Genomic DNA, 109,585 nt, shown 5'->3' on the forward strand with positions numbered 1-109,585 from the left:
GGACATTCCTCCGAGAAAATTGTTTTTCAAATAGTCATGCGATTGAATCTGCTATGTCTGTATCCGGCACTGTAGATGATTGGCGTGAATCAATAGGCCGTCTTGCCTCTGGCAATTCTCGGTTGGTTTTTGCCATATCTACTGCTTTTGCTCCTGCTTTAGCTAAGATTGCTGGTGAGGATTCAGGCGGATTTCATTTCAGAGGAGCTTCTTCTAGTGGTAAAAGTACCGCTTTAAAAATAGCGGCTTCGGTTTGGGGTAATCCACAGGCATACTGCCGATTATGGCGCAGTACCACTAACGGACTTGAAGGACTGGCTGCTCTGCATAACGATGGCTTATTAATTCTGGATGAATTAAGTCAGATGGATCCCAAAGAAGCAGGGGAAGCGGCTTATTTACTGGCCAATGGTCAAGGTAAAACGCGAGCCTCACGTCATGGAACGGTCAAGCCATCGTCTCGATGGTCATTGTTTTTTCTCTCTGCTGGAGAGGAATCATTAATGTCTTTGATGGCCAGAGTAGGGCAGAAAACGAATGCAGGCCAAGAAATAAGGTTAGCAGATATTGAAGCTGATGCTGGGTTGCAAAAGGGGATTTTTGAAAATATCCATAATCAACTTAGCCCTGCTACCATGGCCTTATCCTTAAAGGAATACTCCAGTAAGTATTATGGTGCAGTGGGCATGGCATGGCTGCAAGAGGTGGTGGAAAATCAACCAAGTATTGCAACTGGCATTGCTGATGCGATGCAAGAATTTGTGAATAGTACTGTCTTACCGGATTCAACGGGGCAAATTATCCGCGTAGCCCGGAGGTTTGCCTTGGTTGCAGTAGCAGGCGAATTGGCTAGCCAATATGGATTGACCGGCTGGCAAGAAGGCGAGTCTACCTACGCGGCTTACAAATGTTATAGAACATGGCTGGAACATTTTGGCATGGAGGGCAACAAGGAGGACAGAGCGATATTAGCTCAAGTCAGAGCATTTTTTGAATCTCATGGTGCCAGTCGGTTTGATAATATCAGAACGCCAAACAATGAGAGGATTCAAAATCGTGCCGGGTTTTATTGTACCGATGAGGCGGGTTTTCGCGTGTATATGGTATTGACGGAAGTCTTTAAAAAAGAGCTATGTCTGGGGTTTGAGCCTCGAATGGTAGTGCGTGTATTAATGAATGAAGGTTGGTTAAAGCCAGCAGCAGATGGATTGCCCTCTCATAAACCAAGAGTTAAAGGCGTTGGAACACCCAGATTATATGTATTTACAGATAAAATTTGGGGTGGAGAGTAATTTTTCTCGATAAATCAGAACATTTGTCCCAATATTTTTAAATGTTGGGACATATTGGGTCGGCTATAAGCCAGTATTTATGGGCTGTCCCGCAAGTCCCAATTGTCCCAGTTAAATTTTTAGTCTTTAAGATATAGCCACAGAGTATTCCGAGATTTTATTCCCATCTCATCACGTATCAGCAAGCAAGTCTTGTAGTTTTCATATTCAGGTAGCAGGCAAGAATACATTTGTTTGGCATACAAATATCGCCAGCTTTTGGTACTGGATAAACGGTACTTTGCCAATGCACTGCGCCAGATGATGCGGATTTCCTCATAAGATTTTAATTGGAGAAAGTTACCATTTTGTTGCGTGAGCCAGTTAAAAAGATTGAGTACCACTGTCTGGTTTTCAGTTCGTACAGGTATGGTACGGTCGCTGGAATTAAAAGTAATTTCTCGGGTTATCCAAAGAGAGCGTTCGCTGACATGAATATGTGGCTTAATCAGAATCGCTTCTTTGAAAGTGAGTCCGAACTCTGTTTGTAATCCCATGATTACTCTGGCTATAGGATCATGAAGTGACTTCCAAATATCGGGAGGGATTATTTTCCTCCTCTTTTTTCTTGCTTTAGGTCTTGTGAGTTCAAGGGATTGGTTATCAATATTGCTAATAGGACAATCGCTCATCCGCAAAAAACGGCGAATAATGGTCATGTATCGCATTATAGTGACTGTATTAACATTCTGTTTTTTCCAGTAACGCACTAGCTTGTGCACCTGCTCAGATTGCAACGCCTGCCATGAAGGTGGCATTTGCCGAATAACAAACAAGTCATCAATCATCTTATGGATGACATAGGCACGGTGTTTACGATACAGGTATTTACCTTGCCTATCCTGTTTGATTTGTCGATTAGCGAATTGTCTTAAGGATTGTGTACGCATCTTCCTATCCGCAAAAATGAATTAAAAAATAAATGCCCTGTGTATTGTTTAGTGTTGGTCGAGCGGTTTCACTCTCTGTTGAAACCAGCAAAGCCGTAAAGCTCGAAGAAGCGGGGCAAATCAATCGTTATAAGGCAAACGATCTCGCCGGCACTGCTGTAGTTTTTCTGGGGGTTTTCTCCTCAATAAAATAAAGTAAATGCAAGCGATAAAGCAGGGCTTTATCTCTAATCCATGGTCAAATGAAATGACTTAGAGTTCCGAAGAACTCCCTTTACCGAACGGTAAAGGTTCCTGAAGGGTTTCCCGACTATACGTCCAGCCACAAGGTTAGGGAATGAGAGTGGCTTAGCATAAGACGCCTAAGCGTTTCATCGGATTTTCACCGATTCATCAGTCATGCTGCATCTAAAAAATAACAAAGTGTAGATCTGGGAGCAATACCGTTACAGGAAATATTTTGTCCTATCTTATCTGGTGCGTCAGGACAGATGATCTTTTAAGTCTTAGTGTTGGAGGGTCAGTGATGTTGAATATTCCTGCGTCACTGCACAATATTGCAGTGATGCATTTAGTAAAAATGTAATTATTTATCTATACTTTAACGTCACAGATCATGGATTAATTGGGAGTGAAAAATATGAAGGTTGAAATTCAAGTAGGCGATGTAGTGAAACTGAATTCTGGCGGACCAAATATGGCCATAGAATCTATTGATAAAGATGATAATATGAGCTGTACTTGGTTTGAAGGTAGTCAAAGGTTATCATCAGCATTTCATAAAGATCTTTTAAAAAAAGTAACTCCAATTGGTAATACTTTTAAAGTAGGTAGAGGCTGATATTATTTTTTAAGTTTAAGTGAGTAAAATGACTGAAAATAAAGACAAACCAGAAAGTAATAGAGCATCAAAAATAGGACGAGCAGCCCTCCAAGCCGTTGGGGGAGTAATTCCTTTGGTTGGTGGAGGGCTCTCTGCTATTGCAGGATATTGGTCTGAAAAAGAACAGGATAGAGCAAATAAATTTTTTGAACATTGGCTTTGTATGCTTGAGGATGAGCTAAAGGAAAAATATAGAACTGTTATTGAGATAATGGCAAGACTCGATTTACAGGATAAAAAAATTATTGAACGAATTGAAAGCAAAGAATACCAGTCGTTGATGCGAAAAGCTTTTAGAGATTGGTCGGGTGCTGAAAGTGAAGAGAAAAGGGTTTTAATTAGAAATATTTTATCTAATACAGCAGCTACTAATTTGGTTAGCGACGATGTAATCAAGCTTTTTATTGATTGGATTGATATCTATTCTGAATTTCATTTTAAAGTAATAAGCGCTATATATAATACAAATGGAATAACAAGAGCAGGAATATGGAAAAAGATGAATAAAATAGCCGTTAGAGAAGATTCAGCAGATGCAGACCTATTTAAATTGTTAATTAGAGATCTGTCCACTGGCGGAGTTATTAGACAATATAGACAAACTGATTATCATGGAAGGTATTTAAAAAGTAGCAGCAAAAGTGGATCTAACACCCAAAGTAATACTGTTAAATCTGCATTTGATGATATTGAGCCATATGAGCTAACCCAACTGGGCAAACAATTTGTTCATTATGCTATGACTGATCTACCTCCTAAAATAGAGTTTGATATAAATTCAATGTGATTTCCCTAGTATAAAATTATATTTACACAGCATATATATAGGATTCAGTTTCTGGTCACATGTCCTAGTTTATTGTGCTTTTTAAATTTTAAAAATTTCCATTTGCTCAATAGTACCAACAATTTTTATATCTAGTTTTTTTTCATATTTTAATATGAGACTGACTTTTTCAAGAAAATGATAAATTTCGGAACCAATTAGGTATTCATCTGAATTTAATTTTACTATTTTGGACCCAAAAATTTCTTTTGCTTCATCTTTATCTATTACAAAAGAATGATCTTTATATTCATACACTAATCTATGTGATATTTCGTCAGGTTTATTGGCTAGTAATTTTGTTTTGTTTTCTAATAAACGAATAGCATAATGTTCAGCGGATCCTGAAATTCTTTCAAAATAACCCAATTGTTCTAATGTAAGAGTTTTAGCCAAATATTCAGCAAACATGTTTGATGTTTCTGGGAATTTTTTACAAAGATCACAAATACATTCCAAAGCACTACTTAAACTTAGAGCGGGAAGCCCTTTAAATTGAGGATCTATTGGACCAAGTTCACTTAATGAACCCATATGGATTTCGTCGGCACCCAGAGCAATTAGTGTGGCTGCAGATTTTGCTCTGCTAGGGATTGATACAACAAATTTACTTTTTGATTTTTCTTTACAGATCTTAGAAATAAAATATGCTGGTTCAATTTGCCCCCCATTACTATTTATTATAAGTAAAATATCTTTACTAATGTCACCAGTAACTGCCCAATAGATTCTATCCGAATCAATGTTATTAATTGATTCGTCAGGTTTATATAAGAAAAGGTAATGGTAATGCTCAAGTTTTAATTTGGTTTTAGCATATTCTATAATTTTTTGTTTTATGACACCTATTTGTTCATTTTTTATTAATTTAAAAATATCATCAAATTTTGACAAATCATATTCCAGATGACTTTCGTTAATAGTGGTTGTATTTAATGGCCCTGTATTCATTATATTCCTTTAAAGTTGCTCCAGCAGGATATTCAGTGACTGGCACTTTATAATTATAGAATATCACGCCAATCTTGTTTGGTTATAACTAGAGAATAGGAGGATGGATATACAGTGCCTAGGGTCCGATCTTGCTGTCTAGAATTTTAATTAACTTAAAAGAACTATTTATCCGGAATTTATATTATACTATGAATATCACCGGATGATATCTTTGGATTTTTAATGAAGGATGTAGGGCTAGAAAATTTACTTGCATTAGATGGTACGGAATACACAGAGGAAAATGGTTATTGGTACAAGATAGAAGCATTTTTAGTTGAGCCAACTGAAGAGAGGCCTCATGGTATTAGATATAATCTAACTCTTCATGATAATTACAATCAGCGGATTCTAGGGTTTGATAATGCACATGGAATCAAAGTTAAAGAAAGCGGTCGGTATTCGGGGCGTATTATTAAGTATGATCACGTTCATACCTCAATAAATGATAAGGGAACTCCTTATGAGTTTGAAAGTGCTGAACAGCTTTTGCGAGATTTTTTTCAAGAAGTGAATTCAATTATTCAAAAATTGAATAATGGAGATAAAAAATGAAAACATTACAAGTTGGTATTATGTCACGAGATAAATTTCAAAGTCGTACTATTGAAATTGCTTCTGGGCGTTATAAACCTAAAAAAAATGAACCTAAGATTTGGTTTAGTTCAATCAAATCACTTTGTGAAGTATTAAATGAAAACAATATGAGACTATTGAAAATAATCGATGAACAAAAGCCTGAGTCAATTAAAGAGCTTGCTGCCTTAAGTAAACGTGAACCTGGCAATTTGAGTCGTACACTTAGCACAATGGCTCGCTACGGAATTATTGAAATGAAGAAAATTGGGAAAAATTCTAAACCAATTGCTAAGGCTTTAGATTTTAATATTCAATATAGTGCTGCTGGATAATATATATTCTTTAATTTTGAACTATCCGGAAATCCCGGGGAGTTCATTCTGAGAATCTAAGCAGTGGGTTCCAAAATGGAACATACTGATGTTTGGATTTTTGAATTTGGCAGGCAGTTCCTGCCAAGTTCACCTTCTCTAAAATGCTTTCGATTAGAATCAAAGTCACCACTAATTGCATCATCAATCGGAACGTAATGACCATCTCTATCACAAACACCATTGCTCAAACATAGGTGAAACTTGAATAATGAATATAATTTATCTCTAAATTCCATTTTTAAACTCCATTCATTTGTTGTTAATTATAGAACAATTTGCATCTTGTCGTAGTATCCAAAAATCAGCGTCGTAGTGTCGTGCCCGTAGCCTCGGCAATACCAAAACAACAAATTAAATTTCTGAACAGTGTACTTAAAAATAAGTGGAACAAATGGGACAATTAAAACTCATCAGACCAGACTTTTTCGGTGAACACATAGCATCTGGGAATGCCAACCCCTTTAATTCTACGCTTCTGAGAGGCTTTGCCATCATTACCAGGAACTATCCAGCCAGCATTAATAAGCACGTTGTTAACCATTTTAGCAAGCGTAGCTCGTATTAGACGAAGACAACCTACGCTTGCTGTTACCAACTCTGATCCCGCTATTTCCCAAAAGATATACTTGTATTTTCTTTTAATTCGTTAGAATTAATGCTTTCTAAATTGGAACAAATTTCTTTTAGCAGATTTAATAATGAAGATTCATGAAAGCCATTCTTAAGGCATTTACTCTGTAACTTACCTATTGTAGCTTCAAAAAATCCTTTTAATTCCTCTAAATTTCTTGGTGGACTACGTTTTAAACTCTGAAGAATATATTTTGAATCATCTAAAATATCCTTTCTAAAAGCCGAAGAACCATTTGTGTATGATGTTAGAAAATTCAATTTTCCCTTATCATTTGTCTCATATTTATCCTTAAAAGTCCCATAAAACGAATCAATTTGGGCTATTGTACTATGAAGCAGATTTCTGAAGGACGAATTATCAATTTCTGTAGGAGTGTACATGATATGAAGCCTTGTAAAGTTATTTTAGAATAAAATCACATATTATAGAAAGCAATAACGGAAATCACCCATTATATCGCAGCATGTTCAATAAATAAGCGACTCAATGAAGTAATTTCATTACAAATTCGCAAACCTAAACCACGCAGCATAGCTAGCGTAGCGCGTAGCCCGTATTAGACGGCAGCGCAATTCATTTTTAAAAGTATAATATCTGTGTTAATAACTCACATGGGAGGAGGGTGGAACAATGATCTCTGGTAAAAATATCAGTTATCTCTGACCTAAAATGAAAGTAAACAAGTGAAAATTTCCCCCTCTCACTTGCTAAAGAGACTAAAAATCCCTAGTTCTCTGATTAAAAAACCCATACTTTATTAATCACTATTGTGCTATATTTTGATTAATAAAATATGAGGTTATTAATCATGAAATGGAATTGGCAGCTTGAAAATTGGCCAAAATTTACTTGGGACTCAGATAAATTAGTTATGCTTGAGCAATCTTTTACTGAGAATGCAGGTATTATTATTGGTTCTTCGCAACACATTTCTCAGGAAGGTAAGCAAAATTTATTTATTGATTTAATGTGTACGGACGCTTTAGATAGCTCTGAAATAGAGGGAGAGCATTTAAATAAAGATAGCGTGCAATCTTCTATACAAAAAGAGTTAGGCTTGTCTGTAAAAGTTCCAGGAGCTAGCTTGGCAGAGCGTGGGATCGCTAAAATGATGGTTAATTTATATCAAACGATTTCTAGCCCCCTAACACACCAGATTTTATTTGAATGGCATCAATTTTTAATGGGGGCTAGCCAGCATTTGGAACATATTGGTCAATATCGTAAGCATGAAGAAGCAATGCAAATTCTTTCTGGACCTGATTATGATCGAAAAATCCATTTTGAAGCCCCTCCCTCAACACGTGTTCTGGCCGAAATGGATCAATTTATTAATTGGTTTGAAAGGAGCTCTCCAGTCGGAGCAGCACCTTTACCGACATTAACTCGAGCAGGAATAGCCCACTTATGGTTTGAGAGCATCCACCCTTTTGAGGATGGGAATGGAAGAATAGGACGAGCTATAGCAGAAAAAGCTCTATCACAAGGATTTTCAAAACCAGTAATGACAGTATTGGCAAAAATATTATTAAAAAAGAGAAAGGAATATTATCAACAGTTAGGTTTAGCAAGTAAAACCTTAGATCTCACATCTTGGTTAATCTGGTTTGCTAACATCGCTTTAGAAGCGCAACAAAGCACTTATTTGTATATTGATTTTATTATTAAGAAGGCCGTTATTTTAAGGGAAGCGGAAGGGAAAATTAATCCAAGGCAAGAAAAAGTTTTATTAAAATTATTTCACGCCGGACCAGATGGATTTGTTGGTGGTTTAAGTGCTAAAAATTATATGAGCATAACAGGCGCACCGATCGCTACAACAACCAGAGATTTGAATGACTTGGTGAAAAAAAATATTCTCAAACGAACTGGCGAACTTAAAGCGACTCGTTACTTTTTAAATCTCGAAAAGACTTAAATGGAAATTTGTAAGATTTGATAGACAGTGAGTACCAAATTTAAAGTTTTAGGCAGTGAGTTCCAAAATGGAACTTACTGAAGCGTATCATAAAAAAGTTCTTTGATTATCTTAAATGCTCATGTTCTTCGAGTAGATGAGGAGGTGGTGCTTTCCTCGATATAAAAAGCCAAGTGGAGAAAAATCCTAATCCTAATCCGATGATGGTATTAATAAACCGTGAAGCCGTTATTGTAAGGCTTGTGCCCTCGCTGGATCCTGAAAGAAGCATAATACATACGGCAATAGCCAAAGTATTTGCTGCTTTTCCATAGACATCGCTAGTAACCATAATATATCCACAAAAGAAAAAGGTCATTGATAGAGGAATAAGAGTTAGCCATTGGTGAGTACCAATTAAAAACGCGGAAATGGCTCCAATAGCTGCGGCTAGTACATGGGCTAGAAATCTTAACCAAATTTTTTCTTTTACGTTGATTATGTTTTCCTCCATTATAAAGAGACAACAAACAGTAACCCAAAATCCTCCCGGATATTTCAAATACAACCAAGGCAAAAAAGTCAGGCTCGCTGTAAAACCAATTGCTATAGCAGTTTTAATTAGATATTTATTTTCGTACCAGTTAAATAGCAACTCAAAATTGCTGAGAAACTCCATTTTCAAATTCTCTTTAACGGGTTCATTTTTTTGAAAGAAAAATCTAAGAAGGATATTGACTAGTAATATTGCTAATATTCCAACCAAAACATCAATAATTCTATGTAAAATAATGGTGGTGATCGGCTCATATTGCGCAGAACTGGATAGAATGATTATTACAGTTATTCCAATAATAATACCGCAATAACTAAGAAATGATCGCTGCAATGAAAGATAGCTAACAAGAGAAATAATTGTAAAAAAGCATAAAATTAATATTAATGCATTGTGGCCGGCGAGCCAAAAGGATAGATAGGCAAGAATTGCACCAATGAGTGTGCCAGCACTTCTAGCAATAGCTTTTAAATAAGTGTGGGTTAATCCGGGACGGGTCACAGCAGCGACGCTAATAACAGCCCAAAAACTATAAGTCCAAGGAACAAGGAATGAAAAGATACAAGCTATAATTCCCGCAAGAGTCATTTTTGATGCTGTTAATAAAGCGGATAAAGTTTTATTTTCCATAATTTCGATGAATCATCCAATTTTTTAAAAATTTAACCCTCCTGAAATGTATCTTACCATGTTAGTGAAATGAAAATGAATGATTTAAGTGCCCCCTCTACTTCTCCAGTCAGCGAGTGTAATCAAAGATTATTCGCCGAACTTTTTTGGAGCTTCATATGAAAAATTCAATTACCCCCAATTTTGATGCAATACTTCTTGTTGCAATAGTGATGAAATGAAGAATGCTGCCACTGTGATTGATTTTTGATCAAACACTATTTTATTGGAGGGTGCCAACTTGGTTGTTCCCAAGTTGGCTGTATTAAACTGGATACTCAAACGGAAAACTTAGAAGCAAAAATTAGAACGGGGTTCTAACTCTAAATTTGAGTTCACTTTATCCTCATTTTCCTTATAGCGATCATAAGCAAATAATCCAATTCCTGTAAGAATAGTTGCCGCACCTATCCGGCATAGTAAAATCAATAAGGTATGATAAAAAATTTCAAAAGTATACCAATCTAAGTGTACCGCAATTTTTGGCACAATTTTAAAAAGTATCTTGATACTCCTATCACGATAATTAACATGAAGTTTCCCAAAAGTATTTTTAAAAAAAGTCATTGTGATTTCCGGGTAATCAAAATATTGGGAATGAAATCCTGGTTGTGCTCAACCAGGCTACTCTAACTGGTTTAAACAGCACGCAAATCACATTCCATAATCCCTCATAATTTCCTAATAATTAGATAATTAGCAGAAAACTTGAAAACTTTAGTTACATTATAGCTACATCTTTGTTTTCAAATTCAGTTGAGATAATATGCAAGATCTTAATATAAGGAGATTAAAATCAATGTTAAAGATATCTAAGGGAATTGATGTAAGGTTCTTAATTGTATGGGCACAAAATCTAAAAAAATTAGTTCCTAAGTTTGCTTCCAATATTTTTTTTAAAAAACTTTTTCCTTCAAAATCTTATGTCCCATCTACTGGCCCTTGGGTTGGCACCCATTTGAAACATACTCCTGAACTAGATGGCATTAGAGGCTATGCTTGTCTTTCAGTGTTGGTATTACACTGCTTGACCGGTATTATATCTAACTCTAACCCATGGGTAACACTTTTTCGCCAACATACCTTCCAACTTTTATTAAGCGGTGTCGATCTTTTTTTTGTTCTTTCAGGCTTTCTCATAGGCGGTATCCTTCTTGATACTAAAAACAAGCCTCACTTTTTTAAAATTTTTTGGATTAAACGAGTGACTCGTATTTTTCCCGTTGCTTTTGATGCTCGCATCCTATGCAGCAGCAATTTTTATAACGGATCATTTTCATATTACGCGTTTCAATAACTGGCTTTTAGCAAAATATAGGCCTCCATTATGGACTTTTGCCACCTTCACCCAAAGCATCCCCATTGCAATTCATGGGTATGGTGGTCCCAGATGGATGGCTATGTCATGGTCCTTAGCAATAGAAGATCAGTTTTATTTATTGTTTCCTCTTGCCGTTTATTTTATGCCCAAAAAAAGACTAATTACTTTAGTTATAGCAAGTCTCTTTATAGCTCCAGTTTTCCGCGATGTGTTCCTGAAAATTTTTGGAGATTGGTATGCAGCTTATGTGCTCCTTCCATCCCGTATGGATGGAATTATGTACGGTGTGGTATTGGCACTTATCTTAAGAAGTAAGAAAGCTTTTAATTTTGTGTCTCATTACAGGGTAGTACTCGATCTCATTGCTTTATTCTTTTTATACATAATTACCATGAATTTTACACCTTCATGGTGGCCTAGAATGATGGATACTATTTTTCCACTGAAGCAAAGCGTGATATCTATCATGTGGGCGATTGCAATTCTTCGCGTGTATACTTATAAAAATAGTATTTTCAATAAAATTTGGTGCAATCGACTCTTGATAAAAACTGGTATGATTTCTTATGGACTTTATATGTATCATCAAACAATTAATGGCCTTATTCATGGCATTCTTTTTAATCAAGAACCATGTATTGCAACACTAAATAACTTATTAGCAGCACTGTCTGTGATCATAATATCAATAGGATTGGCTACAGTTTCATATTTTTTCTTTGAAAGGCCCATCCAGCGTTATGGACGAGTGGTTGTGGCAAGGTTATCCGAAGAAAAAGTGTTACCTTCCAGTTCCATGGCTACCTAATACAAACAATAGTAAAAGTACATTAAGTATTTTATTGACAATTGCTCGCTAACTAGAAAAATTTAAAATATGCGATCAATTGTCAACACCTCGTCTTTCCATTTCAATTTTTGTTTAGGCTTATAGATTTTTTTTATTAAAGAAAGAAGAAGTCGGATAGTAGACATGTTTGTTTTCTGAAATTTCCCTTAAATATTTTTTACTATTGTATGAGCATCAACAATTTGCCCATTACAATTTTTTGTTAAATGCGCCAAACAATATTTAGGACCATAAAAATATTTTTAAATCATCTTATCCGGATTTAAAAAGTACTCTTTAAGTGGCAAATTAAACATAAAAATGGAGTATTTTCACGCAGAGTGAAAACTTGTCTTGAGTAATAAAAAGGAGTGGCCTTCTTGCTAAGATTTTAAGCATGATACTTTTGAAAAATGGGAAATAGGTACTTTAAATACCTATACCCACTTTGAAATACCTATAGCCCCAATAAGAGATTAATGAGAAGAAGGGGACGGAGCGTCAATTTCCTTTTCGGAGCACGATGATGTGTGAGTCTCTTCATTTTCTTCAGTAAACGACAATTTGATACCTTTGGATGAAAATATACTGGAAAATTGACTTAATAACTGAGCCATTCCTCCCAAACCCTCTAATTGCTCACCAAAAGATTCAATCACCGTATTTAAGGACTCAAGGGTTTCCAAATCACGATTTACCTCGTCAAAATTTTGCATAGCGGCATACTTCTGCTCTAATGGGCGTATTTCTCTTAGTAATTCATCTTGTCTCCTCAGGCGTTCTTTGTATTTCCTGCTTCCATTATTAACCACTGGAGTACTTCTTATTTCTTTCTGAAGATCAAAGAGTTCAGCTTTAGCCTCAATCAATTGTAGTTGGATATTTAGGCTTTCCAAGGCACTGGCTTTAATAAGGTCGTAGTCTAATTCTTTAACATCTACACGGGATAAAAGTTTTTCCAAATTCTCAAAATTTTGGGAAGTGGCAATATTTGCTTGTCTTTGTTGTGCTCGACTAATCTTGGAGTTTAATACCTTGGCTGCGATTTGGAGTTTTTTGTTTATCTCAACTACATTAGGATCTTGTCGCAATTTTCTTACTATATCTCCCAAATATTTTTCTTCTAAATGATTTATCCGCTTCATTAAAAAACGTGAACTCGGATCCTGAGCCTGAACATTCTCCAAAATATCGAGTTGGTATTCAAAGCTGTGTATTTGGGATTCTATACGGTTTTTTTCGATATCAGTGACGGTTTCTCTTTCTAAATAGGCTTTGAGCAAAGGAATTAATTTTTTAAGAAAGTCAGCGGAGTCAATCGTTTTCTCGCGTGTCATAAAAAGCGCTTTGTATAGAGGGTGAGCTTCCTCTGCCAGGATAGAATAAACAAGAGGCAGGCCTTTATTACTGGGCGCAAAAAGAGATGCGCCGTGTTTAATTAGAAGAGAAAGACATTCGCTCATCGGGGTAGAGGGGCTATCCAATTGCAAGCACGCATGCACTGCAGATGGAAATTGAATTTTGCGGGCAGAGACGGTTTGCTGATTGATATCGATATCACCATGCGTCAATAAAAAATCGAGCAATTTTGCATTACGTGTCTGCAGCGCAACACTCATATATTTTTCAGCACGGAGTAGGTAAAAGGCGGAAGTTAGCAAAGCAGCCAATTCAAATTTATTTTTGAAAAGTAACTCAGGTAATAAACTGGCCTCTAATTTTTGTAGTCCGCGACGTATTTTCTCCAGCTGCGGCAAGTATTTCAATTGGATCGTTTGTTCATAGAGCAAATTAATCTCATAGGTTTTCGCCAGTAATTGCTCAATTTTTTTAGCCTGAATTTCAATAGGAGCCGTGCTTAGTTCCTGAAACTCAATACTTAATTTCTGAATTTCTTCTTCTACTTTATGACGCGATCGATTTTGAGATGGGGCAGAGGGGTGGGCTTGCCGAGTTCTCTTTACTTCTTCTTGTTCAATTTTGGTTTGCAACAGAGGACTATCTGGTAAAGAGGCGGGATCTGGAATATCATCCATCTCCTCTGACTCAGGGGCAGCATGTGGAGTAGAAGCCAGGGGGTGGCTATTTTCAAATGGAGTAGTATCCATTTTTCTCAGGGCACGCACCGTTGATTCATGAAATTTGAGAATTCCTGTGTAGCTTGTAGAGCGGATAAGCGGAAGGAGTTCCCTTAATATCTCACAGGCTTCTTCTGTTATTTTTAAAATTTCAGCCGTTGACGCTTCTGTATCAAAGTATGTGCTGAGCTTTTCATCACAATCCTGGTAACGTTTTTCAAGCTCTTTAATTTTTTGGTGATGTTGTTGTCTCACCTTTTTTAATAAAGGTTCTGTATGATTTAGGGCTAAGATGAGTAATTGTTCCCTGATGTTTTTGCTGTCTACTACCTTATAGCCATCTTCAGTCCATTTTTCGAACGCAATGTTTTGGTTTAATTGATCAAAGGCATTAAAGTACACATGGAGCCGATAGGTTTCACCAAGGTATTGAAATTCAGCCGTGTAATGATATTGACTTAACTTGGGGTTATCTCGAAATTCATTTTCATAAATACTGATGTGATGATTGTCCAATAGGAAGTTTTTTTCCCCGTCTTTTATAAGGTAATGACCTTTTGGGAGCTCAAGACGATAATAAGCGTGTTGGCTGCTTTTATTAATGCTTAATACTAATTTATGTCCATGAGGCAATTGAACATTTGCCTCATTATAAAAAAGAAAATTAAAAAGGGTATTTTTTGCCATTTTTTATCCTGAAATAAAGTGCGATCTGTATAAAAATTTTTTAGTAAACAAATGTATGCTTCTGGTTATTGATAATTCGAGTTGGCACTAATATATACGCTTTTATCTGCTAATAATCAATGAGTTCGGTAATGTTATTTACTATTAATCAAAAAAAAAGACACTTTCTTGCAGAGAGATTTTGGATTTATACTCAATGGCATGGTTAAAATAAAAAATATCAAAGAACCCCTATTGGCGGAAAACCAGAAGAGGGAATTCTTAAAATTTAACGGGTAGGTTTATAAAGCTTCCCATTATCCGTTTGCTTTGCAGATAAAGAAACCAGCATTTTCTCGATTGCCTAATATGAATTTATTTAGTGGATTTAGTAGTTAATTTAACTGCCCTAAACTTAAAGAGTGAGATGATTTGAAGTAATATATATATTGGAAGTGTTAGTAAGTCTTATGGACACCTTGATACTCTGTGGTGAGATAATGAAAATGCTTATCTATTATAAGTAAGAGTTGGTGTAATACCTCCATAGAATATTTTAAAAAAATTTTTAGTAATCTGTAGATGACAACATCTAACTTTTTATGCCTTCACACCCCGCCTTGCTGCAACCCATTCTACAAGAGGAGGCATTTATGTCTAGAGCGTTTTTAGTATAAGGAAAAGCTTTGCCTGATGGGAGCCGTATGAGTCGAGAGATTCACGTACGGTTCTGAGAGGGGCGGGCGGGGAAGTTCCGCCGGTCTATTCACCCAAATTCGAACTGGGGTTTTTTCCAACAAATTAGCACTTAATAATAGGTCAGCCCTCAATTATCTCTTAACTGTGTGTCCAGATCATCCATTAGACCGCGTTATATGTGGTTTTTAGTCTCGGTCTCTGATTTAATTTCATCCTCAAAATGTTCCGTATAATAGTAGGTAGGTTGATAAGTTGGACAATAAGCGAAAAAAGCTTGGCTAGGATACCAAAAAGATGGAGTTACTGATGCAGGCATATACGGAGACTCCATAGTAGGTTGAGTCGGTGATTTTTCCTCTTTGGTTCTCAAATGGGTAGAATTTGTCTCAACTGGAGGATTATATAAACCAGATTTAGGTTTATATTCAACAGCCTTGGGATTCATTTTGCCTGTTGTTTTAGGTTGAGAAGCATTCGAGGTTAAATCTTCTTGTGTAACCGAAGTAGTTGTTGTAAAAATCACATTATTATCGGAAGACCGTAAGCTTGAATGGATAGCAGTAATCGCATTAACTGGTGCATTTACTTTTCCAATTTCCCCAGGTCTCTGTTTATTCTGCTGGGTCGGTTCAAAAATAGTTATTTTCTTTGGCTCATTTTTTATTGTTCTTTTCGAAATGACCGAATTTGAGCCATCCATGTACCCTTTTGGATTCCAATAAGGGCTAACCCTGATGATATATTTATCTTGCCACTTATATTGTAAACTCCTTACCGCTTCATAAACAGCGTTTTTAACCGGAGAGAAAAATTGGACGTCATTCATGTCTCTCGGAGTCAATTTACCGAAGGCTACATGAGTCCCACCCCCATGCGAGACCATAATTTTTGTTTCCTCATCTTCCCAATTTTCAACAACATCTCCTATTATCCCTTCGACCGCGTTTTTAGGCGCACCATGTAAGTCTATGGTAGTTCTAGAAGATTTTACATTTTCAGAGTAAACAGAGTCTTTAATGTGCTTACTTATCTTACTATTGAGGCCATATTTTTGAAGATAATATTCCATCAATGTGATATTAGGAAGATACATATTTAATGTCAAACCTAATTCTAACATTACTGTTATACCCTCTTTATTAGGTTCCATAGAGTGCAACATACGAAAGTAGTTATCAATATTGATAATCGCTTTATGGGTTTTAAAGACCTCCAAGGCAATTTCGTGTTTTCCTACTTCACATAATCTTTTAAAAATCCTAAAAAGGACATCCTTTGAAGCGGAAGTGAAATTAGTATAGGCATTATTATAAATTGCAAAAATAAGATCCCAATCTAAATGCTTTTCACCAAGCAAATTAACTATTACTTGATCATGGACTGCAGGATAGTTTAGCGCTGTCGGAAGATAAAGAAAGTTATAATATTTAGTTTTCATGTCCGCAAGAGATAACATTTTGAATTCATCGACATGAATGGTTACGGACTCCTCAAAATTTGAATATATTTTTTTATTGAATAAAGGAGATGGAAATAGATTTATAATGGTTTGTAATTTAGGATTTGGACACTGTTTATGCTGGGGCTTTATATTTGTAGGCATTTTTTTATGCTGAGGTTTCTCTCCTCTTTCGGATTTATTAGCTTGCTGATGACTCTTATTGATCCTTGTATTTTCAGATTCAAAAAATTGTTTCATCTCTTCGCTGTAATTTTTTAATGTTCTAATTTGACGTGTACCATTTTTTAAATTACCTTCTTTGAGAGCGGTAAAGCTAACTTTATGCAACTCATCGTTTGATACAAAGAGTAGGCAAAACAGGTTGTACATCTGCTCGATGCGAGTGTAAATGGCTATATCGTTTGTCTTCTTCGCATCCGTAGCTAAATGTTTAATTAATTCTGTCAGCATCGCTGCATCAGGAGCTAGTTTGTCACTCGCCATTTCTATTAAAACCTTCGTCTTTGAAACCGAATCCACTGCCTCCGTTAAAAACTTGTCTTTATAACGTATAAATAATTTCGACTCATAATCTACTTTCCCTATATCAAACGTATGCCACGCAGAATATAATTGCTTTATTAGGTCATTAAGCATAACTAGCCTCATATTTCTAAAACATAACTACTGTACTATATCTGTAGGCTCTGTTGCAAAAGGATTCAATTCTGGCATTTAAATCAAAAGGGGTCTGACCTCGAATAAAGAACTGGCGAACTTAAAGCGACTCGTTATTTTTTAAATCTTGATAGGGCTTAAATGGAGTTTGTTGAATTGGGTACGTAGTGAGTGCCCAATCTAAGTGCCTCGCAGGGAGTTCCAAAATGGAACTTACTGAGCTTATAATTTGCCAGACATTGTAAAATTATATTTGTTCTTTATTTATAGTTGGTATCGCAATTACTTCAGCAGACTTAATTACTCCCCAACACTTCAAAACATAATCAGTAATAAGCTGCATGGGTTTTCTTAATCGTTTAATATCAACAATAATATACCCAGCAGTCACATCATTACTTATCTTATGGTTCATTAAACGCTTTAAAGCATAAGTTGGGATATCCAGACTTTCTATGAATAGAGAGTCCACTATTATCTTCGTATTGTCGCGCAGCAAAATTGAATAGGGCACGTATTTTATAGCCAAATTGACATAGGCTTTACCACATTCTGGCCTAGCAAGCGTAGCTCGTATTAGACGAAGTCGTAACAGGAAAATAATCTTCAATAAAAGCCGATACCCCCAATAGATTTTTACATACAACCAAAAAATAGTGTGGAGCAATTAAAAGTCATTTGACCGGATTTTCTCATAAAACAGAAACTTAGGAATGCCAACTATTTAATTCTTCTTTTTGGAGAGGCTTTGCCGTCATTTCTAGCAAGCGTAGTCCAAATTAGCGTTGGGTTATGTTGAGGCCCCAAAAACCCGTATTACGCTTTCGCTAATACGGGCTACGGTACTACGGAACTGGATTTATAAATGTGTACAAATCAAACATAAAAGTGGTGTATTTCGGGGCAGCGTAGGAACTTGAGTATGGAAACAACCTATTTGCTAATAGATAGAGTGTTTTTTTGCTAAGAATTTAAATATGATACTTTTGAAAAACGGGAAATGGGGGGGGGTAAAATTCTATACCCCGCAACAATGGTGTGCTAATTTTACTCAGATAAAGAGCTGAGTTAATAACGGCCATAAGCTATTTTTTCTTGAAATAATAAAAGTATTAATATATTTTGGGATTGATGACAATAATAAAAGGATGTCAATGTAATGAAAAGATTAATGCCCGCTTTAGGATTGTTAGTAACCAGTTGCGTTGGTTTTGCAGATAACTTAGCGCAAAATCACTTATCTTATACGGATGTGCAATTATGTACAAACGCCTATAATGAACTCTGGTTTAGTTTTGAGACCATTAAATCAGACATGCGTAATTCCCCACCTGCTGATCAGGTTCCTGTATTCACAGCAGCATTTACCCCAGTGCTGGCCCCAGATTTCCAATTCAGTATTTTCAATCTACCACTTCCTCCTGACTACACTACTATTTCGCCACCAATTCAGGTAACTGGAGTTAGTGATTTGGCAAATGTTGCTGCATATGGTATTGGAAATTACGGTGAACATCATGTAGCTACCCCATTTAGCGTTAAAGAGATATCTTCGTCACTTATAAACCTAACACATGTATACAGAATGACAACAAGAGATGTGGATTATACGCGCGATGCCGCTGTTGAAGGTGGATGTACGGTATACATATCTCAAAAAGAGGCTGTCTGTACCGTTACAAGTACTGCTGCTTTGAACTTTAAACGAGTAGCGGTACTGAACAGTATAGTCGATCATGTGGTTTCTGCCTATACTATCCCAGCTCCTCAATGTGCTTCGTGGATATCTGCTCCTTTCACATCTTATGTGCAGTAAAATTACACTCTAATAGCTAGGTGGGATTGAAGTCCCACCATGTGTCGCAGTATCCATAAAACCAACTTAACTCGTGTCCCATTGGTTTGTGCTATCTGAATCTGTTTTCTTAGAAGGTTTTCGGGTTTAGTTCCACTTAAATCCATACGTACGTCTCCCATTTTTGCTTACCACCTTTCGGCAACAACAGCAATAATGAGGCAACGCCACAATTTACATACTTATTTAGGGATGGCTTCGGGGGATTTGAAGATAGATTAAATCTGAGGCTTAGATAATTATCATTGAGGTGACACAGTTAGATGAACACCCTCATTGGTCCCCAATGATTGGGACAAATTTAGAAAATTGCCGTAATGAGTTCAGTAGTTATATAATTAATTCACTTTCTATAGTACACGTTCTATCCTGATTACCCCATCCTGGGGGTTGACTTAAGCTTCTCTGCATTATCAGAGGTATTTTCTGATGCGGAGGTTATAACCTCTTGCCTCATACCTTTAACTGCTTCTTTCATTTGATGTTGATTCAACGCAGAGTTATTCTTCAGCAAACGATCTTCACACTTTGTAGCCTCTTTGATGCGACCTACTTCACGATGACCAGACGCCATAGACATTAATACCCCAGAGAGTTGATCCGGGTATCTTTTTTCAACCATATCTAAAAACGTATCTTGTTTTTTATTTTCTGGATATTGTTTGACACCAATACCGTACGCCATCGCCTGTAATACCCTGGGTAAATGATCTTTATTATCCTTTTCAATCTGGCGCAAAAACACCTTAGCCTCTTTATCTTGTCCCTGTTGACCCAATCCTTGTGCTATCCCCCACTCTACTGAAAGCACAGACTCAGGAAAGGTCTTTTTTGTATGGTCAAGGAGTTCATAGGCAAGTTTATTATGCCCCCCCATAACGAAGCCCCCTGCAGAACGCTCCAATACTACATCTAGGTTATTTGTATTATCTCTAATATCATTTTCTCTAACCATAGCTATATGATCTAACGTTTTTTGCATATTACCATGGTGAGCAATTCCTTCTCCTGTTCGCCCCAGCACCCTAGGCAACATTTCAGCAGGATAGTCAGTTTTAACTTTTCCAATAAAATCATAAGCCGATTTAATATTGTTAACAGCAAAACCGAATGCCATATGGGAAAGTACCTCAGGTAGTGCTTCTTTATGCTGCTCATAATACTGAGGATCATTAAACCGATTTAATAAATTGTTAGCCGCTTCCTGATCTCCGCTTAAACCAAACCCCTTTGCCATTTCTTTTAACATGTTATGGATTGTAGTTAAATTTTCTTCTTGAGCTGTAATTTTTCTTTTTCTTAGTTCTACTAAACGCTTTGATATTGCATGTTCTGTCCAATAAGCAGTTTCTGTATTTAATGGATTAGGGCTTCCTAGCAGTTGATGGTTTATTGGTTCAATATCCATTTCAGTTCGAATTTGCATCTCGAGCACCCCAAAAAATATTAGTTAGTTAGTTGATTCTTACCAACTGATACTTCTAACTCTTGTGAAAGAGATTGGCTTTCACCTTGCTTTTTCACAGATTGAAGAGCTTGTCTCATGTCTACCGTATTGCTCTTCGGATGTTTAAGAAGATATTTTTCTTCAGCCATGTCTAATAGCTTAAAGGCATCAGTGGCATGACCGCCTTGAGCAAAACCACCAGCCATCTGCGAATATAGCTTAGGTAATTGATCAGGATGGTCTTTTTCTACCATAGTTAAAAATTTATCTGCTTGCTCTTTATGTCCTCCTAGAGCGAAGCCAAATCCTATAGAATTCAATAGGCCAGGCACTTCGTAAGGATTTTCCTTTTTAACATTGTCTAATAAATTATAAGCCGCCTTAAAATGGCCACCAACAGCAAAACCGCCTCCTAAATTGTATAAAACTTTAGGAACCTCGTCAGGATGATCTTTTTTTGCTCTCTCTATCAGAGTATTAGCAGAATCTTCGTCACCTTTAATACCAAAACCTTTTGCCATTTCTTGCAACATCGCTGGAATAGGATTAGATCTGGCAGCACTTCGTTTTGCCTCAAGTTTATCTATTGACATTTCTTAACCTTAAATAATTATAAATAATATAAAAAGTATATCAAAACCATTAATAGAATATTTTTTAATCATTTTAGTTTACATTAATTTTACAAAATGAGGTATCAACCCTGATGGAACGTCACTTTCCGTTAATGAGGAAGATGAGAATCAACTTGAATACACAGCAATTTCTATACTTGCGAAATAGGCTTAAGGGAGTAGAAACGTAGCCCGGATTAGCGACAGTAATTCGGGCTACTACACCACTAATTGCTTTTAAAGATCAGTTATATTGAGATTTCCTATCCACTTTTGGTTCACCCTAGTTCCTGGGGAATGTATTAAAACCGATTAAAATTTGGTTATTTGATTATATTACAATCAAATTATGAATCTTCTTCTATTTTGATTTGAAGGCTTCGTCGTAGGATATTGCATATTACTGTTTGCATTTTAACCAATCTATATGGGATCAGTATGGATAATACAGATATATCAGATGATGTGAGGCGTTTCATATTGAATAGTGTTCCCTCCATTCCATATCTTGAAGTGATACTATTAATGCGTAATGAACCTCACCGTGAGTGGAGTTTACATGATGTAGCTCAACGTATTTTTATCAGTGATTCCTCCGCTGAAGAGATTCTAAGGCAATTATTGAATGCTGGTGTAATAATGGTTTCCACCCAATGGCCACCTTTATACCAATTTTATCCCAGAGACGACTTCTTAAAAAACATCCTTGATCAGTTAGCAGCTACTTATTCAACACATTTGATAGAAGTAACAAATTTAATCCATTCTAATATTGATCAAAAAGCACATCGATTTGCTAATGCATTCACTTGGAAAAAGGATACCTGACTATGGCAGCCATCATCTACATTCTATGTACTATCACAGCTGTGATTTGTGCTTGGTTACTTTTAAGTAATTATGCCAAACAAAAATCTATCATCCTACTTTGGGGTGGTTTGTGCTTTTTGGGCTTAACAATTAACAATCTGCTCCTTGTATTGGATGCTTTTGTTTTTATGGAGACAGATTTATCAACTATAAGATTGTTAACTGGTTTAATTTCGTTGCTACTCTTTCTATTTGGGCTAATATGGGAGGAGAAGTCATGATGATAAATGCAATGCTTGTTGGAGCATTTGTAATGGCTTCTATAATTGTCAGCCTATTCTTTCTTCGTTTCTGGAAAAGTACCAGTGATCGTTTTTTTCTCTATTTCGCAACCTCCTTTTTGTTAGAAGCTTTAAGTAGAGTCATCATTGGAACAACTAATATACAAAATGAGAATCCGCTCATTTATTTAATCAGGTTGGTTGCTTATATTTTGATTATTATTGCCATTTACGAGAAAAATAAAAAAACGTAGATAAAGCGAACAGTATAAATTAACTTATGAAGATTGTAATGTAATGAACCTTCCGATCACTGAGTTGGCTTATTGTTATAGAGCATATACAACATAAGGCAATAAGATATGATTATAAAAGATAAAGAGCATATATATTTGGATGGAAGATAAATAGTGCTAACGACAATAAACTGTCTATTACAACTATAGACTTTATTAAACTAATAAGATTTCGCAAGTTTTGAAATGTAATAAATAAGGATATTAAATTGCACATAATTTCAAAAGGTCAATACTGGTACAGGTCAATATTAATATTGATTCTTATTTTGCAAAAGACATTTGCTAGTGACATTGATAATGTTGATTTACAAGTCGCCCAATATATTGATAAAAGCTGGAATTTATTAACACGCGACAATTGGGTTCAATCCAGTGTGGATCCAAAATTATCAATTGATGAATTGATAGTGTATTTACCCAAAGATGAAAATATTAAGGCAGTAAGGCAAAAAAATATAAAAAACTTTGAAATCAAGTTTAAGTATTTACCTAAAAATTATACTCAAATAAAAAAACATGGGCTACTTTTTTTGCCATATCCATATGTAGTCCCTGGAGGTCGGTTTAATGAAATGTATGCTTGGGACAGCTTTTTTATTGAATTGGGCCTTCTCAAGAATAATCGATTTGCGCTTGCAAAGGGTATGGTGGATAATTTAATTTATGAAGTAATAAATTATGGAACTATTCTAAATGCTAATCGCACCTATTATTTAGGAAGAACACAGCCACCTGTGCTCACTGAAATGATATTGGCTTATTATCAAAAAGATTCTGATAAGCTTTGGTTAAAATCTACTTTACCCGCAATTCAAAAATTATATCATTTTTGGACATCTCCCCCTCATGTAATACCAAACATTGGCTTATCTCGATATTACTCGGATGGAGAAGGGCCCACACCTGAAGAGTCGCCATTATATTATGAAAAAGTATTAAATTATTTTAAAACCCATTCCGTAATTGAATATGATAAAACACTGTTTTATGACTATCAGCACAATAAATTAACACCTTATTTTTATATTGCTGATCGCACAATACGCGAATCTGGTCTTGATATTACTGCAAAGTATGGGCCTTTTGGTATTGGAATATTAGATTATGCTCCTGTAGATTTAAATGTTCTATTATATAAAATGGAGCGAGATACACAGAAAATCTATGAGATTTTAGGTGATTCTGAAGAGGCGATGCAATGGCAAGAGCGTGCCAAAATTCGAGTGAGTAATATAAATCGCTATTTATGGGATGAGGCTTCGGGTTATTATCTGGATTACGACTTTAAAAAGAAACAACGAAAATTTTATCCGTTTGCCACAACCTTTTATCCTTTATGGGCAGGAATCGCCTCAAAAGAACAGGCTGCAGCAGTAGTGGGACATTTACCCGATTTATTAAAGAAAGGGGGAATTGTAACAAGCGTTAACGACTCTGGATTACAATGGGATGCTCCATTTGGATGGGCTCCAATGCAATATTTTGCTGTGCTTGGTCTTGAAAAATATGGCTATAAAAAGTTTGCAATAGAAGTAGCGAGCAAATTCATTAATACCGTAAATAGAGGGTTTCAAAAGAACCACGCGATTTTTGAAAAATATGATGTTAATACATTAAGTACGCGTACAGATAACAAAATTAAATACAGCTACGCTACGAATGAAATTGGATTTGGTTGGACGAATGGAGTTTATTTGATTTTTTCAGAACTCCTTGAACAATCAAAATCTGTGAAGGATTAACTTATTGACATCCACTACAGTGGTTCAGTGAGCGAGAAACGCCCCTATTTATACCGTCTAATGCATTAAAAAAGAGGCTTTCTCATAAATAACAAGGGAATTTTAAAAAACGTCTGAGTATTTTTTATCTATATTTAGACACCATAGAATATTCAGCGTCTCATAGGCTCCAAGACATCCAGTCTTCAAAATTCTTGATTTGTCATATTTGTCTGCTTAGATGAAATTTTATTGCAACAATTTAGGCTGACAAAGTCTTCGGAGTCATTGGTAATTCCTAAGCTGGATTCAGGCTCTAATTCAAATGAGAAACCATCCTTAAAATTATCGGCGGTCAATAAAATCATAACAGTGCCTTCAGGCATAGTTAATTTATTGATAATGCTCTTATTTTTTATTGCAATAAAACTTAATAAGTTCTCAGTATTTTGTTCTTTGGACTCCAGATTACATTTCAATTTTCTTGTAAAATTTCCTTGTATAAGAAATTGTTCGCCAGGAGCGAGATCGAATAAACAATTTGATGTACCCGATATACTATTTGAGTAAATCGACCATAATAAGAAATTAACTTCCAAAAACTTATTGATTATTTTTCTAATGTTCATATTCTACCTCTAAAAATCTCATAAAAATCTACTTATAACTTATGCTGCTGTAGCCAATATTCAAGCAAACCAACTTGCCACAGCTTAGAAATACCCGAAGGAGTAAAATTCTTCGCTGATTTTGTAAATAAGCTTTGAACTCCCCCTAAATTAAAAATGCCTCTTTTTGTTATATTTTCGGAAGAAAGTACTTCACGCATTAGCTCCAAAGTACTTCCCTCTAAATATTTCAACGCAGGAACTGGAAAATAGCCTTTTGGTCGATCTACAATTTGTTTAGGGAGCATTTTCCTTCCAAGCTGTTTTAAAATATATTTACCTCCTTGGGGCAATTTGTATTGAAGGGGCATAGACGTTGCAAGTTTGAGCATCTCTTCATCCAAAAAAGGTACTCTTGCTTCGAGACTTGCTGCCATGGTCATATTATCAACTCGGCTTAAAGGTCCGTTTGATAATGCGAAGGTACTTTCATATTTAAGTAAATTGTCAATCGGGTTTTTAGAATTATTTTCTTCACACAGCTTAATTAAAAAATCGGAAGCATGAAATGTCGTTTGAAAGTCTGGCATTACAAGTTGTTGATATTCTTTAAAAGAGCGATCTGCTACCTTATTAAAAATTATTTGCGCTGATTGTGAGGGTAAATCAGGATTTACTTGTATATGTTGAAACCAATGATATCCAGCAAAAATTTCATCTGCACCTTGACCTGAAAGAACTACTTTAACATGTTTGGATACCTCATGAGACAGAAGATAAAAGCCAATATTGTCATGACTCAACATAGGTTCTGACATTGCAAAAATACAATCCCCTAATGAATCGGCTAACTGCTTATTTGAAATATAAATTTGCTGATGTTGAGTATTAAATTTTGAAGCAATGAGATTCGAATATAAGAATTCGTCACCTTGCTCCCCATTTACACCATCGAACCCAATAGAGAATGTTTGAATTTCTTGTTGTCGTAGTTTGGAAGCGATCGCTACAAGTAATGAAGAGTCTAATCCTCCAGAAAGTAAGATACCTACAGGAACATCTGCTGCTAATTGGCGATGAGTGGCTGATTTTAATACTTCGTAAGTTTCTTTTACCCAATAATTTTCATCCCGAGAATGTTCTGCTTTTGAATTATCAAATTTTAAATCCCAGTAACTCTCTTCTTCAATTTTCCCATCGGGGTAAACGGTCATAAGGGAACCTGGAGAAAGTTTCTTTACACCAGATAGGATAGTAAGGGGTTCAGGAACTGCATGGAAGGTTAGATAATAATGAAGTGCAATTTTATCAATCGAGGTATCGACATTACCAAATTCAATTAAAGCAGGTAATGTGGATGCAAATTTGAATCCATAATTTGCATCAGAAGTATAATAAAGTGGTTTAATGCCTAAACGATCACGGGCAAGTATCAATTTACCTGTATTTTGCTCCCAGATCGCAAAAGCAAACATACCATAAATACGGTATACACAATCTTTCCCCCAAGCATGGTAGGCCTTAAGAAGCACCTCCGTATCACTATTGGAAATAAAAGAATATCCTTTAGATTTTAGGATTTCACGTAACTCAGTAAAATTATAAATTGCTCCATTAAAAACCAATGCTAAACCTAAATCTGGATCAACCATAGGTTGCATTCCTAGATTTGATAAATCAAAAATTTTAAGTCTTCTGTGCCCCAGCGCTAAACTTTTCGTCAGGTATATATTGCCATCATCAGGTCCTCGGTTAAACTGTTTAAGTAAAGCCTTTTCTAGGTTAAAAAGAGGTATAGTTCTTTTATTGAATTGAAATTCACCGGCGATACCACACATAGTTACTCCTTGTTTTATAATTTTGCGGTTAAGCCATTAAATTCATCTACCTGGAGAGTAGAGGTTTTTAATGGCTTAAAAAATAATAGACGTGGTTGATCACCGAACTTAGTAAATACTTCCTGTTCCTGATGTTTTAGTGTCTTCTGTAAAATTCTTTTAGAACCTTCATTTGATGGATGAACTGTTGCAACAATTTCTCTAATATTCTTTTCTAAAGTTTCATTGGCGCTCTCAGAAATAATATGTTTAATAAACTTTTTTCCTAAGATTGCAATTTCAGTTCCATAACCTTTTCCCCAAAAAGCATGATCAATAATATAAGCAATCTCTCCGACATTTTGATGACCAACTCCTATATTGGAGAAATCGTTTAAAGAATGTTTTAAATGGAGATAACCAATAAACTCTTGTGTCGATGAATGGTAAATTGAAAACACTGAAAATTTGTTGTCGGAGTTCCAATATTTCGTTTCACTTTGTATAAATTCCCTTACAGCTGCAGGTGTCCATGTTTTTCCTTCACCAAACATCCTTATATTTTCAAGATTCACTAAAAGATGAGTATATTTATCGATTAAAAAACTTTCTTCATCTTGGTTAAGGGATCTGGCCTCCAATCGGTTCGAACAAATTGTATACTGATTCAAATCACTCTTGATGATTACATTACCCAATTTTTTTGATGTATAGGTTATTTGTTTCATTAATGTCCTCCTCTAGTTTTTATTAATAGTGATTCCCTTCAGTTAAGTGATAACTGATTCACGTCTGTATAGAGGAGTTTGCAGTAAGAATTCGCTTACGTTGTGTTTCACAATATCTTTAAGACAATGGTTATGAGCAAATACTTTACGTTGTCGTTCGGAACTAGTGCCGGAAGCCATAATCATTTTAAGAGTAGAAAAATAAGTTTGATAGCCCAATTGTTGAATGTATGGGGTTAATTTTTCAACCCATTCATTGATATCTTCGCGCATCAATTTGGTTTTACCTTCGGTGTTCATTACTAGTTCAGCATCCAATCCATAACGAATTGCTCGCCATTTGTTTTCGCGAGAAAGCCAAAAAGGAGGATAGGCAACTGACTCAAGCCAACTGCCATTATCAGCAAACCAATGTGCAAGAGTATGAATTAAGGCAACTAAAGCAAGTGTTTCTGATAAAGTGGCGGCTCCATCACAAACACGAATTTCTAATGTTCCAAAACTGGGACTTGGCCTTAAATCCCACCACAAGTCTTTAAGTGATTTAATCGAACCGCATAATTTTAATGACTTATATAGATGCTCAAAATCTTGCCATGTTCGGACATGATAGGGTTGTCCTGCAGTGGGTAGCGCTTCATAAGTAGTTGGTCTACACGAAGCAAGCCCTGTATCTATTCCTTGCCAGAACGGAGAGCTTGAAGATAGCGCCAATAAATGAGGTAAAAAATACATGAAAAAATTGTTAAAACGAATGCAGTCTTCCCCACTGGACATACCAATATGCACATGTAAGCCATATACGCTCATACGCCGGGTTAGCCATTGATTACGGTCAATGAGCTCTTGGTAACGAGTCGTAGGAGAAACTACCCAATCGGAGTATTTTGAGAAAGGATGAGACCCCGTTGTAGAAAATAAGATCCCTAAATCTTTTGTTTCTGTTTGTAATGAAGCGAGTGTAGCATAAAGGTCATCTTCAACCTCTTGGGCAGTGGAACATTTATCTGTAGTCACTTCTATAGTACTTAAATAAAACTCTTGTTTAATTTTTTCCAGATGGGCTGTAGCACTAAGCACATCAGTTGCTCTTGAGCATAGGTTATAGTTTTTTGAGTCAATGAGCTGGAGCTCAATTTCTACTCCTAATGTTAATACTCCATTACTATTAAAATAAATCTCTTCTTTTTCAGGGGCGCTGGCTAATTGCGCTTCACTCTTGGTTGATTTTAAGAGTTGGTTAATTTGATTATCCATTCGATAATCCTCCTTTTGTTGATATTATTTGAGAATTACTAAAGTGACTGGCATATTGAAAATTAATTTCAATATTATTTTTGAGGATACTTCTATAGTTATATTGAATACTTGGATACAATAGTTAATGCCCTTAAATATTTATATCTGTTGATATGATTTGTACACAAAGTATTTGTCATGTTAATGGGTAAATTAGTTCATTGCAACCGTTAATAGGTAAAGAATCCTCCATGAGTGATATCGAGAAAAAATCGCTTGACAATAAAATAACAGCTGCCCAACAGTCAGAACAGCGTTCCAAAAGCATCATCCTTGCCTTACGAAAAATTATGCAGCAGATGGATTATCATTCCAGAAGATTAAACAAATGCTATGGTTTAACTGTTCCTCAAATAGTCTGTTTGTATGAAATTTATGAAAATGGAAGATTGACCATATCTGCTCTGTCCAAAAAAATTTATTTATCAATGAGCACTATTGTTGGGGTAATTGACCGTCTAGAAGAAAAACAATTTGTTAATCGAACACGTGATATTCATGACCGCCGTATTATTTATATAGATATTACAGAAAAAGGGAAAGAGTTTGTTTCAGCCTCCCCTTATCTTCTGCATAATAGATTGAACGATAACCTTCAGGTTTTAACTGTAGAGGAACAAATAGCCCTCGCTAATTCAATCAATTTATTAGTTGATCTTTTAAGAGATGTATAAAATTTTTCTTAAATAGGAAATTTTTTTTCAAATCATCCATGAAAATCTATCTTTCTATGATGGCTTACATATAGTTTTTTCACTAAGGGACCAATAGTCAGTCCTTGAATCAAGATTGAAAAAACCACCACTATGTAAGTCATCATTAAGATGGCTTCAAAGGTAAATTCATTTTCTTTTCCAATTATATTGCGCAGAGAAAGCGCCAACGCCACTGAAATCCCTCCACGCAATCCACCCCAAGTGAGAATTTTGATACTATGCGGTGTGAATTTTAATTGACGACGCATTAAAGTTAATGGTAATGCCACTGATATCCAGCGCGCCAGTAACACCACTGGAATCGCAATGATTCCAATCAACAAATATTGTTTGTTGATAGTTAGTACTAGTACTTCTAGACCAATTAAAACGAAGAGTACAGCATTTAATATTTCATCGAGCAATTCCCAGAAGGTATCTAGATTTTTCCGTGTTTTATCGGACATTGCAAACCGTCTTCCATGATTACCAATAAGCAATCCAGCCACTACCATTGCAATGGGGGCTGAGATATGAATTCGTTCTCCTAACGCATATCCCCCCATCACAAGGGCAAGCGAAATAAGAATTTCAACCTGATAATTGTCTATGGATTTTAACATGTGGTAGGCGATATAGCCGATTACTAGCCCAAACAAGGCACCTCCAACAGCCTCTGTAATAAATAGTATTAATAAATGGGAGATGCTGAGTCCATTTGGGCTTGAGATAACTTCAAGAATACCCAGAAAGAGTACAACGCCGATTCCATCATTAAAGAGCGATTCTCCAGCGATTTTCATTTCTAAATTCTTAGGAGTCCCTAGAGTTTTTAAAATGCTCATGACAGCAATCGGATCTGTGGGTGAAATAAGTGCGCCAAAGAGTAGGCAATAGATAAAAGAAATTTGAATATTGATTACAACAAGTAGCCAATATATTAGCAGACCTACAATGACGGTAGAGACTAGTGTACTGATGAGAGCCAGTACAGCAATAATGATTTTCTGCTCGGCAAGTTGGCTAATATTAATATGAAGCGCTGCAGCAAAGAGAAGAAAAGCCAACATGCCATGTAGTAAAACATCATTAAAATTGATCCGCTCCAAAAAAACTCTGGAATTTGAAATAATTTCAGGCCAGATAGTACCAGATACGTTTAAGCATAAAGAAATTAGTAGGGCGATCGCCATCAATCCAATGGTTGGGGGAAGTTGAAACAGTTTAAAATTAACGTAGCTAAATAGCGCTGAGAGAGTGATTAGAGTTGCAATAATTTCAAAAAACGACATATACCTCCCGTGATAAACAATAAATATAGATTATTGGATATATTTCTTATTATGTTGAACTACAAAATACAGAAAGATTCTAAAAAATCTAATGTATTTCATTTTTTTGAGCATTTCTATACTATTAGTTTTCCAGAGGCGATATATTATATTGAGAGTAGTTGTATAGTTAAGCGTGATTGACATTTCTATTATTTATGGAGCAATTTATTAATTGGTTTGAACGGAGTTCTCTCACCGGTTCTACTCCTTTCCCGCATTAACCCGAGCAGGAATAGTTCATGGTTTGTGATTATCCATCCATTTGAAGATGGAAATGAAAGAATAGGGCGAGCTATAGCAGAAAAGCCTAATCGCAAGGATTTTCAAAGCCAGTAATGACAGTATTGGCAAAAAAATTATAAAAAAAGCGAAAGGAATATTATGAGCAATTAGGTTTAGCAAGTAAAACTTTAGACTTAACATCTTGGTTAATATAGTTTGTTGTTTTAGAAGCGCAACAAAACACTTATTTGTATATTGATTTTATTATTAAAAAATCTGTAATTTTAAGGGAAGCGGAAGGAAAATTAATCCAAGACACGAAAAGGTCTTATTAAGATTATTTCATGCTGGGCCTGATGGATTTGTAGGTGGTTTAAGTGCTAAAAATTATATGGGCATAACAGGCGCCCCCATAGCGACAACAACCAGAGATCTGAATGACTTGGTAAAAAAAATATTCTCAAAAGAACTGGTCAACTTAAAGCGCCTCGTTATTTTTTAAATCTCGATAATATTTAAAAATGAGTTTTATTGAATTTGGTATACAGTGAGTGCTCAATCTGAATGTCTAGCAGTGAGATCCAAAATGGAACTTACTGAAGCTTATAATTTGTCAGGCATTGTAAAATTATATTTGCTCTTAATTTATAGTTGGTATTGCAATTACTTCAGCAGATTTAATTACTCTCATAATAGTCAGTAACAAGTTGCATGGGTTTTCTTAATCGTTCAACATTAACAATAATGTATCCAGCAGAATCGTATGGTTCATTAAACACTTTAAAATTTAAGCACAGAGAAACAACAGGTGAGGCTAAGGTATTTAGAAAAGACATTAGACTGACAATTCAACGTGGTAAAAGCTTTGTTAAGAGCTTATCTAGCTATTAAAATGAATTCAATTTCAAAATTGTCTGAGGGTGGAAGGGGGTACCGGGACACACGGGAATGGTCATCTGAGGGCGCATAATTCTCTGAGTTTCTCTGCCAGTCGATTCGAAGGTTAACTTGCTTCCGGATAGTGGATAATATCATGGAAAGTGGCTGTTTCAGGCGTAAGATTTCGGTAGCCATGAAGCTGGTTAGCACTAAATCGAATACCTTCACCATTTGAGAGTTTTTGCCACGTCCCATCTACTAAAACTTCCATATTACCTTGAACCACTACTACATGCTCAACCACACCATCTTTATGAGACGGTGATAAGTGTTCACAGCCTGGTAACAATTCAATAACAAATAGTTCAAAATTCAATTGAGGTTCAAAAGGAAAAAGAGGTAGAACTCGGATTTTTTTATCGTCAGGATGAATCGTTTGTACTTGCCCTGTACGATACATTGCTTGACTAGAAATAGAGTCTATTTCCTCAATAAATGAAGAGAAGGAAGTTTCGAAACCCGTTGCTATTTTCCATAAAGTAGCAATGGTTGGGCTTGATTCTTCACGCTCTATTTGCCCAAGCATTGCTTTGCTTACCCCCGTAGCATGGGCTGCTTTGTCCAAGCTCCAACCTTTCTTTCGACGTAAATCTTTTAAGGTCGTTGCGATATGCTTGTATATATTTTTCACAATAATCCACCTAAGCGATTGTGCGTTATGGCGCACAGTGATAATATAGGGATATTATGCGTTATAACGCACATATTGTAAATTTTAAACTTAGGAGTGAAAGATGTCTACCGAGTTCCAAAACAAGTTAGTTGCAGTACTTAATAAAAGTATTGATGCTGGTAAAGTTATGAATGCTTTGGCTCATATGTGTATTGGGCTAGGTTCAGCCATTGGTCAAAAGGATTTGAGACTAACTAATTATAAAGATGCGGAAGGTGGTTCTCACCCTTTTATTTCGGAAATACCCTTTATTATCCTGTCCGAAAATTCCAATAAAATAAGAAAATTACGACAGGCAGCTCTAGCGGAACATATTTTATTAAATGATTTCACAGATACAATGACGGTAGGTACTTATCAGGAGCAAATAGAACGAACTGCTCAAACAAAAGAAGACGATCTAATCTATTATGGCATCGTTTTATTTGGTAATTGGGCAAAAGTTACTGAGCTCACCAAAAAATGTTCTTTATGGCGATAAGGAAGAGATTATGTCTGATGAAAATAAAATATTAAGCAAAAGCGCTCAAAGCGTACAGCAAGCTCTGGCTAAGAAAGGCTTCACTTTTGAAGTGCTTGAGCTTTCTGTCAGTACCCGTACTGCGAATGACGCTGCAAACACTATAGGGTGTGACGTAGCACAAATTATGAAATCCTTGCTATTTTATTCTGAAAAAACACATCAGCCTGTTTTAGTATTAGCAAGTGGTATCAATCGGGTGAATGAGAAAATCATTGAGCAATGTGTGGGGGAAAAAATAGTTAAAGCAGATGCTCAATTTACGCGTGATATAACAGGCTTTGCTATTGGTGGTGTTCCTCCTGTAGGGCATAAACAAACGATTACCCATATTCTCATTGATGAGGACTTACTGCAGCATAATGTTCTGTGGGCTGCTGCTGGTACGCCTAATGCTGTTTTTAGCTTGAGTTCCAGCGACCTTGAATCGCTAACTCATGGCAAAATCATTGCTATTAAATAAGGACATCATGCGAAAAATATTTTGGGATAATCCTTATCAATCTGATTTAGAAACTCGCGTAGTTTCAATTGATAATAATTATATTTTATTCGAAGAAACAATTACATTTTCTTTTTCGGGAGGACAGGAAAGTGACCATGCTTATGTTAATGGACTCCTTGTTATTGATTCTAAAATAGAGGGCAATCTTATTTATTATGTACTCCAAGATGGGCATAACCTTAAGCCTGGTGATGTAGTGACAATGAAAATTGATTGGCCTCGACGATATAGGCTTATGCGCCTGCATTTTGCTGCTGAATTGATTCTTGAGCTTGTGACACAGAAATTTAAGCTTGAAAAAATTGGGGCACATATAGCGGAATCTAAAGCAAGAATAGATTTTTTCTGTGATAAAAATATTTCTTTCTTATTCGAAAATATGCTGAGTGATTACACTAAAATCATACAACAAGATCTAAAGATTAAAACAGGGTTTAGTGACCTCAAAAATCAAAGACGTTTCTGGGAAATCGAAGGATTTTCAAAAGTCGCTTGTGGGGGTACCCATGTTAAATGTACTTCAGAGGTTGGTCTTATTGCCCTTAAAAGAATAAATATTGGGAGTGGGAAAGAACGCATTGAAATTAAATTGTTAAATGATAATTCTGGGTTAAACCTTTATCCAGATAGCTCCAAGGCTTATAAAGCTCTTAATAATTAGAGGCCAAGCCCGAACTTCCTATTAAAATAAATCAGTCTTTTATGAAGGTGCGGCAGGGTGTTTCAGGGTTGTAAATAATCTTTCTTTAATTCGTAGGACAGATTACGGTTTCTGCTGCTTCAGATAAAGTTTTAAAAACAATACCAAAAATACTGTCAATTTTAACTGTTAACCAGCAATACTAAACAATAACTACTACTTTCAAGCATTTTGTTGTAGATATAAATCCAGACAATATTAGGGTTAAACTAGCAGTAAATATCGCTAAGATTAGAAAAATTTTCCATTTTCTTCATAATTCATCTAGAACTATTTATTGGGGGTTTAAAATAATTATTTCTGCATTGCTTTTGGGACTTCTTGCATAATTTTGGATGTAACCGTTACTTGCGGAATAGGCTTAACAGAGCCAGAAATGTAGCCGGGTTAGCGACAGCGAAATTAGGTTTATGCGCGGGAGATCCCAAGTTACTCTGTCGCTAATCCGGCTACATTACTAATTGATTTTTAAAGTTTTAAATCATATTGAGATTGAGTATCCGCTTTTGGCTCGTTCTGAGCATGTTCCTTCTTAATTCCCTCAAGTTGTTGTTTAGCTCTGACAAAATTAGGTTTTAGTTCTTCTAGCCCAGTTTTAGCAGACTTTAAAGGGTCATTGGTTTTAGTTCCCAACGTGCGGAGTTTTTCAATCCAACCCTTCACCCAACCAACAATACCCAACTCTAGTAAGCCAGGACGATTATCTTCAATTGCTTTAATATTTTTTTTTAAATGGGCTAACGTTTCTTGACCTGACCTTAAACTAGAAGTATTAATAATGATAAGCATATTTTCTGCAGCATCTTTACGAGCATTATACGATTTCAATAATTTTGGATTTTCATCAGGATTTTCAACGGGATTTTTATCTAAAATGTCTAAATAAGTTTTAATTTGGTCCTGGACATTCTTTAAATCGTTTTCATGAGGTAAACTTGTTAAAAATTCATTTACTGAAGTCTCTCTCATCATTTTTTTAAAAAAATCCATAAGGTGGTTATCTAAAATTTTTTCATTTTTAAACTCTTCTGGTTTAGTACATAAAAGAGCTAACTCAGCCTCTATCATTTCCTTAGGACTCTTGGCCTCTCTTATTAACTTTAATACCTCTAGTCTGCGGTTTATCTTTAATTTCAACCTCTCATCTAATTCCTTTTTCTTAGCCAAAAATTCTTCTTGAGAAGACTCGACAGTTGGCTTTTCCAGTTCTTTCTGCTCTTCTCTTATCGCCTTTATCTCCTCTTCTAATGTACTTACCTCTTTATTTAATATTGATACATTACGGTTTATTATATCGACTTCATTATCGAGATACTCAGTTAGTATCTCTCCTGCGACTCTTATTTGATCAACATTTTCTTTTATTAAATGAGCAACAGCATAAGCAAATGCTCTCTGAGGAGTCATTTCTTTTTTTACTAAATCCTCCATATCTTGATTCTTTTGCACACTAGTTATAGTTGTTTTGACTTCCAGGGTTGCATTCTTTTCCTGATGTGGCCCTTCAATAGCCTTATTAATTCCATCCCTTATTATTTGGCGAACCTCTTTGTCTTGATTTCCATCTTGCTCCCTTAACGTTGCTTCATTGGCTAATAACGTTAAAGCGGCAGTCCCCATTTGACTCATATAATACCGCTGCTCCGCCTCTTCATCAGAATCGAAAGATAATTCACCACGGTAAATGTTTGCTATGTCCTCAAAAGCAATATCCGTTTCTGCAAGTAAACTCGTCATTAAAGGAAGGGTCTCCTCAACAGTTAAGTCTTTTCCATCATTTAATGGTACGTACTTATCATATAGCAACCGAGCTAAATTTACTGCAACTTTGTAATTCCCCTCTCTTAAGGCATCAATATATGCTTGTGGCTTAACTAATTTCATTTGAGTTTGTAATTGGGAATGAAAATTTTCTGCAATTGCCTTAGAAACATCTGCCCCTTTTTCTCCAAGCGGAGTTACTCCACCATGTCCATCAGCAGCCAATATTGAAATAGGCTCTTCACCAACTTCAGCTACAATCACAACAGTATTATCCGTTGAGCCTTTCCCACCTGCAAAGCCTTTAGATATTAACGCTTCTGCAATATCATCTGGACCACAGTCAGGATTTTTTGCAATAAATTCGCTTAAAGTGTTTGCAATATCAGTCGATGTTAACGCTGGAGTTTGAAAATGTTTATTACCTGTGCAAAGCCCATCAGATGCTGCAATTGCAAACACCCTATCGCCTTCTTCTAACTGAATTACCTCACGTGTGATATCGGGCTCATGCGTTAGGCCATTTTTTTCTTCCTCTTTGTCTCCTATGGAGCGGCTGACTCCTATTTTTATTTTCTCTCGATCCGGATTTTCATGTAATCGATTGAGTTGCTTTTCAAAACGTACCTTCCCATCAGCCCCAATAATGACAAAAAACGTAAGACTATCGCCAACATTGCAGGTCACTCCATGCAGTTGTTTTTTCTCTGGATCAGTCCATGCAACCAGTGAGGTTAAGGTTGAACCCACTTCTTGTTTGTTTCCATGATTTTGTTGCATAATCCTGGTCGTTTCTTTTAATGAAAATCTCTGCTCTTGATCAGATAAGAGATTAAATCCAGGCATCGTCTCTCCAGACGCATCATCTTCTTGATAGCTCTGGGAATTCATTTTGGGGGGCTCGCCGTATGCTCCTTGGATTTTTGCAAGACCGATAGGGCCATTTCGTTTTTTGGTATCACCCGGCAGTTTAAAATTGTAACCATCAATTTTAATCTGTGACATAAGAACACCTCAAAAATAAATCAATTTATTTAAATATAGAACAATATGGTGGGTAAGTAATGGAAATAAATCTTATTTTTTTAATTGTGTAAGTCCAGTATGAGTTGCAGCAGTCAAGTAGGGTTCGTACAAAATAACCCTCTCTACTTGCATGCATTTGCTTTAAACCCTCTTGTCAAATCAGTACTTGATTACTTGCAAAAAACGGATGAGCCCCCATGTACGTTCATGGAGTTTATTTAAAAAATATGGGCTCAATTTTTAGTTGCTAAAAATCATTATGAATATATGTCTAATAGGATCCAAATTTCATAGTTAGAGAATCTAGTTTTAAAAATACATTTGATAATACGTTTTCAAGATTTTTATGTATCCTGTGTAATATACATTGGTTGCTGCGTCGCCAAATTGGGGAGCCTAATTATTGAATTATCCTATACTCAACGGATTTAATTACCCTGATAAGAATCAATCTTAACAGTTCTGAGTTGAATTACCTTGATGTGGATACGGGTGGATATTATATTTCCTAAAACCAATTTTCAAAAATAATATCTTACGCTGCATAAAAAAAGTAGAAGATGCAGCAGGGAATCATGCAAGAGCGCATTTACTACTGGTTTTTATGAATAAGAGCATATAGATCATGCAAAAAAGCTGTAAAGGAGATTCATCTTATAAATTGATTTAAATCTATCAATTTATAAAGCTACTCAATCACATGTTGCCTGGAGTTATTCATGAGCAGGCTAATTATTTCCGGATTATTTGTAAAATTTTTTGAATATCCTTTTCATTGTTCAAGTTATCAAAGTCACCTCTTAAAATTTTAAGTGAGTATTTTTCCGACTCAATCTCCTTCTGAGTTCGAACCTTTAACGCTCTCAAAATTGGTAGAGGGGGACACCATCCCTGTACTGCATGAAAAGCTAGAAATGGAAGTACTAAACCAGGTAAAATAAGCCAATAAGTATTTACAAAAGCCCCCAATAAAATCCCAATAAAAGCCAAAATAGAAGCGTTTAACTCTAATACCCTTTCCACATTATATTCTTTGTCAAGTTTATCAATCCTTTGGCTTATTTCCTCCGAACTGGCAGTTGAGAAAGACTGAAGAGTTGACACGATTTGCTCATCAATAGCTTTATTGGCTGAAGTTTGAGTATTCGCCCTTACATGGTCTTGTTTCATAATCCTTCTCCTTATTCCCTAGATATTCTAAATTTCACGAGTATTTACTCAATTAAAACAATTATAAGTATATACATAAATTAATAATGCAAAATCGTCTTTAGTATATCAATGCTCAGACTTAGCGATTCGAACTGTGTTCTGACGCAAAATAATCACTAGAATTTAAATATAAATGTTTCAACTTCTTGTTTTAGTTTCAGTTCCCTAATTAAAGTCCCAATGGGTTTCCAATTGTAAGGCTCTATCTCGAAGCTTCTTGGTCGAGCGAGTAGGGCGCTTGTCGTATAACACGCTGCCATACAACTCAATATTATTAATGAGCATTTCATCACGATTTTTCGCGGAGATTAATGAAGAATCATAGATTTCATGGTGTTAATGGCTGTTTATGTCTTGTCAGATAATGGAAGTAATGTATTAATTTCCTTTAGGTTTAAATGAATTAACCCTTTAAATACCTACAAGTTCTAAGTTTTGTCTTTTACTAATTTTTCTTGGGGTTAAGATTTTGTATCCAGCCTGAGCCGTTTAACTTCCTTCTTTATCTTCTTTTGTTTAGTCACTTCCTCTCTGTAATTTCTTTAGATAAGCACGATCGTATAAACAACTATTTCTGGATCTTAGAAGTGATAGGTAATACTGCAAAAGACATGAAAAAAAAGATAACGCCATCAACAAGAAGAAAAATTTTTTCAAAAGTTCTCAGTGATATTGTAAATAAAATTTTTGTCGTAATTCCTTATTTTAACATCCATACTTTAAAAATATAAAATTGTTAGAATTCAGGGTCGATCAGATGCCAGGAACAAGTTTATTAGCATTAATTGATGATATTGCTACTGCATTAGATGATATTGCAGTTATGACCAAAGTAGCTACTAAAAAAACGGCCGGTGTGCTGGGTGATGATTTGGCATTAAATGCCCAGCAAGTAATAGGCATTCATGCTCATAGGGAATTGCCTGTTGTTTGGGCGGTGACCAAGGGCTCTTTACTTAATAAATCAATACTAATTCCCGCTGCGCTTTTAATCAGTTATTTGTCACCTCCTCTCGTGAACTTCTTATTATTATTGGGTGGATTATATTTGTGTTTTGAAGGATTTGAAAAAATCATCCAAAAAATTTTCCCTCATAATCATGCCAAAAAGATAAAGCCAGAAAGCATCGACATGGATCTATTCGAAAAAGATAAAATTAAAGGAGCTATACGCACTGATTTTGTATTATCAACTGAAATAATAGTAATCACACTAGCCACTGTCGTTACTACTTCTCTTATTAATCAGGTGGTTGTATTAATTCTTATTTCACTCATTATGACTATTGGTGTGTATGGTTTGGTAGCCTGTATCGTAAAGTTGGATGATTGGGGTTTCATTTTGCGTGATAAAAAACAGCCGATGAGACAAATAGGAATTTTTTTAATAAATATGGCTCCGAAATTAATGATGCTTTTAAGTGTTGCAGGAACAATAGCTATGTTCTTGGTGGGGGGAGGAATTATCGCGCACGTCATCCCAGTAATACATCATTACAAAGAATCTACTACTTCTATTGTCTCTCTGGGTATTGATTTTTGTTTGGGTATCATCGCTGGTGGATTTGTTACACTTACTTTTTTCATTTTTAATAAAATTAAAGCAAAATTAATAAGATAAAGATGGAAGGTAAGCTATAGCCTTTTTGGTAAACCGCTAGGGTTTAATCTGTGCGTAACTAGATTGATGAAGAACATATGAATATAAAGTAACTTGCGATGTAACGATTCTGCAACTTATTGCTTATAACTGCCTAAAACAACACGGATACTTTTTACTTTTTTAGAAACCTGCTACAGCTAATCCAATGGCCATTAAATGTGGAATGCTTAATCCATGGGGGCTCGAGATAACTTCAACAATACCCAAAATAGTAACACCGATTCCACCATTAAAGAGCGATTCTCCAGCCATCGTTAATCAAAATGCGAATTCGTGGCTATGTGAATGATCGGATCTGCATGCATCAGATAATATTGTAAAAGGATAAGTGACAAACATAGAGGCTAGTGCAAATACTGATGCAATTGAAGCAATCGCGATGGTTATGGAGCTAACGGCAGGCAAAATTGGAACTACAGTTGATAAAACGAGGCAAGCACCAATTCCTAAAATAAGGTCATTTGGATCGGGGTTATCAGAGTCCAGAAAGGCTTGTATCGTTAATCGATAGGGGCAGATAGAAAATTTTGCGCATTCCCAAAAAAACGATCCATAAAAATTGGTTAATGATTTAGTAGCTGACATACATCACTCTCTATTACAAGTTTCAATCGTAATGGATTATAAATCAATTATTTAAGAAGTATATCGCTGCGATTAAAAAATATTCATATTTTGTAAAAACCAAAATTTAGGTAATTTTGTAATTAATGCAGAGAGGAGGACGATTCTCTGCACTAAGTTATGCTATCTATCGGCATTTCGGCCCTGTTTGTTGATTCTCCATTTCCTCTCTGAACTCTTCTTTGCTTATATTCCAAGACTGAAGCTTATCTCCTTTTTTAAATTCTTCATGATTCCCGTGATATAAAATACCATCTTTCGCATAAGCCATAACTTTATTATTATCATCAGTTGCAATGAATTCTCGTCCTTTGCCAGCTTGCTCCCCCAGAAATCTAATTCGTTCGTCATTATTGGGAAAATCAAAATGAAATCCTGTAGTAGTGCCTCGAATGGGCTGCGGTGTTTTCTTGTATTGATGAATATAATCATTTCTCGTTTGCCGAATATGTTCACTGTGAACCGTTGCCTGTGTTTCCTGAGGGACAGACGAATAAGAATTATTAGAGTTTAATTTAATTAGGATGTTATTTAATTGATTAGAATTCATATGGGCGCATTGAGGATACATCCTTTCAAGTTGGGCAATTCTCGCTTTCATATTTTCGTATTGTTTTCCAACTACAATCACTCCATTCTCTCCATATAATAATTCTTTTAAACGACGCAATTCATAAAGATCTCTTATCACTTGCTGTGTATTTGTAGGCACAGGGGGTGCTTTTCTATAGTCCGGTGGAAATTCATTTAGCAGTTGCAAATCCATTTGTTCAGGTGTTTTACCCTTATATGTTGGATATTGAAATTCCAGTTCGCGCATGCGGTTCATTTTTGCTTCCTGGAGAGAGCGATGCACAACCGGATAGTATAATTCTGCATATAATTGACGTAATTCGTTAACATCATTTATTTTCTGTTCTCTGTTAGAAATTACCTTAATGGGATGTCGTCCATAATTAGGTGGAAAATCATGTAATAATTGTTCATCAATTTCTCTCGAACTTTTACCCTTATATTTTGGGTATAAATTTTCCAGATTTTCAATTCGGGTTTTGTTGCGCGCTCTTTCTAAATGCTCCATTGGTTTGTGAAGTTCTGCGTCCCGTTTTAACTGACATAATTCGTGAAGATCATTGATAGCTTGTTCTGTTTGAGATACTACCTTTTGTGGTTTCCAATTTAGGGGATGCTGACTGTAATTGGGTGGAAAATCATGTAACATTTGCTCATCTATTTCTCGTGAACGTTTAGCTTTATATCCTGGGTATTGATCTTCCAATTTCTGAATTCGTCTCTTTTGGGAAAATGACAAGTGTTCATTTTGTTCCTCCATTAATCTTAATTTTTTTAATTCATAAAGATCATTAATTTTTTGCTTGGTTTTTGTTTGCTCATTCTTCATAAACATTTTATCTCTCCCAATCCTAATTTCTGAATGAAAACAAATTGTTTTCGTATCTGTTCTTAGATCATAAAGATAAATACTGTTCAAATTATGAATTGATGTACGTATTTTACGTAGGTTGACTATCTATTGATGATATTTTTCACTTAATTTTTTTAGTCCTTATGAACAAGAGATAAGGTTTTCCGGTTAATCTAGTAAAAACCATGAAATCACAAAATAGCCAATTGAAAAGCAAATATTGCTTAAAAACCACTCACTACGGGACCAATCATGGAGCAAAAACGAAATGACAGCATTGTACCTTTTCAATAAATGCGATACATTTTTTAAGAACTAGGCGTTCACAACATAAGGAAATGTCGTGTTATTAAAAACCATAACATACTGTGGCTTAGTATATTTAGGGAAAAGGGAAAAGTGGACTCAATTTTTATTTATCTTTTTTTCTCTTATACCCTTAACTTATGCTGATCCGTTACCCCCACTTATAGTGGCAACAGAAATGTTTAATCCTCCTTTTATTATGCAAGGAGCAAACAAACAATTATTTGGTTTTGACATAGAAATGATGGAGGATATTTGTGAAATAATTCATCGTAAATGTATATATCGCTCTGAATTCATGGAAAATACTCTAATCTCAAGTATAGAAAAGCATGAAGCTGATATCGGAGTTTCGTCCATTACAATCACCTTAGAACGAATTGAACGGGTCAACTTTTCCTATCCCTATCTTCCAAGCGATGTTCAATATTTGGCATTAAAAAAATGGGCAGCAATTCCCTTTTCAAAGGATGTACTTAATGAGAAAAAAATAGGTGTCCAAGTTGGAACTATCTATGAACAAGTAATTAAAGAGTCAGGCTTATCTGATGTGCAGATTATAAACTATAGCTCGACTAATCGGCTAATTAAGGCGTTGGGTGAGGGAGAGGTTGATTTTATCTTGCAAGATGCACTGGCAGCACAATACTGGATTACTCAAATTCCAATCTTTACTACATTTGGAAAGCCTTTTACTTATGGGTATGGTTTTGGTATTGCGGTGAATAAGAGTGACAAGGAACTATTACAACAGATTAATAATGCACTAGTTGAGTTTGAAGAAAATGGTCAATTTAAAAAAACTTATGATAGATATGTTGGAGCAGGAAATGAAAAATTTTCGGGCGATAAGAAAGAATAGTGGAATTTCTTACCCTTACTACTTCTGATCAGGGGTACACAAAGAAAAAATTTGCCCGAATTAATTCCATTTTTTCAAGAAAGTTCTAGAGGCAAATCTTTGGTATGGAATTTTGAACGAAAAGCCCTTGGGCAATTCCTTTCCCGAATGAATAATTAAATAGAGAGCTAAAACAGGATGCAGCTGGGCTGAGTTGAAAGCATCTGATTTTCAAGGATTGCAACACATTGATCCACCAAGCGTAAAATCATTTCCGCTTTACTTTCAGGCGGCCTAAAGCCAAAAAAGCGCAAGCTAAAAACAGATGAATTATTCGATGCGTGTTTCATACCTGCTTTTAACGCTTCCATCATCGCCATGACAATTTCGTTGAAAGAGCATGTTTTGACTTTTTCATTGTTGGTGCCATTAAGAAAAATCAGCATATCACTTACAGTACCTTTGATTTTCTCAATATCTTTTTCAGTGATAGAGGTTCTTAGAGCATCGCTTTCATCATTGGAAGTCAAAAGAAGAGAGACAGCCAGTGCTGAACTTGCGAGAACATCGGGTTCGCGTGACAGGGTAAAATCAATCTGATTATGCTGGGTATAGAAGTTCAGAACTTCATACAATTGTAATAATAGAATACCGATACTTGCGATTTTATTGAGTCTATCTTCTATTTCAGGTAAGGATTTAAGTGCGAAAAAATGAATAAAGTATATTATCTTAAGCGGGTTTACTGATTCCAAATTAAGATTTTTTGTTATGAGATAATGGTTGAAAAATTCTTGAGCTTCATGTTTAGTTGCTTCTCGATCGGCTTCCAGAAAACGTTTGCACACCAACATACCCTGATGATTGCTAAAGCCCAATAAGTATTGAAGTATTTCATTCGGCAAGTTATCAAATGGATTTATAGAGTCGGTTAGTAACGTAGTTGTCATGAGTAAACCATCGAGGACTTGTAGGATATTAAGCAGTAAATGTTATCATGATGAATGATAATTGCACAATCTTTGCAAAGTAAAAAAACTTATTAATATTTTTATTCAAAGTCCGAATCACTAGGGTACTAATAAAAAAAATTACTGAGCTATTCTATAATGTATATTATTGGTACTTTGAGATTGGCCATGTTACCTGCTCGAATATTTTTTTTTGAAGCACTCATAAAAAGTTTTTATTCTCACTATATTTATGAGAATTCCTTAGCAAAAAAGTTACAGAAAAGGCAAGCCCTACTGGATTTATCCTCTCTAGAGAAGGAGTTTGAGATCTGGAAACAAATAATACAGACCTTAGATTATAATACCAGATTAGAATATTTAATTTGCCACAAGCTACCAGAGAGTAATGTAACTAGTGATTTTATCAAATTATTAACAACAGCTTTAAAAAAAAATTCACACTTAAAATCATTGTCTTTAATAAATAGCCCTATTGGAAACACAGAAGCCCCCTTTATTGCGGAATTGTTACAAAACAACACTACATTAAAAGAAATTGATTTAACTTATACCAATTTTGACGCGAAAGGAGTAGATACAATTGCCCATGCGTTACAGGATAATAAAAGTCTTCAAATATTAAGACTCAGAGGTTGTACTGTTGCAGGAGTTACAGATAGTTTATTGGAAATATTAAGTAAACATCCCTCGCTTGAGGAACTTAATTTAAATGATTGTAGTTTACAAATTGACTCTGGTTTAACCCAGCTTCTAACAGAGAGTCATTCTTTAAAAAATTTAAACCTGGGTATAAATTATTTTGGCCGCTACTATATAGATTATTTAACAGAGGGATTAAAAGGTAATAAAAATCTAATAAAATTAGATTTGGTAAATTGTAGTTTAGATAAATCTTATCCTGAAGGATTAGAAGCATTAACTAAGGCTTTAATGGTTCACCCCACTCTAACCCATTTGAATTTGTCCTCAAATGGACTTGACTCTACAAAGTATCCTGTTGCAGCGGAACTCGTTAAAAATAACTCTTCTCTTAAACAGTTGAAATTATCGGGAAATGCAATGGGCAACGCAGGAGTTCAACACTTAGCGACTGCTCTTAAAAATAACAATGCACTGGCCACTTTGGTTTTGTCTAACAACCAAATAGGTGATGAAGGATTAAAGCATCTAAGTGAGGCGCTTCTACATAATAATACGCTCGTTCATCTTGATTTAGTCCAAAATGATTTTAACTCGGTTCGAAGTTTATGCGATTCTTTGCAGAATAATATCTCGATAACCGCAGTGGATGTTGATAAAAAAGGTATTTTAGATAACAGCATGGAGGAACTAGAACTCCTTTTAAAAAGAAATCAACGGATAAAAAGTACTTACCTCCTAGTATTAAAAGAAGCAGAATCCAAAAAAGATTTACATGGAATGATTCGTGTTTTAAAAGAAATGAAACATGAATTCCAAAACAAGGAGGATAAAGTTTGGACTCCTGCTCAGCTAGGAACTATCTATAACGCTTCGCTGGAATTTATTAAATTCAAATTAGGCGAGGAGTTAGTCCAAAATCAAAATAAAGAGCAAAATTTATTACATTTTATAGACATTTATGTTAAAGCAATCCCTCTGTTAAATGATATTCAGAATCAAGTATTATCTGCCGTATCAAATTACATAAATACAACACCACTCACAGAAAACGAAAGTAAATGGTTTATGATGCTACGGACTGTTCTTGGAGGAGGTACGTTGGGAGATGAATCCCTGGATGAGGAGAGCGTAGCTATTTTCAAAAAGGTTATGGATATTTTAACCCAAAAAATAGTTTCCAATTATGATGATAAAATAGATACAGCAATTAGGCCTACCGTTACCCCATTTAAAAAATATTATAATCAGGATGATTTTATTGAAAAACAAAGACGAGATGTCCACTATGGGTCACTTAATCGGGCTCGTCTTAGATTTTCAGGGCTTTGTGAATTAATTTGTAATTATATTATTAAAGAAGATCTCTTGGGATTTTCTGCTCAAAACGAATCCTTAGATTCTTTTGATTTAAACAGACTTCTTCCTCAAAATTTAAATGATATTCATTTGTTGGCAGGGCTGTATCAGTTAAATAATGACTGGGTGATTGGAAGCCATATTTTGGATACCAGTAGTTCTGCTGAAAAATTTGCCGCATATTTTTTGAATAAATACCCTTACTCCCTATTCACGTTCTCAGAAGTAAGTCCAGATAAAAAACAAGTGGATGCTGCATTGCTCTCCAATAAATTAGCTGAACTGAAGGTGGGAACCTATATAAAATTTAAGGTTTTTTCTAAATCTTTTGGTAAAATGGAAGGACATTCCATGTTAATCAAAAAGAACCATGATGATACCTATTCCTTTTTTGATCCCAATAAAGGAGAACAACTTCAATTATCTTCTCTTGAGCTTTGCGACAAATTAAACAAATCAATGAAACTATATGATGGTACTCATATGGCCTTTCTTGATGGGATTAAATACATTAAAAGTTTAAGACCAGTGTCCTCCAATCCTTCTTTATCACGAACCCATTTGGACATAATGAAGATAGATCCTCTGGACCGACGCAAAAATATTGATATTATTTACAATATATTATCCAGTTCCTTATTTTACAATGAGGAGAAAAACTCTCCTCGCTATATCAATGAATTAAAGAATATTCTTACACGAATTGATTATAATAACGAATCAAATATTGTAAAAAATCTAATTGAAATTAAGAAAATATCGAAAATGGAACCTGATGCTGATGAAAACACCCATGTTCAAGGATTGAGAGACATATTGAATAGTCCTACATCAAACACGTTTGCTGCTATACGTGAAAATTTATATCAAGATCCAAACATAAAGGAAATAATGGATGAGCTGCATTCTCCTGAACAAAACCTGGCACAAGGATAAATTTATCCAATTTTTCCGCGGAATGACTAGGATCTTAATTTTTCCTTAAATGAGGCTTAAAAAATTTTTTTACAAATCCGGGTTAATAATTTTCTTTTCTTTATTTAGTGGTTCCAACGGGACGAGAAGCCATATAATTACATATGCAAGAAAAGCCGCACCTCCGGCTAAGAAAAATACAATAAATAAAACACGAACCCAAAATGGATCGAAGTTAAAATATTCTCCCAAACCGCCACAAACCCCTGCAATAATTTTATTATCTCGTGATCGCCAAAGTTTTTTATAAGGGGGATCCGTTTTATTCATTGTCTCTCCATTTAATTTCAGAAGTCCTCTAAAGAGTATAGAAGATTTTTTTAATAAATTGGTCCCATCAATCTTTCTAAGATTGTTACTGTTGTTTTTTTACTTCTGAAAAGCTTGATTCAAAGCAAAATTATCTCGAATATTAAGAAAATAACTAGGCCTTTTATAAAATATAATATCGCAATCCCACTTGAATCTGATTACTGTATAATGTATTAAAACTTGTTGGTGTTCCAATTAAACCAATATTAAAAGGACCTCCGGTATCATAATGTCCAGTATTGGAAAATTTACCCAGATCCACAAATTGATAATTAAAATCAAGTAACAAACGATCACAGAGAGCATAAGCCAATCCGGCGCCTACCTGCCAAGCGAAGTGATTGACGGTATGACCGAATTCATTTTGCTGTACGAAAGGCCAATAAATACTATTGGTTGTATTAGAACTCAGGCCAATACCAGCCATTAAATAAGGCATAACTGGTAGGTTTAAATCAAAGTCATAATAACCATTAGCCATAACGGTATAATTTCTGAGTTTCGCAGTACCTATTTCAGGTGCATCATCCGTTGCTTGGAATGAAATGGAAGGGCGATAAGTAAATGTAACGTCGGTTCTCAATTGCGGCATGAATCGATAACCAATCCCAACACTATAGCCCAGTCTGTCTTCTATATGCGTATCGAGCGCACTGATTGGAGTATTTGAAAGATAACTCGCAGTCATTGCCGAAGGGTCATTAAAAAAGTTGTAACCTAAATCACCCCTTATATATAAATTTCTGATAGGTGTATTTGTTCCCATGGTCCCTGAATATAAGTTTCCTGCAAAAATAAGACCCGAAATAATATAAATTATATTCTTTTTCACTAATTATCCTTAATTTGTAGATACTTACTCATACTATAACGAGATTAATTTAATGATGTAAACTGTCGCTACAAATTAATTGTAATTTTCTTGCTTGGATATCCTTGGAAGTCTATAGAATGATGTAATCTGGTTAATCGCATTTGAGGCCGGTTAGATGGTGCACTTTGTTCCTTTTCAAGGGCTTCTAGCAATTTCGGTAGCCGCTCGAGTGTTCTTCTCGTGCATAATCTTTTTCCAACTTGATATCGCTATAGTTAATCCCCGTTTTTTCGGCTATAACAGTAAATATACGGTTCAGATCTCCGTCGGGTTTTATGGGTTTTATCCCCTAAATTTATCTTTATTTGTTGCAGAAGCTCCTTAATTTAACCTCTAAAGAAGGAGAAAAACCACACTTAATTCTAGAAGAGAAAAAGGTTCTAATTACTTCATCCTTTCTTTGCTCCTCGTAGGTAACCCCACAAGTAGATATACGAAATCAGGGGATTAATCGTGTTTCAAAGAAAAAAGTTATCTTAATTGTTCCTTATCATTGCGTTAAATTCAAAGATAATGTACAAGACGAGTATTTTAAATACAAATAATGATTTTGAGGAAAAATGATATGTCTTTGTGGGAAGTTTATGCAGAAGAAGCCCGTGATTTTGATCAAATAGTGAGACAAGGAGTAAAAAAAGCAAAAAATATTTTGTCAATATATCCTCATGATTTTGAAGATGAATTATTATATGTGGCTGTGCGATCCCTTCTAAGACAAAATGATATTGATGCCTATACAGAAGTTTCAGAATCTAAATGGAAAGAAATACTTAATGGAAAAACTCTTTTTAATGTGATTCTCGCCTTTCATTTGTCGGTATTTGATGAGCAAATCTTTAGACAATCAAATTGGCTTAAAAAAAATGATGTTTTTACAGATGAAAATAATATCGAGTTACGGCGAAATCTTTTGAGTCAATTGTATGAAATCCGTATTAAAAAATTTGAAGGCCATACCATCGAGGAAGCAATTCGATTTAAGTTTGGACAAGTTACAGAGTTAAGTGATGTACTCATGAAAACAGATTTAGAATCTCTTAAAGATCACAGTACTCTAAACATTCTCGAAGTCATCTCCAGCATACTAAAATACTTTTGTATGAGCATTTTTTTTTCGTTATACCATGATCCCGTCATTTCAAATAAATGCAGCATGGGAAATGCATGCAGCACTCTCTGGTCTGGAAAATCATTAAATACGGTTCATATGGAGCATTTAAAAGCTAAATCAGAACAATTAGAACATGTACGAAAAATAGTAAGTGACTCTTTAAATATTCAGCAAGAAGAACAGATTGCAGTAATTTCAATTACATAATTTATTTTTGCTAGATGATTTTATTGTGTGTAATGTTTGCGCTGGAATCCTGGTTGCAAGCATCCAGGCTATGCTTGCTATTACATACAATTTGTTAGTAGTCGTTTTACTTTTGCTAAACCTAGGCTTCGCAAATTTGCTATATTGTTCTCTGGTATTGCTTCAGTGGGACCATAAAAGGCAATTGCTTGATCAAGCATCGTTTCTCTTAATAAATGCAGCATAGGGTAGGGGGAGCGGTTGGTATAATTACTTACGTCATCTTGAGTAGTTCCATAGAATTGGTATGCGGGGTGAAAAGTTGCTAACTGGTATACCCCCTGGTATCCAGATTGCATTATGGCTTCATTGGCAAGATCAACAAAGTCTAAATATTCAAGAAATTCACTTAAAAAATGCGGATACAGGAGTAAAGTCGTTCCCGTAGCAGGATTTGCGTTTAAAAGTTCAATTTCCATGAATAAATCTTGAAGACCTTCTTCAAAATTTTTAGCTGAACTTACTTCTATCCTTACCCCATTTTTATCCATTTCATGTTTTGCAAAAGGACAGAAGTTGAGTCCGATCACCATGGATTGAATCCATTTTATGGTCTGTGAAATATACATTGACTAGCCTGTTATATGGGTTCTAAGTGACCTTTTATCTTGTTGAATTGAAAATGTAAAGCTTCTTGTTCTATCCGGAATACCTGATCTAATTACTGTATCATTTTTGAAAAGGGGAATAACCTTCAAGTAAACATGAATCAAATGTCATTAGTAAAGAGTTTTTATAGTTTTGCTGATTACATTTTTCAAGATCCTGGTTAGATATATAGATTCTTTGCGATGTGATCGCCCAAGCATATAAAGCCCACTTACTTTGGAGCAGCATCCATTTTTATTATACGTAGTCATTACAGATGGCATTTTATGTCTTAGACCCTTTTCGATAACTGCTGGAGCAATATTAGGGGTTCAGCACCGATAATTAAAATATAGCCTATAATTTAAACATGTTGTATTAATTTGTATCTTGCCATGAAACTCAAAATTGATCCCACGTTGATTAACAATTCCTCCCAAGAAGCACAAGCATTAGGTAATTATCTGATTAAGAATGATTTAGCTTTTCTTGAGAAGAAAGGAGAACATAAGATAGGGCCTTCTCTCGAACTAGAAATAACTCACAACTTGATTCTTGATCAAGAAAATACCAATTCTAACATTAAAAGGTACTATGTTATTAGTAAAGATTTTCTAGGAAAAGGTGCTTTCAGTAAGGCTAGGGGGGCTATGGGTTTTATTGATGTTGATATAGCCAGTGGTGAGGTTACCTATACGCCAAGTGAGGACAAGGCTATTAGAGTAAAAAACACCCAGTATGCCCAAAAGAAAATACTTGATACCGGTGCAGCTCCATATAATCACTCAGAAGCAGTTTCAGCTTATGAGCAAACGAAAAACTTTGACCATATAGGTATGCAACCCCCTATTGAGGTAAAAAAATCCCACGCTCAACTCGGTTTATTCTCAAAAAGTTATGCGCTCATGAATAAGTTAAAGGGTAGAGATCTAGATGTAGAAATTGTCGATTTTATTAGTAATGCTGATCCTGATACTGCAGCAATGGTTAAAAGTGTCTTGCTTCCTATATTGGAAGCATATAAAACACAAATTTCCGATAAAAATTTTGTTCACAGGGATATTAAACTAGAGAATATACGCGCTTATTTATCCGGGAAGGGGTCTACGATTAATTTTTTAGATGTAGATAGTGCTTTAAAAGTTGGTGAAAAGGATACGGTTTATGGCAGCCCAGCCTTTTTGCCCCCCGAGCTATTTCAAATAAGCTCTACAAATACTATACCAGTAACTCCAGCAAGAGACATCTTTCAACTTGGGGTGTTGTTAATAGCGTGTTTAAATCCAAATTTAGATCCTAGCTCTTACTTTCCAGATCAGCTAAATGCACAGAGTGGTCAGGAGGTTGTTGACTTCGCTCTTGAACAAATACACGAGAATGGATGTTACGATCCAGACAAGATGGGATTTGACTTATTTGAGTACATCCAAGACTCTCAAATCATTCCTTCATCAGAAGAAACTGATCTACGGAATGAGATAAAAGAAATTTTGAAGGAAATGACCAAAGAGGATCCGACTAAGCGTCCTGACATTGCTACTGTTATTTCTAAACTTAATGATATATTAATTAGGTTAGAACCACAGCAACAGCAACTAGGTATCGTACCATAGAACGCACGGTACAAATATTTATCCCACCCCATTCTGCTTTCAACGAGCCAAGAGGGATATCCGTGCGGTATTTGCTTTATATTTTTGCGTCACTTCTTAAATGGCAGGTGACTTAGAACCTATGAGGCGAGGCTTAGTCATTATCTTCTGCTCAAAAAGCTTCTTAAACAACCCGCTATGGAGCCAGGATGTTCTTCTTGGACGGTCTTTGACTGGTTTGCAGTTGCCTTATATATTCGTTTGTAACTTAAAGCAGCAAAAATACCCAAGAGATTGTTGGCGATGTTGAAAGCTTTTATTAAATCGCTTTCTTTATAGCTTCCCAACCAGGAAGATACGCAAATATGCTGTAGTACTTGGTATTGAGTGTCGCCCGGCTTCATATTGTGAAAATAAGTTAGATTCCATAAGCAAGTATTAAGCGAGAAAAATGGATGACCAATAACTGTTTCTCCCCAATCTATAATACTTATCTCTCCTGTGTTTTGTGAACGTAGCATATTATTATCCTGAAAATCGCAATGATTGATGGTTTCAGGGATTTTATACTCTGCCAGTTGTTCACATTGTTCTACACAGAACCCATAAGCCTGATTAAGGGCAGTGATTTCTCTGGCAGTTAGGCCATCAGCAATTAACAGCTCCGTTTCTGTTACAAGCTTGCTATAAAGCAACGGAAATTGATCAAGCTGCCAATTGGGAATACCCAAAGCAACCAACTGAGGTATATCATTTTCTAGTTTTCTTTGAATCGATACATAATTTCTAATCCCTTGCCTTAATAAGTCAGTATCAACATTGTCCTTTAAAAACAGAGCGCGTAAAGTGACATCGCCACAAGCTGGTGTCAAAAAGCAATGGTATCGATCATTTTTTGCAATGACTGTTGGGATATGCTGACACTCTTGAGCTTGAAGCAAAGAGATGGTGTCGGGTTCAAGATAAAGTTCGGGCGGCGTTTGCTTAAGATAGAAGACGCCTTTTGAGGTGTTTATTTTTTTCACGATGGAATGGGCTGGCTCAACTATTTTTTGTATCGCAACCAGTTTGTAATCATGAGCTTCCAGATAATTAACAGCCCATTGGGTAGCTGCATCATTATTTTTCATGCTTCTTCCAGATAGCGTGCAACTTGGGCACCACATGTACCACATTCGCCTTCAAGCCTAATTGTCCTACCATCTTCCATGACAACCGGGGATTTAATTCTGCATATGCTCCTGCATTGATTACACCAGACATTATTTAATATTATCTCTTTCTGCTTTACTTTTTCCCATAGGTGTAGCGCTTTTGGAGTGCCACGAATACCTGCAGTTTCTGGAATCGTGGTTCTTTGTTTTGCTAAATCCCAGTAGTGCATTAGCTCCATAACCGATTTGCCTTGGAGATTTTCCAAGCCGTGTTCTTTGGCAATATCCTTCATCGCATTTAAACGTTGTTCAAATTTATTCAGGCTGTTTCGCAAAGTGAGCTCGGTATCAAACTTACAATAAGTGCATAAAGAAAATACTGCGTGCAGTAAATCGCCGATTTCATCCTGCAAAGCAGCTCTTTTGTCTTTTGCCTCCAGATGTTCTTCAATCTCCAGGCACTCGCTTCGAATTTGCGCCATAATTTGGGCTTTGGTTTCCCATTGCAGGCCAAAAAGAGCGGCTTCTTTTTCTAAATGTTCCAGGTCATCAAAAATGCTTTTATTCATTCTATTTATTCAACTCAAAGTCCAATGCAAAATCAATTTATTTTGATAATATCGATCATCATTCATGGCAATAGTCCAATTAAACGCGTAGGTGCCTCAGTTGCTTGCCTTATTTTCAATGGGAAAGCCATAACAAAACTTCCTTTAGAGGGTAATTGTTCACTATTGGCAATATTTTCCACGATGTATCGTCCTGAACTTAACAAAATGCGATGTACTGGATAACCATCATCGGGCCTGTCAGGCGATAATGTGTCTATACCTAAACCCACAATGTCTCGTGACGCCAGCAAGAGGGCAGTTTCAGACGAGACACTGGGAAAATTATACTGGTTACGATATTGGATGGGATTATCCCAGAAACGTGCCCAGCCGGTTTTTATGATCACAAACGAACCCGGTTGAATTAGGCCATGTTTTTTTTCAAAATCAGCGATATCTTGTGGAGTGACACTATATAGTTCATGCGATTTTTGGGAGACATCAATGAGAATACAAGGAGCAACTAATCGATCCAGTGGAATTTGGTCTATAGACAATCCATCAGGACAGCAATGCGAGGGCGCATCCATATGCGTTCCTATCCCTGCCGGCAGAGTAAGATGTTGCACGCGAAATGAAGTTTCGCTGGTACAGTCAGCGTAATCCAATACTATTGTTGACGAGAAACCACAGTTTTCCTCCCAAGAAGGGCTGGTTTCATCCAAAGTATGGGTTAATTCGATGAGTTGATAGGGAAATTTCATTGTGTTATTTCACTTTTTTAGTAAACCATAATATCAAATCATCATCTAAAGAAACCATTTTTCCTGGAACAAGTGGTTTATAGTTATAGGTGACTCCCAGTCCATCAGGAATATAGCCCCGTTTGATGTAAAGTCGTTGCGCCTGGCCATATCCACCATCTTGCCCGCTATATAAGCCTACACCAATACCTACGTATGAGTGCTGACTTGCTGCTTTTTCTTCAGCGACTGTTAGTAAAGTACTTCCTATTCCAAATCTGCGAAAAGAAGGCAATACATTTAGGTCCATAATCTCTGGGATTTGTTTATGAGCGAATGGTTCATAGAGCGATGTCCATTTAAGCGTAACATAGCCTGCAATTTGGTCTTGAAAATAAGCCAACCATACGACTCGCTCAGCCTGTTGTTGTTCTTGATAATACGTTTCAAATAATGATGTAGGTTTTGGCCAATTTACTTTTTGAAAAGCATCGACCAGCAAGGGGATATCAGTCAACGCCAAGGGTTTAATAACAATAGCTTGTTGGTTTATTGTTGAAGGCACAAGCTGCTTCATCATATATACCATATTCCATTCATATCCAGCGGGTTTTAAACCAAAAAGAGCTTTAAATCCCACCGATTGATAGAAACGATACGTTTTAAGATAATTCGCTTCTGATTCAGAGGGACTCAGTGTTTCAACGGTTATGGTTTTAGCTCCTTGCGTTACAGCATAATGACAAGCTCCATCTATTAATTGCTTTCCAACACCTTGACGGTGAAAATCCCGTCTTACAGCCATCCAATAAATATTGGCATTATTAGGGTAAGGAAAATCAATTGAAATGAGAGCAATGTAGTTATCATCCCTTTTAGCGGCGAAATTTATATGTTGGGTAACCCCAATTGCGTAATGCTCATTTGCTTCTGGTAATCCAAAGTATTCAGGCAACTCCATTGTTATGGTTTGACACAAGGCTTTAGCGAGTTCACCCGATATTTTTTCAATTTGAATCATAATATTTTCCCTGTCGCAGTATTTGCGTATCAGATGACTGAAGCTTTTATATTTTTGTACTCATGCATTACATAAGATTGATGCGCTGAGAAACATTTAGTTTATCGATTTAATGTGTAGTGCTTAAGATTTTCTTCCGGGTGAATACTCATCAGAGAAAATGATGGTTCTATTTTTACCTTGTTTTTTAGCAACGTACAGTGCTTTGTCGGCCGCTTCGATTAATTCATGCATTGAAGAACCATGCTGAGGATAACTAGAAACCCCCAGAGAAATGGTGATACTAAAGACATTGCTTTTAAGTGTAATTGACATTTTACTGACCTCGTCGCGAATGGTTTCTGCAATTTGTTGTGCATTATCTAGAGTACAGTAAGGTAAAACTAATAAAAACTCTTCTCCACCATAACGACAAGCCAAATCACCCTCACGAGTTAATGATGCAAGCAGCTTTCCTAACAAAGCCAATGCTTGATCCCCTGTATCATGGCCAAAGTTGTCATTAACGCATTTGAAATTATCTACATCAACCATAATGAATGCAATCTTTGTTTGGTTTTGTTTTGCCTGACTTATTTGCTTCACCACATATTCATCCAGGAAACGGCGATTCAATAAACCTGTGAGGGGATCGCGAATTGCTTGGGAACGCAACAATTCTTTTAGACGTATATTTGCAATAGCTAATGAAACAGTTTCGCTAACCACATGAATTAAAGCGCTTTGTTTTTCAGTAGAGGAACAACTTGAATTTGTATCAATGAACAACAAACCCAATATTTCAAATTGAGCCATTAAAGGAATACATAAAGATGCGTGTTCTGTCTGGTGCATTTCTTTAATGTGCTGACAAATAACAGTTGGTTGCGAATTACTCACTTGATGAATGCATCCTCTCCTTAATGCCCAGCATTCATCAGGAGAAAAAGTTATGGCGTAGTCATTGCTCTTATTACCCCAGGTAATTTTCTTTTCAAGGTAATTGCGTGAATTATGCATGAGATATAAGACACCATCAGAAAAATCAAGAATTTCATTGGCAAATGAAGTAAAAGATTCAAGTATTTCGTCAATGTTTTTACAAGCCAGCAATGTTTCACTTAATTGAGTAATCAAAAACATTTTTTGATTAATCGACTCCAATTCTAATTTTTCTTTTTCAACAATCTCATACGCTTCTCGAAGTGATTTTTCTTTTTGCTGTAATAATTTTTTTTGTTCCGTTTGACGAGTGACATCGCGAATAATGGCTATGGCAGCTAATCCTTTAGCGGTATCTAAGGGGCTCAGACTAATTTCAAGAGGAAATATTTCTCCATTTTTTCGCTTACCACTAAGCTCCATTCCAAGACCCATGGGGCGCACGCGAGGTGATTTAAAATAGCTATCACGATGTTGTGGATGAGCTTTAGCGAAGTGTTCTGGCATTAAGATTTCAACGGATTGTCCTAATAGCTCTTCTTTGGAATAGCCGAACATTTCTTCGACTTGATTATTGCTAAATTCAATAAGACCATCTTGGTTGGTTAATATCATCGCATCAGGAATCGCTGATAAAAAAGCGGCATTGTATCGTTCACTGCCTTGCAATTTTTTATTAAGCTCCTGGATATCTTTGGCTCTTTTCAAGATTTCGGTCCCCGCTTTGCCTTTGCTGCTTTGCAAAGTTTCGATGATTTTCAGCTGGGAATCATGTGATTGCTGAAGATGAATAAATTCAGTGACATCTTCTACTCGATGGATAATGTATTTGACTTGGCCATTTTCTAGCACCGGACAATTAAGTGGACTCCAATAGCGTACCTCAAAATCACCTCCAAAAGAGGCGGGGCGGCGAATGTCGTATTTTTGAATGGCCATCGCGTCACAAGCCTTATCTTTTAAAACACGATTCAATGAGTGGCGTAAATTATTCACACCTGATGCGGATTGGTCGTTGGGATTATCTGGAAACACATCGAAAAGATGTCGACCTAAGATGTCTTCTCTTTGTACCATAGTCGCTTTAAGATAGGCATTACTAGCCCCCACAATGGTTAGTTGTGGTGATAGAATAAGGTACAAATCGGGTGCTGCTTCTAAAATGGCTTTGGCATCTTCCATAAAATTTTGAGAAATTTCCATTTCGTGCTTATCCCTTAATCTTTAGAATTACTTAATCTCTTCTCGCACCCACGGTGCAAATCTGATGAAGGTACTTAATCTTAATATCCGTCCCGGTTTATTGGGCATCATTATTCTATGGGTCAGTTTTTAAATGGGGTCACTTGTTGATGATTGATATCCTTTATGATTTTTCCGTGTATCACGGGAAATTTTCTGAGCCCATCACACATATCATAGCCCCATATTATTACCTAATTGTCGAGCAATTTCATCTGCGCCACAATATTTTGCTTATGTAGGGTCAAACTGCGAGTCTGACCCCCTATACATATATTTATATCAGTACACATTTGGGCAATGAGGTATGTTCTGTGATGTTATTTGAAGGCGCCTTATTCATCTCATCTAAGAAGGTTTTACCTCCTCTTTTTAAGTTCAATTTAGAACCTGTAATTTTGGGAGCGGATTGAGTTGAAGCTACCGAGGTTTCAAGCATTTCAATACCAAAATTTAAGTAATGAATTGTTCGAATCTCACTATTAACCAATCCTTGCACATTATGTTGATAGTATTCCAGGGGATCTTCTTCAATGGAAGAAATACTAAAAAGCGAACTGGGGTTAAATTTGTTCGATTCTACATGCTTTTTTTCGAACAACGCTTTCATCGCTTTAGTGAAGAAAGGGATGCATAACGCATTATCATTAAAGCTTCGATAAAACGGACAGGCAAATCCTTCTTCTCCTATTTGGAAGATGGTTTTACCATCCACTTTTCTGCAAAAATCTTTGCTCGCATAAATGGATAAGCTAATGGTAGAGATTTTTAAACTGTTTTCTTCGATCTTTTCAGATGCGAGGTGTTTCCTGGCTTTCAAATAAGTAGTTATGGTGTTAAATAAATTTTGTGGAATTTTATCTTCATCAGTCAGCGTATAAGGATTTTTGAATGTAGCGTCCTTCATTGCTTTAAAGGTAGGTTCATCGACAAAAATTCTGAGTGAAACAGGTGTAAGATCATCTTTTAAATGGCCTACATACTCGGATACTAAATGATTGGTATATGCAAGTACTCCTGGCAGTTCTGTGACTTTATTAAGCGGTCGTGTTGCACCCGAGGCTTTATATTTTACTTCAACCGCATAGCGTAAAGGCTCATTAATCTGATCTTCTCCATTAAAAACTTGAGGATGCACAATACCTCGTAAACCTCCACTGCCTACGAAATACTCGGTATCAGGGTGTTGCCTTTTTAATTCATTAAAATCTTTAATTTCCTGATATTGAATTTTAATGCCTATTAAGGTGGCAAAACCTCTTAGTTTTTTTTCTAGATCACTGATTATTACTTTAGACGGGATGCTATCAAGCACTTCTCCGAAGCCCTTGCTTCTGTCCATTCCCGCAAAAGAACTTTGTTCAACATACATCGCGTGATTGCGTATAGGCTCCTCATATTTTTCAAACATGAGAATTTCTTTTTCCGGGAATTGTAGTTTTAATTGTATTGCCCCTAACAGACCAATAGGTCCTGCACCAATGAAAATTATATCAGCCATATTTACTTTAGATTGAAAAACAGAAACTTATAATAGCAAGTAATGGGTGTTTTGCCTCCTATTTTCCTGAGCAGTATTCCGATCCATAGCTAATCAATATTTCCGGAAAAATCGTGATATAAGAAATTACGTTTAGAAAGAAGATCAATAAGACGAGTAATTTGATGTTGGGGGAGATACTTAAAGTTTTTTTAAATTAATTTTATCTTTCGAAGTTATAAATGAAGTCGTCACACGTATCGTTTTGTCATTTAATTTAAAATGTTCCGATGGAGTTTTTTTTATTTCTTCCATTATAGTCACTGTACCAGATCCAAAACACTGGGCTTTACCATTGGTACCCTCCAAGAGTAGTGCAGTATTTTCTTCCAGCCCTATTCCAAATAGATGAGGGTATCTGTTAATGGCATGGGCTAGCCGGGTAATACGTCCGCGTTGTATAAAGTGAGTATCTATAATTGAATTGGGTATAAGTCCCATTCCTGGAGTAATTTTCAAATATTCATTGATCTGGGGTGCTGCATTACTCCCGTCACATATCATTTGCTCAGACAGCATCATTGCGCCAGCACTGGTGCCAGCAATCACAATCCGCTCATGCTTATAGCGTTCTTTGATTAAATTAATGAATGATGTTTTTTCCAGAAGTTCTAATATCTGGATTTGATTTCCACCTGTAAAAAAAATAGAATCCGCTTGCTCTAATCGCTCTTTATATAATATTTTTTCATTATCATCCTGCTCATGTAATACAACAAATTCTACCTCGAAGTTTAATTTCTTTTTAAATATAGCGATATATTTTTCTTTTACCCCTTTAAGACCTTTGCCGCCAGCAGTGATAATAGCAATGGTTTTGCAATTTAGATTACGATAAAGGCTTATCAAAAGATCAGAGTGATACGCGTCACTTTTAGAATGCGTAGTCACTTCAGCACCCCCAATAATAAGTAATTTTCCTTTCATTAATTCTCCATAAGTCCTTATTTACTATTTACTCTTTGATTTACTTCTTTAATATATTTCAATGCTGAAAATACATCATCTACGGAATAAAAAATAATACTGCCGGGAGCTGCATTCTCTATTGCATACTCTAGGGCATGAAATTCATCGGAGATGACTTTAACTTTTAAATCAGAATTTTGAGCGTGAATTCCTTCCATAAGTAGGCTCGTGAGATAATCATTGCTACTACCTCTCTCATCTTTATTATGTTTAATTATAATTTCATCAAACATTTGAGCAGATAGGGCTCCCAATTCCTGGATATCCTTGGATCGCCTATCACCAGTGGCACTGATTATTCCTATTTTTTTGGAGCGATCCAAAGTAGATAAATATTTTTTAATTTCTAAATATCCTCCTTGATTGTGAGCATAGTCAAGCAGGATAGTGTAATCTTTAAACTCATAAACATTCATTCTTCCGGGGGTATTTTTTTCGGAAGGAACGAAATCGATTAATGCTTTTTTGATCTCCACCGCCGCTACGCCACTAAGCCAACTGGCTATAACTGCTGCTAAAATATTTTTTATCATAAATTCAGCTGCCCCATTAAAAGAGAGGGGAATATCTTTGATCAGTGCAATGGAATACCTATTATTTTTTTCAAAAAGGATAATGGATTCATCCTCAATAAAAGCGGCTACTCCTCCTTTTTGGCAGTGAAGTTTTATTCGCTCCCCGTTACTTAAACCAAATAGCGCGATATTACATTCGAGTTTTTCTTTCAAACCATAAACCAGGTCGTCTTCGGCATTGAGTATTGCATAGCCCTCTTTTTTAGTACTCTGAGCGACCACCGATTTGACCTTGGTTAATTCTTCCAAAGTATGGATGTCTTCTAACCCCAAATGATCTTCAGTGATATTTGTAATGACACTAATATCGCAGTTGGTAAAACCCAGTCCTGAGCGCAATATACCACCGCGAGCACATTCTAAAACTGCAAAATTGACATTTGGATTTAATAATACGGCTTGCGCACTTAAAGGACCGCTGCAATCCCCTTGATAAATTAATTCCTCATCAAAATAAATTCCCTCCGTAGTGGTATAGCCTACTTTAAATTGGTTTCTTTTCACCAGATGAGCGATCAAACGGACCACTGTTGTTTTGCCATTAGTTCCTGTCACAGCAACTATAGGGATTTGGAAGTTTTTCGATGGCGGAAACAATGAGTTCACTATAGCACCAGCCACATTTCTTGAATTACCGTGGGAAGGGCATAAATGCATCCTTAAACCGGGAGCCGCATTCACTTCAAGGATTGCGCTGTTTTCTTCATTCATTGGTTCTTCAATATTTTTAACTATGGCATCAATGCCACAGATATCCAGATCTATAACTTTGGCTACACGCTCCATAAGTTTTTTATTAAAAGGATGGATGAGATCGGTCACATCCATGGCCGTCCCTCCAGAGCTTATGTTCGCGGAATGCTTCAAAGATAAGACTTCTCCCTTTTTCAAAATTGATTTTAGATGCAGCGACCGTTCATTCAAAATCTCCCTGGTCACTTCGTCAACAGAGATTCGGGTTAAAAAATTGTTGTGACCTTCACCTCTTTTGGGATCTTCATTTATTTCAGTAATGAGTTCTTCTATCGTTTTATCACCAGTTCCTATAACTTGTGCGGGTACTCGTTTAGAGGCAGCAACCAATTGAAAATTAATCACTAAAAATCTGAAATCACTCCCTTCAATATGCTTTTCAATAATAACTTTATCGGAAAAACTTTTAGCTAAATCAAAGGCTTTTCTGGCTTGTTGCCAATTAACTATATTACACGTCACACCGTTTCCGTGGTTCCCGTCAAAAGGTTTGATTGCTAAAGGAAAATGGATGAAATTTAAAATCTGTTCAAGTTCCTCCATAGAGCTTACCAAATAGCCTTTAGAGATAGGTATAAAGTGTGAGGCGAGTATTTTTTTAGTTAAACTCTTATTTCCCGCAGTTTCGACGCCAATCGAAGAGGTTTTTGAGGAAACAGTCATCCATATTTTTTGTTGATGGATTCCATAGCCTAAAGTAATCAAAGGTTCATCTTCCATCTTACACCATGGAATTCCCCTCGCTTCAGCTTCCCGGATAATCGCTGAAGTACTGGGGCCTAATTTTTCATTCTCATAGATTGAGCCAAGGTAACTAATTTCATTATTAAGATTTAAAAAGTTGCGGCCTCGTGCGATACATTCGGTAATCTGAACAGCTAATTTTGCTGCATGAAGCGCTGCCTTTTCAATTTCATAAGAAAAAACAATATAATAAATACCCTTTTCACGCGTAGCGATTTCTTTTTCGAAACTCGTATGCATACCCGCTAAGTTTTGTAGTTCGACTGCGATATGGCCAATCACATAACTTAATTTAACTTCCTTATCCAATTGGTCAAAAAAGTTCCCATGTTCTTTTGCAGTATGAGTGAGGCTAGGTAAGAGTTTTTTTAAATTCATTGAAAAGTTTTCGGTAATGTATGCAGGATTATTTAAATCGTCCAGGTCTATTTTAAGAGCAATTAATTTTTTTCTCTCTTGGCTCCAATAATTGGGACCTCTTAATACCTTAATATTTAATATTCTCATGTTAAATTCCGTTTACGTAATTTCCGTGTTTGCTGTTAGCTGCATGCAAAATTGAAGAGATAAATAAACTGCACTTGTCTTTGGGTAACGCTTCTTTTAATTGAGTATAGTCATAATTCAAAAAATAAAAGACTTTAGTTTTAGCTACTGATTACATATCAGATTCGATTTCTAAAACTTTATTACTGAAGGTTAAAAGACACTTCTGCACTAGGTCATTAAATGAGGAGTGTGGTTCATTTCTAAGCAAGCAGGTCAAATACAGCTATAATTAAGGGTAGGGTAAATTTTCTAAGCGAGTAGTATTATGGCTCAAGCAAAAAATCATATTAGAGAATTGAGAGTTGGTTTTTTCGGGAGTGGGGGTTCAGGAAAAACGCAACTGGTTAATGTTTTGGCGAGTAGGAGGTACAGGACAGACGAAGGTACTACAATTGGTATTTCAAATAACTCATTCCAAAGCGAAAGCGGAGATGTTCGCGTTACACTAACTACTCATGGAGACGCTGTCAAGCATAGGCAAAAAAAGGAGCAATGGGTGAGGGCAGAGCCAATCAATGTGATTTGCATTGATCAAAGTGACAAACAATCCTTACAAGAGGCTGACTTCTATATAATGGAAGTCCGGAAACAAAAACCTGATTCTCAAATTATAATTGCAATTACTAAAACAGATGAGAGTGAGAAACAACAGGTTACACAGAAAGATATTCAACAATTTAAAGAAAAACATAAGCTTCCAGATATAAAGGTTATGGAGACCAGTGCTGCAAAGAATACAGGAATTGATGACTTGCGCGATTTGATTGTTCGGCAAAAAGATAAACAATTAATTGACAAATTTAAGATGAAAGTTGATTTAGCTTCTATGGAGCTCAAGGCGATTGGGGCGAACTCCCAGTCCCCCGCAGTGAAAGCTTGGGAAACGTTTCAAAATGAGATAGCTGCAGCAGCAAACGAATGTTCGAAAAGCATGGTCCAGGGTGCAATTAAAAAATTTACTAGCCAGCTAACCGAAAAGACATTAGAAGTAGAACCTCCGAAAGTACGTGATTTTTTTACAAAACTCAGAGAACTTTTTACAAAAAGGCAGGCTTGGAATACTGCAGACGAGATTAGTGATCATAGTCGTTATAAAGAACAAGTTAAGCTAAAAGAAAAACTAAGCTCTTATAAGGGTGATATGGAAAAAGAGAGCAAAAATTTCAAACCTTAATATTAAAAATAAGGAATGTCTAAGGTCGGGTTGTAATGTATGGAGGATTATGACTTCAGTATGAATTCATAAGCAATCAAAGCTTCTAAGTTGTATCGATATAGCGATCAGATTAATGGTAAAGACAGTATACGATTACTATACTTTAAGTTAAAACCTACATAAGAAAGGAACAAGATGTATTTCTAAACAATACATCTTGTCTCCTCTACTAAATCATTACACGCTGACGTCTTCCTTTGATTTTCACGAGTATGCGTTTTAAAAAAAAGCGACTCTCTTATTGAACTTGCTCTTTCTACTAAAGTTGTTGTTTCATTTCTTGCCCATTTATGCATTTCACCCTCCCGTATACAAGGTGAATACAAAATTTGGTTTTCATAATAATCAACTCTCATAGAAGTTGCATATTCAGCAAATCCCTCTAGAAATCGTTTGGCCATTATGTAAGCTTTATTATTTCGATCACAAAACCACAATTTAATAGTAATATTATCCGTTTGAGTTATTCCGTCCGCTATCATACGTTTAGAAATATCATCTACTGTAACTGCTTTTTTTCCTCCCGAAACGCAATATGCCCAATCATGAAAGGGGAGATGTTTTAATTCCTCATAGGGTAAATTTGGATTATCTAAGACAGAGGATAATTTTCTATCGGGATGACAATCAATTCCGTGGCCTAGCACATAAATTTTTGTACTAGGAGGCAAAGTAGATAAATCACATTGGTTGTGTAATAAAATGATAAAATTTTTATTTTTAAACCTGCTTGCATTATTTTTTTTAAATATTTGAATATCCTTTTTCACCTCTTCTGAGAGCTCATCTTCCCTAAAGGGCACATAAATATATCCGTCGACAGGATTTTTTAGATAATGATTACAGAAATTATCAAAAGCTTGTTTTAAGTTATTAAGGATGCCTACAGTCATGATTGATTTGTTTAAATGCAGCTTGATTCATTATAATCCACAAAACATTATGGTTTTATTAATTAATAATTATTCTGTGGTTTAAAATCGTTGGTTGGATCAAAATGTCCAACCGATATGCTCGTCCACAATTGATGTCATTTCCCGCGTAGACGGGGTTTTCTCCAAAACAAAGTTTAGGAATTATTTGGATGGATGGATTCCGCCTGCGCGAGAATGACACTTTTAAACTGCAGGTGTAACCCTAAATCCCGGAGTAACGTCATTATAAAAAAGCCAATCTGAGTTATTAACATTATGGAGGTCGATTATTGTTGTTATTATTTTAAGCAAAGAGTTTAATCACGTAGGGAGCCAAAAATTAAAAATTAAAATAGTGGGAGTCAAGACTGTTTTTTTATTTTTTATTTGTATAAGATACCTATGTTTGAATTTTTTCTTTAATCCCTTTTCTGTGGATATCTTTTTACCAAATATGAATTATAAAACAGCAATGTATAAAAAAAACCTTGCTGTGTCTGAATTATATCATTTTTAAAGCACTGCAACTTCATTTAAGTTATGCACATTTTCTGTGGATAAGTCTGTTTATAGACTGTCAAACTCCTTGTGGAATTAGTAATTAATAAGGTGATTCATCTTTTACCAATCTGCCTTCCATCCCAATACAAGAGCAATAAGCGGTTGATCATTTATATCCCACATAAGGGTTTAATTGTTATTGAGTTAAAATAGGTCAATCTCATTTTGCAGCCTTTGTCCAAATAAAAAATTGACAAAAAAAATTGATTATTCTCGATGACTTAGTATTAATTTTAGCCTTGAGCCTTTAAGAAGGGATTTACAGCGGATTTTTCCTTGTCTATGATATTTGTACGTAAATCAAAAAAAGAGTTATTATGTCACCACGAGGCGGAAAAAGAATAGGAGCAGGACGTCCTAGGGGTGAGCCTACCAAAGCGGTTCGTTTAACGGTATCTCAGCTTGCTGAATTAGAGCGTGTAAAGAATCGTAAGAGTTACCAATTACCTGTGTTCGCCAGTAAAATACAAGCTGGATTTCCTTCACCTGCTGATGATTACATAGAGGGATATCTCGATTTAAATACTAAATTCATTAAACATCCTTCAGCTACCTTTGTTTTGCAAGCCATCGGAGATTCGATGGTGGAGGCGGGTATTTTTTCGGGTGATTGGCTTTTAGTTGATAGAAGCATAGAACCCTCAGATGGTCGTATTGTGATTGCTGCAGTCAATGGTGAGCTAACAGTGAAGCGTCTTTCAAAAAAAGGGGGAGTAGTTCAATTGCTTCCGGCAAATCCCAAATTTAAACCCATTGAAATTACCGAGGAGAATGAAATGGTGATTTGGGGGGTGGTTACCTTAGTTCTTCATGAGCTTGCCTAATATGTTTGCTCTTATCGACTGTAATAATTTTTACGCCAGCTGCGAACGTTTATTTCGTCCTGACTTAAGGGATGCTCCGATTGTGGTTCTCTCTAATAATGATGGATGTTGCATCGCGCGCTCGAATGAGGCAAAAGCCTTAGGTATTACCATGGGTGAACCTTATTTTAAAATTAAAGATTTGTGCAAAAAGCATGGCGTGAAAGCTTTTTCCTCGAATTACACGCTTTATGGAAACATCAGCCATCGAGTGATGTGTACCATTGAGGAAAGCTGGCCTCATGTGGAAATCTACTCCATTGACGAGGCATTTCTTGATTTAAGTAGCTTACCAATTGATTGTCCTACTTCTTTTTGCGAGCAATTACAAAAGAAAATTTTAAAACACACGGGAATTCCTACTTCCATCGGTATTGGACCGACTAAAACATTAGCTAAAGCGGCGAATTATTTATGTAAAAAGGTTTTTAAGATACCTGTTTTCGACATTACGTCGAATCGCGAGCAATTATTGCAGCAAATTTCAGTAGGGGATATATGGGGGGTAGGACGACAATGGGAACATAAATTAATCGCACGGGGAATACATACGGCCTATGATTTGGCCATGACCAATGCTCACCATCTGAAGAAGAGTTTTAATGTCGTTTTAATGCGAACCGCAATGGAGCTTCGAGGAATTGCCTGTGGAGGGTTGGAGGAAGTCGAGCCGAAGCAAAACATCATGTCATCAAAAAGTTTTGGACAAATGCAAACACACTTTTCGGCCATTGCCGAAGCTATAAGTAGTCATTGTGCCAGAGCCGTTGAGAAAATGCGTATTCAACAATTGGTAGCACAGCGCCTGTTTGTTTTTGTACATACCAATCGGTTTCGAGAAGATCTGGGGCAACACTTTCAATCTATAGAATTTAAGTTCATTACTCCTACCGACGATTTGCGATTAGTTACGCAAATCGCTAAGCGATGTTTGCAACGTATTTTTAAATCAGGATATTACTATAAAAAAGCAGGGGTTTGCCTTGAGGATTTGATTCCTAAAGATCCTATGCAATTGGATATGTTCCATCAGCCAAGTGATGAGCAACTAAACCACACAGAACAATTGATGAGCGTATTTGAACGAATCAATCAAAAGTATGGACGAAGTACGATTCGCCTGGCAGCTGAAGGGTATTCCAAACCTTGGGATATGCGGGCCGAGCTTAAATCACCTGCTTATACCACCCGATGGTCTGAGGTGCCTCAAGTTCGTTTGGATTGAAGGGTTTTTATCATGAATGAACTAAAGAATAGAAATTGAAATGAACCCAATAAGAAAAATCATTCATATTGATATGGACTGTTTTTATGCCGCTATCGAAATGCGTGATTTTCCTGAGCTGGCCGATAAACCCATCGCGGTAGGAGGGGCGGCGGATCGAAGAGGGGTTATCGCCACGTGCAATTATGCGGCACGAGCCTATGGAGTACGCTCAGCCATGCCCACAGGAAAAGCAATGAAGTTATGTCGTAACCTAATCTTACGGCCAGTACGTATGGAAGTTTATCGGAACGAAAGTCAATATATCAGATCCTTATTTGAAGAATACACCGATCTAATTGAGCCTTTATCTTTGGATGAAGCCTATCTTGATGTGACGAACTCTCCTAACTGTAAAGGGAGTGCTACCTGGATGGCACAAGAGTTACGTGAGCGAATCTATCAGACCCGGCAACTTACCGCGAGCGCAGGAATTGCGCCCAATAAGAGCTTGGCAAAAATTGCCAGTGATTGGCATAAGCCTAATGGGCAAAAGGTGATTAAGCCAGAAGAAGTGGCTGCATTTATGATTGATTTACCCGTGCGCAAATTATTTGGGGTAGGGCCTAAAATGGAGGAAAAATTAAACTCTTTGAATATTAAAACATGTGGCGATGTACAACAGCATTCAATGGATTATTTATTTAATGAGTTTGGGATTATGGGGCAGAGACTTTATGATTTGGCGCGTGGAATAGACGAGCGTCCAGTTAATCCTGAGCGTATTCGAAAATCCATTAGTGTCGAAGAAACCTATTTGCAGGATTTACCGGATGTGGACGCATGTTTTGCTGCGTTACCGGAGTTAATGGGACGTCTGGAAGGAAGAATACAGCGTATAGGAGGAATTTCAGGCATTCATAGCTTGTTTGTTAAATTAAAATTTAATGATTTCCAGCAAACCACGGTTGAATGCATACACGATAAAATTGACTTAATTATCCTTCAGCGCCTTATCCAAGAGGGGTTCTGCAGAAAAAATATGCCCATAAGATTATTGGGTATAGGAATTAAATTGAAGCAAGAAAAGACACCGGAAATGATTCAACTTCCTTTGTTCGACTTATAATGGTTTAGGTTTATTTTAGCAATAAACGTGAATCTACAAATAAAAATCATATTCGGTAATTTTACAATTTTTATAGCACGGATCCATTTAATGATGGCTATACTTGTTTTATAAATACCGAATTGAAAAATTGATACCAAATGTTATGAGGAAATTTCATTTAGAAGAAAACAAAACACCAACCCATGCTAATTTAGCGCGTTTTTTGAAAGCGGAGGGGTGGAAGTCAAGTAAGTTTTCTGCGCTGGCGTCAGTGAATGAAGAATGGCTCCATTTTTCTCCCCTGATTAGTCAAACCTTAGAGTATAAGCACCTGCTTGCGGCTTTTTTGCAGGCAAATCATCTCGAATATTTGATGCCAGAGACCCATTATATCGATGATCAGAATTGGCCTACTGTTTTGGCTAATATCAGTAAGTCACATCCTCCTAACATTCCTTGGATATTAAAACCATCTATGTTAAATAATGGGCAACATATCCATATATTTAATGATTTAAACGCCATTGAAGCCCATTTTCTTTCTCATCAGCGGATGGGAGGCCCCCAAGTTTTGCAACGGTATATTGTTAAGCCGCAATTGATTCAGGGACCCCAATGGGGGCATAAATTTTCTATTCGAGAATTGGTGGTGGTATCTACACACGAAGGTGCAGCACTTTTTCCGAGTGGGTATGTGAATATCGCCTTAAAACCTTATCAAGAAGATAATTTCAACCAACTGGAATCTCATCTTACCAATGAACATCTTAGTGACGAACGATATAACGTAGTGCAACGTTTAAGTGATGAGATATCAATAGTCCAACCCTACAAAATGGAGATAATTTTTATCTGCCAACTGCTAGTCAATGCATTGAAAAAGCGATTTGCTCCTGTTTGGGAGGACAGACAGCCTCGAATTGCCTGCTTTGGTTTTGATTTTATGGTTGAGGCAGCAGGTAATAAGGTTTGGTTACTGGAAGTGAATCATGGACCTTGTTTCCCTGTTGATGATTCCCATCCTTTATTTAATGCATTGTATCGTCCTTTTTGGCAACAATTAATCAAACGGTTTATTGAAAGGGGACCTTCCGATTTTATTGCTTTAGACTGATCTTTTAATTCAGGGGGCGTACAAGTAATGCCCTAAAGCGCATTTTGATAAGCTAATAATAAGTCTTGTTTAAAATAATTAAAGATGGCTTTATCATTTTTAAATATTTTGGCTCTTAGAATAGCCGAAGGATGGTAGGTTGCCATGACCAAATAATCAGGTTTAGTGATTAAAGTTCCTCGTTCTTTTTGTAAGTGAAAATGAGGATCAATCAACGATTTGGCTGAAGTTGCTCCCAGACAAAGAACTACTTTCGGTTCAATGCTTTTAAGTTCCGCTAAGAGCCAAGGCTTACACGCATCGATTTCCTGTTCTGAAGGGGAGCGATGTTGGCGGGTATTTCCTTTTTTTTACAAATTTAAAATGTTTTACGGTATTCGTGACGTAAATCAGATTTTCATCGATATCCAGCTCTTTTAATGCTTGATGTAATAATCGTCCCGCAGGACCTACAAAAGGCTTTCCGATTAAATCTTCTTTGTTCCCAGGCTGTTCACCTACCAGAATTAAAGGAGCGTGTATATTTCCCTCTCCAAAAACGGTCTGAGTAGCATTTATATATAAATCACATCCCTTACAGCTACAGGCAGACTCTCGGAGCTTTTCAATTGAGGACGTGTTAGGCATATAATCTAGAGCCGAGGAATTTTTTTTCATAAGTTTCTCTAAAATATCCTTTATTTAGGATAGAGGTGTTTTTATTAACTTTCCATGAACTGTGTGTATACTCTAAACGGATTTTCCCATGCAGGACGGGAATCCATCTCATATTCCAATTTCGTTCCAACGATTAAATGAACTCGTGCAAAAAATATGAAAAACTCTGAAGGGGAGTGGGTAAAATACCTCTCAAACAACTATCCTCCTATAAAGCGAATATATCCAATTACTTTTTTTAGATTCGGCTAATTAGCAGAAAAAGTGGTGTATATTTATATATATCCTAATATGGAAATTACGTTATGGACGACTATTTGATAAAAACCAAACATCTGGGGTTACGCTTACTTAGAAAAGATGATGTCAAGTATTTAAAACATATAGAAAGGGATCCCAAAGTCAAAGAATTTTTTCCAGAAGGCCTCTTAAGCGATAAAGAAATAAAGGATTATATTAACGAAACCTTAGTTCTTTATAAAGAAAAGCATTTACCTTCTTGTATTATTTTTAGGTTGTCTGGTGAAAAATTTGTTGGTGAAGCTTATTTTAACCAATTAGACAGCGGAGAAATAAAAGTAGGATACCTTTTGCATCAAAAATTTTGGAATAAAGGGTACGCTACCGAAATATTAAAAGCTCTTCTGAAATGGGCAAGGGATAATATCGATACGGATTATATAATTGCCTACGCTGATAGAAAAAATACTGCTTCATTCCGGGTCATGCAAAAATGTGGAATGAAATATTATAAAAAGGGACGTTATTTGGAGATGGATTGCTATTTTTACCGGATTCGTAATAAATAAAATTCTAAATTGTGTCACTACTTTGTGGGTGAGTACAAAAAAGGGTAACTACATTTTTAATTATTTTTTCGCACAGATTAAGTTGTTCTATAGTTACAAATTCATTCGGATTATGGGCTTGTTTAATATCACCAGGCCCACAGATAACGGTGGGGACATTGGCATTTTGAATGACACTCGCCTCAGTTCCATAGGAAACCTTTAATCGATCGTTTATTCCGGTTACTGCACGAACGACTTTAAGGATGGATGAGCTTTCCAAAGCTTGAAATCCGGGTGCATCAGAAGTTTCATCAAAATAAACTCTAGCCTCTGAATAAGTCTTTTTCATCTCAGGTAACAGCGTTTCATTGATATAATTTTCAATTTGGCTACGAAAATTTACAATGGGAAATTGGTTGATATAACGAACTTCAAGAATAAATTCACATGTGCCAGGAATGACATTTGTTGCAATTCCACCACTGACTATATTAATGGTTATTGTGCTGAATGGACAATCAAAATCATTATCAAATGGCCCATTTTCTTTTATATAATGGGCAATAGAGTTAATGTAATTGATTAAACGACTCCCATATTCAATTGCATTACAACCCTCAAAAGCCAGAGAAGAGTGGACTGCTTTCCCCTGTATTTGACAATGATAAAGTTTTCTAGCTTTCCCTCCTATTATTGGGCGCATATTAGAAGGTTCACCTACAATACACCCTTCAGGTTGAATCCTATTGGTTTTTAAAAAATCAATTACATAATCTATACCCAGGCAACCTACTTCTTCGTCACAAGTAAATGAAAAGTGAATGGGTTTCACTCGTTTTAATTTTTTAAATTCAGGGGTAAGAGCGAGAATCACCGCAAGAAAACCCTTCATATCGCATGTACCACGGCCATAAATTTTATTATCTAATTTCGTCGCTACAAAAGGATCCGTATTCCATATTTGTCCACCTACAGGTACCACATCAGTATGACCCGACAAAAGAATCCCTCCTTCCGTTTGCCCATTCGTTGCAGGAATAGTTGCAAATAAATTAACTCTGGATTCAGCGGGGCCAGGAATAACTTGCGAAGGAATATGATGTAGTTTGAACCACTCATCGATTGTTTTAATAATTTCCAAATTCGAATTATTTGAAATGGAGTTAAAACTAATGAGCCGCTCTAGCCATTGTAAAGTATCCATTACTCTCCTTGTTTGTCCGATTGGTAGGCACAATGAGCTATAAATTACATAATAGTCAAAGCAATTCTACATTGCAATTTATCCAGATTGATACCAAATTGGATTATAATTAATCCATAGGAGCTTATTTTTAAGGAATTATATGAGAAGAAATCTGCCATTTAAAAAATCTACAGTGGCCTCAATTGGAGTTGAACTAGAACTTCAGCTTATAGACCCCTGCTCCTTTTCATTAATTTCTAGAGCTAAGGATCTGATTAGAAATATTAAAACGGAATCCTATCAAATTAGAGTAAAACCTGAAATAACCCAAAGCATGATTGAAATCAATACTTCCATTCATCAGTCCCCGCAAACTATGTTGCAGGAATTATTTGAATTGCAAGCCTATTTATTAAAACAGGCTTCCAATTTGGAGATAGGGATTTGTGGTGGAGGTTGTCATCCATTTCAAACCTGGGCGATGCAAAAAATATTTCCCACATTAAGATACAAAAAAATTTCAAGGAGATATCGGTTTTTATCCAAAATGGCTACTGAATTTGGCCAGCATATTCATATAGGTTGTGGTAATTCAGAGGATGCCCTTTATCTCACGCACGCGCTTTCGCGGTATGTACCTCAACTTATTGCAATATCCGGTTCTTCACCATTTTATCAAGGCGTTAATACCCACTTTTGTTCCGCACGTTCGATTGCCTTTAATGCATTTCCATTAAGTGGGGTTATGCCTTATCTCACGGATTGGAAACAATTTTCAGATTATTATTATAAAATGCGTAATTTAGACATTATATCGAGTATGAAAGATTTTTATTGGGATATCCGCCCTAAACCTGAATTTGGTACAGTTGAAATTAGAGTTTTTGATGCCCCACTAACTATTAATAAAGCACTATTGATTGCCGCCTATATTCAGTCCTTAGCCCTTTATCTATTGGAAGAAAGACCCACTCAAGTTTGCCCTGATGTGTACAATCTTTATAACCAAAATAGGTTTGAAGCTTGCCGATATGGTTTTGAGGGCACTTTTATTAATCCTTACACCATGGAGCGCAGTTTAATTGTTGACGATATAATAAATACTGCGGAGACAATTAAAAAATATGTTGATCAACTAGGAAATACTGAGTATGTGGATCGATTACTCGATGGTGTAAGAGATAAAGTGAATGACGCCTCTTTGTTATTAGAAATATTTCATCAAGTGGGCTCCTTGCCTAAGATGGTTTCAGAGCAATGTAAAATGTGGGCTCAAAAAAATTAAATGAATATAATCAATATAAATTAGATTATAAGTTAATGTCTTGAGAAATTATTTCAATCTCATCATTATTGGATTTTTTTGCCACCACAAGAGTATACTCAGGAACTTCAAGCCAGGTAGTCGTGTCCTCTGTCAAAGGTTCAGATGCAATAATAATGCTTTTTTTGGACTCACCACCATTCATTTTATATCCCTCATCAAAAAAACCGTAGCTTTCTCCGTAGGTATACCATAATGAATGGTAATAAGAATGAGTAGAAGGCAATTCCGAAGGTAAAGGCCAGCCATAATCAAACACAAATCGAGTGGCAGCAATAAATTCACCATTTGTAATAAATAAATTTACAGGGGAGTTTGCTTTTATTTTTCGTCTTTGACGAACGTGCTGTACTATTTTTAATGTTTCAATAACCGCAGTAATAATATCCTCTGTTTCATAATTACTAGATTCAGGTAATTGAGATAAAAATATGGAGTAAATCCATTCACTATCCGTAGTTCCATGGATATCTTCTTTATATTCAGGACGTATATATTCCAATAAATCATATCGCATTTCCTCAAAATTACTTAATGATCCATTATGAGCAAGAACGACATTGGTGTTCGAAAAAATAAAAGGATGGACATTTTGATTAGAGACGATTTGCTCTTCATGATAAGAAACCCCGCGTAAATGTGCCAAAAGACAATAAGGAGAAATTTTAGAAGCAAGGTTTCGTAAATTACTATCGTAAAAGGGTAATTGAGGCGTCTTATATAAGTAAGGGAATTTGGGATTGGGTGATGTAGTATCCCAAGCAGCCATGCCAAATCCAGCTAAATTAAGTAAATGAGACATGTATTTAGGATTATAGCTCTGCTCTATAAATGAATTATCGGGCTTATAAAGCAATTCTTCAATTACTATCGGTTTTCCAAGATAAGTCAATATTCTGCACATAACATTTACCTATTGTAGTTTTCAATGTGTAATCGTATGTCTAATTTATCAATCGATTTTTTTAATGATGTAAACGAAGTACAAATCAAATAAAATAGCTTATACCAAAGCTGCGGATGATTATTTTTGATTAATTGCAGGGCTGTTTCGGGTAACTTACATAAAATTGTATGTTCGCAAGTAATATATGTAAAATTAAACGAGGTAATATTTTCAATACACCCTATGCTCGCTAGAAATGTTCCTGGGCCAATTACTGATAATTTAGCAAGCTTGTTGTTCTTGATAATACATGACTGGATGGCGCCATATAAAACTAAATAACAACAGGCGCTTTTTTCTCCCTCGCTAATTAAGGTACTATTTTTTGGAGCATCTAAAATAATAAAATGAGTACATAACAAATGAGTTTCTTCTTTGGTTAATGATTTTAATGAGGAAATATTTTGAATAAGGGCTTGATCGATTCCTTTCTCACCAAAAATAATTTTCTTGGGCTGATTTAATGAATAAATCACTCTTTCAAAAAACGACAAGCTTGTCATATCTGAATTAGAAATAAAAGAAGTCACCACATCATGTATTATTTTTAAACGATTGCATGTTTGCTGGGCAATAACAAGAAGCAGCTTATATTTTGTTTCTGGGTAATCAAGAGAAAGTAATTCAACGTATCTTTTGGAAATAATTAAATATAGTCCGGGGCTTGTAGCTATAAAAGATGTGGGACAAGGACAAGGCTCATTGAGTCCAATGGTAGTTAACAATTGGCCTCCGTGAAGAGTTTCAAGATTAGTGACTCCCCGTCCCATTATTTGGGCGCTTACCAGAATTGTTCCTTTAAGAATAACATAAACATTATTGATTATTTCTCCTTGATGCAGGAGGATTTCTCCTGATTCGAATGAAGCGATTTGACTATGCTTCATCAGAAGGTCTAATTCATATTGATCTAAAAAATCACCCAAAGTGCTAAGTAATAATTTATGTGGGCTTTCAGTTAATTGATATTCCAGTTCAACCACATTCTTATTATTCATGTAAATATCCTTTTCTAATAAGGCATTGGTTCAAATAAAGTATTTTAGTAAATTATAGACATGATGTATCTGTTTTGCTCAACAAGGAGTTGCTGTAGAAAAAGAATAAATGGAAGATTAAATAATTTATTTTTTGCTTTTTTGAAAGTAGAGTCTATACTTAAAATATAGGAGGTGTTGTGGAGAAGTCCATAAACATTCCTATTGCGAAAACCACCCTCGGGTGGTTTTTGTCATTCTAAAGACGATAAAAATCAATAACTTCTAAAATTAAAATTGCCGGGCTTTATCTCCAAATTATTTACTTTGTTTTGGGATGGATTCTTGCCTAAATATAAATGTTACTATGCTTATCGTATGTTCTAATATTGGGAGGTTGATACGTCAGATTATCCACCCCATGATACCGTGATATTCTCATTATTATGCTGCTTAGCTCAAATGACGCTTGTGTGATTAGTCTATAATTTAAACTACACACATTAATTGGAATATTCTATGTGGTCCCCGTCTCAAAAAAATCCTTCTAAGGGAGAAAATGAGCGTTATGCTAGATTCATTGGTAAACATCGCGATCTTAGAAATGTTATTGGTGGAGTACTAACCGTTGATTTAGATAGAGCGCAAAGGGAATTAGCCAAATTAGAACAGATTATTCAAATTATCGAGGAGCATAAACATCAACCTTCAGGGGATCTTAGAGAAAAATTAAAAACGGCAATGGAGTATGGTAACCTCACAGAAAAACTTAAAAGCGAAAAGCTGCGAGCGGAGGAAGCAGCGGATAAGATAACAAGACTTCCTTTATCATTGGACGAAATGAAACTGCTTTCAAGCGTTTTTGGTAGTGAAGATAATGGAATTTTATATTTATCCCCAGAAAAGTTTTTTGAAAGATTAGAAAATCTGCAGGCGAGCACCAATGAAGGGGACCAGAAAATCGTTGCCAAGTTAGAGCAAAAAGGACAAGGTGAAGCAAATAGAATAATACAGGATGTTATAAAGCATATTAAAGAGGATTTAAACAGGACTAAATGGGATGAAATGAAATTCTTATTATCCGATGGTATTAAGAATGTAGCTAATTACAGCGATAAAACTCAAATTTACAATAAAACCCTTTTTATGCACAGCAAGATGGATGCAGAAATCACCCAATTATCAAGCGAAAAGACATCTCAAAGCAGTATAGGGCGACTTAGACAAAAAAAAGCAGCAATTTCTGAGTATATTCAGGAACTCGAAAGTATAAGACATGTAGAAAGTAAATATTTTACAGCTCTTACTACCACGACGGCCCGGGCTACAACTTCCTTAGAGAGTGATCTAAAAGCTATTGAAAAAACTATAAAAGAGTGTAAGAAAGATATTAAGGAAGCAAAAAAGGAGAAACAATCCACAAAATTTCTTCTCTTACGTCTTAAGGAACTTGAATCCTCAAAAAAAGTGTTATCCTCCCTTGCAAAAAAAGGAAAACTGGAAAAAGCCATTGAAGAGATAGAAGACGCCTTAACATCAAGCCAAAAAGTAAAACACTTTGATGATGTGTTGGAAGAACTGGATAAAAACATTTCCGAAAAGGAAGAACAAAAAGCTTTGCTCATGTCGGATAGTCCTTTGAGTAATAAAAAAGAAGAGAGACAAACAAAATTTGAACAAAATAAACGAGAGATAGCAAAATTGATGGCATCATTGGATGCCGTTAAAGTAGAAGGTAAGATTATAACCAAAGAAGAGAAAAAGAAGTGGGAAGATATTGAGAAAAGAATAGACAAGCTCATGTATGAAAATGATCTGCTTAAATCAGATAATCCTCCAAAATCAAATGAAGAAATAATACATAACTTAAAAGATAGTATGCGAATAACATTAGCTCTAAGTGAAGGGAAGGATAAAAAAACTCAAGAAAAAGCGACTTCGTACTTTAAAAGTATAAAACAAACTATTAAGGAGATGAGGGAAGAGGATGAAAATCTTAATCCTGATCATGGCTATTCGTTAAAAAAATGAAAGGAAAGTTTTTATCTGAGAACCATCAAAAACCTAATGAGAGAAGCAGTATTTTTTGCTTTTCATAAAAACAGGGTCTATACTAAAAATGTAACCTGCTTTTAGATTAGTCCATAAGCATGGCTACTGCGAGAACCACCTTCGGGTGGTTTTTGTCATTATAAGGAATCAGAATTTTTATTTTACGCCTTTAAGCAAATAAAATTAAACAAATTAGTCCCAAAAGAGCAGTGATCCCATGTCCTAAGGCAAGCCATTTAGGAATCGTTTTTCCAGTTATATCCCTATAAATAAGAATAAAACCGCCAATAGCCGCTGCGATAAAAAGAAGTAGGCTTACTAGGGGAGCGTTATAAAAAATTGAATAAATAATTAGAAGTAAAATTCCAATAAACGCAAAAGATCCATGCGTTAAAGCAAGTCCTTTAGGTGTATTTTTATTTTTTAGGATATACATTAAAAGCCATACCCCAAGTGATATCGTTATTAAAAAAATCAAAATGGTACTGATAAACATGGATTTTTCCTTAAGTTCAAATCTATTCTATTTCCACTGTTTTATTTCTAAATCGGTGGTAGCAGGACCTTCTATAACTTTTCCATCACAAGTAAAGCGACTTCCATGGCATGGACAATCCCAGGTTTGTTCTTCATTGTTCCAAGCTACAATACATTTCATATGGGGGCAAACCGCTGATAAAGCATGTAAATTATTTTCAGTATCGCGGGAAACAGCAAGTTTTTCATCATTGTATTCAATTACCTTACCCTCGCCCCTTTTTATATTTTCAGTCTTCTGAGAGAACAATGTAGGGTAATCCTCTAAATATTGGCGCAAAACATTGCTATTTTCTTTCCATAAAAAAGCGGCAGAAGATAATAAGTTGTGACGGGTCGATTGGTAAATAGGCTCTAAAGGATTGGAATTTTTTAATATTAAATCGCTGATGATTATTCCTGCTAAAGTCCCATAAATTAGACCATCAGCCCAATATCCCGTAGCCATATATGTATGTTTTGAGCTTCCAGATGCTAAACCGATATAAGGGATGCTGTCGGCGGATTGAAAATGTTGGGCTGACCATTTGTATACCGTTTTAGAAACTTTGAATGTGGAATTAATGTATTTTTCTAATTTTTTATAAGAGGAAGTTTTCGAAGGATTTTGGCCTGTTTTGTGATGTTCTCCCGCCACCAGCATGATCTGTGGGCGTTTAAGAGAAACGCTATGGGTGCATATGGAATGAAAAGGGCTGTCTAAATCCCAAACATGTCCCTCCGGATATTCTTTGTTTTCCAATTCAATCCCCATAACATAGCTTCGGTAAGGAGCAGTAAACAATTGGGTGGGATTTATTCCAATGGGAGTATGGGTTGCCATAAAGACATTCTTTGCTTTAATTTTGGCTTTTTCCGTTTCGAGGACACAATGATTGTGTTCTGTCACCTTAGTTACACGTGTTTTTTCAAATATTAAACAGCCATTCTTTAATAAATCAGCAGCCATAGATAAAACATATTGCAAGGGATTAAATCGTGCCTGATCTTCCATAACGATGGCTTTGCTAAATTTAAAATCAAAAGGTAGAGTTTTGGCATACTCCACAGAAAGGTCCATTTTTTTAAGCAATTCCAATTCTTTTTCAATGGTAGCCAGTTCATTTTTAACCGTATATGCATACCAAGGACGACGAGTAAAATTACAACGGATTTTTTTGTCGCTCACTTTTTTTTCAATATACTCTATGGCAAATTTTCTTGATAAAGCTACAGATTTTGCTGTATCAAAATCAAACTTGGAAGCAACGGTTTGGTACAATGGCTGAACGGCTATATATAAATTGCCAGTAGAAAGGCTGGTGGTAATACCGCCAATTTTTTCTGCTTCTAAAATGGCTACCTTTTTACCTGCTTTGGTTAATTGCTCTGCGGCAGTTACTCCTGTAATCCCGCCTCCAATTATCGCTACGTCTACCTCTATATCTTCGGTTAATTCTGGATAATCAACTTGTCTTTTACTAATTTTTTCCCATAAAGATATACTGTCCATAGATTTTCCTAAATGTTATGTTAAAAACAGCACCGGACAAGCAAAATTAATCAATCTATTGATCATTCCCAATACCCCTATTTTAGATTCTTCCACATTTTTTCGTTATTAAGGAAATCCTTGGGTCTAATAAGAGTTAATATAGTCTCAATTTAAAAATTTTTTAAACACGAAACTACATGAAAGTACCTTTTTATTTAAGTATGTCCTTATTTGTGATTCTAAATATTTTAAATTTTTTGGAATTTACAAATGGAATAATAGTGTACTCTTCGTAATAAATTGTTTGATAATGGTCATTATTTGTACTAAATATTTGGATGGAACAAATTATTGTTCTAAACATTATAAGGAGATAATTATGAAAAATTTTGAACCCAAGAAGGGAAGTTCTCCCAGTACTGAAAAGAAACATGCCCCCTCTAAAGGTCATCATTTAAGCAATGAGGATCGCAAAAAAGGAGGGTCCCATTTAAAAGGGGGCCGTAAATAACTGTGCACATTACAGGGTGTAGATTTAACACCCTGTAACTCTGTTCAGAAACTTATGGATGTATAAAAAAAATACCAAGAATGTAAGAGTAAATCGTTATTCTTTATTTTTTTAAGGAACACCCTATCTAAATTGGAAGGATCCTTAAAGGTAAAGTTAACTTTTTTACTCTATTCCTAATAAAGAAGTTTAAATACAATAGGAGAATTAACATGGAAAGACAAGAAGATAAATTACAACAAGGTGGTCAACAAGGTCAACAAGGTCAACAAGGTGGCCAAGGCGGACATCAAGGTGGCCAAGGCGGACATCAAGGTGGCCAAGGCGGACATCAAGGTGGCCAAGGCGGACATCAAGGTGGCCAAGGCGGACATCAAGGTGGCCAAGGCGGACATCAAGGTGGTCAAGGCGGACATCAAGGTGGTCAAGGCGGACATCAAGGTGGTCAGGGTGGACATCAAGGTGGTCAGGGTGGACATCAAGGTGGTCAGGGTGGGCATCAAGGTGGTCAGGGTGGACAACAAGGCGGTCAGGGTGGACAACAAGGCGGTTTAGGTGGACAAGGCCAAGAGAAAAGAAATCAATAAATGAGAAAGAGCAAGGTAATTTTCCTTGCTCTTTTACAATAAAGTGGAATTAAACAAATGCTAAAATATCAAAAATTATCGCATTATTGTTAAAAAAATGATTTTATCTCTCAGTCTCCATATTTTAAGAAATATTAACTAAACTAAGGGAATTCTATATTTAATGAGATGTTGTTTTTGCTATTACTTAAATAATAGGGTGACATTCTTATTAAATAGCTTTGTTACGTAAAAGAACTCGTCGTACCAAAAGGGAATGGGTATGAAAAAAACGCTTTTCGAAAACAAAATTATAATATTAGGATTTGGTTGTATAGGCCAAGCATTATTACCTTTACTCATAGGTAAATTGTATATTCCTTCTTCTCAAATCACAATAATAACTAATGAAGATTCTGCAATTCTCATTGCAAAGAAATTCTCTATAAATGTCATTGTTCACGCAATTAATAAAACCAATTATAAGAATTTGATTGGCTCATTACTCAATTTTGAAGATTTAGTAATTGATGTTTCGATAGGGATCTCGTCATCCGCACTTATTCAATTATGTAATCAGCATGATGCGTTATATATAAACGCCTCTATTGAAGAATGGGGAGAAAGTATTTTTGAGCTAAATAATCCTAAAACATGGACCAATTATTGGTTGAGGGAAAAAATTCTTGATTTAAGAGAAACAATAAAAAAAACAACGATACTAACTCATGGTGCTAACCCCGGCCTTGTATCTCATTTTGTCAAGCAAGCTTTATTGAATATGGCAAAAGATAATTCGCTTCACATTTCTCCTCCACAAAATAAATTAGAATGGGCTTCTCTTGCAAAAACACTCAATATCAAAAGTATTCATATTGCGGAACATGATTCTCAAGTGGCATCTTCATTTAAAAAATGGGGTGAGTTTGTAAATACATGGTCCATAAAAGGATTTATAGAAGAAATAAAACAACCAGTTGAAATAGGGTGGGGAACTCATGAACAACACCTTCCGCATGGAGCAAAATATCAAGGAGCGAAGTCTAGTATCTATATAGAATGTCCTAGCGGTAGCATGAAAGTCCGGTCATGGACTCCAAGTTTTGGAGCATACCAGGGGCATTTAATTACCCATCCGGAAAATACGTCGATTGCGAATTATTTAACCTTAGAACAGGACAAAAAAGTTATATATAGACCTACGGTTCTATATTCATATTGCCCCTGTCCTGATGCATTGCTTTCTTTGCAGGAACTTCAGGGAAATGAATGGATTCCCCAAAAAAATCATCGATTAATTGTAGATGAAATTGAAGAAGGTATTGACGAACTTGGGGTATTATTAATGGGGAATTCTAAAGGTGCCTATTGGTATGGGTCTACCTTATCAATAGAAGAATCTCGCAAACTCGTTGCCCATAATAATGCTACGAGTTTACAGGTGGTTGCTGGATTAATCAGCGGGATTATTTGGGCGATTCAGAATCCTAACCAAGGATTACTAGAACCGGATGAGTTACCCTATGATCAAATTTTAAAAAATGCCTTACCTTATCTAGGTAAAGTGCAGGGATATTACACCCAATGGAATCCTTTAAAAATCAGAAATAAATTATATTACGAAGAGTTAGATAATTCTGACCCATGGCAGTTTATAAATATGCAAGTTAAATCCTCTCCGAAATAGGGGATTTAAATTTCTAGATCTATTCTTTTTCAAGACAAGTAATCTTTTTTGTTCTACCTCTTAAACACTTCTCACTGGCCTATATCTCCCTTGTTAATGATGAACGATTCATTATTAACTGAAATGATTGAGCTCTCCCCAGTTACATTCCAAATATTGGCATTACCCGGAGGAAAGAGCCTAAATTCATTTTTATACATTTTGCTGGAGGGAAGAGTTGGTTTCTTCCCAAATTTATCAGAAATTGGGTTCGGGGAAGTACAAATATAATACACAAGAGAAGACATAATTCTTAAGGTATTGGCATTGTTATTGTTTATATATAAATTCGGATATGAACTTTGAAGAATTTCATTGGTTGTCCATTTATTTAATGGCAAAGAAATAGAAACAAATTTATCTGAGTTTAATAAAAAACAGAGTTCATCATAGTCTTTTTCTTTATCCCACTGAAGGTGAAACCAAAACCCTAGTAAAGGATTATTATTCCAATTAAGCTCAGGAGTTTCGATATAAATAGACCATTCTGGAAGCTGATAAAATTTTGTTTTATCGGCTTTTGTGCTGACATTCATTTGCGCCAGTATCTTATATAATTTTGAATCAAAGCGATAAATACCCTGAGTATAACGCCATGTACCAATGGCAGCCAAATACATCGCCTCTCGGGTTTGTTCCAAATTAAGAGTGGACGTATTATATTCTTGAGCTACTATCCCTTTCCATGCATTTAAAGGCAGAAAACACCATGCAGGCCATTCTTCTTTAAAGTAATTGATTGTTCGGTATTTGTTTATAAGATTCCAAGCGTTAGGAAATTGATGAGACAACATAGCTAAATGATCTAGAGGTTTCATGATTGCTATCCTTTTCACCGAAACAAAACTCTTAACATGCCAGTTTAATTTGATGAACCATATCATCTATTGAGAATTAGGGTTTAAATTCTTCCTATCAAAGTTGATTAAGTGGATCCGAATCAGAATTTTTTTCTTAAATTTAATTATAGCTCAACTTTATAATACACAAGGAACAGTGTATGACCCATTTATGAATATAGCTTAATCAGATATTGATTAATGAGTTGAAAAATCATTACCAACAAATCACAGGACTTATGCAAAGTCTGTCATTCAAACTTTTCTATAGCATATTAATTAAAGAATTTTCAGGTCAGGGCCGGATCTACGCTAATATTGGATTTATTAGTGTGAAACTTAGTCTATTTCTCAATATTCAGATTTTTGTGTGGTCCTATATTGAAACCCTCGATGATCTCTGCGAGCTCCTTATGCTTTAACGCAAATTCCAATACCTCTTCAAAAGTTGAGTTATTAGTTTTAAAGACTTCCATTAGTTTTAATAGGTTAGGACTATTTTTTTCTGCATCCTCATTTAAATTATTTTTTTCCCAATCGATTATATAAGCTTTAAGGTCTTGTAAACCCAGATAAATTTCTTTTGGATCCGATAAATCAATATTTTTAATACACATTAATAGATTTTGAATTAATTTCCCTGTGCTATGACTAGGATTTTTTAACAATTCGTGATCCAGTAATTTTGTAAGAATTTCTACGTTAGATTGTCTATTGTTTAGTTCAATTTTAATAATTTTTAATTCAGATTTAATTGGAACAACAGGCGCTGCATTCCCATCATCAGTATTTCCTTCATCCTCCACAACAGCTACAATTCTACCTTTACTATCAAATCTCGCCCGATTAACCAATGCTTCATCCCAGTCATCAGTGTTTCCCTCATCCTTCACATCAGCTATAAGCCTACCCTCACTATCAGCTCTCACCTGATTAACAGGTGCTGCCTCCCAGTCATCAGTATTTTCTTCATCCCCCTCATCAGCTATAAGCCTACCCTCACTATCAGCTCTCACCCGATTAACAGGTGCTGCCTCCCAGTCATCAGTATTTCCTTCATCCTCCACATCAGCTACAACTCTACCTTCACTATTAAACCTCGCCCGATTAACCAATGCGTCATACCAGTCATCAATATTTCCTTCATCATCCACATCAGCTATAAGCCTACCCTCACTATCAGCTCTCACCCGATTAACAGGTGCTGCCTCCCAGTCATCAGTATTTCCTTCATCCTCCACATCAGCTACAACTCTATCTTCACTATCAAATCTCGCCCGATTAACCAATGCTTCATACCAGTCATCAATATTTCCTTCATCCTCCACAACAGCTATAAGCCTACCTTCACTATCAACTCTCACCCTATTAACAGGTGCTGCCTCCCAGTCATCATTGTCAAAGTAGCTACCCAAAGGAATTGGCTTAGAATCCACTCCATAATTATAGCTATTAATTTCACTTAGAGATTTTCCAGATAAACCTGCATAACTCGCGGGCGCTTCTGTTACTTTTATCCCATGATTATCTTTTTTATTCATTTGATTATCAATTTGCCTTTTTTTCGCGTCTATCACACCCCCAGGTTTTTTGTTTACTGACATATCAGAGGCATATTCTACATATTCATAGCCTGTACCAGGTATATTTACCCAATGAGTCCATGCTATTTTGCCTGCGTACTTAACTAATGCGAAGATTGGAGTTTGTAACCTAGCAATTTTAAATCTCATGATAGAAATTAAATAAAATAGTTATAATTTAATTATAGACCAGGCTCGCCAGTGCTAAAGGCAGTGACAGTTTCTAGTTTGTGGGTACCATTTATCATTAAGTCGCTTCCTAAAATCATAGAGGCTATAGGCTAAACAACAGACATATCTTTAGCCACACACGCTTTCCGAAACTCAGGATTTTTTTATTGTATTGACTAAACCTAGATCCCAATTTATTTTTAATTCTGCAAAAATAAAGAAATGGAATTTTATTCCATATTCAAGGAAATAATCATGAAGAACTTAAGATTATGGTTTCAAAAATTTTCATCGTTTATCAGCGAAATATCCGGAACTTTCGGAGCTTTTATTACTGCTATTCTGCTTATAATGATTTGGATAACTACGGGTCCTATTTTTAAATTTTCAGATACATGGCAGCTCGTGATCAACACAGGGACAACTATTATTACCTTTTTAATGGTTTTTTTAATTCAGCATACGCAAAATCGTGATAATAAAATTATAAATTTAAAGTTGGATGAGTTAATTAAATCTCATCCCCCAGCCGATAATAAGACCCTTGATTTAGAAAAATTGAGTGATGAACAGCTGAAATTTCTAGAAAAAAAATATAAAAAAATATGTGAAGAAATTTTACATAAATAATCTTCGAGTCCCTCCGAAGGTACTTAGTGCATCACACAATTGGATGACCATTTCTTTATTCTTATGGCGCTTATTAAGAAGACGCTCCATGTTTTCACCAGAATGGCGTTGGCTGTTATAAAAGAGCGCTATTTTATGAGCGCTGTTTTGCGCCAATATGCCTGTAGTGTACATGCGCGTGCGTTTTTATCAGGGTTTTTTCCTGTTGTGGCGGATTGTATCTACAATGCGAATTAAAGAACCATTGGCCGCTAGCTCTTCTAAAGCTGGGAATACCAATACGCACAATTGGATAGTTCTTCCATAAGTTGCCATTGGGTGGATGCCGGGATTGACGGAGTAAAGCCTGCTACCACAGTGATGTGGGCATAATTGACCAGCACTCAGAGTTTAGTGGTCCTATCTCCGCTGCCAAAGATTAGCCGATTTAAATTGGATAGAGTGATTTTATGTTCGACCAATGCGCGCGGATCCAAGAGGCCAGGTGAATACACCCAATGATAAAAGTTTTTGTTCCCACAGATAGGTCTAATGAGTGCACCAATGCAACGATCTGCTCAACTTCTTCCTGTGATTTTTCAATGACAATGGGTAATTCTTTTGCTTACGTCATTTAGCAACTCTGCTCTTCTTAAGGGCAGCAAGATTAGCTAGCAGTCCTAATAAAATCAATAGGTTGGGATGAAATAATGAATCAATGCTTTTTTGCTGCAAAGTCACGATTATCTATGTCTGAAAACACATATGTTTATAGTGTTTTTTAATAATTGAGTAACTTCATATACTTCTATAGGCAAACTATAGAAAAAACCTTGTGCTTCATCACAATTGAGTTTTTTTAAAAAAGCAACTTTATCACTGGTATCAACTCCTTCAGCGATAACACGTAGCTTTAAACCGTGGGCCATAGCAATAATTGCTTCAACAATGGAAGCATCATTAGAACTATGAGTGCACTCTTGAACAAAAGATTGGTCAATTTTAAGTTTACTAACGGGAAATGTTTTTAAATAGCTTAAGCTTGAATAGCCTGTGCCAAAATCATCAATGGCCATCCCTATACCCATCCTTGAGAGGCTAAGTAATGTATTATTCAATTCGGGTGACTTTTTTATCAAAGCACTTTCGGTAAATTCAATCTCTAAATACTGAGGAGAAAGCCCCGTTTCTTCTAAAATAGCCTCAATCATCCTTACAAAGTTATCTTTTTTCAATTGTCGAGAAGAGACATTTACCGTTATAAAAATGGGTGGTAAGCCCAAATCTTGCCACACTTTATTCTGTCTACATGCAGTTCTAAATACCCACTCACCTAACTGGCAGATTAATCCATTATCTTCTGCAATAGGGATAAAGTCATGAGGGGGAATAAGGCCTAACTCAGGATGCTGCCAACGAAGTAGCGCTTCAACACCTATAAGAGCGCCTGAATTTAAATTATAGATCGGTTGATAAAGAATAAAAAACTCATTATTCTCCATAGCCTTATGTATTTGAGTCTGAATTTCAAGACGTTTCAAAGACTGTTCGTTAATAAAATTATTGTAAAATTGAAAATTATTACGGCCTTCTTTTTTAGCAAGATACATAGCCATATCTGCGTTTTTTAATAAAGAAGTTGTGTCAGCGCCATCTTTGGGGTAAGTACTAATTCCTATACTGGTTGTGACTATCACCTCGTGCGCAGACAATTTGATAGGTTGTACAACTTGATTTAATATTTTTTGAGCAATAAGGGTAATATCTTTGAAAGTAGGTGCCATAAAAACTAGCACAAACTCATCACCACCAAAGCGAGCCACAGTATCACTCTCTCGAATACACTCCTTTAAACGTTTTGCAACGACTTTTAATAAGCTATCTCCCGAATCATGACCTAAGTTATCATTAACTAGTTTAAAGTCATCAACATCTAAGAAGAATATCGCTAAAATCTGGTTTAACCGAGCAGCATAAGTGATGGCTTGCTCAATTCGAGCATATAATGAAGTGCGGTTAGGTAGTCCTGTCAAGGCATCGTGATTAGCTTGATAGGCTAATTTGTTTCGTATGGTTATATCTCTAAAGCTCCAAACTCGACCTATTATCTTGCCTTCCAGCCAATGAGGCTTGGAATACCGTTCATAAATTTTACCGTCCTTAAAATGTAATACATCAAAACTTTCTAATTCAGGCTTTTCATAAAGATATTTTATTTTTTCTATAAATTCGGTGGCATTGTTAAGCTGATTTGACACATAGTTAATTGCATCCTCATCATTATGAGTTGCAATGAATTTTATTGATATATTCCACATATCAAGGAATTTCTGATTATAATATTCGATAGCTCCCAAGCTATCGACAACTAAAATGCCATCTGCTGTTGATTCGAGCGTTGACTTAGTAAGTGCTAATAGTTTTTCAAGCTCATTAGTTCGCTTAGCAACTGTCTTTTCTAATACTGCTTTGATAGAGCTTAGGTCAATAATTTTAAATCGATACATAAGAGTTGATTTAAGTAATTGATTGGAGAAAGAGGAAACAACTACCATCACTCCGAGGTAAATAATGCCGCAAAATCCTAACATAAGATATAATTGTCCCTGCAAAAACATCCATATAATAAAAGGGACAAAAGCAGGAATAAGAAATAGAAGATATGTGGTTAATACAGGCGAATAAAGCAAATTTGCAGCCGCCGTAACGCCAATAATTAAAAATACGACAAATATTTGATGCAAAGCATCACTGCTTGGTATCAAAATAGAACTTGCAAACCCCCACGACAAACCTGAAAATAAAACACCTACATTGAATAAAATTAGAAAGTCTTGATTTCTAAGAAGATTATTTTTTATTTTATAAAGATAAAATAATCCTATTTTTAAAAAATCAGAGAAAATATAAGTGCATGTAAGCCATGAGATTAATAAGGTGGAATCAGTCACTTCACTTAACCCAAAATATAAAAAAGCGGCTGCTATTAATTCCGCTATTATTGCAAAAGGTGACAGATTATAAAGTAAGTTTATCTGCTCAGGTTTGATTTGCTTAATTAAACGAGCGGCATCTTTTGTAGCATTATATTGAAAAAAACTAATCATAAATTGGACTTATTCCATGTATCCTCAATTATTAAGATTATTATAGACTATAATTTTAACGCACCTGCGCAAGCGTGTGTCTTGACGGCTGTGAGCAGTCCAAGGGTGGGTGTTGTATGGTTAGCGGTTTCATGAGCTTGCATTGGGTAAAGAGCTTATCTTCCCATCTGAACCTGAGTTTTTCTATTGTATTAACTAAACCTAGATCCCAATTTATTTTTAATTCTGCAAAAAATAAAGAAATGGAATTTTATTCCATATTCAAGGAAATAATCATGAAGAACTTAAGATTATGGTTTCAAAAATTTTCATCGTTTATCAGCGAAATATCCGGAACTTTCGGAGCTTTTATTACTGCTATTCTGCTTATAATGATTTGGATAATTACGGGTCCTATTTTTAAATTTTCAGATACATGGCAGCTCGTGATCAACACAGGGACAACTATTATTACCTTTTTAATGGTTTTTTTAATTCAGCATACGCAAAATCGTGATAATAAAATTATAAATTTAAAGTTGGATGAGTTAATTAAATCTCATCCCCCAGCCGATAATAAGACCCTTGATTTAGAAAAATTGAGTGATGAACAGCTGAAATTTCTAGAAAAAAAATATAAAAAAATATGTGAAGAAATTTTACATAAATAATCTTCGAGTTCATGTCGAACGTACATAAACTAAAAAAAGATTTTCACTTATAAAGTTCTTAATGGGACTTCTTGGTAGAATTTATTTTTTTATTATTGTTTAAGTGCTCTATAAGGGCTTTATTAAACTCGGGAATATCATCAGGCTTTCTACTCGTAATTAAATTACCGTCTTTAACTACCGCTTCATCAACCCATATTCCACCTGCATTAATTAAATCAATTTTCACAGAAGGCCAAGAGGTAAGGCGTTTATATTTTACTGCCATAGCATTAATCAGAAGCCAGGGTCCGTGACAAATAGCAGCAATGGTTTTTTGTTGTATATTAATTTTTTTGGTAAATTCTACAGCCTCCGGCAAGGTACGTAATGTATCTGGATTCATAACACCTCCAGGTAGTACTAATGCATCGAAATCATTGGGATTAGCATTTTCTAAGAGGATATCTACTTCAAAAGAATCCCCTTTATCCGAATGATTCCAGCCTTGAACTTTTGATTTGTTTGAAATGAGAAAGGTTTGTGCTCCTTGAGCTTGTAATGCGTTCCTAGGTTCTACCATTTCCACTTGTTCAAAACCATCGGTCAACAAAATAGCAACTTTAAGTCCATTAAGTGAATTCATGATGATTTATCCTTAAAGTAATCAATTAATAAAGAATAGTATGCTGTATTATATTTGTAATTTAAGGTAAACATTAGCAATTAATCTTTTCGTTGCAAAGTTAAAATCCAAGTCTCTATCTCTTGAGCTTTGTCTGTTGGGGACTTATTTTTTTAGCATTTTTATGATCATTAACTTTTTTGCAAATATCTTCAGATGCTTCTTTTGTAACATCACAGATATTTTTAATATGTGTAACTTCGGGATGATCCTTCTGTTCATTTTTTTTCATTTAATACTCCCTTTTCTTTTATATTTTAATATTAGTAAATAATCGGGAAAGTTAAAGTGTTTTTAATATGGCTCTTACAAATTAATTTTTCTTTCGGTAAACCTTAAAATCAATCCCTTGGTGATTAGAACACTAACATTTTTTAATGATCTTTATGGTGAAATATTCGATGAAGTGAAGCTCACAATCAAATAATCTTAATTGGGAATTCGGCTATAATTTAATAATTCTAGTGGAATTAGAGCGCAATAATGTGATTCATAGATACAAGGAGGAAAGAAAATGAATAGAGAGCATCATGTTGTTCCTAATTCTCAGGGAGGTTGGGATATCAGTTTAACCCATAGTTCAAACAAGCTACACTTTAATACTAAAGAAGAGGCTGTGAATAAAGCTCGAGAGCTGAGTATTAAAGAACACACTGAGCTTGTGATTCATGATAAACAGGGAAAGATAGAAGCCAAGGATAGCCACGGTCACGATCCAAGAAATATTGAAGGATAAAATAGCTATCCAATTTGTCTGCTCTACATAACTTACAATAACTTGGTCTTCATCCATTATGTGTCTAAATACCTGTTTTGGTTGTTGTTTGTTTTGACCCATAAATGGTGCAACTAGTGTTAAGTCTTGAGAGTCCTTCTCAATAAATGTAGTTTGTAGAAAGAGTATTCCAATAGAAATCTACCCATTTCACAAGGAAATGGGTAGTATAAAATTATATTTTATCATTGGGGATATTGCGGGGAGGGACAGTCGTACTGACCTCAACTTCTTCTTTCTTACAGCGCATACCCAAACAAGCTCCAATGCAGCAAGAAAACGCGCCGACAAAAAAGAGAATGAAAAGAACCCAACCACTCCAAGCCAGATGTTTGGCTTGCACGGATACCCCCGGATTATTGTTGTTCTTTTCTCCAGCCACAACCTTATCCCCAACTACGGAATTAGTAACCTCTACTGGTGCGAACGAGGGGCTTAGAGCATTTTCATAAGAGGATATATAATTTGCTGTAGGGCCAATCAGCAAGATACTCAATATTAAAGCGAGGCTCCAAGTGATAAAACCATAAAGCACTCCACCATGACAATAACAATGATAAAATCGACCTACATATCCCGCTACAAATCCTGCAGCTCCCATTGCAGCAATTACCCCGATTAACAAACCAATAACCCCACCTATAGCGATTACTGCGGCTCCATTTGGAGAAGAGCTGTAAGCACTTAAGCCAATGGCCATGCCAAAAAGATTAAGTAAAAAACCAAGGCCAACTCCGACAAATGCGCCTGCTATAATTCCGGTCCAATTAATATGAGTTACTGTAGTTCTACAGCAATCTGACGTTTTTATTAATGTTTCGTTGTGCATGTTAATTTCCTTTTAAACATGAGAGATAAGCCAAATCAATAAAAGAATACTCACCGGTATACCTAATAACCATCCAATAATATAACCCATTGTTTTCTCCTTATGGTTTAAATATGTCCTAATTCAATTTTAGTTGAATTTTTATTTTTTTTCCTGGGACATACCCTCCTTTTTCCCAGATGAGGCGGTATGTTGAGGTGTATTTCGGGACTGACTATTTTTGGTTAAATTAGAATATGACGAAGAGGTCTTATTCTTTGAGTTGGAAGTGCTTTTAGTAGATGCTCTAGATGGGGCAGAACGAGATAGTTCTTTACCCATTGAAGAGGCATAAGATTGAGACTGTTTCATCATATCCTGGGTTTTTTCACGGGCTTCTTGAGAGATATTTTCCCACGAATGTTCCCAAATATTAAATAATTGGTGCATATAATCAAGACTTCGATGACTATTTTCTATAAAAATTTGCACACTTTTTTCTACCAAAACTTGTGGATTATTCATCTGAAAATCCTCAGGTTTTAAATAAGAAAATTTTGGAAATGTTTCATTATTTAATTCAGCGATTTGTTGTAAAGGCTGATTCAGTTTATTAAATGTATTCAATTTGAATTGTTGCATGATACGCTCCTTGTTGCATTGCACAATTTTATAATAGTTTATTATTTAGCAAAGTCAAAGAGAGGGTAACCCCTATATACCTAGGGGAAACAGTAGTAAAAGTAACATTTCCTATTATTTTTTATTTGCGAATTTTTTGCTTTCGATAAAGGATAAAATTACCTTCATTCCATAATCAACAAAGCTTAATTTATTTAAAGAAGCTGGGGCTTTGCTTTTTAGAATTTTAGAAAGGAGAAATTGAAACAGTCTAATTTTAAAATAATTTAATAAAAGTCGATATAACATAGTTTTTCTCAAAAAAGCAAAGACCATCGCAAGATGGTCTGTATAATACTTGTACTTTTAATATAGTATAGGATTTCCAATTCTTCAATCAAGTAATAAGGAGGAGTTAGATTGCTGAATAAAATACGGGTTATTAGTTTTTATTTTCTAGGTTTTTATTAATTTTCTCGAGTTCCTCTTGCATGCTCTTATTTTGAAAAAAATAAGCTCGTGTTTTCTCAAAACTCATGTTTTTTATGTTAAAGGAAAGATATCGAATTAAACCTAGTATTAATCCTATGTTTAAAAATATAATAAGAAAAAAAGCAAGAATAGGGCGATTAAAAATTAAAAAAAAGGAATATCCTATTAATATTGTAATTGATAACCATACTGTTATTAATACAATAAAAAGCATAAATATGGTTAACAATAATGGAACAATAGATAATCTGGCGAGTTGTGCCTCCAGGGAGAGTAAAGAATAAGCTGTTTTGTAAACAGATATTTTTGCATTGATAAGTTCTTTCAACTGTTTTAAAAATTCCATTTCACGCTCGTTGTAACTGTCTTAAATTATTTAAACATAGTCCACTGATTGTATTAATAAAAGCTAAAATTAAAAGTTTAAGGATTATCAGGATAGTTCTAGGAGTTTCCCTTTTTTTATCTAATATTTAAAATAACCTTGTCATCCCAGCGCCTATAAAATGTTCAAATCCTAAAAGCTTTCCTTTAATATGCTGATAAAACTCTATATCGAAGGTGGTTTTAGAATTAAAAAGATAAATTAATCCTGCTCCTCCAATTAACCCAAAGGATTGTTTTGAACTTGTTTTAGTTTGCCCAAATAATTCTAAATACGCATTAATTTTTTCTTTAAACGTATAACTAATTAGAAAATCAGGATTAAAACTTTCATAGTGTTGTCCACCTGAACTTTCAGGATCACTGAATTCACTAATACCCATCTGAACTTGCCAGGATAATTGATCATTTATTTCATGATACAGGATTCCATTAAAGGTACCTTCTAAATGCGGGCTACCAAAATTTTCATTTCCACTCGGTGGGGAGATTAGTCCTTCCCCTGTAATTACCCAATTTTTATTATAATAAACCCGATATTTTATCCCAAACCATGTAGGTGAAGTTCCTGAGAAAGGATAAATTGTCTGGTGGATATAATTCGTGGATTGATAACCCATTCAGATTCTTTTGACAAACCCATTCGAACACCTAATTCAGGAAAATTCACTTGGGTTCCTTCTCCAATTATTTGCTGGTTTTGAAAACCGCCTTCTACCAGTAATTTTTTTGCAGGGACGGTACAGGCGCTATCTGAAAAGGAAGGTCTATTAATTAAGCTAAGTAACATGCTTTTACCACGACACGGATCATCCTCGGCGAAAAGAGAAAACGAATAGAGAAGGAGCATAGTGCCCAATTTAAGATTTAATCCTTTATTCATAAGGTGAGCCGTTTAAAATAATATAATTTAATACCATACGAGTGTTAAATTTAAAATTAGGGTAAGCAAGAAAATATTGCGAGGTCTACAGTTAATACATCTAAATGTTCTACCATTGAGTAAGCTAGAACAATCTGCTTACCAGGTTGATTCAAACATATCCATTAAAGGTGAAACTTTGCAAATTGGGAACCATTTTCGAGAGCGAAGTGGTTCCAGTTAAGCGAAAGCAATATAGAGTTTAAAGATGGTGATGAAACAAATTTTTACTAGCCATTTACTATGACCCCTCCATTGGGGTGCAATATTTGTCCTGTCATATAAGAGGAATCTTCAGAGGCAAGGTATAAATATGCAGGAGCAATTTCATAAGGATGAGCAGCGCGTTTCATAGGCACTTGTTCTCCAAAATGACTCACTTCATCTGCTTCAAAACTAGAAGGAATTAACGGGGTCCATACAGGACCTGGTGCTACCCCATTTACTCGGATTCCTTTTTTAACTAAATTTTGCGAAAGAGACCGTGTAAATGCTACTAATGCTCCTTTCGTTGAAGCATAATCTATTAAGTGATCGTTTCCTTTATAAGCTGTCACCGAGGTGGTATTTATAATTCCAGAGCCCTTCTTTAAGTGAGGTAATAAAACTTTGGTCATATAAAAACAAGAAAAAAAGTTAGTTTTAAAAGTTCGTTCCATTTGTTCACAGCTAATTTCTTCTACACTATCTTGAGGATATTGGACCGCAATATTATTGATAAGAATATCAATCGTTCCACATTCTTTTATGCATAGTTTACCTAGTTCTTCGCAAGTGGAATATTCCTGTAAATCGCCATGATTTAACCAACATTTTTGTCCTATTTCTTCTATATTTTTTTTAGTCTGCTTCGCATCCTCATGTTCATCCAAATAATGAATAAAAATATCAGCTCCTTCTTGTGCAAATAAGCAGGCTACAGCCTTACCAATGCCACTATCTCCTCCTGTAATTAAAACTTTTTTTCCCTTTAGTTTATTACTTCCCTGATAGTTTGGAATGAGATAAATGGGGTCGGGATGCATTTTTTTTTCTACTCCCGGTTGCTTATTTTGATGTTGAGGGGGTCTTTGAAGCTTATTTTTGTTCATAATAAAATCCCTTTATATTTAACTTTATTAAGTCATTTAGAATTCATTTCTTAAGCAAATATAAGAAAAATTATTTCTATTGATAAAGATTAAGATTTATTTGGTCAATTTTGCCCAAATATATCCAATGCCTGCTGCAATTAAAACAGAGGTCATTGGTTTCTCCTTTATTTTCCAGGAGAGGTCATTAATGTGTTGTTCTAAAGATTGTTCCAATTCGCAAACTTTATTGAGACCTTCTTCTAATATTTGACAAGAAGCTTCTTCTAAATGGTCTTTTGCTGTAAATGATTTGTGTTGTTTGTAATCGTCCATAATTTATCTCCTTTAGCTAATATTCTCTAAATATAGTCGATTATTTAAATTTGATCTTATAAAAACCCTAATTAATACTAGGCATTTTCCTTAAATTGACTGGTAGTTTGAATTCAGCAACTATGGTAAAAGCTGTATATAACTATAAGGAACATAAAATGAACAATCAAATGGATAAAGATAAATTAAAACAACACCATACACTTGCAGCAGAACATCATAAAAAAGCTTCTGAACATCACAATGAAGCTGCGAAATACCATCAATCTGGAGATCATGAACAAGGCCATCACCATGCACATTTAGCTCGGGGTCACCATGAACATGCTCAGCATCATTCATCCGAAGCTGCAAAGCATTCAGTGGGTAAATAAGTACCTCTTTAACCGAACAAATTCTTTTTAATTAAGTACTTACACTCTTCATATTAGGAGAACATTGTGAATAAAGATATTTTTCAAGGAAAATGGGAAGAAATAAAGGGAAAAATGAAACAAACTTGGGGTAAATTAACTGATGATGACTTTAAAGAAATTGAAGGGGCTCATCAGGAAATTTACGGAAAATTACAAAAACATTATGGTTACTCAAAAGATGAGGCCAATAAAGCGGTAAAAGATTTCCAAGACCAATTTAAATAAGGGATTAACATGAAAAAATTAATTTTAGCTATTCTTATTTTATCATCCAATGTAGGTTTTTCTGCCACCGATATGAACACAAAGTGGATCTGTACTACTAATGCGAGCAGCAGCGATGTAGCAGCAGATAAGGCAGCCGATGATCAAATGGCGAATAAACAGGGTTCTGCAGCAGATTCGTTTGCTTTTGCAGCAAAAAACTGTAGAGATTGCACTAAAATCACCTGTGAACAACAATAACTAAAAGGTAGACTATGATTTTTTTAAAATTTTAGTCTACCCATTTAGGTTTTAAAAGAAGAATTTTATTTTATCCATTGGAAATTGAAATTCTCGATATTAGATTCGTTAGTCATGAAATAGGGTGGGGTACAAATCAAGCAAATAAAATTTAGCAGATTTTGTCGAGCTCACCCGTTACTGCCGTTAACTTGAGTCATTCGAGTTACATTTTTGAAGATTCTTAATAATCTCTTAATAAAATCCAAATATAATTTCGCCTGAATATTAATTATTCATCCCATTATACCCGTGTTAAGGATGAATGGAGGACAGGTAAACTTAGTTATTCTTAATCAATAAACTATGAACAATAAGCATTAGTTTTGTTGAGGAAGATATTTAAGTTAATCAGTCCACAGATATTATCCAGTGTCTTTATGTATTGTTAAGTATTCAATTTTAATTACCCATGCTCCGCATAAGGTTAGACTGTTTTTAATTTATAAATCCTCCCCGAATTACTCTTAGCTTACTTATTCGCATGAACATTTTGAACCTGTGATTCGGGTTATTTCTAATAAAAGAATAGAAAATACAGAGGTATTTAGAATGAAAAAATCTTTTTTCTCAGAACCTAATCAAGAAAAAAATAAAACGCATCATTTCTTACAACACTTTCCATGTTTCGAACTTTGGCGTTTTTTTGTTGAGCGCTCGAGATATGATGACAGACAATTTGCTTATGATTTGCTTATCAAGTCCCTCGAAGATATAAAAATTAATTTTCATGGAGCTTACAGAATCCTCAACCGAGAGGAAATTATGGAATATTTAGATACGGTTAAACTAAATGAACTATACCAGCTGGCAACTAGAGGATTCTCATTATTTAATTTAAGTTTACTGAATGTAATTATTCATTTTTTCAAGTTTGAGGAACAAGACCAACAATTACTTAAAGATTATATCGAAATGCGTAGAGCATGGACTGGTTTTGAACAATCCGAGCCGGGTTATTTGCTTGGTATGGCACATGGTTTTGCCTTTATTTTAAAAAAATTACATGAGCCTGATGCTTTTGATATAGAATTTATAAAGTCGCTTCATGCTACATGTACAGCGGGTGTCAAGAATCTATTTCTAATGGAAAGAGAAGGTGAATTCAGGAAAAGTTCGTTAGTTGGATGGACATTGAACTCGCAACAAAATACCTATGAAGGCATTTTTGAAATCCTACTCTACATGCAAACACCTGAGTGTAAAGGACTCTCGTTTATTGATAAGAGTGGTAAAGTTCTTGCTAGTACAAGGGATAAGAATTTTGATTCTAAAGAAAAAGCAGTATTAATTTGGAATATGCTCACGCAAGATCAGCCGATAAGCATCCGTTGCTTGGAAATGGATGAAAAAATTGTTGATGTGGAACGATACCTTAATGAAGTTTGCTATTCACATTTAATGACTTATAGGAAAGAGATTGGGGAGGCAAATTCAAAATATGAAAAATTAACCGCCATATTTAAATTTATAAAGTACACGGTTTTACATCACCCATTTTCTGATGGTGTTGGTCGTACATTTTCAATGCTTTTAACATTTTATTTATTGATGCTTAACAATTTATTACCGGTCATATTAAAAAATTCAAATAATATTCCAGGCTGGTCGGTTAAAGAGATGGTTGAAGAATATTTATCGCTTGAAAAGGAAATGAAAGAAGTTTTACGAAATCCCAGTTATCTTTCAAGTGATATTTTTGCACCCAATAACATCGATACAGTTGCTTACCTAAAACAACTTCCTGAGACTCCTCGAAGTCAATTTTATGAGGCAGTTGAAATTATGCAAAATGCGATACAACTATATAACTTAGAAAACCAATACAATACCCATACCTCTTCCCCTAGCGCGGGTATCAAATTGTAGGAAGGTTATAACGAAAGATAAGTAGGTATTCTGATAAGATAGCCACCGCTTAGTGGCTATCTTAGATAAAGGATTATTTTTTTAAGAGTCTAGAAATTAGAAATCCGATTCCACCCGCAATAAGCAAAGAGGTTAGGGGATTTTCTTTTACTTTTTGCAGTAATTCGTCTGCATACTCTTCTACATATTCTTCCATGTTATTAAATTGTTTCTTACTCTCTTCATACATATCTGACATTGAGTCTTTCATTTGTTCAGTTATTGATTCAGCCTTTTCTTGAGCGTTAGCGCTGAATTCATTCACTTTATTTTTCATTTCACTAGTCCTTTTGTTCATATCCATGTTTATTCTCCAATCATTTTAAATATTGCATTGCACTATATAAAGACTAGCCTGCTATATTTCTTTGTCAACTGATATAAGGAAAACCCTTTAATATTGAGACATACCAAAAGAGGCGAACTTTAGAACTATAATATAAATGTATTGTTTTAATAGTGAGCTTAACTGACGAAAAGGAGGTTGCTATGAGTAAAGGAGATAAATCAAGTTATACCGACAAGCAAAAACGTCAAGCTGAGCATATTGAAGACTCTTATGAGAAAAAAGGAGTTTCTAAAAAAGAAGCTGAAGAGCGAGCTTGGCGTACGGTAAATAAACAAGATGGGGGAGGTAAGAAAAAATAAGCCCCGAATGAGGTTTTAAATTATTTTAAGACCTCATTCGAATTTCTAGATTTAGGAATTACAATTTATCTAGACCCAATGATTGCTTTACATCCCAAAAATTTTTCCAGGGATCTTCTTTTAAATTTTTTAAACGAAGTAATAGGGCTCTCATATTAAACGTATTATCCTCCATTCGATCACTGAGTTCATCCCAAGAAAGAGGAGTAGCTATAGGGGCGTGAAGACGGGCTCGCGTAGAATAAGGTCCTATAGCTGTTGCAGTTTTTTGATTACGTAAATAATCAACAAATATTTTTCCTGAGCGTTTCGATTTTGTCATTTTACTAATATAATTTTGAGGTTTTATTTGTTCTAGGAATTGGACAAACACCTTCGTAAAGTTCTTTATTTCTTCCCAATCATATTCTGGTTTTATAGGAATCACCACATGTAGTCCTTTTCCGCCAGTACTTTTTACAAAAGACTGAAGATTATATTCCTCTAAGTATTTTCGGACTTCCCGCGCTCCTTCTACTACTTTTCTCCAAGGTACATCTGGAGCAGGATCTAAATCAAAAATTATTATGTCCGGTTGATCCAAATGGGAGATCGTACTTCCCCACGGATGGATTTCTAAAACTCCCATCTGTATAAGACTTAAAAGGCCTTGCCTATCATTTAAATAAATATATTTTTCTATTTCATCTTCATTTTTCATCTCTACCGGATGAAGAAATTTCGGGGTTCCCTTATTATAATGACGCTGATAAAAACAGGTTCCATAATCATCAGGACAGCGCACTAGGGTTAAAGGCCTTAAAGTGAGGTAAGGAAGCATATAATCACTTACAGCTTCATAGTAATCGTAAAGGTCTTGTTTTGTGATATTATCCTCGGGATAGAGAATTTTAGAAGGATGAGTTAATTTAACCATACTTTTCTTTGACGCTTTTGAAGATACTTCTTTTTTCTCTTCTTTTATCTCTTCCATAAGTATTTCCCGCTCTCTAGTCACTTCATTTGCTTTTTTATCAACACGCATTCCTTTAAAACTGGGATGACGTAAATGCCCATCTTGAGTCCATTCAGTAAACTCAATTTCAGCTACCAAAGTTGGCTTAACCCACGTTGCGGTGGTATGCCCGGGTGGATTTGTTGTAAATGGATTTTTTTGTGCTTTATGGTCTACGAGTTGGTTGTGAATCGTTTTCAAACTAGATTCGGTAAATCCAGTTCCTACGTTACCTGCATATTCGAGTTCGCCTTTATCATTAAAAACTCCTAAAAAGAGAGAACCGAAAAATTTACGTCCACCTTTTGGAGGAGTGTAGCCTCCAATTACAAATTCCTGACGCTTTAAGCATTTGATTTTTAACCAATCTTTAGAACGCTTTGATGTGTAAGTACTCTCAATACGTTTTGAAATGATTCCTTCTAAAGCATATTCACAGGAGTGTTCAAACATTAATTGGCCTTCGTTGACTATATGATCACTAAAGGTCAACGTTGAGGATTTAAAATTTAAAATATTTTTTAGAATAGATTTTCGTTCAATCAAAGGGAGATTTCTTAAGTCATATTGATCAAAATAAAGAATATCAAACAAAAAATATACGAAATTGCTATATTTTTTATTTTTTATTGAGTTTTGTAGTAATTGAAAATCTGATTTTCCTTCTTTATCTAAGAGAACAACCTCTCCATCCAAAATAATATTTTTATAGGGTAGTTCTTTGATTGCTTCGGTTATAGGAAGCAAGTCCTGTGTCCAATCTTTATTGTTTCGTGATTTTAATACAACATCATCCCCATTTTTAAATGCTAAAATTCTATAACCATCAAATTTAACCTCGTGAAGCCAGTTTTCTCCACTCGGTGGTGTATCGACTAAAGTTGCGAGTTGTGGAGGGATGAAGTCAGGAAAAGCTACCTTATGAAGCCCCTTAGGGAGTACAACGACAGGTGTTTGTGATTTAAGTTTAGTGTTTAGGGATTTTCTTTTTTTTGAACCGCCACTCTCCCAAACATCCTCTGCATTTTTAGCGATCTGTTCCATCGTTTGATTGGTTTTAATACTTTTATTTAATTTTTCAGTTATTTCATAGTCCGATTGATTTTTAGCGAATTCGTCGTCGTATTTGATTAAAAACCAATGTTTCTCATCCTTAAAGCGTATTAAATCCCATCGTCCTTTTAATTTTTCAGCATGTAATTCAAATCGCAAATGTCCTTTTTCATAAGCTAAGTAAGGATCGGGATCTAAAGGCTCCCAACTCCCTTTATCCCACAGCATTACGGTACCTCCACCATATTGACCTTTGGGAATAATACCTTCGAAATTGCCATATTCGATAGGATGATCTTCCACATGCATAGCCAATCGTTTCACTTTAGGATCCAGGCTTGGCCCTTTAGGTACAGCCCAACTTTTTAAAACGCCATGAAGTTCTAGACGAAAATCATAATGTAAATGGCTGGCAGCATGTTTTTGAATAATAAATAAATGAGAATCTTTAGGGTTTACTATACCCTTCGGTTCAGGAGTTTTAGAAAAATCCCTTTTCTTATGATATTGTCCTAGTCCCATTTGCTTCTCCCTAATAGATTCATGTCCTTTTGGATCGTTTTCTTATATTTTAGACTAGGGATATCCCATAATTTTATTTTTTTTTTAAAATAATAGAATTTAATTAAATACTTAAAAACAAGGAATTGCTATATTTTACTTTTTAGGTATGATTTATAAAAAAATCAAAGGACTGAAATGACTCGAGAAGAATTAACGGAGCTTATTTCTTTTTTGAAATTACATAATCTCAAATTAAGTACAGCTGAGTCTTGTACAGCGGGTTGTATCATACATTTATTAAGTAAAATCCCAAAGAGCGGTCAGGTTCTGGATACCGGTTTTGTTGTGTATTCGGAAGAAGCTAAATTAAAAATTCTAGGCGTAAAAAAGCAAACTATTGATAAGTTCAATCTGACCAGTGAGGAGGTTGCCCGAGAAATGGTGGAGGGCGCTCTGCAGTCGTCTTGTGGAAATATTGCTGTATCAACAACTGGTATTGCGGGTTCTAAACCCATTGACGGAATAACCCCTGGGACAATTTGTTTTGCGTGGTTAATAAATCAGGGGAATAAAAAGAGGATATTTTCAGAAACCGTTATATTTTCGGGATCAAAACCGAAAAAGCAAAAATTAGCTTCCTTATATGCTTTAGGAAAAATACCTTTTTATTTTAATAAACATATAAAGGATATGTCATGAAAGAATATCTTAAGAAAGTGCAACGATTTTTTCATCGATTAGGTCCTGGTCTAATCACTGGCATTTCGGATAATGATCCTTCTGGAATTGCAACTTGCGCTCAATCAGGAGCCAAATTCGGGTTTGGACAGTTATGGTCTGTTTTGCTTATGCTGCCATTGATGACCGCTATTCAAGAAATGTGTGCTCGCATCGGGGCTGCTAAAAATAAAGGGATAGCTTCTACGATTCAAAAATATTATGGGAATAAATTACTAATTCCTTTGGTTTTTTGTTTATTTATGGCCAATACAATAAATTTAGCCGCGGATTTAGGAGCAATGAGCGCGGCTCTTGGATTGCTTATTCCAGTCAATAATTACATTGCATTAGTTTTTTTTACCGTGATTATTGTCTTTGCAGTTATATATTTCAAATATACAATGTACGTGAAGATTTTAAAGTGGCTATGTCTCTTCATACTGGCTTATCCTATTTCACTTTTTATAGTAGAAACTCCTTGGCTCGAACTTCTAAATAATACGCTCATACCCCATATTACATTTTCAAGCGATTATTTTTTTATGTTAACTGCTTTGTTTGGCACTAGTATCTCTCCATATATGTTTTTTTGGGAATCGTCACAATTGGTTGAGGAAAATAAGAAAAGAAAAATTTCTAAATCTAATGGTTTGGTGCGAATTTCTGCTGTGAGAATGGATTCCTTAAGAAAAGATAATTTTTTTGGTATGTTTCTATCACAAATTTGTACTTGGGCAATAATTGCGGTTATTGGAATCACCTTACATGCTAATGGAATTGAAAATATTGAAACAGCAGCTGATGCTGCCAAAGCACTAGAGCCAGTAGTACATAGTTTTCCTCATGCTGGGTATGTTGCTAAGTTAATTTTTTCTCTAGGGATAATTGGACTAGGAATGCTAAGTATTCCAATATTAGCTACTTCCTCTTCTTATGCAATTTCAGGCTTATTGAACTGGAAAAATGGACTTTTTCATGACTTCGAGAATGCGAAATGTTTTTATGGGATCATTATTTTATCTTTTATAATAGGATTAATAATGAATTTCCTGCATGTAAATTTAATCCAAGGGTTAATAATTGCTGCGGTAATAAATTGCATCGTGGCCTTGCCGCTTATTTTTGTTATTATTCTCCTTTGTAATAATAAAAAAATCATGGGTAAGTATAAGAATGGATGGCTCTCTAACACCCTGGGATGGATGACGTTTTTGATGATGTTTTTTTCTGTCATGCTGATGTTTTATTCTTTTTTCTCTTCCTGATTCTCAATGCCAATTTGTCTAGTTTTAGGAAGATATTTCGAATATTTTTCTTGGAGTATATTAAAAAACTTTTCTCTGATTTCAGCTCGAAACTCGGAGATTTTATCCCCCTCAGTAGTGCTCACCTGAACGCGAATTTGAACTGAGTTCTGCTCTAATTTATTAATGAGTATTCGTTTAATATTTTTATCCCAATACGATGATTCATTTAAAAATTCATCCAGTTCTTTCCGTAAAACTGAAATAGGTAGCAAATAATCAATATAAAAATAAACGCTGGTTATTAAGCTATTTCCTTTACGGCCCAAACTTTCTACCTTATTTTCCAAAAAGTAACTGATCGGAATAATCAAACGATGATTATCTTTCATACGTAAAAGAACATTGGTTAAAGTAATTTCTTCGATAATGGCCCAATGTTTATCAATAAATAAAGTATCGCCGATTTTAAGTGAACCATTTAAAATAATCCAAAATCCTGAAAAGATAGCACTTAATGTTTTTTGACCTGCGAAACCGATAATGGCAGTTAAAAATCCAGCAGAAGCTAAAAGACTTACTCCCATATTACGTACATTACTAAAACTCATTAAAATAGCGGCGACTGCAATAAGACCAATAACAATAAATCCTATATTTTTCAATAAATGTATTTTTGTATATATTTCGGTTATCTGGATACGAGTTTCTAATGATAATGTGCTCATCTTTTGTGCATATATATCCTCTAGGGTGTTTAAAACCTGTATTCCAATCCAACTAATTGCCAAAATAAGAGTGATTGTAAAAATCTTATTGGTATATACCAGTTGTTTTAATGGAAGGAGCATGGAAAGTACAATATTGAGCCATACTAAAATAAAAATAATTTTTGCACTGCTTTTTATATTTTGTAATATTAATGCTAAGGAAGAGTCAGAAGCATTCAATTTTTGGGAGTAATACGTACAAGTAAACATGAGTAAATTATATAATGCTAGAAGAATTGCGGTAATGATAAGTAAATTAGCTGCTTTCTCACTAATAATTAAAACCAGGGACCAGCTCTGAAATGAGGGGTAAAAGCTCAGGTAGCTAGTGAATAAAAAAATTAAACTTAAAAATAAAAGAATGAGAGGCCATTTAATAGAGCGCCAAATTATTCGTTCTTTTAAGTTTTTCTTTATAATCGGCTTCATAGTTTCGCTTCCATGACGTCAATTTTTAAAAATTAAAAAAGAGATTTTATATAATTATAGGCTTTATAGATTAAGAAAAGGGCTGCACGTAATAGGTAAAAAAGTATTAAGAGATATATTAAGCTTAAAATAAAAGCAACTATGATAAGCAATCCATCTTTTTGAATAATCCCCATTGATATCATAATAATAGCCGAAGAAGAAAAAAAATCCACGTAAGGAATGGGTAACATAAGTAAAAGGCTTAATATAAATATGAATATCACAAAAAAAGGTCTAATGAAGGGTGACGTAAGAAATTTCGCTCTGTTTTTAATGTATTTTTCTAGAAATTCAATACATGGAATTATTTTTAAAATCCCCTCATTGATTTGGGGCGGGACTTTTTTTTCGCTTAATTTGGAAGGTAACCAAATTTTTTTGCGACTCGCTAATAACTGCAGACTAATCACGGCAATCATAAATCCGAAAAGGGCGGAAAATCCTGGAATAAAAGATAAAGGAGTAGCGGGAGGAATTGCTAATAATATGATTATAAAAAAATTATCTTTTTGATGAAATTTATTTAATAATTGTCTAAAGGAAATTTCCTTTTTTTTTCCAGTTGCTAATTTTTTTAAGCGAGTGGATATTTTCATTTAAAATCTTTAAGCATCATTTTAAATTTCCTTTTACTATAATATGGAAAAAGGCTTTTCGACTCATTAAATGCATCATTAACAAAGTATATTTGTTATTACTTTAAATTCAAATATGACGTTTATTATGGATGATAAATTAGATTCTAGTTCTATTTTTTATGGGGATGATTCAGTTCCGGGGATATCTCGTCTAAAAAAAGGGAATTCCTTTCTCTATTTTAATCCTGACGGTACGAAAATAACCAATAAAAAAACATTACAGAGAATTGCTTCTTTATCTATTCCACCTGCCTATACTAATGTGTGGATTTCTCCTTGTGAAAAGAGTCACATTCAGGCCACCGGACGAGATATAAAAGGAAAAAAACAATATTGTTATCATCCCCTGTGGCGAGTTATTAGGGATGAAAATAAATTCAAATCCCTAATCCCTTTTGGGAGAATGTTACCCATCATTCGTAAGAAAGTCGAAAGCGAATTAAATAAGCCAGTATCTATGAATAAAACCCAGACTATATGTGCCATCATATATCTTTTGGATAATTATTTTATAAGAATTGGGAATAAAATCCATGAAAAATTAAATAATTCTTATGGAATAACCACCCTAAGAAAAAAACATCTCGAATTAAGATCTACCCAGGCTATTTTGAATTTTAAAGGGAAAAATTCTCATCCCTGGCATGTAGTTTTAAAAGATAAAAAGCTCCTTAGAATTTTAAAAAAATGTGAATCTATTCCCGGTTATAGGTTATTTAAATATCTCGATGAAAATAATAATCCTATAGAAATTGGCTCGCAAGACGTTAACTTATTTTTGCAAAACCTAACCCAATTTAACTTTACAGCAAAGGAGTTTCGTACTTGGGCGGCTTGTAGGGAAGTGCTTTATCGATTATCTAAAATTAACTTTGATGCAGAACAATTAAAAAATATTATATTAGAAGTTGCAGACTTATTAGGTCATACACCCACTATTTGTAAAAAATGTTATATTTTGCCCGAGATAATTCATCAATGGGAAAAAAATAATCTAGGAGTTTGGATCAAAAAGCATTCTAGAATAAAAGAAAATAAAGATCGTTTATTACTTAAATGGTTAGAAGAGAATATAGAAAATATTAAATTTTAAAGGATCCTAGAATGGGGGGAAATTAAGAAGAATTACCTTTAATGCAATGGAGAAATTATATGCTTTCTTATATTTATTCGATAAACCAAGATGATGATTTAATCTATATTTTTATTCGAGCCATTTTATTATTAGTCTTTTGTACGCTTATTATACGATTTGGAAATAGACGTTTTAAATTAGATAACTCCTTTGATCTATTAGCTATTGTAATTTTAGGGGGGGTAATTAGTAGAGGAATAACGGGCTCAGCTACTCTAGTTTCTACATTAGTAGGAGTGGTAGGTATCGTAGTGGTCCATAAAACCCTAGCTATTCTTTGTCGAAAATACGCATTACTTGAGCATATTTTTAAAGGAAAACGCTACCTGCTTATTAAAGATGGTGTTCTTCAGCACAAAACATTAAATCAACTCAATATTACTAAAAAAGATGTAACAGAACAGATGCGGCAACAAATAAATCGTTCCTCTTATAAAAATGTTAGTGCTGCATATTTAGAAAGAACGGGTCATATTTCATTTGTGTTAAAAGATTAATTATTAAGGATAAACTTAATTGCGATGGTTCAAAATTGATCTAAAATTATAGAGGATGTATCAAATTCATTTTAAAAAGGAACTGATATGAATTTACTTCTATTTATAATATTAATTGTTATTCTTATAGGACTTTTACCCACATGGCCCTATAGTTCTGGATGGGGCTATTACCCCAGTGGTGGCGTTGGATTAATACTTCTTATTTTAATTATTGTTTTGCTAGCACGTGGGGGTTAACAAAAGGGCCTTTTGGCCCTTTTTTCTCTATTTGGCAAAAAATTATACATTTTCCCTCTCTGCTCCCTTTTTTATGTCCTATAATGTCTAATGAAAAACAAAAGGAGAGAAATTATGGATAATTTTAATATTGTAAGAACAGAGGATGTAAAGGGAAAAGAAGTAAAATCACCTGAATTAGAATCCTTGGGCGAAATTGAAGAAATTGTATTGGATAAATTTACTGGAGAAGCCAGATACGTCGTTTTATCCTTTGGTGGCTTTTTAGGCTTAGGTGAAAAATATTTCGCCTTTCCCTGGAAAAGTATCAGTTACAATGCTGATGAAGAATGTTTTATTTTAAATATAAATCAATCAAAATTGAAAAAAGAATATGGATTTGACAAGGATCACTGGCCTGATATGGCAACATGGCCAAAAACAATAGATACTTACTATAATTCATTAAGATAACAATTGAGAAAAATAAAAAGGCACTGGAGAGCAGTGCCTTTTTTATTAAGAGTGATAATTAATCTCCAACTGTAAAATTATACTATAATTTATAAAATAATGGATTGGAGAATAATGATATAAATAGAGACATCATAGTGATCCAATACCAAAAGTGGCGTATTGAAGGAGAGCCACATCAAAGGCAAGTACCATTGAATAAACGGTTGAGTATCATACTTAATAAATGGAATTTTAGAAAAGATAGTCATGGAAATGATCCACGAAGTTTTAGGGCTAATAAATAGTTCATACTTAAAAATGAGAAGGGGTAATAGCTTATAGAGTTAGAGCTAAACTAAATATTGTAGGCTTTTCGTGGTCCATCTTATTTTGAATGATTGGTTATTAGGAGTAAGAGAATGGCACGATCAATTTGGAAAGGCGATATTTCTTTTGGGCTTGTATCTATTCCTATTTCTTTGGTTTCTACTGAAGAAAATAATGAAATTCATTTTCATTTATTGAACTCAAAAACTAAGTCGCGAATAAAATATCAAAGAGTGGATGAGAATACAGGAAAAGAAGTCGCGTGGGAGGATATTGTTAAAGGATATGAATATGATAAGGGTAATTACCTTATCGTAAATGAAGAAGCATTTGAAAAAGCAAGCCCCGAATTATACAAAACAATAGACATCGAAGAATTTGTAGATTTAGATGAAATTGATAGTCTCTATTTTACTAAACCCTATTATTTAATCCCTGAAGGTAAAAATAAGAAGGCCTACGTTCTTCTTCGTGAAGCATTAAAAAAAACCAACAAAGTAGGGGTAGCTAAAACTATATTACGCACAAAAGAATATTTAAGTTTAATTCTTCCACATAAAAACAGTATATTGCTCTATTTAATTCATTTTCAAGATGAAATACGCTCAGAAGAAGAGTTAAATGTTCCTAAAGAAGAAATCAAAACATATAAAATTTCTGATAAAGAAATTAAGATGGCAATGGATTTAATAAAGGACATGTCCAATAAGTGGGAACCTGAAAAATATCATAATGAATACAGGGAAGTGTTACAAAAATGGCTCGATAAACAAACAGAAGCCCTTTTAAAATCAGGTAAAAAAGTTACTAAAGCTGTAAAAAGCCACGATTCAGTAGTAGATTTTGTATCACTTTTAAAAGAAAGTATGAAAAAGAAACCTGTGAAAACCAAAAAATCAGGATAAAAGAGGGTTTTTCAATAAAAATCCTATGAAAAACTCCCTTATACCTGATTACCTTTATTAATGTATTCTAGCTCGAGATTCATCTTTTTTCGCTACTTTTTTATAATGCATTTTCTTATTTTTATCCGTTTTTTTAATGGTTGTATGTTTTTTAGGGCGTTCTTTTTCTTGCAAAGAAAGCAATAAGTGTTGTTTTACATAATGCATCCGCTCTTTTATCTCATAAGCCTCTTCCTTGGATAAGACTTTTCGTGCATTTTCAAAAATAGTTCCTTCTTCTTCATCTACATGGTGTTCGACAATTTTCTTTAATTTATTCACTTGATTTACCCATGGGGAACCATATTCTTTTGAATGAAGAATCAGCTTAATTTGATTTTCAATTTCTTTATGTTCTTTCTTTCCATGAGTCGCATCCTCTTTAGTTAAATCATATTGTTTTAAAGCTTCATAGAAAGTTTCTTGCTCAGAATGGGCATGTATAAGCAGTTCCTGGGCAATTAAAGACATAATCTGCTTTCTACGTGCTGGAAGTTCAGATTCTTTAAATTGATCAAATAAATGAGCTACATGATCATGATCCATTTTTAAATATTCATAAATATCCATGCTAATTCTCCTATTTAAGGGGTCATTACCACTTTAATGCATCCTTTGTCCCTTGCATTAAAGGTTTCATAAGCATCAGGAGCATTTTTTAATTTGATACGATG

The 109,585-nt window shown here is 35.2% G+C and carries 111 protein-coding genes and 2 pseudogenes (2 of these 113 cut by a window edge); 50 read left to right on the forward strand and 63 right to left on the reverse strand.

All coding sequences use genetic code 11. The annotated features are described in order from the left end of the window. Positions 1-1,292: pseudogene (locus tag HBNCFIEN_RS05330) on the forward strand (DUF927 domain-containing protein); it begins 457 nt to the left of the window's first position. Between the two features lie 119 nt (positions 1,293-1,411). Here the strand turns inward: HBNCFIEN_RS05330 and HBNCFIEN_RS05335 are convergent. After that, the gene (locus HBNCFIEN_RS05335) at positions 1,412-2,221 is read right to left on the reverse strand and encodes an integrase (RefSeq protein WP_182393038.1); all 810 of its coding nucleotides are present in this window, start codon (positions 2,219-2,221) and stop codon (positions 1,412-1,414) included. A 32-nt stretch (positions 2,222-2,253) separates the two neighbouring features. Between HBNCFIEN_RS05335 and HBNCFIEN_RS05340 the strand changes: the two genes are divergently transcribed. The 3 genes from HBNCFIEN_RS05340 to HBNCFIEN_RS05350 all read left to right on the forward strand — a co-directional run bounded on the left by HBNCFIEN_RS05340 (position 2,254) and on the right by HBNCFIEN_RS05350 (position 3,891). Then, the gene (locus tag HBNCFIEN_RS05340) at positions 2,254-2,415 is read left to right on the forward strand and encodes a hypothetical protein (protein ID WP_182393039.1); all 162 of its coding nucleotides are present in this window, start codon (positions 2,254-2,256) and stop codon (positions 2,413-2,415) included. A gap of 446 nt (positions 2,416-2,861) precedes the next feature. Then, the gene (locus HBNCFIEN_RS05345) at positions 2,862-3,062 is read left to right on the forward strand and encodes a YodC family protein (protein WP_182393040.1); all 201 of its coding nucleotides are present in this window, start codon (positions 2,862-2,864) and stop codon (positions 3,060-3,062) included. A 28-nt stretch (positions 3,063-3,090) separates the two neighbouring features. After that, complete coding sequence (locus HBNCFIEN_RS05350; RefSeq protein WP_182393041.1) at positions 3,091-3,891, forward strand: hypothetical protein; 801 nt, start codon at positions 3,091-3,093, stop codon at positions 3,889-3,891. 81 nt (positions 3,892-3,972) lie between these two features. On the opposite strand, the gene HBNCFIEN_RS05355 is transcribed toward HBNCFIEN_RS05350, so the two are convergent. Continuing rightward, on the reverse strand, positions 3,973-4,881 hold the full coding sequence (locus HBNCFIEN_RS05355; RefSeq protein ID WP_182393042.1) for an ATP-dependent Clp protease proteolytic subunit: 909 nt from the start codon (positions 4,879-4,881) through the stop codon (positions 3,973-3,975). 225 nt (positions 4,882-5,106) lie between these two features. Between HBNCFIEN_RS05355 and HBNCFIEN_RS05360 the strand changes: the two genes are divergently transcribed. Together HBNCFIEN_RS05360 and HBNCFIEN_RS05365 are read left to right on the forward strand one after the other, a co-directional pair. Beyond that, positions 5,107-5,478: a DUF6516 family protein gene (locus HBNCFIEN_RS05360; RefSeq protein ID WP_182393043.1), complete on the forward strand. Its 372-nt coding sequence runs from the start codon at positions 5,107-5,109 to the stop codon at positions 5,476-5,478. Further along, entirely contained in the window at positions 5,475-5,834 is a 360-nt protein-coding gene (locus HBNCFIEN_RS05365) for a MarR family transcriptional regulator (RefSeq protein ID WP_011215191.1), read from the forward strand. The genes HBNCFIEN_RS05360 and HBNCFIEN_RS05365 overlap by 4 nt, the downstream gene beginning before the upstream one ends. 56 nt (positions 5,835-5,890) lie before the next feature. Here HBNCFIEN_RS05365 and HBNCFIEN_RS05370 read toward each other — a convergent pair whose 3' ends face one another. The 3 genes from HBNCFIEN_RS05370 to HBNCFIEN_RS05380 all read right to left on the reverse strand — a co-directional run bounded on the left by HBNCFIEN_RS05370 (position 5,891) and on the right by HBNCFIEN_RS05380 (position 6,890). Then, entirely contained in the window at positions 5,891-6,112 is a 222-nt protein-coding gene (locus tag HBNCFIEN_RS05370) for a hypothetical protein (protein ID WP_182393044.1), read from the reverse strand. Between the two features lie 164 nt (positions 6,113-6,276). Further along, positions 6,277-6,471 (reverse strand): hypothetical protein, encoded by a 195-nt coding sequence (locus HBNCFIEN_RS05375; protein WP_182393733.1) that lies wholly within the window; start codon positions 6,469-6,471, stop codon positions 6,277-6,279. Between the two features lie 11 nt (positions 6,472-6,482). Then, positions 6,483-6,890 carry a hypothetical protein gene (locus tag HBNCFIEN_RS05380; protein ID WP_182393045.1) on the reverse strand — a complete coding sequence of 136 codons (408 nt, stop codon included), beginning with the start codon at positions 6,888-6,890 and terminating at the stop codon, positions 6,483-6,485. A 428-nt stretch (positions 6,891-7,318) separates the two neighbouring features. Between HBNCFIEN_RS05380 and HBNCFIEN_RS05385 the strand changes: the two genes are divergently transcribed. Continuing rightward, the gene (locus tag HBNCFIEN_RS05385; protein ID WP_182393046.1) at positions 7,319-8,428 is read left to right on the forward strand and encodes a Fic family protein; all 1,110 of its coding nucleotides are present in this window, start codon (positions 7,319-7,321) and stop codon (positions 8,426-8,428) included. A 106-nt stretch (positions 8,429-8,534) separates the two neighbouring features. Here HBNCFIEN_RS05385 and HBNCFIEN_RS05390 read toward each other — a convergent pair whose 3' ends face one another. Further along, the gene (locus tag HBNCFIEN_RS05390) at positions 8,535-9,593 is read right to left on the reverse strand and encodes an FUSC family protein (protein ID WP_182393047.1); all 1,059 of its coding nucleotides are present in this window, start codon (positions 9,591-9,593) and stop codon (positions 8,535-8,537) included. Between the two features lie 330 nt (positions 9,594-9,923). Beyond that, the gene (locus HBNCFIEN_RS05395) at positions 9,924-10,199 is read right to left on the reverse strand and encodes a hypothetical protein (protein WP_182393048.1); all 276 of its coding nucleotides are present in this window, start codon (positions 10,197-10,199) and stop codon (positions 9,924-9,926) included. 232 nt (positions 10,200-10,431) lie between these two features. On the opposite strand from HBNCFIEN_RS05395, the gene HBNCFIEN_RS05400 reads away from it, so the two are divergent. Then, the gene (locus HBNCFIEN_RS05400; RefSeq protein WP_182393049.1) at positions 10,432-10,929 is read left to right on the forward strand and encodes an acyltransferase; all 498 of its coding nucleotides are present in this window, start codon (positions 10,432-10,434) and stop codon (positions 10,927-10,929) included. Further along, positions 10,865-11,761: an acyltransferase gene (locus HBNCFIEN_RS05405; protein ID WP_182393050.1), complete on the forward strand. Its 897-nt coding sequence runs from the start codon at positions 10,865-10,867 to the stop codon at positions 11,759-11,761. The genes HBNCFIEN_RS05400 and HBNCFIEN_RS05405 overlap by 65 nt, the downstream gene beginning before the upstream one ends. Positions 11,762-12,258: 497 nt before the next feature. On the opposite strand, the gene HBNCFIEN_RS05410 is transcribed toward HBNCFIEN_RS05405, so the two are convergent. The 3 genes and pseudogenes from HBNCFIEN_RS05410 to HBNCFIEN_RS05420 all read right to left on the reverse strand — a co-directional run. Continuing rightward, entirely contained in the window at positions 12,259-14,547 is a 2,289-nt protein-coding gene (locus HBNCFIEN_RS05410) for a hypothetical protein (protein ID WP_182393051.1), read from the reverse strand. A gap of 850 nt (positions 14,548-15,397) precedes the next feature. Beyond that, the gene (locus HBNCFIEN_RS05415) at positions 15,398-17,323 is read right to left on the reverse strand and encodes a hypothetical protein (RefSeq protein WP_182393052.1); all 1,926 of its coding nucleotides are present in this window, start codon (positions 17,321-17,323) and stop codon (positions 15,398-15,400) included. A gap of 268 nt (positions 17,324-17,591) precedes the next feature. Then, a pseudogene (locus HBNCFIEN_RS05420) lies at positions 17,592-17,798 on the reverse strand (integrase); the annotation flags it as partial. A gap of 705 nt (positions 17,799-18,503) precedes the next feature. Here HBNCFIEN_RS05420 and HBNCFIEN_RS05425 point away from each other — a divergent pair. Further along, the gene (locus HBNCFIEN_RS05425; protein WP_255464358.1) at positions 18,504-19,160 is read left to right on the forward strand and encodes a hypothetical protein; all 657 of its coding nucleotides are present in this window, start codon (positions 18,504-18,506) and stop codon (positions 19,158-19,160) included. A 412-nt stretch (positions 19,161-19,572) separates the two neighbouring features. Here HBNCFIEN_RS05425 and HBNCFIEN_RS05430 read toward each other — a convergent pair whose 3' ends face one another. Together HBNCFIEN_RS05430 and HBNCFIEN_RS05435 are read right to left on the reverse strand one after the other, a co-directional pair. After that, entirely contained in the window at positions 19,573-20,625 is a 1,053-nt protein-coding gene (locus tag HBNCFIEN_RS05430) for a hypothetical protein (protein ID WP_182393053.1), read from the reverse strand. Positions 20,626-20,645: 20 nt separating this feature from the next. Further along, the gene (locus tag HBNCFIEN_RS05435; RefSeq protein WP_182393054.1) at positions 20,646-21,239 is read right to left on the reverse strand and encodes a hypothetical protein; all 594 of its coding nucleotides are present in this window, start codon (positions 21,237-21,239) and stop codon (positions 20,646-20,648) included. A gap of 459 nt (positions 21,240-21,698) precedes the next feature. On the opposite strand from HBNCFIEN_RS05435, the gene HBNCFIEN_RS05440 reads away from it, so the two are divergent. From HBNCFIEN_RS05440 to HBNCFIEN_RS05450, 4 genes are all read left to right on the forward strand, one after another. Next, complete coding sequence (locus HBNCFIEN_RS05440) at positions 21,699-22,088, forward strand: hypothetical protein (protein WP_182393055.1); 390 nt, start codon at positions 21,699-21,701, stop codon at positions 22,086-22,088. A 2-nt stretch (positions 22,089-22,090) separates the two neighbouring features. After that, positions 22,091-22,351, forward strand: coding sequence for a DUF5985 family protein (locus tag HBNCFIEN_RS17845; RefSeq protein ID WP_220471007.1), 261 nt, complete (start codon positions 22,091-22,093; stop codon positions 22,349-22,351). Next, positions 22,348-22,605 (forward strand): DUF5985 family protein, encoded by a 258-nt coding sequence (locus tag HBNCFIEN_RS05445; protein WP_220471008.1) that lies wholly within the window; start codon positions 22,348-22,350, stop codon positions 22,603-22,605. The genes HBNCFIEN_RS17845 and HBNCFIEN_RS05445 overlap by 4 nt, the downstream gene beginning before the upstream one ends. A 299-nt stretch (positions 22,606-22,904) precedes the next feature. Continuing rightward, entirely contained in the window at positions 22,905-24,392 is a 1,488-nt protein-coding gene (locus HBNCFIEN_RS05450) for a trehalase family glycosidase (protein WP_370530119.1), read from the forward strand. A gap of 185 nt (positions 24,393-24,577) precedes the next feature. Here HBNCFIEN_RS05450 and HBNCFIEN_RS05455 read toward each other — a convergent pair whose 3' ends face one another. From HBNCFIEN_RS05455 to HBNCFIEN_RS05470, 4 genes are read right to left on the reverse strand one after another with little or no spacing between them, the layout of a single operon-like run. Further along, complete coding sequence (locus HBNCFIEN_RS05455; protein ID WP_182393056.1) at positions 24,578-25,000, reverse strand: hypothetical protein; 423 nt, start codon at positions 24,998-25,000, stop codon at positions 24,578-24,580. 32 nt (positions 25,001-25,032) lie between these two features. Continuing rightward, positions 25,033-26,817: an N-acetylglutaminylglutamine amidotransferase gene (locus HBNCFIEN_RS05460; protein WP_182393057.1), complete on the reverse strand. Its 1,785-nt coding sequence runs from the start codon at positions 26,815-26,817 to the stop codon at positions 25,033-25,035. A gap of 14 nt (positions 26,818-26,831) precedes the next feature. Next, on the reverse strand, positions 26,832-27,524 hold the full coding sequence (locus HBNCFIEN_RS05465; protein ID WP_182393058.1) for a GNAT family N-acetyltransferase: 693 nt from the start codon (positions 27,522-27,524) through the stop codon (positions 26,832-26,834). A gap of 42 nt (positions 27,525-27,566) precedes the next feature. Beyond that, positions 27,567-28,781, reverse strand: a complete 1,215-nt coding sequence (locus tag HBNCFIEN_RS05470; RefSeq protein ID WP_182393059.1) for a YbdK family carboxylate-amine ligase — start codon at positions 28,779-28,781, stop codon at positions 27,567-27,569. 233 nt (positions 28,782-29,014) lie between these two features. On the opposite strand from HBNCFIEN_RS05470, the gene HBNCFIEN_RS05475 reads away from it, so the two are divergent. Further along, entirely contained in the window at positions 29,015-29,497 is a 483-nt protein-coding gene (locus HBNCFIEN_RS05475; protein ID WP_182393060.1) for a MarR family winged helix-turn-helix transcriptional regulator, read from the forward strand. A 32-nt stretch (positions 29,498-29,529) separates the two neighbouring features. On the opposite strand, the gene HBNCFIEN_RS05480 is transcribed toward HBNCFIEN_RS05475, so the two are convergent. Then, the gene (locus HBNCFIEN_RS05480) at positions 29,530-30,810 is read right to left on the reverse strand and encodes a sodium:proton antiporter (RefSeq protein ID WP_182393061.1); all 1,281 of its coding nucleotides are present in this window, start codon (positions 30,808-30,810) and stop codon (positions 29,530-29,532) included. Positions 30,811-31,098: 288 nt separating this feature from the next. On the opposite strand from HBNCFIEN_RS05480, the gene HBNCFIEN_RS17675 reads away from it, so the two are divergent. Then, positions 31,099-31,188: a Fic family protein gene (locus HBNCFIEN_RS17675; RefSeq protein WP_255464362.1), complete on the forward strand. Its 90-nt coding sequence runs from the start codon at positions 31,099-31,101 to the stop codon at positions 31,186-31,188. Positions 31,189-31,751: 563 nt separating this feature from the next. On the opposite strand, the gene HBNCFIEN_RS05490 is transcribed toward HBNCFIEN_RS17675, so the two are convergent. Both HBNCFIEN_RS05490 and HBNCFIEN_RS05495 read right to left on the reverse strand, forming a co-directional pair. Next, on the reverse strand, positions 31,752-31,910 hold the full coding sequence (locus HBNCFIEN_RS05490; RefSeq protein WP_182393062.1) for a hypothetical protein: 159 nt from the start codon (positions 31,908-31,910) through the stop codon (positions 31,752-31,754). A 167-nt stretch (positions 31,911-32,077) separates the two neighbouring features. Next, a complete protein-coding gene (locus HBNCFIEN_RS05495) occupies positions 32,078-32,644 on the reverse strand; it encodes a helix-turn-helix domain-containing protein (protein WP_182393063.1) in 567 nt (188 codons plus the stop codon). A 103-nt stretch (positions 32,645-32,747) separates the two neighbouring features. Between HBNCFIEN_RS05495 and HBNCFIEN_RS05500 the strand changes: the two genes are divergently transcribed. The 3 genes from HBNCFIEN_RS05500 to HBNCFIEN_RS05510 are packed head-to-tail and all read left to right on the forward strand — an operon-like array spanning position 32,748 to position 34,372. Then, positions 32,748-33,167: a DUF2000 domain-containing protein gene (locus HBNCFIEN_RS05500; RefSeq protein WP_182393064.1), complete on the forward strand. Its 420-nt coding sequence runs from the start codon at positions 32,748-32,750 to the stop codon at positions 33,165-33,167. Between the two features lie 10 nt (positions 33,168-33,177). After that, positions 33,178-33,669 (forward strand): YbaK/EbsC family protein, encoded by a 492-nt coding sequence (locus tag HBNCFIEN_RS05505; RefSeq protein ID WP_182393065.1) that lies wholly within the window; start codon positions 33,178-33,180, stop codon positions 33,667-33,669. Between the two features lie 7 nt (positions 33,670-33,676). Next, positions 33,677-34,372 (forward strand): alanyl-tRNA editing protein, encoded by a 696-nt coding sequence (locus tag HBNCFIEN_RS05510; RefSeq protein WP_182393066.1) that lies wholly within the window; start codon positions 33,677-33,679, stop codon positions 34,370-34,372. A gap of 507 nt (positions 34,373-34,879) precedes the next feature. Here HBNCFIEN_RS05510 and HBNCFIEN_RS05515 read toward each other — a convergent pair. Both HBNCFIEN_RS05515 and HBNCFIEN_RS05520 read right to left on the reverse strand, forming a co-directional pair. Beyond that, entirely contained in the window at positions 34,880-37,018 is a 2,139-nt protein-coding gene (locus tag HBNCFIEN_RS05515) for a hypothetical protein (RefSeq protein ID WP_182393067.1), read from the reverse strand. A gap of 912 nt (positions 37,019-37,930) precedes the next feature. Next, a complete protein-coding gene (locus HBNCFIEN_RS05520; protein WP_220471009.1) occupies positions 37,931-38,368 on the reverse strand; it encodes a hypothetical protein in 438 nt (145 codons plus the stop codon). A gap of 799 nt (positions 38,369-39,167) precedes the next feature. Here HBNCFIEN_RS05520 and HBNCFIEN_RS05525 point away from each other — a divergent pair. Continuing rightward, entirely contained in the window at positions 39,168-40,031 is an 864-nt protein-coding gene (locus tag HBNCFIEN_RS05525) for a DUF808 domain-containing protein (protein WP_182393068.1), read from the forward strand. Positions 40,032-40,193: 162 nt separating this feature from the next. Here HBNCFIEN_RS05525 and HBNCFIEN_RS17680 read toward each other — a convergent pair whose 3' ends face one another. The 3 genes from HBNCFIEN_RS17680 to HBNCFIEN_RS05535 form a co-directional block, all read right to left on the reverse strand. Continuing rightward, positions 40,194-40,325, reverse strand: a complete 132-nt coding sequence (locus HBNCFIEN_RS17680) for a hypothetical protein (RefSeq protein WP_255464364.1) — start codon at positions 40,323-40,325, stop codon at positions 40,194-40,196. 6 nt (positions 40,326-40,331) lie between these two features. Continuing rightward, positions 40,332-40,658: a hypothetical protein gene (locus tag HBNCFIEN_RS05530; RefSeq protein ID WP_182393069.1), complete on the reverse strand. Its 327-nt coding sequence runs from the start codon at positions 40,656-40,658 to the stop codon at positions 40,332-40,334. A 166-nt stretch (positions 40,659-40,824) separates the two neighbouring features. Next, a complete protein-coding gene (locus HBNCFIEN_RS05535; RefSeq protein ID WP_182393070.1) occupies positions 40,825-42,105 on the reverse strand; it encodes a hypothetical protein in 1,281 nt (426 codons plus the stop codon). Between the two features lie 361 nt (positions 42,106-42,466). On the opposite strand from HBNCFIEN_RS05535, the gene HBNCFIEN_RS05540 reads away from it, so the two are divergent. Continuing rightward, positions 42,467-43,291, forward strand: a complete 825-nt coding sequence (locus HBNCFIEN_RS05540; RefSeq protein WP_182393071.1) for a transporter substrate-binding domain-containing protein — start codon at positions 42,467-42,469, stop codon at positions 43,289-43,291. Between the two features lie 167 nt (positions 43,292-43,458). Here HBNCFIEN_RS05540 and HBNCFIEN_RS05545 read toward each other — a convergent pair whose 3' ends face one another. Continuing rightward, positions 43,459-44,220, reverse strand: a complete 762-nt coding sequence (locus tag HBNCFIEN_RS05545) for a hypothetical protein (protein WP_182393072.1) — start codon at positions 44,218-44,220, stop codon at positions 43,459-43,461. A gap of 189 nt (positions 44,221-44,409) precedes the next feature. On the opposite strand from HBNCFIEN_RS05545, the gene HBNCFIEN_RS05550 reads away from it, so the two are divergent. Beyond that, entirely contained in the window at positions 44,410-47,178 is a 2,769-nt protein-coding gene (locus HBNCFIEN_RS05550; RefSeq protein ID WP_182393073.1) for a hypothetical protein, read from the forward strand. A 69-nt stretch (positions 47,179-47,247) separates the two neighbouring features. Here the strand turns inward: HBNCFIEN_RS05550 and HBNCFIEN_RS05555 are convergent, their stop codons facing one another. Both HBNCFIEN_RS05555 and HBNCFIEN_RS05560 read right to left on the reverse strand, forming a co-directional pair. Further along, on the reverse strand, positions 47,248-47,487 hold the full coding sequence (locus tag HBNCFIEN_RS05555; RefSeq protein ID WP_182393074.1) for a PspC domain-containing protein: 240 nt from the start codon (positions 47,485-47,487) through the stop codon (positions 47,248-47,250). Positions 47,488-47,650: 163 nt separating this feature from the next. Beyond that, positions 47,651-48,361, reverse strand: coding sequence for an outer membrane protein (locus HBNCFIEN_RS05560; protein WP_182393075.1), 711 nt, complete (start codon positions 48,359-48,361; stop codon positions 47,651-47,653). 607 nt (positions 48,362-48,968) lie between these two features. On the opposite strand from HBNCFIEN_RS05560, the gene HBNCFIEN_RS05565 reads away from it, so the two are divergent. After that, positions 48,969-49,721, forward strand: a complete 753-nt coding sequence (locus HBNCFIEN_RS05565) for a hypothetical protein (protein ID WP_182393076.1) — start codon at positions 48,969-48,971, stop codon at positions 49,719-49,721. A gap of 80 nt (positions 49,722-49,801) precedes the next feature. Here HBNCFIEN_RS05565 and HBNCFIEN_RS05570 read toward each other — a convergent pair whose 3' ends face one another. Then, a complete protein-coding gene (locus HBNCFIEN_RS05570; protein WP_182393077.1) occupies positions 49,802-50,329 on the reverse strand; it encodes a DUF1415 domain-containing protein in 528 nt (175 codons plus the stop codon). A gap of 414 nt (positions 50,330-50,743) precedes the next feature. Here HBNCFIEN_RS05570 and HBNCFIEN_RS05575 point away from each other — a divergent pair, with 414 nt between their 5' ends. Then, on the forward strand, positions 50,744-51,961 hold the full coding sequence (locus HBNCFIEN_RS05575; RefSeq protein ID WP_182393078.1) for a serine/threonine protein kinase: 1,218 nt from the start codon (positions 50,744-50,746) through the stop codon (positions 51,959-51,961). A 140-nt stretch (positions 51,962-52,101) separates the two neighbouring features. Here HBNCFIEN_RS05575 and HBNCFIEN_RS05580 read toward each other — a convergent pair whose 3' ends face one another. The 8 genes from HBNCFIEN_RS05580 to cphA form a co-directional block, all read right to left on the reverse strand. Further along, a complete protein-coding gene (locus tag HBNCFIEN_RS05580; protein WP_182393079.1) occupies positions 52,102-53,070 on the reverse strand; it encodes a phosphotransferase in 969 nt (322 codons plus the stop codon). After that, a complete protein-coding gene (locus HBNCFIEN_RS05585) occupies positions 53,067-53,663 on the reverse strand; it encodes a MazG nucleotide pyrophosphohydrolase domain-containing protein (RefSeq protein WP_182393080.1) in 597 nt (198 codons plus the stop codon). Before HBNCFIEN_RS05585 ends, HBNCFIEN_RS05580 begins: the two co-directional genes overlap by 4 nt. Before the next feature lie 62 nt (positions 53,664-53,725). After that, positions 53,726-54,409, reverse strand: a complete 684-nt coding sequence (locus HBNCFIEN_RS05590) for a cyclase family protein (protein WP_182393081.1) — start codon at positions 54,407-54,409, stop codon at positions 53,726-53,728. Between the two features lie 4 nt (positions 54,410-54,413). Continuing rightward, complete coding sequence (locus HBNCFIEN_RS05595; RefSeq protein ID WP_182393082.1) at positions 54,414-55,409, reverse strand: GNAT family N-acetyltransferase; 996 nt, start codon at positions 55,407-55,409, stop codon at positions 54,414-54,416. 123 nt (positions 55,410-55,532) lie between these two features. Beyond that, positions 55,533-57,533 carry a diguanylate cyclase gene (locus tag HBNCFIEN_RS05600; protein WP_182393083.1) on the reverse strand — a complete coding sequence of 667 codons (2,001 nt, stop codon included), beginning with the start codon at positions 57,531-57,533 and terminating at the stop codon, positions 55,533-55,535. A 316-nt stretch (positions 57,534-57,849) separates the two neighbouring features. Continuing rightward, a complete protein-coding gene (locus HBNCFIEN_RS17685) occupies positions 57,850-59,073 on the reverse strand; it encodes a hypothetical protein (RefSeq protein WP_255464365.1) in 1,224 nt (407 codons plus the stop codon). A 180-nt stretch (positions 59,074-59,253) separates the two neighbouring features. After that, the gene (locus HBNCFIEN_RS05615) at positions 59,254-60,039 is read right to left on the reverse strand and encodes a cyanophycinase (RefSeq protein ID WP_182393084.1); all 786 of its coding nucleotides are present in this window, start codon (positions 60,037-60,039) and stop codon (positions 59,254-59,256) included. 17 nt (positions 60,040-60,056) lie between these two features. Then, complete coding sequence (gene cphA, locus HBNCFIEN_RS05620) at positions 60,057-62,660, reverse strand: cyanophycin synthetase (RefSeq protein ID WP_182393085.1); 2,604 nt, start codon at positions 62,658-62,660, stop codon at positions 60,057-60,059. Positions 62,661-62,967: 307 nt separating this feature from the next. On the opposite strand from cphA, the gene HBNCFIEN_RS05625 reads away from it, so the two are divergent. After that, a complete protein-coding gene (locus tag HBNCFIEN_RS05625) occupies positions 62,968-63,876 on the forward strand; it encodes a GTPase domain-containing protein (RefSeq protein WP_182393086.1) in 909 nt (302 codons plus the stop codon). Between the two features lie 185 nt (positions 63,877-64,061). Here the strand turns inward: HBNCFIEN_RS05625 and HBNCFIEN_RS05630 are convergent, their stop codons facing one another. Next, on the reverse strand, positions 64,062-64,811 hold the full coding sequence (locus tag HBNCFIEN_RS05630; RefSeq protein ID WP_182393087.1) for a hypothetical protein: 750 nt from the start codon (positions 64,809-64,811) through the stop codon (positions 64,062-64,064). 899 nt (positions 64,812-65,710) lie between these two features. Between HBNCFIEN_RS05630 and HBNCFIEN_RS05635 the strand changes: the two genes are divergently transcribed. From HBNCFIEN_RS05635 to HBNCFIEN_RS05650, 4 genes are all read left to right on the forward strand, one after another. After that, positions 65,711-66,217: a LexA family transcriptional regulator gene (locus tag HBNCFIEN_RS05635; protein ID WP_182393088.1), complete on the forward strand. Its 507-nt coding sequence runs from the start codon at positions 65,711-65,713 to the stop codon at positions 66,215-66,217. Beyond that, complete coding sequence (locus HBNCFIEN_RS05640) at positions 66,204-67,481, forward strand: Y-family DNA polymerase (protein WP_182393089.1); 1,278 nt, start codon at positions 66,204-66,206, stop codon at positions 67,479-67,481. The genes HBNCFIEN_RS05635 and HBNCFIEN_RS05640 overlap by 14 nt, the downstream gene beginning before the upstream one ends. 40 nt (positions 67,482-67,521) lie before the next feature. Then, on the forward strand, positions 67,522-68,589 hold the full coding sequence (dinB, locus tag HBNCFIEN_RS05645; RefSeq protein ID WP_182393090.1) for a DNA polymerase IV: 1,068 nt from the start codon (positions 67,522-67,524) through the stop codon (positions 68,587-68,589). Between the two features lie 145 nt (positions 68,590-68,734). Further along, the gene (locus tag HBNCFIEN_RS05650; protein ID WP_182393091.1) at positions 68,735-69,685 is read left to right on the forward strand and encodes a tubulin-tyrosine ligase; all 951 of its coding nucleotides are present in this window, start codon (positions 68,735-68,737) and stop codon (positions 69,683-69,685) included. Positions 69,686-69,717: 32 nt separating this feature from the next. On the opposite strand, the gene HBNCFIEN_RS17850 is transcribed toward HBNCFIEN_RS05650, so the two are convergent. Together HBNCFIEN_RS17850 and HBNCFIEN_RS05660 are read right to left on the reverse strand one after the other, a co-directional pair. Further along, positions 69,718-69,990, reverse strand: coding sequence for a uracil-DNA glycosylase family protein (locus HBNCFIEN_RS17850; protein WP_182393623.1), 273 nt, complete (start codon positions 69,988-69,990; stop codon positions 69,718-69,720). Then, a complete protein-coding gene (locus tag HBNCFIEN_RS05660) occupies positions 69,977-70,342 on the reverse strand; it encodes a uracil-DNA glycosylase family protein (RefSeq protein ID WP_182393092.1) in 366 nt (121 codons plus the stop codon). The genes HBNCFIEN_RS17850 and HBNCFIEN_RS05660 overlap by 14 nt, the downstream gene beginning before the upstream one ends. Before the next feature lie 317 nt (positions 70,343-70,659). On the opposite strand from HBNCFIEN_RS05660, the gene HBNCFIEN_RS05665 reads away from it, so the two are divergent. Beyond that, complete coding sequence (locus tag HBNCFIEN_RS05665; RefSeq protein WP_255464366.1) at positions 70,660-71,151, forward strand: GNAT family N-acetyltransferase; 492 nt, start codon at positions 70,660-70,662, stop codon at positions 71,149-71,151. Positions 71,152-71,155: 4 nt separating this feature from the next. On the opposite strand, the gene argE is transcribed toward HBNCFIEN_RS05665, so the two are convergent. Further along, a complete protein-coding gene (gene argE / locus HBNCFIEN_RS05670) occupies positions 71,156-72,337 on the reverse strand; it encodes an acetylornithine deacetylase (RefSeq protein ID WP_182393094.1) in 1,182 nt (393 codons plus the stop codon). Positions 72,338-72,479: 142 nt separating this feature from the next. Between argE and HBNCFIEN_RS05675 the strand changes: the two genes are divergently transcribed. Next, positions 72,480-73,604, forward strand: a complete 1,125-nt coding sequence (locus HBNCFIEN_RS05675) for a YbdK family carboxylate-amine ligase (RefSeq protein WP_182393095.1) — start codon at positions 72,480-72,482, stop codon at positions 73,602-73,604. A 25-nt stretch (positions 73,605-73,629) separates the two neighbouring features. Here the strand turns inward: HBNCFIEN_RS05675 and HBNCFIEN_RS05680 are convergent, their stop codons facing one another. After that, positions 73,630-74,547: a class II glutamine amidotransferase gene (locus tag HBNCFIEN_RS05680; RefSeq protein WP_182393096.1), complete on the reverse strand. Its 918-nt coding sequence runs from the start codon at positions 74,545-74,547 to the stop codon at positions 73,630-73,632. Between the two features lie 5 nt (positions 74,548-74,552). Further along, positions 74,553-75,587, reverse strand: a complete 1,035-nt coding sequence (locus HBNCFIEN_RS05685) for a cyclic nucleotide-binding domain-containing protein (RefSeq protein WP_182393097.1) — start codon at positions 75,585-75,587, stop codon at positions 74,553-74,555. 498 nt (positions 75,588-76,085) lie between these two features. Between HBNCFIEN_RS05685 and HBNCFIEN_RS05690 the strand changes: the two genes are divergently transcribed. After that, positions 76,086-77,597: a hypothetical protein gene (locus HBNCFIEN_RS05690; protein ID WP_182393098.1), complete on the forward strand. Its 1,512-nt coding sequence runs from the start codon at positions 76,086-76,088 to the stop codon at positions 77,595-77,597. Between the two features lie 190 nt (positions 77,598-77,787). On the opposite strand, the gene HBNCFIEN_RS05695 is transcribed toward HBNCFIEN_RS05690, so the two are convergent. After that, positions 77,788-78,114 (reverse strand): hypothetical protein, encoded by a 327-nt coding sequence (locus HBNCFIEN_RS05695; RefSeq protein ID WP_182393099.1) that lies wholly within the window; start codon positions 78,112-78,114, stop codon positions 77,788-77,790. A gap of 27 nt (positions 78,115-78,141) precedes the next feature. After that, entirely contained in the window at positions 78,142-79,647 is a 1,506-nt protein-coding gene (locus HBNCFIEN_RS05700; protein WP_182393100.1) for an FAD-dependent oxidoreductase, read from the reverse strand. Between the two features lie 361 nt (positions 79,648-80,008). On the opposite strand from HBNCFIEN_RS05700, the gene HBNCFIEN_RS17690 reads away from it, so the two are divergent. The 3 genes from HBNCFIEN_RS17690 to HBNCFIEN_RS05710 all read left to right on the forward strand — a co-directional run bounded on the left by HBNCFIEN_RS17690 (position 80,009) and on the right by HBNCFIEN_RS05710 (position 82,393). After that, positions 80,009-80,140, forward strand: a complete 132-nt coding sequence (locus tag HBNCFIEN_RS17690; RefSeq protein ID WP_255464367.1) for a hypothetical protein — start codon at positions 80,009-80,011, stop codon at positions 80,138-80,140. A 212-nt stretch (positions 80,141-80,352) separates the two neighbouring features. Beyond that, complete coding sequence (locus HBNCFIEN_RS05705; RefSeq protein WP_182393101.1) at positions 80,353-80,727, forward strand: hypothetical protein; 375 nt, start codon at positions 80,353-80,355, stop codon at positions 80,725-80,727. 262 nt (positions 80,728-80,989) lie between these two features. Then, complete coding sequence (locus tag HBNCFIEN_RS05710; protein WP_182393102.1) at positions 80,990-82,393, forward strand: saccharopine dehydrogenase C-terminal domain-containing protein; 1,404 nt, start codon at positions 80,990-80,992, stop codon at positions 82,391-82,393. 71 nt (positions 82,394-82,464) lie between these two features. On the opposite strand, the gene HBNCFIEN_RS05715 is transcribed toward HBNCFIEN_RS05710, so the two are convergent. Beyond that, positions 82,465-83,250, reverse strand: a complete 786-nt coding sequence (locus HBNCFIEN_RS05715) for a hypothetical protein (RefSeq protein ID WP_182393103.1) — start codon at positions 83,248-83,250, stop codon at positions 82,465-82,467. A 365-nt stretch (positions 83,251-83,615) separates the two neighbouring features. Beyond that, positions 83,616-85,004 carry a hypothetical protein gene (locus HBNCFIEN_RS05720; protein ID WP_182393104.1) on the reverse strand — a complete coding sequence of 463 codons (1,389 nt, stop codon included), beginning with the start codon at positions 85,002-85,004 and terminating at the stop codon, positions 83,616-83,618. A gap of 276 nt (positions 85,005-85,280) precedes the next feature. Here HBNCFIEN_RS05720 and HBNCFIEN_RS05725 point away from each other — a divergent pair, with 276 nt between their 5' ends. Further along, the gene (locus HBNCFIEN_RS05725) at positions 85,281-85,655 is read left to right on the forward strand and encodes a low affinity iron permease family protein (protein WP_182393105.1); all 375 of its coding nucleotides are present in this window, start codon (positions 85,281-85,283) and stop codon (positions 85,653-85,655) included. On the opposite strand, the gene HBNCFIEN_RS05730 is transcribed toward HBNCFIEN_RS05725, so the two are convergent. Then, positions 85,644-85,829 (reverse strand): hypothetical protein, encoded by a 186-nt coding sequence (locus HBNCFIEN_RS05730; RefSeq protein WP_182393106.1) that lies wholly within the window; start codon positions 85,827-85,829, stop codon positions 85,644-85,646. The genes HBNCFIEN_RS05725 and HBNCFIEN_RS05730 overlap by 12 nt on opposite strands. A 548-nt stretch (positions 85,830-86,377) precedes the next feature. Then, positions 86,378-88,741 carry a bifunctional diguanylate cyclase/phosphodiesterase gene (locus tag HBNCFIEN_RS05735; protein ID WP_182393107.1) on the reverse strand — a complete coding sequence of 788 codons (2,364 nt, stop codon included), beginning with the start codon at positions 88,739-88,741 and terminating at the stop codon, positions 86,378-86,380. A 275-nt stretch (positions 88,742-89,016) separates the two neighbouring features. Here HBNCFIEN_RS05735 and HBNCFIEN_RS05740 point away from each other — a divergent pair, with 275 nt between their 5' ends. Next, entirely contained in the window at positions 89,017-89,391 is a 375-nt protein-coding gene (locus HBNCFIEN_RS05740; RefSeq protein WP_182393108.1) for a low affinity iron permease family protein, read from the forward strand. A 58-nt stretch (positions 89,392-89,449) separates the two neighbouring features. Here HBNCFIEN_RS05740 and HBNCFIEN_RS05745 read toward each other — a convergent pair whose 3' ends face one another. Together HBNCFIEN_RS05745 and HBNCFIEN_RS05750 are read right to left on the reverse strand one after the other, a co-directional pair. Beyond that, positions 89,450-90,016, reverse strand: a complete 567-nt coding sequence (locus HBNCFIEN_RS05745; protein ID WP_182393109.1) for a type 1 glutamine amidotransferase domain-containing protein — start codon at positions 90,014-90,016, stop codon at positions 89,450-89,452. Positions 90,017-90,131: 115 nt separating this feature from the next. Continuing rightward, a complete protein-coding gene (locus HBNCFIEN_RS05750) occupies positions 90,132-90,287 on the reverse strand; it encodes a hypothetical protein (protein ID WP_182393110.1) in 156 nt (51 codons plus the stop codon). A gap of 282 nt (positions 90,288-90,569) precedes the next feature. Between HBNCFIEN_RS05750 and HBNCFIEN_RS05755 the strand changes: the two genes are divergently transcribed. Beyond that, entirely contained in the window at positions 90,570-90,791 is a 222-nt protein-coding gene (locus HBNCFIEN_RS05755; RefSeq protein ID WP_182393111.1) for a DUF2188 domain-containing protein, read from the forward strand. A gap of 214 nt (positions 90,792-91,005) precedes the next feature. On the opposite strand, the gene HBNCFIEN_RS05760 is transcribed toward HBNCFIEN_RS05755, so the two are convergent. From HBNCFIEN_RS05760 to HBNCFIEN_RS05790, 7 genes are all read right to left on the reverse strand, one after another. After that, the gene (locus HBNCFIEN_RS05760; protein WP_182393112.1) at positions 91,006-91,659 is read right to left on the reverse strand and encodes a hypothetical protein; all 654 of its coding nucleotides are present in this window, start codon (positions 91,657-91,659) and stop codon (positions 91,006-91,008) included. A 141-nt stretch (positions 91,660-91,800) separates the two neighbouring features. Then, a complete protein-coding gene (locus HBNCFIEN_RS05765) occupies positions 91,801-92,280 on the reverse strand; it encodes a hypothetical protein (RefSeq protein WP_182393113.1) in 480 nt (159 codons plus the stop codon). A 421-nt stretch (positions 92,281-92,701) separates the two neighbouring features. Further along, complete coding sequence (locus HBNCFIEN_RS05770; RefSeq protein ID WP_182393114.1) at positions 92,702-93,097, reverse strand: hypothetical protein; 396 nt, start codon at positions 93,095-93,097, stop codon at positions 92,702-92,704. 127 nt (positions 93,098-93,224) lie between these two features. Next, entirely contained in the window at positions 93,225-93,755 is a 531-nt protein-coding gene (locus HBNCFIEN_RS05775) for a transporter (RefSeq protein WP_182393115.1), read from the reverse strand. Beyond that, a complete protein-coding gene (locus HBNCFIEN_RS05780; protein WP_182393116.1) occupies positions 93,677-94,018 on the reverse strand; it encodes a hypothetical protein in 342 nt (113 codons plus the stop codon). The genes HBNCFIEN_RS05775 and HBNCFIEN_RS05780 overlap by 79 nt, the downstream gene beginning before the upstream one ends. A 269-nt stretch (positions 94,019-94,287) precedes the next feature. Next, positions 94,288-95,148 carry an SDR family oxidoreductase gene (locus HBNCFIEN_RS05785; RefSeq protein WP_182393117.1) on the reverse strand — a complete coding sequence of 287 codons (861 nt, stop codon included), beginning with the start codon at positions 95,146-95,148 and terminating at the stop codon, positions 94,288-94,290. 96 nt (positions 95,149-95,244) lie between these two features. Beyond that, positions 95,245-95,463: a hypothetical protein gene (locus tag HBNCFIEN_RS05790; protein ID WP_182393118.1), complete on the reverse strand. Its 219-nt coding sequence runs from the start codon at positions 95,461-95,463 to the stop codon at positions 95,245-95,247. Positions 95,464-95,621: 158 nt separating this feature from the next. Here HBNCFIEN_RS05790 and HBNCFIEN_RS05795 point away from each other — a divergent pair, with 158 nt between their 5' ends. From HBNCFIEN_RS05795 to HBNCFIEN_RS05810, 4 genes are all read left to right on the forward strand, one after another. Further along, entirely contained in the window at positions 95,622-95,837 is a 216-nt protein-coding gene (locus HBNCFIEN_RS05795; protein ID WP_182393119.1) for a hypothetical protein, read from the forward strand. 66 nt (positions 95,838-95,903) lie between these two features. Further along, positions 95,904-96,104, forward strand: coding sequence for a CsbD family protein (locus tag HBNCFIEN_RS05800; RefSeq protein WP_182393120.1), 201 nt, complete (start codon positions 95,904-95,906; stop codon positions 96,102-96,104). 9 nt (positions 96,105-96,113) lie between these two features. After that, on the forward strand, positions 96,114-96,344 hold the full coding sequence (locus HBNCFIEN_RS05805) for a hypothetical protein (protein ID WP_182393121.1): 231 nt from the start codon (positions 96,114-96,116) through the stop codon (positions 96,342-96,344). A 591-nt stretch (positions 96,345-96,935) separates the two neighbouring features. Then, positions 96,936-98,252 (forward strand): hypothetical protein, encoded by a 1,317-nt coding sequence (locus HBNCFIEN_RS05810; protein ID WP_182393122.1) that lies wholly within the window; start codon positions 96,936-96,938, stop codon positions 98,250-98,252. A gap of 73 nt (positions 98,253-98,325) precedes the next feature. Here the strand turns inward: HBNCFIEN_RS05810 and HBNCFIEN_RS05815 are convergent, their stop codons facing one another. After that, complete coding sequence (locus HBNCFIEN_RS05815) at positions 98,326-98,595, reverse strand: YqjD family protein (protein WP_182393123.1); 270 nt, start codon at positions 98,593-98,595, stop codon at positions 98,326-98,328. A 185-nt stretch (positions 98,596-98,780) separates the two neighbouring features. Here HBNCFIEN_RS05815 and HBNCFIEN_RS05820 point away from each other — a divergent pair, with 185 nt between their 5' ends. After that, positions 98,781-98,939 (forward strand): hypothetical protein, encoded by a 159-nt coding sequence (locus HBNCFIEN_RS05820; RefSeq protein ID WP_182393124.1) that lies wholly within the window; start codon positions 98,781-98,783, stop codon positions 98,937-98,939. 58 nt (positions 98,940-98,997) lie between these two features. Here the strand turns inward: HBNCFIEN_RS05820 and ligD are convergent, their stop codons facing one another. After that, positions 98,998-101,508, reverse strand: coding sequence for a DNA ligase D (ligD, locus tag HBNCFIEN_RS05825; RefSeq protein WP_182393125.1), 2,511 nt, complete (start codon positions 101,506-101,508; stop codon positions 98,998-99,000). A gap of 177 nt (positions 101,509-101,685) precedes the next feature. On the opposite strand from ligD, the gene HBNCFIEN_RS05830 reads away from it, so the two are divergent. Then, entirely contained in the window at positions 101,686-102,189 is a 504-nt protein-coding gene (locus HBNCFIEN_RS05830) for a CinA family protein (RefSeq protein WP_182393126.1), read from the forward strand. After that, positions 102,186-103,475 carry an NRAMP family divalent metal transporter gene (locus tag HBNCFIEN_RS05835; RefSeq protein ID WP_182393127.1) on the forward strand — a complete coding sequence of 430 codons (1,290 nt, stop codon included), beginning with the start codon at positions 102,186-102,188 and terminating at the stop codon, positions 103,473-103,475. Before HBNCFIEN_RS05830 ends, HBNCFIEN_RS05835 begins: the two co-directional genes overlap by 4 nt. Here HBNCFIEN_RS05835 and HBNCFIEN_RS05840 read toward each other — a convergent pair. After that, positions 103,454-104,653, reverse strand: a complete 1,200-nt coding sequence (locus tag HBNCFIEN_RS05840) for a mechanosensitive ion channel family protein (protein ID WP_182393128.1) — start codon at positions 104,651-104,653, stop codon at positions 103,454-103,456. The two genes, HBNCFIEN_RS05835 and HBNCFIEN_RS05840, sit on opposite strands and share 22 nt — an antisense overlap. Before the next feature lie 32 nt (positions 104,654-104,685). Continuing rightward, a complete protein-coding gene (locus HBNCFIEN_RS05845; RefSeq protein ID WP_182393129.1) occupies positions 104,686-105,291 on the reverse strand; it encodes an exopolysaccharide biosynthesis protein in 606 nt (201 codons plus the stop codon). Between the two features lie 127 nt (positions 105,292-105,418). Between HBNCFIEN_RS05845 and HBNCFIEN_RS05850 the strand changes: the two genes are divergently transcribed. The 5 genes from HBNCFIEN_RS05850 to HBNCFIEN_RS05870 all read left to right on the forward strand — a co-directional run bounded on the left by HBNCFIEN_RS05850 (position 105,419) and on the right by HBNCFIEN_RS05870 (position 108,872). Then, the gene (locus HBNCFIEN_RS05850; RefSeq protein ID WP_182393130.1) at positions 105,419-106,426 is read left to right on the forward strand and encodes a DNA topoisomerase IB; all 1,008 of its coding nucleotides are present in this window, start codon (positions 105,419-105,421) and stop codon (positions 106,424-106,426) included. A 59-nt stretch (positions 106,427-106,485) separates the two neighbouring features. After that, positions 106,486-106,965, forward strand: a complete 480-nt coding sequence (locus HBNCFIEN_RS05855) for a DUF421 domain-containing protein (protein WP_182393131.1) — start codon at positions 106,486-106,488, stop codon at positions 106,963-106,965. An 87-nt stretch (positions 106,966-107,052) separates the two neighbouring features. Next, complete coding sequence (locus HBNCFIEN_RS05860; protein WP_182393132.1) at positions 107,053-107,205, forward strand: DUF3309 family protein; 153 nt, start codon at positions 107,053-107,055, stop codon at positions 107,203-107,205. A 114-nt stretch (positions 107,206-107,319) separates the two neighbouring features. Beyond that, the gene (locus HBNCFIEN_RS05865) at positions 107,320-107,658 is read left to right on the forward strand and encodes a PRC-barrel domain-containing protein (protein ID WP_182393133.1); all 339 of its coding nucleotides are present in this window, start codon (positions 107,320-107,322) and stop codon (positions 107,656-107,658) included. Positions 107,659-108,059: 401 nt separating this feature from the next. Next, a complete protein-coding gene (locus HBNCFIEN_RS05870; protein ID WP_182393134.1) occupies positions 108,060-108,872 on the forward strand; it encodes a Ku protein in 813 nt (270 codons plus the stop codon). A 57-nt stretch (positions 108,873-108,929) separates the two neighbouring features. Here HBNCFIEN_RS05870 and HBNCFIEN_RS05875 read toward each other — a convergent pair whose 3' ends face one another. Then, on the reverse strand, positions 108,930-109,481 hold the full coding sequence (locus tag HBNCFIEN_RS05875) for a hemerythrin domain-containing protein (protein ID WP_182393135.1): 552 nt from the start codon (positions 109,479-109,481) through the stop codon (positions 108,930-108,932). A 14-nt stretch (positions 109,482-109,495) separates the two neighbouring features. Next, positions 109,496-109,585: the end of a zinc-dependent alcohol dehydrogenase gene (locus tag HBNCFIEN_RS05880; RefSeq protein ID WP_182393136.1), read on the reverse strand. 1,083 nt of this gene lie beyond the right edge of the window; only the last 90 of its 1,173 coding nucleotides appear in the window; its start codon lies beyond the right edge, outside the window; its stop codon occupies positions 109,496-109,498.

Source organism: Legionella sp. PC997 (genome assembly GCF_014109825.1).
Classification (GTDB): Bacteria; Pseudomonadota; Gammaproteobacteria; order Legionellales; family Legionellaceae; genus Legionella.

What these genes read in the sequence shown, in the direction of transcription:
- HBNCFIEN_RS05390 (WP_182393047.1), bottom strand. Translation starts at nt 9,593, where the DNA reads ATGGAAAATAAAACTTTATCCGCTTTATTAACAGCATCAAAAATGACT.
- HBNCFIEN_RS05835 (WP_182393127.1), top strand. Translation starts at nt 102,186, where the DNA reads ATGAAAGAATATCTTAAGAAAGTGCAACGATTTTTTCATCGATTAGGT.
- HBNCFIEN_RS05565 (WP_182393076.1), top strand. Translation starts at nt 48,969, where the DNA reads ATGTCTTTGTGGGAAGTTTATGCAGAAGAAGCCCGTGATTTTGATCAA.
- HBNCFIEN_RS05695 (WP_182393099.1), bottom strand. Translation starts at nt 78,114, where the DNA reads ATGTTTATCAGTACCATTTTGATTTTTTTAATAACGATATCACTTGGG.
- HBNCFIEN_RS05335 (WP_182393038.1), bottom strand. Translation starts at nt 2,221, where the DNA reads ATGCGTACACAATCCTTAAGACAATTCGCTAATCGACAAATCAAACAG.
- HBNCFIEN_RS05570 (WP_182393077.1), bottom strand. Translation starts at nt 50,329, where the DNA reads ATGTATATTTCACAGACCATAAAATGGATTCAATCCATGGTGATCGGA.
- HBNCFIEN_RS05720 (WP_182393104.1), bottom strand. Translation starts at nt 85,004, where the DNA reads ATGAGATTTAAAATTGCTAGGTTACAAACTCCAATCTTCGCATTAGTT.
- HBNCFIEN_RS05400 (WP_182393049.1), top strand. Translation starts at nt 10,432, where the DNA reads ATGTTAAAGATATCTAAGGGAATTGATGTAAGGTTCTTAATTGTATGG.
- HBNCFIEN_RS05735 (WP_182393107.1), bottom strand. Translation starts at nt 88,741, where the DNA reads ATGATTAGTTTTTTTCAATATAATGCTACAAAAGATGCCGCTCGTTTA.
- HBNCFIEN_RS05525 (WP_182393068.1), top strand. Translation starts at nt 39,168, where the DNA reads ATGCCAGGAACAAGTTTATTAGCATTAATTGATGATATTGCTACTGCA.
- HBNCFIEN_RS05790 (WP_182393118.1), bottom strand. Translation starts at nt 95,463, where the DNA reads ATGGACGATTACAAACAACACAAATCATTTACAGCAAAAGACCATTTA.
- HBNCFIEN_RS05600 (WP_182393083.1), bottom strand. Translation starts at nt 57,533, where the DNA reads ATGGAAATTTCTCAAAATTTTATGGAAGATGCCAAAGCCATTTTAGAA.
- HBNCFIEN_RS05580 (WP_182393079.1), bottom strand. Translation starts at nt 53,070, where the DNA reads ATGAAAAATAATGATGCAGCTACCCAATGGGCTGTTAATTATCTGGAA.
- HBNCFIEN_RS05445 (WP_220471008.1), top strand. Translation starts at nt 22,348, where the DNA reads ATGATGATAAATGCAATGCTTGTTGGAGCATTTGTAATGGCTTCTATA.
- HBNCFIEN_RS05805 (WP_182393121.1), top strand. Translation starts at nt 96,114, where the DNA reads ATGAAAAAATTAATTTTAGCTATTCTTATTTTATCATCCAATGTAGGT.
- HBNCFIEN_RS05590 (WP_182393081.1), bottom strand. Translation starts at nt 54,409, where the DNA reads ATGAAATTTCCCTATCAACTCATCGAATTAACCCATACTTTGGATGAA.
- HBNCFIEN_RS17845 (WP_220471007.1), top strand. Translation starts at nt 22,091, where the DNA reads ATGGCAGCCATCATCTACATTCTATGTACTATCACAGCTGTGATTTGT.
- HBNCFIEN_RS05515 (WP_182393067.1), bottom strand. Translation starts at nt 37,018, where the DNA reads ATGCCTGGATTTAATCTCTTATCTGATCAAGAGCAGAGATTTTCATTA.
- HBNCFIEN_RS05775 (WP_182393115.1), bottom strand. Translation starts at nt 93,755, where the DNA reads ATGGGTTATCAATCCACGAATTATATCCACCAGACAATTTATCCTTTC.
- HBNCFIEN_RS17685 (WP_255464365.1), bottom strand. Translation starts at nt 59,073, where the DNA reads ATGGCTGATATAATTTTCATTGGTGCAGGACCTATTGGTCTGTTAGGG.
- HBNCFIEN_RS05475 (WP_182393060.1), top strand. Translation starts at nt 29,015, where the DNA reads ATGAGTGATATCGAGAAAAAATCGCTTGACAATAAAATAACAGCTGCC.
- HBNCFIEN_RS05865 (WP_182393133.1), top strand. Translation starts at nt 107,320, where the DNA reads ATGGATAATTTTAATATTGTAAGAACAGAGGATGTAAAGGGAAAAGAA.
- HBNCFIEN_RS05340 (WP_182393039.1), top strand. Translation starts at nt 2,254, where the DNA reads ATGCCCTGTGTATTGTTTAGTGTTGGTCGAGCGGTTTCACTCTCTGTT.
- HBNCFIEN_RS05385 (WP_182393046.1), top strand. Translation starts at nt 7,319, where the DNA reads ATGAAATGGAATTGGCAGCTTGAAAATTGGCCAAAATTTACTTGGGAC.
- HBNCFIEN_RS05530 (WP_182393069.1), bottom strand. Translation starts at nt 40,658, where the DNA reads ATGTCAGCTACTAAATCATTAACCAATTTTTATGGATCGTTTTTTTGG.
- HBNCFIEN_RS05725 (WP_182393105.1), top strand. Translation starts at nt 85,281, where the DNA reads ATGAAGAACTTAAGATTATGGTTTCAAAAATTTTCATCGTTTATCAGC.
- HBNCFIEN_RS05405 (WP_182393050.1), top strand. Translation starts at nt 10,865, where the DNA reads ATGCTCGCATCCTATGCAGCAGCAATTTTTATAACGGATCATTTTCAT.
- HBNCFIEN_RS05705 (WP_182393101.1), top strand. Translation starts at nt 80,353, where the DNA reads ATGGAAAGACAAGAAGATAAATTACAACAAGGTGGTCAACAAGGTCAA.
- dinB (WP_182393090.1), top strand. Translation starts at nt 67,522, where the DNA reads ATGAACCCAATAAGAAAAATCATTCATATTGATATGGACTGTTTTTAT.
- cphA (WP_182393085.1), bottom strand. Translation starts at nt 62,660, where the DNA reads ATGAGAATATTAAATATTAAGGTATTAAGAGGTCCCAATTATTGGAGC.
- HBNCFIEN_RS05875 (WP_182393135.1), bottom strand. Translation starts at nt 109,481, where the DNA reads ATGGATATTTATGAATATTTAAAAATGGATCATGATCATGTAGCTCAT.
- HBNCFIEN_RS05650 (WP_182393091.1), top strand. Translation starts at nt 68,735, where the DNA reads ATGAGGAAATTTCATTTAGAAGAAAACAAAACACCAACCCATGCTAAT.
- HBNCFIEN_RS05680 (WP_182393096.1), bottom strand. Translation starts at nt 74,547, where the DNA reads ATGTGCAGAATATTGACTTATCTTGGAAAACCGATAGTAATTGAAGAA.
- HBNCFIEN_RS05520 (WP_220471009.1), bottom strand. Translation starts at nt 38,368, where the DNA reads ATGAAACAAGACCATGTAAGGGCGAATACTCAAACTTCAGCCAATAAA.
- HBNCFIEN_RS05430 (WP_182393053.1), bottom strand. Translation starts at nt 20,625, where the DNA reads ATGCAAATTCGAACTGAAATGGATATTGAACCAATAAACCATCAACTG.
- HBNCFIEN_RS05785 (WP_182393117.1), bottom strand. Translation starts at nt 95,148, where the DNA reads ATGAACAAAAATAAGCTTCAAAGACCCCCTCAACATCAAAATAAGCAA.
- HBNCFIEN_RS05365 (WP_011215191.1), top strand. Translation starts at nt 5,475, where the DNA reads ATGAAAACATTACAAGTTGGTATTATGTCACGAGATAAATTTCAAAGT.
- HBNCFIEN_RS05370 (WP_182393044.1), bottom strand. Translation starts at nt 6,112, where the DNA reads ATGGAATTTAGAGATAAATTATATTCATTATTCAAGTTTCACCTATGT.
- HBNCFIEN_RS05830 (WP_182393126.1), top strand. Translation starts at nt 101,686, where the DNA reads ATGACTCGAGAAGAATTAACGGAGCTTATTTCTTTTTTGAAATTACAT.
- HBNCFIEN_RS05660 (WP_182393092.1), bottom strand. Translation starts at nt 70,342, where the DNA reads ATGAAAAAAAATTCCTCGGCTCTAGATTATATGCCTAACACGTCCTCA.
- HBNCFIEN_RS05770 (WP_182393114.1), bottom strand. Translation starts at nt 93,097, where the DNA reads ATGGAATTTTTAAAACAGTTGAAAGAACTTATCAATGCAAAAATATCT.
- HBNCFIEN_RS05415 (WP_182393052.1), bottom strand. Translation starts at nt 17,323, where the DNA reads ATGCTTAATGACCTAATAAAGCAATTATATTCTGCGTGGCATACGTTT.
- HBNCFIEN_RS05860 (WP_182393132.1), top strand. Translation starts at nt 107,053, where the DNA reads ATGAATTTACTTCTATTTATAATATTAATTGTTATTCTTATAGGACTT.
- HBNCFIEN_RS05740 (WP_182393108.1), top strand. Translation starts at nt 89,017, where the DNA reads ATGAAGAACTTAAGATTATGGTTTCAAAAATTTTCATCGTTTATCAGC.
- HBNCFIEN_RS05575 (WP_182393078.1), top strand. Translation starts at nt 50,744, where the DNA reads ATGAAACTCAAAATTGATCCCACGTTGATTAACAATTCCTCCCAAGAA.
- HBNCFIEN_RS05505 (WP_182393065.1), top strand. Translation starts at nt 33,178, where the DNA reads ATGTCTGATGAAAATAAAATATTAAGCAAAAGCGCTCAAAGCGTACAG.
- HBNCFIEN_RS05715 (WP_182393103.1), bottom strand. Translation starts at nt 83,250, where the DNA reads ATGAAACCTCTAGATCATTTAGCTATGTTGTCTCATCAATTTCCTAAC.
- HBNCFIEN_RS05545 (WP_182393072.1), bottom strand. Translation starts at nt 44,220, where the DNA reads ATGACAACTACGTTACTAACCGACTCTATAAATCCATTTGATAACTTG.
- HBNCFIEN_RS05640 (WP_182393089.1), top strand. Translation starts at nt 66,204, where the DNA reads ATGAGCTTGCCTAATATGTTTGCTCTTATCGACTGTAATAATTTTTAC.
- HBNCFIEN_RS05510 (WP_182393066.1), top strand. Translation starts at nt 33,677, where the DNA reads ATGCGAAAAATATTTTGGGATAATCCTTATCAATCTGATTTAGAAACT.
- ligD (WP_182393125.1), bottom strand. Translation starts at nt 101,508, where the DNA reads ATGGGACTAGGACAATATCATAAGAAAAGGGATTTTTCTAAAACTCCT.
- HBNCFIEN_RS05845 (WP_182393129.1), bottom strand. Translation starts at nt 105,291, where the DNA reads ATGAAAATATCCACTCGCTTAAAAAAATTAGCAACTGGAAAAAAAAAG.
- HBNCFIEN_RS05630 (WP_182393087.1), bottom strand. Translation starts at nt 64,811, where the DNA reads ATGACTGTAGGCATCCTTAATAACTTAAAACAAGCTTTTGATAATTTC.
- HBNCFIEN_RS05675 (WP_182393095.1), top strand. Translation starts at nt 72,480, where the DNA reads ATGAGAAGAAATCTGCCATTTAAAAAATCTACAGTGGCCTCAATTGGA.
- HBNCFIEN_RS05460 (WP_182393057.1), bottom strand. Translation starts at nt 26,817, where the DNA reads ATGTGTGGTATCGCCGGTGAATTTCAATTCAATAAAAGAACTATACCT.
- HBNCFIEN_RS05795 (WP_182393119.1), top strand. Translation starts at nt 95,622, where the DNA reads ATGAACAATCAAATGGATAAAGATAAATTAAAACAACACCATACACTT.
- HBNCFIEN_RS05585 (WP_182393080.1), bottom strand. Translation starts at nt 53,663, where the DNA reads ATGAATAAAAGCATTTTTGATGACCTGGAACATTTAGAAAAAGAAGCC.
- HBNCFIEN_RS05410 (WP_182393051.1), bottom strand. Translation starts at nt 14,547, where the DNA reads ATGGCAAAAAATACCCTTTTTAATTTTCTTTTTTATAATGAGGCAAAT.
- HBNCFIEN_RS05435 (WP_182393054.1), bottom strand. Translation starts at nt 21,239, where the DNA reads ATGTCAATAGATAAACTTGAGGCAAAACGAAGTGCTGCCAGATCTAAT.
- HBNCFIEN_RS05750 (WP_182393110.1), bottom strand. Translation starts at nt 90,287, where the DNA reads ATGAAAAAAAATGAACAGAAGGATCATCCCGAAGTTACACATATTAAA.
- HBNCFIEN_RS05635 (WP_182393088.1), top strand. Translation starts at nt 65,711, where the DNA reads ATGTCACCACGAGGCGGAAAAAGAATAGGAGCAGGACGTCCTAGGGGT.
- HBNCFIEN_RS05395 (WP_182393048.1), bottom strand. Translation starts at nt 10,199, where the DNA reads ATGACTTTTTTTAAAAATACTTTTGGGAAACTTCATGTTAATTATCGT.
- HBNCFIEN_RS05555 (WP_182393074.1), bottom strand. Translation starts at nt 47,487, where the DNA reads ATGAATAAAACGGATCCCCCTTATAAAAAACTTTGGCGATCACGAGAT.
- HBNCFIEN_RS05820 (WP_182393124.1), top strand. Translation starts at nt 98,781, where the DNA reads ATGAGTAAAGGAGATAAATCAAGTTATACCGACAAGCAAAAACGTCAA.
- HBNCFIEN_RS05500 (WP_182393064.1), top strand. Translation starts at nt 32,748, where the DNA reads ATGTCTACCGAGTTCCAAAACAAGTTAGTTGCAGTACTTAATAAAAGT.
- HBNCFIEN_RS05480 (WP_182393061.1), bottom strand. Translation starts at nt 30,810, where the DNA reads ATGTCGTTTTTTGAAATTATTGCAACTCTAATCACTCTCTCAGCGCTA.
- HBNCFIEN_RS05850 (WP_182393130.1), top strand. Translation starts at nt 105,419, where the DNA reads ATGGATGATAAATTAGATTCTAGTTCTATTTTTTATGGGGATGATTCA.
- HBNCFIEN_RS05360 (WP_182393043.1), top strand. Translation starts at nt 5,107, where the DNA reads ATGAAGGATGTAGGGCTAGAAAATTTACTTGCATTAGATGGTACGGAA.
- HBNCFIEN_RS05730 (WP_182393106.1), bottom strand. Translation starts at nt 85,829, where the DNA reads ATGTACACTACAGGCATATTGGCGCAAAACAGCGCTCATAAAATAGCG.
- HBNCFIEN_RS05810 (WP_182393122.1), top strand. Translation starts at nt 96,936, where the DNA reads ATGAAAAAATCTTTTTTCTCAGAACCTAATCAAGAAAAAAATAAAACG.
- HBNCFIEN_RS05780 (WP_182393116.1), bottom strand. Translation starts at nt 94,018, where the DNA reads ATGAATAAAGGATTAAATCTTAAATTGGGCACTATGCTCCTTCTCTAT.
- HBNCFIEN_RS05355 (WP_182393042.1), bottom strand. Translation starts at nt 4,881, where the DNA reads ATGAATACAGGGCCATTAAATACAACCACTATTAACGAAAGTCATCTG.
- argE (WP_182393094.1), bottom strand. Translation starts at nt 72,337, where the DNA reads ATGGATACTTTACAATGGCTAGAGCGGCTCATTAGTTTTAACTCCATT.
- HBNCFIEN_RS17680 (WP_255464364.1), bottom strand. Translation starts at nt 40,325, where the DNA reads ATGGCTGGAGAATCGCTCTTTAATGGTGGAATCGGTGTTACTATTTTG.
- HBNCFIEN_RS05440 (WP_182393055.1), top strand. Translation starts at nt 21,699, where the DNA reads ATGGATAATACAGATATATCAGATGATGTGAGGCGTTTCATATTGAAT.
- HBNCFIEN_RS05455 (WP_182393056.1), bottom strand. Translation starts at nt 25,000, where the DNA reads ATGAACATTAGAAAAATAATCAATAAGTTTTTGGAAGTTAATTTCTTA.
- HBNCFIEN_RS05615 (WP_182393084.1), bottom strand. Translation starts at nt 60,039, where the DNA reads ATGAAAGGAAAATTACTTATTATTGGGGGTGCTGAAGTGACTACGCAT.
- HBNCFIEN_RS05380 (WP_182393045.1), bottom strand. Translation starts at nt 6,890, where the DNA reads ATGTACACTCCTACAGAAATTGATAATTCGTCCTTCAGAAATCTGCTT.
- HBNCFIEN_RS05870 (WP_182393134.1), top strand. Translation starts at nt 108,060, where the DNA reads ATGGCACGATCAATTTGGAAAGGCGATATTTCTTTTGGGCTTGTATCT.
- HBNCFIEN_RS05470 (WP_182393059.1), bottom strand. Translation starts at nt 28,781, where the DNA reads ATGGATAATCAAATTAACCAACTCTTAAAATCAACCAAGAGTGAAGCG.
- HBNCFIEN_RS05490 (WP_182393062.1), bottom strand. Translation starts at nt 31,910, where the DNA reads ATGTCTTTTCTAAATACCTTAGCCTCACCTGTTGTTTCTCTGTGCTTA.
- HBNCFIEN_RS17690 (WP_255464367.1), top strand. Translation starts at nt 80,009, where the DNA reads ATGAAAAATTTTGAACCCAAGAAGGGAAGTTCTCCCAGTACTGAAAAG.
- HBNCFIEN_RS05595 (WP_182393082.1), bottom strand. Translation starts at nt 55,409, where the DNA reads ATGATTCAAATTGAAAAAATATCGGGTGAACTCGCTAAAGCCTTGTGT.
- HBNCFIEN_RS05815 (WP_182393123.1), bottom strand. Translation starts at nt 98,595, where the DNA reads ATGGATATGAACAAAAGGACTAGTGAAATGAAAAATAAAGTGAATGAA.
- HBNCFIEN_RS05700 (WP_182393100.1), bottom strand. Translation starts at nt 79,647, where the DNA reads ATGGACAGTATATCTTTATGGGAAAAAATTAGTAAAAGACAAGTTGAT.
- HBNCFIEN_RS05425 (WP_255464358.1), top strand. Translation starts at nt 18,504, where the DNA reads ATGAAAAGATTAATGCCCGCTTTAGGATTGTTAGTAACCAGTTGCGTT.
- HBNCFIEN_RS05710 (WP_182393102.1), top strand. Translation starts at nt 80,990, where the DNA reads ATGAAAAAAACGCTTTTCGAAAACAAAATTATAATATTAGGATTTGGT.
- HBNCFIEN_RS05840 (WP_182393128.1), bottom strand. Translation starts at nt 104,653, where the DNA reads ATGAAGCCGATTATAAAGAAAAACTTAAAAGAACGAATAATTTGGCGC.
- HBNCFIEN_RS05350 (WP_182393041.1), top strand. Translation starts at nt 3,091, where the DNA reads ATGACTGAAAATAAAGACAAACCAGAAAGTAATAGAGCATCAAAAATA.
- HBNCFIEN_RS05345 (WP_182393040.1), top strand. Translation starts at nt 2,862, where the DNA reads ATGAAGGTTGAAATTCAAGTAGGCGATGTAGTGAAACTGAATTCTGGC.
- HBNCFIEN_RS05765 (WP_182393113.1), bottom strand. Translation starts at nt 92,280, where the DNA reads ATGCAACAATTCAAATTGAATACATTTAATAAACTGAATCAGCCTTTA.
- HBNCFIEN_RS05760 (WP_182393112.1), bottom strand. Translation starts at nt 91,659, where the DNA reads ATGCACAACGAAACATTAATAAAAACGTCAGATTGCTGTAGAACTACA.
- HBNCFIEN_RS05465 (WP_182393058.1), bottom strand. Translation starts at nt 27,524, where the DNA reads ATGAAACAAATAACCTATACATCAAAAAAATTGGGTAATGTAATCATC.
- HBNCFIEN_RS05550 (WP_182393073.1), top strand. Translation starts at nt 44,410, where the DNA reads ATGTTACCTGCTCGAATATTTTTTTTTGAAGCACTCATAAAAAGTTTT.
- HBNCFIEN_RS05745 (WP_182393109.1), bottom strand. Translation starts at nt 90,016, where the DNA reads ATGAATTCACTTAATGGACTTAAAGTTGCTATTTTGTTGACCGATGGT.
- HBNCFIEN_RS05625 (WP_182393086.1), top strand. Translation starts at nt 62,968, where the DNA reads ATGGCTCAAGCAAAAAATCATATTAGAGAATTGAGAGTTGGTTTTTTC.
- HBNCFIEN_RS05535 (WP_182393070.1), bottom strand. Translation starts at nt 42,105, where the DNA reads ATGTTTATGAAGAATGAGCAAACAAAAACCAAGCAAAAAATTAATGAT.
- HBNCFIEN_RS05855 (WP_182393131.1), top strand. Translation starts at nt 106,486, where the DNA reads ATGCTTTCTTATATTTATTCGATAAACCAAGATGATGATTTAATCTAT.
- HBNCFIEN_RS05685 (WP_182393097.1), bottom strand. Translation starts at nt 75,587, where the DNA reads ATGAATAATAAGAATGTGGTTGAACTGGAATATCAATTAACTGAAAGC.
- HBNCFIEN_RS05690 (WP_182393098.1), top strand. Translation starts at nt 76,086, where the DNA reads ATGTGGTCCCCGTCTCAAAAAAATCCTTCTAAGGGAGAAAATGAGCGT.
- HBNCFIEN_RS05755 (WP_182393111.1), top strand. Translation starts at nt 90,570, where the DNA reads ATGAATAGAGAGCATCATGTTGTTCCTAATTCTCAGGGAGGTTGGGAT.